The following is a 111971-nucleotide window of genomic DNA, read 5'->3' as shown; positions in this document are numbered from 1 at the left end:
GCGATCAGCGTAGAGTCTTCCAGCACGCCGATGCGCAATGCCAAATCGTAACCTTCACCGAGCAAGTCCACCGGACGATCGCTCAAGTCGATTTCAACGGCGACGTCGCGATAGCGTTGCAAAAACACGGGTAACAGACTGCCCAAATGCGTGACGGCAAACGACAGCGGCGCACTCAGGCGAATAGTGCCGCGCGGTTCGGTGGTCTGGTCGGCGATGCCCTGCTCCACTTGTTCGACTTCGCTGAGCAGGCGCAGGGCCGATTCGTAATAACTCTGCCCCAGCGGCGTGATGTCCAGCCGTCGGGTCGAACGGTTGAGCAGGCGCACACCAAGGCGCTCTTCCAGTTGCATCAGGCGGCGGCTGACGAACTGCTTGGACAGCCCTAATTGATCGGCTGCCGCCGTGAAGCTGCCAGAGTCCATGACCTGGCAAAAAATACGCATGTCTTCGAACGGGTTCATTGTCGCGCTCTGATTGACAGTCAAACGCTTTATAGCCGTTTTTACCGTTCCCGGCTTCCCAAATCAAAAGATCAAAAGATCAAAAGATCAAAAGATCTTTTAAAGCTGCCGATCGAAACCGGCAGCCGTTCATCTTACTTCGCGGTGAACGTCGTATAGCTGTTGATCAGGTTGCGGTAGTTCGGAATGCGCTGCGATAGCAGGTTGGCCAAGCCTTCCATGTCATTGCGCCAGTCGCCCTGCAGCTCACAGGCCACTGAGAACCAGTTCATCAGTTGTGCACCGGCCGCCGCCATGCGCGCCCAGGAGGCTTGTTGCACGGTCGTGTTGAAGGTGCCGGAGGCGTCGGTGACCACGAACACTTCAAAACCTTCAGCCAGCGCCGACAGGGTCGGGAACGCCACACACACGTCAGTCACTACACCGGCAATGATCAGTTGCTTGCGGCCGGTGGCCTTCACGGCTTTAACGAAGTCTTCGTTGTCCCAGGCGTTGATCTGGCCCGGGCGCGCGATAAACGGCGCGTGCGGGAACTGCTCAAGTTCTGGAAATCGCTGAGTTCTTCCTTGGGCTTCTGCGTGAACAGGTTGTAGGCGATGCGGATGGTCAGTTGCTCGTCCTTGGCCAACTGCTCGATCACCTGATAATCGTCTGGGTAGTTCTGAAAACCGCCGCCGGCATCGATCGCACTGGTCAGGCCGAGGCGATTGAGTTCGCGCATGAACTGGCGGGTCGAGTTGACTTGATATTCCAGCGGCAACTTCGGCCCCTTGGCCAGGGTCGAGTACAGAACCATCGCGTTCGGCCGCGCCACCAGCATCCCGGTCGGGTTGCCGTTGGCATCACGCACAATCTCGCCACCCGGCGGGTTCGGCGTGTCACGGGTGTAACCGGCGACGCGCAACGCGGCGCGGTTGAGCAGCGCACGGTCATATAAGTGCAGTACGAACACCGGGGTGTCCGGTGCCGCCTGATTGAGTTCTTCGAGGGTCGGCATGCGTTTTTCGGCGAACTGGAATTCGTTCCAGCCACCGACCACCCGCACCCACTGCGGCGTCGGCGTGCGGTCGGCCTGATCCTTGAGCATGCGCAGCGCATCGGCCAGCGACGGCACGCCTTCCCAGCGCAGTTCGAGGTTGTAGTTCAAACCGCCACGGATCAGGTGCAGGTGCGAGTCGTTGAGGCCGGGAATGACGCAACGGCCCTTGAGATCAATGACCTGCGTGCCCGAACCACGCAAGGCCATGGCTTCGGCATCGGTGCCCACCGCGACGAAGCGACCGTCGCGGATCGCCACGGCGTTGGCGAGCGGTTTTTCGCGGTCTACGGTATGAAATTGGCCATTGAATAGAATCAGATCGGCGTTCATCGCGTTTCCTTAAGGCTGTGTGGAATGGGACCGGCCGGCTTCCAGCCACGGCGCGAACAGGCGCGTGGCCAGCGGCATAAAGACGTACACCACCGACAGCACAATGGTCAGGGTGATCAGAAACGTGACGACCACGTAGTTGGACAGGAATGCATTGAGCTGCAGCAACGGCCTCCAGAGCAGCGGCACCAGCAAGGTGTGCGGCAGGATCACCAGCAACGTCACCACAGCCTGCTTCCAGCGTGGCGGCGGCGAGCCTTCAGCCAGCGGCGAGAACCAGAATTCATTGACCGGGTTGACCTCGGTCTGGTCGCCGTCGGCGAGCATCGGCGCGGCTTCGTCGACCTGTGCCTGGCGTTGCGGCGAGTCGAGCCAGCGCTGCATCGCCTCGGTGGAGCAAAAACGCAGCACGCAGGTGAACATGTCGAGGCCACCGTTCTTGCCGCGGATCACGTCCACGCCCAAATGTCCTTCCGCGCGCCCCGCTACGCTGACGATGTTGCGCAGCCAGGCTTCATAGGCGGCTTCGAAACCGGCCTTGACCCGGTGCTTGATGATCAGCGTCACGATCTCATCGGACCCCGGCGCTTTTTGAGTTTGGGCTTCAGACATAACGGAGCACTCCGGGCAAACGGACATTGAGCGCCAGCCGTCCCGGCCCGGCGATAAACACACTGGTGAACAGGATCAACAGCAGCCAGCCAAACTGCCCTTCGGCCACGCTCCATTGCGGATGCACAATCAACAGCGCCACCAGCAGCACAAACAGAATAGGCAAGCACGCCAAACGCACCAGTACCCCGGCGACGATCAGCAGCGGGCACAGCACTTCGGCGAAAATCGCCAGGCTCAAGGTGAGGTGGGCACCGAGATGAAAGGGGTCTTCGATCAGTTGCAGCTGGGCGTTGAAGTCCAGCAGCTTGGGCAAGCCGTACACCCGCACAACAGAAACAGCCCGCCGCTAATCCGCAGAAACAGCAGCCCGAAATCTTGAGCCTGTTCATTCCATCGCGAAGTGTTCATGGGCCTACCCTTGATTGATCATTGGCCTTAATAGTGCCGCTGCGGGGTAGGGAAAAATTGAATGTACGTGCTCTCTTTGCTCAACAGGCTGAACGCCGGAACGACACAACACCCTGTGGGAGCGAGCAAGCCCTAATGTCAGTCAGTCAAGCGATAGAACAAGCGATGAGTAACCTGTGGCGAGGGAGCTTGCTCCCTCGCCACAGGTTCAGGTCGGCTGTCAGGCCATAAGAATCACGGGGCCGGTATTTTCAGGGGCTCAGACATGAACTGACTGATACGCGAGCGCAACCAGCGCTCCGCCGGATCGTTGTCGTGCACCCCGCTCCAGGCCATCGACAATTGCGCAGCATCGATAGGGAACGGTGGATCTTCGGCACGCAAGGCACATCCCTCAACCAACGCGCAGGCTGCGTAATCGGGGACAGTGGCGATCATCTCGGTGCCGGCGAGCAACGCGCGTAACCCACTGAATTGCGGCACCCCAAGCACAACGCGTCGTGTGCGCCCGACCTTGGCCAGATCCACATCAATGTTGCCGCTCAGGTCACCGGAAAACGACACCATCGCATGGGGCCGCGCACAGTAATCGTCCAGGGTCAGCGGTTCTGGGCGGTTGTCGCCGCGCAGTACTTTGCACGGGATGTCGCGCAGCGTCTTGCGTTTGGCGTTGGCCGGCAGATCGGTGGTGTAACTGACGCCCACCGAAATTTCCCCGGAGGCTAGTAATGCCGGCATCAGCAGGTAATTGGCGCGGCGTACCACGACCACGATTCCCGGTGCTTCTTCTTGCAGTTGCCGGAGCAACGGTGGGAACAGACCGAACTCGGCATCGTCCGATAGCCCGATGCGAAACACGTCGCAGCTGGTCGTCGGGGCGAATTCCTTGGCGCGGCTGACGGCCCCCGAGATAGTGTCCATTGCCGGTTGCAATTCCTTGAGAATCGCCAGCGCCCGTGCCGTCGGCTCCATCCCGCGACCGTTGCGCAGCAACAACGGATCGTCGAACAAATCACGCAACCGCCCCAGCGCAGCGCTCACCGCCGGCTGGCCCATGAACAGTTTCTCGGCGACCCGGGTCAGGTTCTTTTCGAACATCAAGGCTTCGAAAATCACCAGCAGGTTCATGTCGACGCGGCGCAGATCGTTACGGTTCATGGGCACGGTTCCCTTTTGTGTTCAGCCAGGCGCGAATCTGTCGGACTTTACTCGATCAAAGGCACTTTCGTCGCTCGTTTGTAAGGCCCGTACTCGATGGGCACCCACTGGAAATGCTTGCCCACCGCAGTGATATGGCCGACCCCTGGAAACGGCAAATGCGCCGCCGTGACCCAGATCTTGCTGGCCGCCGCATCGCTGAAAACCTTGGCGCGGCTCTTGATCGCTTGTTGGCTGTCGACATCGAAATGAATCGATACCTCGGGATGCTCGAACTGCACCGCCAGGTTATGCACCAGATCGCCCATGAACAAAATACTCTGGCCCTGGGAATTGAACCGATAGGTGGTACTGCCCGGTGTGTGCCCGGCTTCCAGCTCGGCATCGACGACGCCCGGCACTGGCGACTGCCCGACAGTAAAGGTCTTGAAGCGGCCAGCGGCGATGTACGGCGCGGTGGAGTCCTGGGCGATCTTGAAAAATTCCCTGGCACCGGCCGGCGCCTTGGCCATGGCCTGCGGGTCAAGCCAGTAATCGGCTTCGGCCTTGGCCGCGTAGACCGTTGCGTTGGCGAACACTGGTTTCTGCTGCCCGTCCACCAACCCGCACACATGATCCAGATGCAAGTGGGTGAGCAGGATGGTGTCGACCTGTTCCGGCTGATAACCGGCGGCTTTCATGTTCGCCGACAGCTGACCCGCCGTGGCGCCGATGCACTGCCCCGCCCCTGTGTCGACCAGAATCAGTCGTTTGCCGGTGTTCACCAGAAACGCATTGAACGCGGTTTGCACGCCCGGTGTTTCAATCGAGCGACGCGCCAACAACGCGCGGATCTGGTTTTGGCTCAGGCCGTCGAGCAGTTTGGGCGACAGGTCGTTGTAGCCATCGAACAACGCCGTCACCTCGTAGTCGCCGACCGCGAGCCGGTAATAACCGGGCACCTGAGTGTTCACCTGAGCCGGTGCCTGGGCCAGGCTGGTGCCGGACATCAGCGCCAACGCCAGGCCGAGGCCGCCAAGCATGCAAATGTTGGAATGCTTCATGAGATCACCCTTGATCGAGGTCAGAAAAAGCGGAGCAGCCGAGTCCGCCACAAGAGGTCAATCTTGCACGACCCTGCGCGGGTACGAATTGCAGCGATGTGCTCAGTTGAGGTGTTTTTGCCCTTGGGCCCCGACTGCGCAATTAACAACGTTCAACTCGCAAGCAAAGCCCTCTCGACCAAGAATGAAACCCTCTGCACAGCAGTCATTTTTCCCGTGCGTTCAAGTGCAGCACCGGCCTCTCGCCGCAAGACTGGATTGGCCAGCAACGCATCGTGCGGGCCAAGCAATTGATCCAGAATACAGACCTGACCCTGACGCAAATCAGTCTGGAGTGCGGCTTCTGTGATCAGGCGCATTTTTCCCATATTTTCATCCGCAGCGAAGGCATTACACCGTTCGCCTGGCGTTGCCGGACCGTGCGTGCCCTGCCCTCGCTCAAGCGCAAAAGATCGCAGGCCTGCGGTATACACATAGCCGTGTAAGCGCTGCAGGTGGCTGCGATCTTTTGATTTTGATCAGCCTTTAATGAACGCCAGCAGATCCTCGTTGAGTTGGTCCTTGTGGGTATCGGTCAGGCCGTGGGGCGCCCCCGGGTAGACTTTCAGCGTAGAACCCTTGACCAGTTTCGCCGCAGCGATACCAGCGGCTTCGATCGGCACGACCTGGTCATCGTCGCCATGCACCACCAGGGTCGGCACATCGAACTTCTTCAGGTCTTCGGTGAAGTCGGTTTCGGAGAACGCCTTGATGCAGTCATAGGCATTCTTGTGTCCGGACATCATGCCCTGCAGCCAGAACCAGTCGATCATGCCTTGGGACGGCTTGGCCCCCGGGCGATTGAAGCCAAAGAACGGACCGCTGGCCAGATCCTTGTACAGCTGCGAACGGTCGACCAGGGACGCCTGACGAATGCCATCGAACACTTCCAGCGGCAAGCCGCCGGGGTTGGCCTCGGTCTTGAGCATCAACGGCGGCACCGAGGAAATCAACCCGGCCTTGGCCACGCGACCGGTGCCGTGGCGACCGATGTAGCGCGCCACTTCGCCACCGCCGGTGGAGAAGCCGAACAGGACGGCATCATGCAGATCCAGATGCTCGATCAGTTGCGCCAGGTCATCGGCGTAAGTGTCCATCTCATTGCCGGACCATGGCTGGCTCGAACGACCGTGACCACGGCGATCATGGGCGATGACCCGGTACCCTTTGGAGGCCAGGAAGATCATCTGCGACTCCCAGCTGTCGGCGTTCAATGGCCAACCGTGGCTGAAGACGATCGGCTGACCGCTGCCCCAATCCTTGTAGTAAATCTCGGTGCCGTCTCGGGAGGTAAAGGTGCTCATCGTGATGTTTCCTCATGCAGGTTTTTTTGCGGCGGTTAATAAGAGGTGCGGGCCATTCGTTCGGCCAGGCGTGCCACGCGTTCGCCCAAATGCGCGGCAGTGCGGCGATCTTCGGGCGGTGGTGCAAGGTCGCTCCACACCCTGCCCCACGGCTTCGGCCATGACTCAGGTGTGCCCGTAGCCGCTGTGATAGACCACCACCACGTTGCTCATTCCGGCGCCTCCAGAAATGTTCATCCTTTTTGCGGTACGCTTTTTGTTGCAGGAAGGAGTGTGCCTTCGGTGGTACTTGAAGAATTGGATTTTTGAGCGTAGACCGGGCGCAGGACGAGTTAAACGTTGTTAGTTTTCAACAGTGCTCCCACAGACTCGGTTACCCCTGCGCCAGCGCCGCGCCCAATAAATACGAGGCGATGAGATTGAGGGGAATGCATCAGCCGCTGTGCGCCGCCGACAGTTGCTCGAGGCTGCATTGCGCTGCCGAAAGAACCTGAGGAGCATCCCCGGATACCACGTGCGACATCCATGCCTCCCTCCATCCAGGCTCCCGCTGCTCCATAACAAAGAGTTCACGGGTATCTTGGCAGGCATGGGTGGCGGTACAACGGCCGTGGGAGGAGCGTCACGGCCATCACGATGCGCGCAACGGACGAGGAAGCGCTAGCTGAACTGTTCGCGGTACTGGGTGGGGGTCAGACCGAGCTTTTCACTGAACAGAAAACGCATGTGCCGCACGCTGCCAAAGCCACTTTTATAGGCCACGGTCTTGAGCGGCAGGTCACCGGTTTCCAGCAGGTTCCTGGCGCGGTCGATGCGCGCACTTTGCAGAAATTCCATCGGCGTCATGTTCACTTCCCGGGTGAAAACCCTGGCGAAGTGCCGCGCACTCATGTTCACCAGGCTGGCCATGCGTTCGATGCTGAAGGCTTCATCGAGGTGTTCGAGCACATGGTTCTGCACCCGGGTGATCGGTGTTTCATGGGGGGCCACTGCCGCCGTCAACGGACTGAACTGCGCTTGCCCACCCTGGCGTTTCATCACCACCAGCAACACTTTGGCGACGTCCTGGGCGACTTTTTTGCCATGGTCCTGGGCAACCACCGCCAACGCCAGGTCGATGCCTGCGGTAACACCGCCGGAGGTGATGAGATTGCGGTCCTGCACGTAAATCTGATCGGTCTCGACAGTGGCCTTGGGAAAGCCTTTGATCAGGCGTTCGGTGTAATGCCAGTGAGTGGTCACGCGATAGCCGTCCAATAACCCGGCATGCCCGAGCACGAACGCGCCGGTGCAAATCGAGCCATAACGGTTCGCCCGGGTGACGGCGCCCTGAAGCCAGCCGAGCAGCGACGGATGTTTTTCGTTGTAGGCTCCCGGCCCGCCCGGCACCAGCAACACGTCATAGCGCCCGTTTGCCTGATCAATATGCAGATCGGCCTGAACGTTGACGCCGTTTGAGGCGCGCAATGCGCCATGCTCGGTGCCGATGGTCAACAACTCGTAATGGTCGCCCGCTTGCAGATAACGATTGGCGATGGAAAACACCTCCATGGGACCGGCCATGTCGAGCAGAAGAAAGTCGGGGAACAGCACCATTGCCACGGTTTTCATGGATTGGACATCACTGATATCAGGGGAAGAGGGAACATAGGCTCAGCACTGAGCATTATGGCCAAATGTAACAACAAGGATACGTGAACTCGCGCGCAAAACTGTCAACCTGAGAGAGACAGTATTTCAATTTCCACCTACTTATTGCACTCAACGGTAAACATTAACCTTCTCCTCTTTCGGACGAATTCCCGTCCTGACAGGAAATTTCATCATGCTGACCCTTCGTAAAGCTTCGGATCGCGGCGCGGCCAATCACGGTTGGTTGAAGTCGTTCCATACCTTCTCCTTCGCCAATTACCGCAACCCGCGTGAGCAGGGTTTTTCTGATCTTCTGGTGATCAACGACGACCGCGTGGCCGCCGGTAAAGGCTTTGGCCAGCACCCGCACCGCGACATGGAGATTTTCTCCTATGTGCTCGAAGGCGCGCTGGAACACAAGGACACCTTGGGCACCGGTTCGGTGATCCGCCCCGGTGACGTGCAATTGATGAGTGCCGGCAGCGGTGTCGCGCACAGTGAATACAATCACTCATCGACACGCCCGGTGCACTTCCTGCAAATCTGGATCGTGCCGGAGGTTAGCGGCGCCAAACCGCGCTACCAGCAAGAGCACTTCAGCACGCAGAAAAAACGTGGACGGTTACAGTTGATCATCTCCCCTGACGGGGCCAACGGTTCGCTGAAAGTCCGGCAGGATGCGCGGGTATATGCCGGCCTGATCGACGGCCCGGAAAGCGCCACGCTGGAACTGTCTGCCAATCGCTATGCCTACGTGCATGTCGCGCACGGCAGTGTCGAGTTGAACGGCATGCCATTGCAGGAAGGCGATGGTGTGCGAGTTCGCGAAGAACAGGTACTGACGTTGAGCAATGGCGTGGATGCCGAGGTGCTGGTGTTTGATTTGCGGCCGCAAGAATTGCCGCAAATGCCGTGAAGCGCCACACCTTGTGGCGAGGGGGCTTGTCCCCTCGCCACATTAGTCCGTATCACCAGGCACAAAAAACGGCCCGCTGGCCGGCACAAATCCCCTGTGGGAATTGAGGCGCTAACGATAACCACGGGCCTGCACGTTAAATAACTGTGCATAGCGCCCACCTGCCGCGACCAGGCTGTCGTGATCACCTCGCTCAAGGATCACCCCCTGGTCGAGCACGATGATGTGGTCGGCATTGCGCACGCTGGAAAACCGGTGAGAAATCAGCAATGTCATGCGGCCTTCGGTGTGTTGACTGAAATGCTCGAACACCGCCGCTTCCGCCGCCGGGTCCAGGGCCGAAGTCGGCTCATCCAGGATCAGGATATCGGCGTCGCGGCGCATGTAGGCGCGAGACAAGGCGACCTTTTGCCATTGCCCACCGGACAGCTCCTGTCCACCGGCAAACCACCGACCCAGTTGCGTGGCGTAACCGCGATCCAGACGCTCGATGAAGGGCGCAGCCATACCCTCGGCGGCCGCTTGCTGCCAACGCACTTCATCGTTGAACGCCAGGGTATCGCCCACGCCAATGTTCTCGCCCACAGAGAACTGATAGCGAATGTAATCCTGGAAAATCACCCCGATGCGCCGTCTCAGCGCCTCTTCGTCCCAAGACTGCAAATCGCTGCCGTCCAGTAAAATACGACCCTGATCGGGGCAATACAGCCGAGTCAGCAACTTGATCAGCGTGGTTTTGCCCGAACCGTTTTCTCCCACCAGCGCAACGCTGTGCCCGGGCAGCAGGTGCAGATCGATTCCTTGCAAAGCGGGGCAGCTCGCCCCCGGATAACGGAAACCGACGTTCTCGAAACGCAAACCATCGTCGGGCACCGCGCCAACGGTCAACGTTCCGCTATCGGCAATAACCGGCTCGGCCAAATATTCATGGAGGCTCGACAGGTAAAGGCCATCTTCGTAGAGACCGCTGATCGCGCTCAGGCTGCTGCTCACGGCGGCCTGCCCCTGCTTGAACAGCACCAGGTACATGGTCATCTGCCCCAGGCTGATGTTGCCGTGAACGCTATCGACCACGACCCAGGCATAGGCCAGATAAAACGCAGCAGTACCCAGCAGCCCCAGCACAAAACCCCAGCCGTCGCGACGCAGCGTCAGGCGCCGGTCTTCGGCGTAAAGACGAGCAAACGTGTCCCTATAACGTTGCAACAGCAGCGGCGCGAAGCCGAACAGTTTTACCTCTTTGATGTAACCCTCATGGGAAAGCAGTGTTTCGATGTAATTCTGCTGTCGACTCTCCGGTGCCCGGCGCGTGAATAGTCGAAAGGCATCCCCGGAAAAGTGCGCTTCGGCAAAGAACACCGGCAATGCCCCCACGACCAGCAACACCAGCGCCCACGGCGAAAAATGCACCAGTAATACGCCGAAGCTGATCAGCACGATGAGGTTCTGGATCAGCCCCAGCGACTTCATTACCAGCGCCAGCGGCCGTGTCGATGCTTCGCGTCGCACCCGTACCAGCTTGTCGTAGAACTCGGAATTCTCGAATTGCACCAACGATAACGTCTGGGCCTTCTCCAGAATCAGCGTGTTGACCTTCTGCCCCAACTGCACCCGCAACAACGATTGCTGAACCGACAGTGCGCGTTGCGTCCCGGACAACAGCGCCAGCACGCCCGCTTCAAACAGCACATACCGCACAACCGGCCACAACGGCGCAATGCCCTGCTGGGCGTGCAATTGCATGGCAGTGACCACGGCGTCGACAATCCGCTGTCCCAACCAGGCCGCCAACGCCGGCAGGACACCGGCAATCAGCGTCGCCACTACCAGCCCCAGAAACAGCCCACGAGACGTTCCCCAGACCAGCAACAAGGCCTGCCTCGCCTGATCGAGCAGAGAGACGAAACGGGTAAAAACAGGCATAGGGCATTGGACCTGGTGGCTGATATCAGAGAAACACGACAGCTTTCAAAAGTGGAATGCGCATCCACGCTAGGTTTTCTTTACGGAGGAAGGCGATAAACCTCGCCTGCGCCTTGAGAAAACACCTAGAAAATACCACTGCTCGCCACGTTTGGCGCTTTGTCAGGGGAATCAATACCCATCGGGATTCGAGCTCCCTGATTTGCTCACTCCATGACTGGGAGCAACACATGAAAATCAATCCCTACCTGATCTTCAACGGCGACCGCAAGGCTGCAGTGGTCTAATTTCCCCGGACACCTCGACAGTGGAAAATGCATCTGTCCGGAACGAGTTGATCGATACACGCCGCCTTCACCGCCTACGCCCAAAGCCTGCCAGGCCAGATCATTCCTACACGTCTACAGGTCGCGGACCCGGCAAGGGGCGTCAGTTTCGAAATGGGTCGAGTCGATTTGACGTGGCATGGATAATACGGATCAGCAACTGGCCATCTCCCCAGTTAGTCCATAAAACTACTGGCTCTTTAATGGCTCATTAATGGCTCTTTAATATCAGTTTTTTGATTTTTGATTCAATAACCAAACAGAATAACAACTCATCCACAAATTCAGCTTTCGGCATAAATATTACGAATATCATACTGAATCAGTCAACTAATATAGTGCCCAATCTCCTTGCCCCAAAAAGAGGCGATCAATGTACGGCTTGCCTCTCGAACACGCACCCTATCATCATAGAACACCATGGAATATCCTTATAAATCAATTTCAAGTTTGCAAAAATGCGAGCCCGTGCCCAGTTCATACGCAAGCGCTATCACTTATGCCTCATTCTATAGCCCTCGTTGACGGCAAGCCCGCATTGAACTGCTTATAGAAAAGTCAACCTAAAGTACGACCGAAAGGACACACTAACTAAGCCGACCCTCCCTCAAACAAATGGCTTACGCCCGCGCAGTTGCCGGTTCCATTGAATCAGCTCAAAACTACCAGCGATGGAATGGCGTGTGTTGACGGCGGGAAATGTTATAAAAAGTCAGATAATTTCAGTATTTTGTGTATTAAGATTGCAACGCCAGCACATATGAGTAATTTACATGATGAGTAATGATATCAAAATTGAAAATAGCCAAGGGGGTATTCTCGCTATTGGACGTACGTGGCGTCCGACAGAAAAACTTTTCCAATTTGTTTTACCAAATATTACAAATGTTTATACATTAGAAGACCCACACACCTTAAGCGTTGATACGCCCGATACCGTACTGATCGATATTGAAAGTTCCTCTGTTTTTAATGATTGCCTGGCACTGATTAAACAAATACGCGCCACTTCGACAGAACTGGCCATTATCATGGCAATCAATTATCGCTCCCCACATATTAAAACCGAATGCTATCGCGCTGGCGCCGATCATTGCATCCAGGTACCTAATGATCAGGATGAAAAAGCCAGGCTACTATCAGAACTGCTTGAAACGCCTGAATGGTTAACGCGTATCAAGTTGACCCTGGACCCAACATGCCTGCACTTATACAACGCCGAATATAAACTTGATCTGGCCTACCAGGAAATGAAAGCGCTGGATGCGCTAATTAATGCAGAAGGTAATATTCTGCACCATGACTGCATGGCTGAATCGATGGGCTTGAATATAAAGCTGTACGATTCACGCGTCCTGGAAAAGTCCATAAGCCGGCTTCGAAATAAAATCAAAAAGCACTTTGGCATTAACATCATTCACAGTGTTCGGGGTTATGGCTACCGACTGCTTCGAGGCGTCGTTTCAATCAATCACGCAAATTTTCATTCTTAAAGGGATTTAAATGATGGAGCCCAGTAGGCAAGCCATGGAGCAAGAAAACATCGCACTTGTATTTTTCAGGCAATCGATTCTCAAACGAAACGATGAACTGTTCGGCAGCGACATTTATGCGAAGGCGATGAGACAGGACACACCGCTGAACAAGGGATACCAACAACTGCACCCCGATCACCCCTTGGCGACTTATCGAGAAGTTCTGTCACGGGTCCAATTGAATGCCCTTGCACAGATTAAGGCTATACCGACGCCCCACAAACTGTTCGTGACCATGAATCCATCTGCTTTATTGGATAAAACGCTCATCAAGGAAATGAACGAGGCGCAAACGGCACTCAAAAAGCATGAACAACAGCTAATCCCCAGCATTAATAGCAGTTTGCTCCTGTCGCTCAACCTGAAGGAAAAAAGAACCATTATCAATCACATCCATCTATTAAAAGACAATGGAATCGAGATCGCTTTCGAAGGCTATGATTTAAGTGACAACACTGCGGAAAAACTGATCAGTCCTATGCTGTTCGATTACATAAAAGTGGACCTGACCCAATCCAATTTCGACATCATGGTCGAAAACAACCAGGACTTTTTCAACCGATCCTACGACTGCCTGAGCGGCATGATCCATGACAGCAAGATCAAGTTCGTGGCGGACCGGGTGGAGTACAAAGCACTACACACACTGGCTCGCAGCATGCCTTTCGACTTTTTCCAGGGAAGGTATTACTCGCCGACCGAGCTTATTTAAGCTTTGAAAACTGCAATAGACACTAGGAAGGAACCTTATTGTGAATACGTCGAATAACAGCTTTCTGATTTTCACCCGAGACCAACTGGCACGACAAGCAATAGAGTCGCTGCTCGCACAACGCCTGCATTTATCTTGTGAAATCGAGTCAGGTAAACTCAGCAGCGAACGCATCCGAAAGAATCAATTCACGCACATTCTGCTCGACCAGGCGGATATATCGCTGAGCGATGTCAGTTTCATTCGTAAAAATCAAAAAGATGCGGAAATCATCCTCATAACACCCAACTCTGAACCTTCGGAACTGCATCACTTTTCGCACTTTGGTGTGGATGGCTTTCTCAAGAAGCCGGTGGCCGACGAAGAGTTTATCTCGGCAGTCAGCCGGGTTAAAGAGTCTCAGGGTAATCCTGATATCTGGTGGTTCAATGCTGACGATCGAACATTGGTCAAAGAAGAGATCACTGTTCCATTGACCGGTACCGAATCATTAATGCTCACCCAACTGATTCTCAGCGATCGACGGGTACTCAGCAAAAACGATCTTATACTGCGCATTGATAAAGACCCGGAACAGTACAGTGGTCTGGAAATGTGCCTGAGCCGGCTGCAGAAAAAGTTTAAGACCGCCGCCAATGGCGAACGGCTGATACGCTCCGTTAGAAACCGCGGCTATTGCCTGGCACAACGGATCAGAGTCGCTTACTGAGCGAAATCGCAAAAACAATAACAATACCTGCGATTTCCCGCTATAACCGATACACCCACCTCATCTAACAACTTGCCTTCGTGCCCACTTGCGCCATAGATCATTCCATGGTTCTGTCTCCACTCATGCCTCGTTTAGACGTCAAGCATTTATCGGAATACTGCAATTATATAGAGGATCGCGTGACATCTGCCTAATAAAAGAGCGCGACTTTTTATAACAAACCCTCTAGAAGCCTGACAGTTATAATTCGTCAGACACCCACAAAGATTTAGGTACTAGTATAAAAACCAGACACTGAGACAACCGTATCAGCTGACTTGAAAACAAAGCCAGAATGGCCAGCCATAAGCCAACGTTATTCCTCACTAATAATAAAAATAGCACCTGACTGAACCGCGTTCATTCAGCCCTTGTGTGTGGCTGCCATTTATTAACCGTCGACTGATACACAACGTGGCGCAGGCCCGAAGGACACCGCGATGGTACATAATCGTATTAATCGAAACAGCATATCCAAAGGACTGACCTTCTGGGGGCAATGGATAATTGCCATCACGGCGGTCAATACCTTGTTATTTGCTCTGGCGCTGTACCAGACAGGAGAAATTGAAGCGCATTATCGCGTGCTTGCCGTGCTTACTTTCCTCGGTTCGGTCCCTTCCTATTCCCTGCTATTGGTCTATCACAAGCAGCACGGCTACCTCAGTGGCCTGGGACGTCTGTTGCTGGGGTGGTTGCTGACACTGACCGGACTGACCAGCATCGGCTTTCTCAGCAAGACCAGCGAATTGTTCTCTCGGGAAATCATCCTGGTCTGGGCCTCGGCCGGTTATTGCGTGCAGGCTTTGCTGTACCTGCCTTTGCACAGCTTTTCCAGGCACTACCATCGGCAATTGCACAGCCAGAACAACACGCTGATTATCGGTACTGACCAACTGGCGGTGAATCTGGCAGACAAACTGGCCAAAACCGAGTTTCCACCGCTGGTTGGCCTGATCAGCTCAAAACCCAATGAGCTGTCTACCAACGTCAATGCGCACAGGATCGTAGGTCAGTTGCAGGAACTGCGCGAGCTGATCCAGATGCACGATATCCGGCGGCTGTACATTGCATTGCCCTTGAGCGACGCCAAAAAAGTCGAAGCGTTGTACATCGACCTTCTCGACTCGAATGTTGATGTAGTCTGGGTTCCCGACTTGGGCAGCATGACGCTGCTCAATCACTCCGTCAGCGAACTGGATGGCCTGCCCGCCATCCATCTCAATGAAAGCCCGCTGACCAGTTACCCGACAGCGGCACTGAGCAAAACCCTGCTGGACAGAAGCCTCGCCGCCCTCGCGCTGATCGGCTTCAGCCCGCTGCTTCTGGTGATCGCTGCCGCCGTGAAAATTTCCTCCCCGGGGCCGATCATCTTCAAACAAGAACGGCATGGCTGGAACGGCAAGGTCATCAAGGTATGGAAGTTCCGCTCCATGCGCCTGCACGACGATCATCAGGTCCGCCAGGCCGGCCGTGAAGACCCGCGCATCACTGCGGTCGGCCGCTTCATACGCCGCACCTCCATCGATGAACTGCCGCAGTTCTTCAACGTGCTGCAAGGCCATATGGCACTAGTGGGACCACGACCCCATGCGATCGCCCACAACGACTACTACACCGGAAAGATTCAAGCCTACATGGCCCGCCATCGAATCAAACCGGGCATCACCGGACTGGCCCAGATCAGCGGCTGCCGTGGCGAAACCGAAACCCTCGACAAGATGCAAAAGCGTGTGGAGATCGATCTCAACTACATCAACAACTGGTCGTTGTGGCTTGATATCAAGATCTTGATCAAGACGCCTTTTACGCTCTTTTCCAAGGATATTTATTGACTGCTGCGACCTTCGCTCCATGTATTCTTCAGCTTAGCTACCGGGGCAGTCAGGTTCTCTGACTGCCCCGGAGCGCCCGCCCCGCTGTCTCATTCCATTCCTAACTCCCCTGTCGCCTTCCGATACCGGCTACGCCTGCCGGCTTGTAGCAACATTTCTCCATGGCGGGGCTCGATACAAGCATCCGCACCGAGCCCGGTCCGCTAACGGCAAGATAATAAACCCGACGATCTGCTCGATACCGACATCGCGGCCATTGACGCCGAGCTGAGGGCGTTGACTCCGCCGACTGCGCCGGCCCGAGCCACGCAAGCAGCCCAAACGTGTTCCTTTGCCTGCGCAGTTTCCGCGTACCGTGATTTATCACGAACCAGACAACACCCAATGCGTCTTTGGCTGCCAGCTCCAGCGGATCGGCGAGGACGTCAGCGAGAAGCTGGATGACACGCCGGGCGTGTTCACCGTGGGGCAGCAAGTGCGCGGGGAATGGGTCTGCCGCGAGTGTGAAACGCTGACTCAGGCACCAGTTCCGGCGCAGGTAATCGACAAGGGCATCCCGACCGCCGGGCTTCTGGCCCACGTGATGGTGTCCAAGTTCGCTGGACATTTGCGCTGTATCGCCAAGAGAAAATCTTTGGTCGCTCCGGCTTGGCCATTGCCCGCTCGACACTGGCGCAATGGGTTGGCCAAACCGGTGTGCAGCTCCGGCCCTAGGTCGATGCACTGCGTGAAACAGTACTTGCTCGCGACGTGATCCACGCTGACGAGACGCCGGTGCAGATGCTTGCGCCGGGCGAAAAGAAACCCATCGCGCATACGTCTGTGCCTACTGCACCACGCCCTTTTCCGCACTCAGGCAGTGGTTTACGACTTCAGTCCGAGCCGTGCCGGCGAACATGCGTGCAATTTCCTGGGCCAGTGGAATGGCAAGCTGGTGTGCGACTATTTCGCCGGCTACAAGGCAAGCTTCCAGCAAAGCATCACCGAAATCGGTTGCATGGCCCACGCCCGCCGCCAGTTCTTCGATCTGCACGCGACAAAAAAAACCAACTGGCCGAACAGGCATTGCACTCAATAGGTGGGTTATACGAAATTGAACGGCAAGCGCGGAAGATGACCGGCGAAGATCGTTGGCGAATACGCCAGGAAAAAGCGGCCCCCCTAACGACGCGCTGCATACCTGGATGTTGGCCCAGCACGACCTTGCGCCCGAAGGATCGGCTATCGCCAAAGCGCTGGACCGTACTGACTCGATACATCGAGGACGACACTGTGCCCATTGACAACAACGCGGTCGAAAATCAGAGAAGGTCATGGGCGCTTGGATGTTCGAACTGGTTGTTCGCCTGGCCACTTCGCAGCGGCAAGCGGTCAGCTACGATCATAAGTCTGATCCAGTCGGCGCGCATGAATGAGCATAATCCGTATTGCCTATCTCAAAGATGTGCTGACGCGGCTGCCGACGCAGCGGGCAAGTGATATCGACAAGCTGCTGCCGCATCAGTGGGTATTAGTCGGACAAGGCAAAGTGACAGAATCTCACTCCGGTCCGCATGAGCGATAACCACAACTAGCGATGCTTACTTTAACGCGTGGTTAATTTGGTCTTCAGAGACGCGGGCAATGTTTATTTCGTGAAGCAAGTCTCTAGAACCTGGCCAGATGTTTCATCTATCCGGCAATTGCATCCAGAAAAATTTCCTACCCACAATGGCTCCTCGTTCGTTACACCGGTATAGGCATCCACGGCCCCATTCCAATACCTGGTGCTCGCCAAAGTAGATTGCCTGACAAGTCGAAGCAAAAAAGATTTTGCGCAGGAGCATTCCTCTCAAATGCCATCCAATCAAACGTCACGAGCACCCGCCCGTTGACCAACACGGCTTCAAGGGCAGGATTTTTAAACCTCAAACTTTATCCCGCCCCCGAAAATCCAGTTGCCGCTAACTTCACTCTTCCTGTTCCTATCACCACGATGGCTACTCCAATGCGGTTTTCTACCGTATACGCTGCGACGTCGATTTGATGCGCAAGATGGGATGCCCGGCCCATACGCCGATCGCTGAGTAAGGGGGCCCGCCGCTGCCTTCCTCTAGTCCATGCCTGCATGCCGAGGAAGGCTAGGTTCTGTACGAAAACCCTTGAAACACTGAAATGGGTAAAATCGCCGCCATCAACGGCAGGAGCCCCTGACGGCCAAGCGATACGAACTCAGCGGTGCATCCTGGGAAATGATCGAAGATCTCATCACTCAGGATCAGAAAACGGGACGTCCACGACACGACGACCGGCTGATGCTCAACGGCATCTTGTGGGTGCTCTGCTCAGGCGCCGCATGGCGCGATATGCCGGAGCGTTTCGGCCCCTGGTCGAAGGTCTATCTACGCTTTCGCGACTGGCGCAATCGAGGCGCCTTTGACTAAATGCTCAAGCGCCTGCATATCAGGCTCAACGAGCAAGGGTTGATCGATCTGGACACGTGGATGATCAACTCCACCGCGGTACGCGCAACCTGAGCCTCTTCCGGCGCCGGGAAAAAAGGGGGCCTGAAGAACCGCTAGACCATGCACTGGGCTGCAGTCGCGGCGGTCTCACGACCAAGATTCATATGCTCTGCGATTCGAACGGAATCCCTCTGTGTTTCAACCTGTCAGGTGGACAGGCCAGCGATATTGCTCATGCGCAGCCGTTGCTTGATCAGGTTCAAGTCCCAAGCAGCCAGAGGGGACGACCTCGCAAGCGCTGTCGCTGGCTATTGGCGGACAAGGGATACGATGCCGAACACCTTCGGCGCTATCGCGACCGCTACCGGATGCAGCCGGTGATTCCTTTGCGCACCATGAAGCGTAAGCCCAAGCCCGGCTTGCCCAGACTGTTCGACAAGCCCAAGTACCGACAGCGCAACATCATCGAGCGCATGTTTGGCTGGCTGAAGGAGAACCGGCGGATAGGCACCCGTTACGACAAGCTGGCGAAAAGTTTTAGCGCGATGGTCTCATTGGCTTGCACCATCAGGTGTTTGCGACATTACTTTTCGTACACTGCCTAGCACTGCGTGCATATAACCCGGGTCGCTACCGTAGACCGGCGCGTAATCCAGATAGGCAGAGTTGACCCACACGACTACGCCGGCGTGCTCGATCAGTAGCGTCTTGAGTTGCGTGACCCAATCTGTACCGATCGGCAATCGCGCCACATGCGCGCCTAATGCCTTGCAAGCACGAAGACCGACGTTTTCAACCGCGAAGGTGTATTCGGGCATGCCCCATTCATCGAGGCCTGCGCGGTACAGGTAGCCGTCGCCGGCCTCAAGCAGTTGTGCTTCATCGACGAGGACACCGCCTCGTCTGGACAGTTGTGCCAGACTTCCTGTAAAGCAGTTGATCGCTAAAGGTGCGAAACGAATGACTTCATACAGGTTCATAGGGCGCTCTTGCTGGCCGGATGAGGATCGACGTGAAGACGGTTTTCGGCCCCTCGAATGGCTTTGGCGATTCGCCAGAAATAAATTGCGCCAATCAAAAATTCGAACACCGAACCGATGACCCAGCATGTCATCAGCGACGACGGGACATCGCGATTGTTCATTGCGACGTAATAGATCAACGGAATGCTTATAAACCACATCAGAACCAGGCGCACGACCAGCGAAAATCTGGCCATGCCAATACTCTCCAAGACGGCTGCCCCCGTCATAGAGAAGACAAAGGCGGCGGAGAATGTCCACAGTACGCGTTGTGTATCGATGGCCAGGGCGACGATCTCCGGGTTGTGCCCCAGGTCGCCGAAAGCCTTGAGCAAGACCTGTGGCAAAGTGATTTGAACGGTGGAAACCAGCAGCACGTAGAGCAGCTCGATGGTCAACGTCACCCGTAGGATCGTTGCCAACTCAGTGTATTGCTCCTTGCCCACTGCAGTGGCGCACAGAATGCTGCAACCAATACCCAAACCGATGATCGGGATGATGCCCAGGTAATTGATCGTCAGATTGACGTTGTTTGCCGCTAGCGCACTAGAGCCCAGTACTGCGACTATCCAGATGAATGCAGTGTTGCCGAGCTGATCCACCCCGGCGGATAAGCCACTGGGAACACCTCTACGCAGCCGGAAAAACAGCCGGGGCAGTAGGCGCTCGCTACGGGCAATGAAGATGTTCATCAACTCAAGCCAGATTTTTCGAGGCAGCATTACTGCGTAGCACGTCAGCATGGACAGAGTGCCGATCAACGTACCGAAAGCGGCTCCGGCCATTCCCATTTCGGGCAGCCCGAACTTTCCGAAGACCAGGCCGACGGTGAAGATTGAGTCGACTACTTGACCAACGATGCCGACCATGAGCGTTTCGCGGGTTCGACCCACACCGTTGAAGAACGAGGACAGCGCTGTGTTGATCGTCATTACGCCACCGAAGATCGCCGCCCAGAGCATGTACTGCGATTCGAGGCTGACAATCTGCGGTGGGCGGGAGCTGAGCTGTGGGATCATCGCGATCAGCGGGGCGGCGACAAACAGCAGGGCACCGCAGGCAATACCAAGGAGCAGCCCCAGTGCGGCTTCATTCCAAGCCTCGCTGAGCCCCGATCGACCATTCGCCTGTGCAATAAAGGAACGTGACACGCCCACGGTGCTACAGAAGAAAGCGATAATCGCCATGCTCGTGAATACTGCTGGACCGGAGGCGGCCAGCGTATCTTGTGAGTAGTGTGCCAGGCATAGCCTGTCGACAAGCATCATCAATAAATTGCCGACCATCGTCCCCATCAACGGAAACGAGACGATGGCGATTCTTTTCGCCACCCCTGCGTCAAACCAGTGCCGCATATTCACATTCCTTTGTCTCGCGGCTGCCGCGATGGTCGCCCAACACATCGCGTAAAGAGCCAGCAGTGTGTCAGGATTTCCAATCTGCGCCAGCAGCGACAACAGCAGACGCGCTCCATGCCGAAGGCGACGCAGGCTGAATGCATGAGCGGTTCTGGGGCTTGCGGGCCGATCTTGAACGCGTTGGTAAACAGATCCCGGTGCAAGTTGCGCGAACCCACGCTGACCTGTCGCTGTGGCCATGGAATCAGTACCTCCAGCTTGATGCCCATCGCCAGTTGCACCTTTCGAGTGACTTCGGCGGACTCTCCGTAAAAAACATCGCTGGCCCGATCAACGAAGGTGGACGGCACCAGGCGCTTAATCAGCGCTACGCCACTGTCGAATAGTACCTGACACATATACTCGACCTGCGGCTGTTTAGGCACCTGTTACGACAAGCTGGCTAAAAGTTTTAGCGCGATGGTCTCATTGGCTTGCACCATCAGGTGTTTGCGACATTACTTTTCGTACACTGCCTAGTGCGTTTTGACTGCCAGCGAACGATAGAAATATTCGCCGTGATTTCTCCTGAAAAAAATATGCTTATGTCCATGCGGATTCACTGATCACCACCCATCCATTGGCGACTGTCCTGTAGATAAAATGCAGTGTCTTGTTTTTTGCTCTTATCGCCGTGCCGCCAGACACGTCGACCGGAACCCCAAATACACTAATAGCGCCAGAGGTATAATTCACGGCGGGCCTTAGAGTTATCATAATTTCCCTGCCGTCTACTGGGTTTACTGCAGTAACGACAGCCCCGCCATTGGAAACGCCTTTTTGGTAGGAAAAGAGTGGATAGTTGCAGTCAATGACCAATCCACCAAGCATCCCATTGTGATGAAGTCAGGAACGATAATGATCCAGTCAGCATCGACAATCGGCCACTTGAGGAGCTCCAAATTTACGCTGAATCGTTGACTGACCCTGCCGCCATCGAGGCCGCTAATCAGGACTTTAATGACCTGATACGCCATGGCTGACCCTGTGTTCGCACCATCGGCAAGAGAGGTGTTACTGGGGAATAGAGAAAGGATCTACGGTTACAACATGCCGGCAGACTGCTTGGGTATGTCGCGCCTGTTCAGCGCAACCAGTACCTGGAAATCAATAACCCCATCAGCACGCCGATCGTATTTGCCAGCATGTCGTAGGGTGAAGCCGTGCGCATCGGCATCATGCCTTGTGCGACCTCAATGAGTACGCCGGTGAGCAGGCACCCCAAGGCTATCCAGCGTAACTTCACATTGGGGAAAGCCAGGCGGCAGCTGCACGCAAATACCAGAAAGCCGATCCAGTGATGGAGCTTGTCCTCTTCGACGAACAGCTCCGGGATCGGCTGAGCGCGCAAACCCGCGAACAGCAGAATCACGGTCACCGTGACAAAGAGCAGGCCCCGGAGCCAGAACGGTAATTCGATCAAGCCCTTGAGCCACGTGATCATTCGGTAATTTTCTCGAAGTTGTTGTAGAAGAGATCGCTGTCACGTCCATCGGTCATGGTCTGCAGCGAGTAGGCACGACTCAGGCGTGCGCCACCATCGCGAGTCAGCGGTGCCCAGACGATATTGGCCCGGCGCATAGTGGAGGTACTCAACAACTCGTCGAACGGGATGGAAACATAGATCCCTTTGTCGAAGCTGCCCTCGCCATACTCCTCCTTCGATGCGCTGGTCAGGGTGACCCAACCGCCAAATTTCACACCGTTCTTGAACTCCCGCGACAAGTCGACGGTGGTGCCCCAGTCCCGTGCCAGATAACGCCCGACGCTGACCGCTGCAAGCATGTCGTTCGGCAGCTCAGTATAGCTGGTGATATGGCCAGTCACGGTCTTGTAGTCACGCAGGCCGAAGCCCTGATCAAAGTCCCGCTGACGCACGAAGTTCAGGTCTGCGCCCAACGACCAGCGTTTCCCCGTGGGTCGATACAGCACTTCGCTGCCGACGCCGGCGAACATGGATTCCAGATAGCCGCCGTAGACCATGCCGTATAAATCCCGATCCAGCTGCGCCGCATGGTTGAACTGGAACGTTGGCATCGTCACATCGGAGGTGGTCACGTATTGGCGCAGATCGGTGCGCACGCGCGGCAGCCCGCTCGGCGCGTCGTAGGTGAACTTGTCGTAGTTGTTGAGCAAGTTGGCACTGAGCAAGCCGCTCCACCAGGTATTGCGGGTGAAGCGGTACTCCGCGTCGACATCGGCGGTGAACTGATAGAGCAGTCCGTCGGGACCGCCGATATTCTGTTTGTAGCCCAGACCGAGGCCGTAACTGAACGGTTCCAACGCCTGGGTGTAGAGCGTGGTTTCCCGGTGCGCCGTTGCCGGATTGACCTCAGTCGTACGGTGCAGATCCTTCAGTGGCTGGTCGTTGTTCACGACCGCGCGGAACGTTTCCCGCGGCACGCTGGTTTCCTCGATGGACATGTCATAACGCTGGTTCACCAGAGTGAACCAGTCGATGTCCTGATTGACGCTGTTATCGAGAATCCGGCTGGCTCGCCCGACGGCCTTGGCCGAATAAAAATAGCGAGACTGCTCGCCATACACCATCAGCTCAGAACCGCGTTGGGTGATGCGTTTCACCTTGTAGCCCGCATTTTGTTGCAGTCGGTTGGAGACATCGGCCCAATTGACCTGGTCAGTCGGGGTCGAGGGTTCCTGCGTCGGCAATGGCTCGGCGGGCGGATCATACGTCTTGACCGGTGTCTTGCGGCTGACAAAGTTGGTGTGCAACGTGATGCCGAACATCGCCGTATTGCCACGCTCCCAGCCAGCGCTCAAATCGATGCTGTCGGCCAGCTTGTAGACCACGCCGATGTTGATCGGCAGGTCTTGCTTGATCGCGTTGTCCAGTGGCTCATTCTTGTAATCGTTGCCCTCGTACTCAAGCTTCAGACTCAGCGGTGCCCACGGCGTTTGGTAGGCAACACCGCCAAACAACGAAGGATGACCTCTGAAATACGCGTTGGTGTTCACGTCCCCTGCCCTGGCGACCGCCGCCGAGCTCTCTGGCCGGTCGTTGAACTTGCTGCCGAAGACCGCAAACGGGTTACTGAAATCCCCTCGATTACCCAGATAGCCCCAGGCAATGCCGAGGCTGAAATCCAGCTCGCCATAACGCTTGTTGGCGACGAAATATTCGCTGGAAAACAACCCGGTACCGCCGATGTCCCTAGCGCCGATAGCGACTTGCGGCGCCCAGCGAGTTTCTTCCCAAAGCCGCGCCTTGATGTCGATGGCCTTGTCTTTGAAGCTCTGGTCACCGCTAAAATCCTCCGGACCGTAGTTGCGGTTGGTGATCGCGGTGTAACGAAACGAGCCTTCCAGCCAATCGAACGGCTGCAAGGAAAAACTGTAGCGCGAGTAAGGATCGGTACGACTGGCCGTGGCGCTCAACTCGCCCGCGGGGGCCATGCGTGCGGTGGGGGTCTGTAACAGGCCGACGCCACCGAAATCACTTTGGGTGTAACGCGGTTCACCGTGAGCCCATCCGCAGGGCAAGAGCAACACGGCAGCGAAACGTAATTTTAACAAGTACTTCAAGGGGCCACCTCAGCCAGGGGTTGAGTGGCGAGAAATTCGGCCAGTTGTTGATTGAGCTCGGGGGTCGGTACCTCAAGATCATCGTTCCTGATCGGCACCAGGATCCTGCTGCCGGGAGCCACCACGACGCCGTCCTGACGATTCCATACCGCCACGCCCACGCGCCGCACCTGGCCGTCGGGCTGGATCAGCCACAGATAATCGCGTTCGGCGTCGTCGAGGATGGCGCATTGCCGGGCATAGGCGCGGACTTCCTGCATGGCGCTATAAGGCACATGACAAGGCTGAGCAACCGCCCCGAGGATTTCCACGGTGGACGGCCGCGCGGGATACATCAGACGGTCGCCATCCTCCAGTAGAGCGTTGCTGGCGAATCCCACTTCCACGGCGATCGGGTCGAGCACCGCGACCTGGCGTCCGGTGACCGGCAGCCCTTCGATTTGCTCATGCAGGCGCGCGCTCAAATCTGCTCGCGTGCCCTTGCCATCCAGCAAGGCACCCCGTTGCAGCAGCTTCAGATCAAACAGGACGCCGGCCTTCAATCGCGCTTGCTGATTCTCCAACGAGCGATGTAGCCACGCCGCACCCAGCCAGTAACTTTCGGCGTTGGGTTGGGCATCGCGAATGACGTCCAGCAAGCGTGCACCGGGCTTGATGTCGACATGACCAGGGCTGCGCACATCACCGCTGACCGTGACGGCCGCCTGGCTCACGCCCGGGCCGATCAAGAGCAAGCCAAGCAACATAAGGTTCGAACACTTCACCGGGCAGCCCCCCGATCAGGGCGCACCTGCAGGATTTTCAAGAACAGCTGCGGCGTCAGATGCTGCTCGCTGCGCAGGATGAAACCGTCCTGAGGGTCGACCCAGTAACGGTTGGTGGCACGGAAATTCAGGGTGGGTGCATCCACCTGCTCGTCGATACGCAGCAAGGCGTAATCCTTGTCCAAAATGCTGATGGTCTCGATGCCGTGGGGGCTGAAACGGCTGTTGACCGCGATACCGATTCGATTGCCGTCGTAGATGTCGATCCAGCGCGTGCTGGTGTAACCGTCGGGCAACTGCTGAAGGCCGCGCTTGAAGGGCGACTCATCATTGAAGCGAGTGCCATCCAGTGAAACGCCCAGCCCGACGGTGCGCACCACCAGGCCATCGCGCATCATCAACACTTGCTTGCCGGAAGCGACCCAGAACTGCAGGTCGCCCCGTCGGCGAGCCATCGCCATCACCCCCTCGCTGGAGGGTGTGGTGACCAGGATCTGCGGATACGGCACGGCGTCGACCTGAGCGCGGGTCAAATTGATGGAGGCAGGCCCCGCGACGGACGCTTCAAGCGTGTCCCAGGAAGCCTTCATCAATGGGTTACACCCACACAACAAAAGCGCCATCGTCAGACTGGCGAAGGTAGGCAAATTTTTCACGGCGGGATTGAGCCTTATCTGCTGTTGGCTTCGCTGATATCGTTAACTGAGCTGGCACCGGTCCCGAGGACACTGGCGGTCGGCAGAAGCTGGGTGATCAGACGGTTCCAGCGCGTCACGCCGGCCGGGCCGACATAAACGATGTCTTGCGGCTGCAAATCGAAACGAGTGGCCAGCACCAAGGCTGAAGGCGATTCGGCGTCGAGCTGGAACACTTTGGCCGGTTCGGTTTCCAGCTTGTCCGCGCCGCGAATCACGTACACCGCATTGCCATTGGAGGTGGTCTGGTTCAAGCCCCCTACCGTGCCCAGCGCATCGGTCAAGTTGATCGATTTGCTCTTGAAGCTCAGCGCGCGAGGCTGGTTGACCTCACCCATGACATAGATTCGCTTGAGGTCGTTATAAGGCAAGTACAGCCGGTCGCCCCCTTTGAGGTAGACACCCTGAAGCTGCGAGTCCTGGCGATTGAGGGTATCCAGATCCAGCCTGTATTCGCGCCCGTCGCGGGTCAGCGTCAGGCCTGACAAGTCTGCATTCGAAGGATCCACACCGGCCGCACCAACGGCCTCCACTACGCTTAGCGGGGTGGTCGTGATCGGCTGCTGGCCAGCTTTGAGCACCGCGCCGGAAATCACCACGGTCTGGCTGGCGAAGCGCAATACGCTGACGTCGACCTGTGGGCTTTCGACAAATTGCGATAACCGCTCAGCGATAAAGGCTCGCAACTCTTCGATGGTTTTACCGGCGGCCGGAATGTTCCCGATGTAGGGATAAAACAGTGTGCCATCAGGACGAACCAGACGACCGTTGGCATCGAGCTGCTGTTGCGGCCCCGAAGGCGCCGTCAATTCGGGGTGATCCCAAACCGTGATAAACAACAAGTCATTGGCGCCCACGCGATAACCGCCCGGCGCATAGGACAACAACGCCGAGGGAACTGATTCGCGAACTTGCGTGGCGGCATCCATGGCAATCAATTTAGGCGTGATGGGAATAAGCTCCACCCGGCTACTTTCCCCAGAGCCGTCACTGACCATTTGACTGGTGTCCATGTGTTGACCAGGCGAAAACATACAGCCGTGCAAGCTGATACTTGCCAGCATAACAACAGATAATCTACGGATCATAATGGCACTACGCTAGTCGAGGGCAAATCTAAAACAAGATCACCCAGAAAGTTCTGAGTGATCTTGAACAACATACTTCGCGGGGTCTTAGTTGGTGCCGGTTGTACCGGTTGTGCCAGTTGTGCCACCCGTTCCGGAGGTACCGCCATTGGAACTGCCACCGGAGTTTGAAGCCGCCGCCGCCGCACCGAGAATGGCCGCGCCGACCACCATGGTTTCGGCGACTGTGACGCCCCCGACCAGCGGGGTGTTCAACGACAGTGGCTCGCTCACTGCTTCGCTCGTGGCTTCGCTCGCCGGTTGACTCGGTGGTGCATCCGCCGCCAACGCTGCGGTGCTCATGACAGCCAGCAAGCCGGCCGTAAGTACTTTCTTCATATCAGACTCCTTCTCGACATCAACTCTGCATTAGATTTGATACTAAGGGACCGGGAATGGAACAGCAGGTCAATGAACGGATACCCGCGACGTTGAGCGAGCCAATTCATACACATTGCCTCCATTGGAGGATGTCATTTATAGGGAGTGCATGCCATACGCCGAACCTTTGTCGCCTCATCCGCAAAAGCGTTTGCCGGAGCATGACGTATTGACGGAAAAAGGCGGTTTTCAGAGATGTTCACTACGCAACAAGATATTTTCGGCACAAACTCCCAAACGCTGATCACTTTCCCCTCGCGCCTGTTGTTATTATTAGTCAGGATTTTCCCGACGCTTATTGCGCAAGGTTCTACTGTGATTGAACATTCAAGGCTAAATAACATCAGGTCATAAATAGTTAATGTTAACTATAGACCCTTATTGCTCAGTCATTCACCGCTCAATACCGCGCGCAAGCGCGGGTTTCGCAAGTCTTTATCCGAGAGTTGAGGTGACTCCAACGGCCAGGCAATATCCAGCTCCGGGTCATTCCAGAGCAGACCACCCTCGTCCTCGGGGTAATAAAAATCGGTGCACTTGTATTGAAAATCGGCGGTATCACTGAGCACACAGAAACCGTGGGCATAACCCGGCGGCACCCATAGCTGCAGATGGTTGTCGGCGGTCAACTTGACGCCCACATGTTCACCACACGTGGGGGATTCTGGATTGATGTCCACCACCACGTCGTACACCGCACCTTGGGTGACCCGCACCAACTTGCCTTGCGGCCGGGTGCGCTGGAAGTGCAAACCACGCAGCACGCCATACTGCGAGCGTGAATGATTATCCTGGACGAAAGGCAATTCGATGCCGGCGTCGCGATAACGCTCCTGGTGATAACTCTCGAGAAAGAACCCGCGGGCATCGCCGAAGATTTTAGGCTCGATGATCAGTACACCAGGCAACCGGGTATTGATGACTTTCATTTCGCGGGCTCCGCAGTCAGCACCCGTGCCAAGTATTGGCCGTAACCGGTTTTATGTAACGCGGTGGCTTGTTTATCGAGTTCCGCGGCCGACAACCAACCCTGGTGGTACGCCACCTCCTCCAGACAGGCCACTTTCAAGCCCTGACGCGCTTCGATGGTCTGGACGAAATGCCCGGCCTCCATCAACGAATCATGGGTCCCGGTGTCCAGCCAGGCAAAACCACGTCCCAACACACTGACGTGCAAATCCCCGCGCTGCAGATACGCGTTGTTCACATCCGTGATCTCAAGTTCGCCGCGGATCGAAGGTTTGACCTGCTTTGCAATGCGCACCACGTCTTTGTCGTAGAAATACAAGCCGGTGACAGCATGGTCGGACTTCGGATGTTTTGGCTTCTCTTCGATCGAGATCGCCTTGCCGTTATCGTCGAACTCGACAACGCCAAAACGCTCCGGATCACTGACTCGATAACCGAAGACGGTGGCACCAGTCTGTCGTTGCGACGCTTCACGCAGCAAGGCGCTGAAGCCGTAACCGTAGAAGATGTTGTCGCCCAGAATCAGCGCCACATTACTGTCGCCGATAAAATCCTCGCCGATCAGGAAGGCCTGGGCCAGACCATCGGGAGAAGGTTGTTCGGCATAACTGAGTTCAATACCGAAAGAAGAGCCATCACCCAACAGGTTCTGGAAGTTCGGCAAGTCCTGAGGCGTGGAAATAATCAATACCTCGCGAATGCCCGCCAGCATTAATACCGACAGCGGATAATAAATCATCGGCTTGTCGTAGACCGGCAGCAGCTGTTTGGATACACCACGGGTAATGGGATGCAAGCGGGTGCCGGAGCCTCCGGCCAAAATGATGCCTTTCATGTGGGGATTCCCTTCAAAATTTAATAGAGGCAGGATTTAGATGGTTCAACCGATATTGCCAAGACGCTCCGGGCGGTACTCACCGTTAAGGACTCGTTGCCACCACCCTTGATGATCCAGGTACCACTGAACCGTTTTGCAGAGGCCGCTTTCAAAGGTTTCCTGTGGTCGCCAGCCGAGCTCACGCTCGATCTTGCTCGCATCGATGGCGTAACGGAGATCATGCCCGGGACGGTCAGCGACGAAGGTGATCAGCTCCTTGTAAGAGCCCAACTCTTTATCGCGGGGGCGCAGCTCATCGAGCAGCTCGCAAATGGTTTCCACCACTTGCAGATTGCGCTTCTCGTTGTGCCCACCGATGTTGTAGGTTTCGCCCACGGTGCCGCGCGACACCACTTCGAACAGCGCGCGGGCATGGTCCTCAACAAACAGCCAGTCACGAATCTGCGAGCCATCGCCATATACCGGCAGCGGCTTGCCATGGATGGCATTGAGAATCACATGGGGGATCAACTTCTCGGGGAAGTGGAAAGGCCCGTAGTTATTCGAGCAGTTGGTGACCAACACCGGCAGTCCATATGTGCGGTGCCAGGCTCGCACCAAGTGGTCGGAACCGGCCTTGGACGCCGAGTACGGCGAGCTCGGCTCGTAAGGCGTGGTCTCGGTGAACAGGTCGTCGGTGCCTTCCAGGTCACCATAGACTTCATCGGTGGAGATATGGTGGAAGCGAAAGTCCCGTTTCTGCTCCGTTGCCAGCCCCGCCCAATAGCGACGGCTGGCCTCCAGCATGCTGTAGGTACCGACAATATTGGTCTGGATGAAGTCCGATGGGCTGTCGATGGAACGGTCCACATGGGACTCGGCCGCCAGGTGCATCACCGCATCAGGCTGGAAACGCGCGAACAGCTCGTGCAGCACCGCCGTGTCGCAGATATCCACCTGCTGGAATTCATACCGAGGGCTGCTCGCCACCGATGCCAGAGACTCGGTATTACCGGCGTAGGTGAGCTTGTCGATATTGAGCACGCTCACATCGGTGTTGTTAATCAAATGGCGAACGACGGCGGAACCGATAAAACCGGCACCGCCGGTGACGATAATACGTTGGGTCACTTGCTGTACTCCCTGGGGTACCACTGGATCAATAATTTTTCATATTGGGAAAGGATGTTTTCCCAAGTGAACTTTTCGTTGAAGCGACGGGTGCTTTCAGCCTTCATCGCCGCGATCAAATGGTCGTGGTCGTCGCGCAGATATTTCTCAAACAACTTCGCACAGTCGTGCTCGTCGTCGAAGTACACCGCCGCATCACCGGCAACCCATCGGTTGAAATGGTTGTTATGGGCAATCACCGAGCAGCCAGCGCCCAATGCCTCTACCAGCGAAGGGTTGGTACCCCCTACTTGATGGCCATGGATGTAAAAACGACTGAAAAACCGCAGCGCCCGGACCACCGCCGCCTCGTAGATGGCGCCGGGGAAGATCACTTCCTCGCCGGCCGCGTCCATCACCCGCTTGTGGTACTCGTTCTTCTCCGGTGTGAAGTTGCCCAGCACCACCAACTTATGGTTACGGCGCTTGCTGCTGAAGGCCTTGACGACCTGCAGAAAGGAGTTCTCCGGCTCCGGCCGGGCGATAACCACCGAGAAACCATGGGGCTCCAGGCCATAACCGGCCAGGGCGACCGGGTCTGCCTCGTGTACCCGGTCCCCGCCATAGGGGATCATGGTGACCTTCGAATCCTTGACCCGAGTGGCCAGGTGATCCCTGATTTTTGGGTGGTCGGCCACCAAGTGATTGCCGATCCAGCAACCCGCCCGCTCGTTCAGCCAGAACCAGGTTTTCGCCACTAGCCCCCACTTCTCCCGCCGCCATTCGATGCCATCCATATTGATGACATTGGTCTGGCCCTTGATCCGCTGCAGGATATTGAACGCCGCCGTGTTGTAGCCGAGGGTCAGAAACAGTCCCTTCTGGCCCAGCGCATGGACGGTGGCCTTCCAATCGAAAAACACCGTGCCCGCCACGCCGGTATTGGCGATCGGGATATGAATTCGATGAACACCCTTCCATTCACTGGTCGATATACCGCCGGTACCGTCTTCCTGGCAGTAGACAGTAACTTTCCAACCCTGCTTGACCAAGTAGAGGGAGAGTTTTTCGGCGAAGGTTTCAAAACCGCCGTGTTGCGCTGGAATTCCGCGTATCCCAAGGATAAATAGTTTTTTCATCGTGCTCTACACAATCTTAGTTAGAAGTCATTGAGATGTACCTGATGAGACCTACCTTAGAGGCCCCTCTGTCTATACAAGATATTTAAGTGAACGACAAAACCTTTCCATTAGGAAAAATCCAATCAGTTTGCGCCACGCGATCACTTAAAAATCCTACGATTCGACAGAATCGTATAACGCGGCCAATTTATCCGCGCTCTTAATCAGTTAAAAATATGCAACTCTATATGAATTAGCTGGTATTTTATTACGCAGAAATAGTGCTTATATTTGCATCAGTGCAAGCGCCTTTTAGCACTCGTTTTTTCAGGCTGTGCTTGCTCAATTTCATATAAAAACTACAGTGGGCTGCCAGCCTAACTCGTAGCCCTGGCGCTCCCCATACCTCTCTAAATCAGCATATGAAGGTGGACTCGTTCGCCACCCTATGACATCAGCAAGTACGCAGCGGCACTAAACCTTTCGATAATTCATCTCAATTGCAAAAAGCATTATTATGAACACAGAGTTAAAACTAAAGAATTTTGATTCGAACGTATTAATTATGACAATGCCCATAAGAAGAGTTAAGTTAAGCATAAAATTAATTTGGGGCTTACTAAAAACAACCATCTTCGACAGAAAACAATATATATATATTACGCCCAGCACTCCTAGCGCGTAAATAGCTTCAATAAAACCATTATGAGCTGTACCAACGATAAACCCTACACTATTTTGGAAATCGGCGCTTCCTGTTGAAGATGCCAACCTAGTTGGCAAATCACTTAACCCATGCCCGACAACAGGGGATTTTAATGTCTGCACTAGCAAATAACCCCATATTAGGTTCCTTCCAGTAAAACTAGTATCTTTACCGAAAACACCAATAGAGTTAATATTGGCCACAGCGATAAACACCATAAACCCGCTAATAAGCAGGGTCGTGATTAAAATAGCTCGCCGAAATGTGAATGCAACCTTTAGGGCTTTACGGTATCCAAATAAAATGAATATAACTGTTGAAAGCGCTATTGCACCGACCGCCGTAAATGATTGCGACCCCAGAGCAAGCGCTACAGAAAGTAGCGCTCCAACAACAGGACCCAAACTGTACTTTATCTTTAGACGCCCTATAAATATACAATATGCTATTACAGAAAAACTACCGAGGGTATTTTTATGATTAAACATACCTTGCCATTTCCCAGCATGTTCTTCACCTACCGCAATCCCATATGACGGAACAAATAGAATCATTAGTAAAGAAAAAACCTGCATCCCTAACAATACATTACTAAGAAAATATATGTTCTGCTTTATGGTGAAGGTTCTTACCTGTATAAAAATTAGAGCATATGCAAAAAAAATCAACAAAGCCGTCCTAAACATTACATACTTATCATCAGCCCAAGCGATAGACAAAAATGATAGCGCTAGAAATGATACAGGAACAAGATTAAGCTCTCGGGCCTTCATTCTTTTCAACTCCTTTATCAATAAAATGACAAGGATAGGGGCAGACATCATCAACCATGAGGGAATGATATAGTTTATCGGACCTGTGTATTCAATGGCCCTACCTGCTACACCTTGCTCCCGAGCACCACCCTCTTTAAATAAATCCAACGTATCTGAAGAAATGATAATCATCAAAAACGTACATAACTTCAGGTACATTTTGTAAGGATTTACTATCGTATTCATATTATTTTCTAAAAACCCCAAGTAAGAACAGATAATCCGCCACCTGTAATTAGAACAGACAAGAGCAGCGGGACAAACATCCTCCGAAAGAAAACCAAAGGATTAATCTTTAGGGCGAACCTATACATAATTATATAAGTTTGAATAAAATTTATATTAAATGCTATTAACAAATACTCACTTAAAAGCAATACATCTTTCTGTACAACCCCAGCCACTATTGCGCTCACCATACATACAGCAGAAATAACACCACTGAAAAATAACAAATCCGCTCTTTCTAGTGTTTGAAAAAAGCTACCACTTGTTGAAAGCACTACTTGAATCGGAATACTTAAAGAAAAAATCTTGATTATGGGCACTACCCCAAGCCATTGATCGCCAAGCAGAATAAGAACAATGTAGTACGAAGAAAAATACGTTAGCAATCCAGTTATCAAACCTATATATATAAGCTTAATTGAAAAATCACTGTGGATTTTTTCTATTTCAGAAGGCTCGTTTCTGTGCTTCCTTAGAGCTGGTTGAATTGCGGGGGTCATTGCAAATGTTAGCAATAGAAGGGGATACCTCATGAGCTGGTATGATTTCTCATACACTCCCAATGTTGCAACACCTAAATACTTACCGATCAATATATTATCTAAGTTTCTGGAAAAATAATTTATGAAATTAAATCCAAACTGATATAACGAAAACGCTAATATTGGCTTTATAGCCGACAGCTTTTTACCTGGAACTGCCCTTCCAAGTTCAGTGTACTTAGAGAAATAATATAAAATGCAAAACTGAATCAGGGAAGAAACAAGCGGTTTCGTTGCTAAAGCTACGAGAGGTGGAAGCATTACGTGGGAGGAGACAATTACAAAGAACGTTGCAATTAGCTCACCAAAAAAAGAAGCAACGGCTATTTGGTAAAATTTTTGATCCCGCATTAAGGCCGCATTAGGGTAAATACAAATAGAGTAAAAAAATACGCTAATGGCTATATACGGTATGATTTCAGATATTTCATGGACATTATAAAATTGCTCTATTGTTTCGGATAACCCAATAAAAGAAAAAGAAAATAAAAAGCCCGCAACAAGCGAAATAGTAAATATTCCGTTCCTATCCTCTTTACTAAGCTTATCGACATTTATCAATGCTGGACCGATTCCGGCCTCAGTTAGCAGTTGAAAAAATACCAAAATCACCTGAACAGTAGCTACTTTACCAAATTGCTCAGGTGTAAATACCCGAGCCATTATTATCATTGAAATAACTTGCAATGCATAGACTGAATACTTACCGATCATGCTTCTATAAATAGCTGGATATAAAGATATTTTATCCTGCGTCATTGAGCACTCTCGACAATTCGATCATAGTTGGCCTCTATTAGCTTCGTGCAATTATAAAGGCTGAATTGGGTCTCAATAAATTCCCGCGCAGCTCTAGACATTACTTTCAATCTTTCATTATCGCCAATTAAACATAGGATGTGCGCGGTTAGTGTATCAATATCTTTTTCATCAAATGATAGGCCAGTAATACCCTCAATGAGACCTTCTTTCCCTCCTCCGAGCGCAGATGTTATTACTGGAACTCCACACGCCTGGGCCTCAAGAAGAACCATTCCAAAGCCTTCAGCATCACCATTTTCCGCTGTAACGCTTGGCAAACAGAGAATTCTAGACCTTTGAAACTCCGCAATTATATTTTCAGGACTTTGTTGGCCTAGGAATATAATATTTTGAGACGTAGATATTTTTTTGAGCGACTCACCCAATGGGCCATCCCCAATGATCACTAACTCAAGACTAGGATCAACTTCTAAAGCTCTTATAAAAGCTTTTATGAGGTACTCCACCCCTTTTTTTTCTACCAACCGACCAATGAACAATATACGTTTCGAACGAGTAGATATGCATTTTCCTGACGGAGTGAATTTTTCAGTATCCACTCCAGTATAACAAACCGTTATTTTACTCTCATCGATCCCGAATTTAACAGCTGAGCGTTTTATTGCTTCTGATACAGCTATAAAACTCACATTTTTTTCTTGAGCTATTTTTAGTATTTTTTCAGGGTACCGTCGATTTAGGAATCCGGCACGCCCACTTTCCCACCACTCCTTTTTAATATTTATATCTATTCCATGGAGCGTCACCACCATTGGAACATTCAAACGCTTTGCTAGAGGCCAGGCCTTGAAAACAGATGTTGCGAAATGCACATGTACTATCTTTACCTTTAGATTTTTTGTATTTAGGTAATTTATATATGTCGAGTATCCGACTGAACGAAAAATATTTTTCTTCAACCTCTGCATAAAAGTAGCAGTATAGGGAGATCGAATTGCTGTGACGCACTCCATACCATCCAACGGAAGCCCACGCATCAATCTTACTTCACCAACAAGTATACCGCTCCAACGCACCAACGATACGACTTGCTCTCTAATAAATGTTTCCGAGTATGGTAATAACTCTGGTTTGTATACAAGAACACTTTTCATTCTGCGGCTTCTAGGTTAATTTTTAATAATGGCAGGTTTTTTGAAATGGGCTTGACTATTTGATTCGATACCATTCAGATACAATCTATCAATTTTGGAGTTCTCACTTGTAATCTGAGGGTGGCTCCTATTCGAGGAGACGTTCTCCTCAATGAATAACTCTCTTACAAGGGTGTCGTTTATATGGATAAGCTTACTTTGTTTAAATGCAGGTTTTATTTTTGCATTCTTAATAATACAGACATCTACAAAACTCGGAGACTGATTCTTTTCCGCGTAGTATCTGATCGCAACGCCGGCTTCGGCGAACACCCCTTGCACATTATCTATTGAAACAAAGTGTATGTTATGGTCATTGCTCAGCGAGTAAATAGCAACCCCGCGCCATGTATAACAAATTGATGTGCACTGAGTACAAAATTTACTACGGCAGATTACATTACTAATCATTGCGGTTTTTACAGATTGTTTGTACGAACCATTTCCAGCCCACGGAACACCAGCTTCTATCGCGACCATGTCGTCATTTGAATACCCTGTAATGTTCCATATGTAGATATGATTGGACGAACCAGTTATACCATCACCCCTCATCCCCCCCTTCGGATTAAGCATAGAGATATATGCATCTATAACAACATCATGAATTCTAACAACATTACAATTCCAATGATTTATGGAGTGCCCCCTAACCTCTTTAACTAATACGTTCGCAACTTCTAGGTCATCAACCTTGTAAAAGACCATTCCTTTACTAAAATCTACCGCAGTGTTCCGTGGCCCGAATCGTTCAGGCGCCTGCCCTTGAGAGTTACCATCCAATACTCCACCAAACCATTTAATGGTAGAGTGGTTGCCTTTCTTAGTTTTAATCATGATGCAATTACTGTTGTCGGCAAGTTTAAAGACAACACCATCATCACAATACACATAAAGCCCACTCAAACCAGACTCAAGGTATATCGTCTTCGAAATCAAGTAAACAGCGGGCCCGGAGATCTTAATGGTTTTGTTTCCACCCTTAAATAAACCATTAAACGCGTCAGAAACATCACTAACTCCACTGATATCGAAATTTAGATCTTTGGTCTCATAAATAAAACCTTCTGACGCATTTGGCTCCGCTTTAACTGGGTTAATGAAAGGAATTAATGCCGTGAGCTTTACGAAATCTCTTCTACAAAGCATTTTTTCACCACATATGGATTTTAATTAACCCTAAACCCTAAACCCAACTAATTCAATTAACAAGAATCTAATTTTAAGTAGCTCTGCCTGACTTGGAAGAGAGTCGTTACAAAGTTCAACAATCAATCTAGCACAACGTGATACTTTTTTACTTCCATCTTTTACGAGTATCCAACCCTATAAGCGACACTAAAAGTGCAAAATTCCTATCAAATTTATGCATTGAAACACTATTTATAAAGCATTTTAGTAATGTTTTAATTGGCGCGCGCTCCCTGGTGGATATGAGCATATCGATTTGCGCCTTTTGTCGTGGGGTAAAGCTTGATTCATTTTGGTTTCTAAATGCCTGCGCTTGTTTAGTTACCATATTCAAGTAATCTCTAGCCTTAAGCCAAGGCCTTTCATTTAAAAGCAGCTTTATATATCGCTTCAAATCTAGTTTTTTTACCCCAATATGATTATTGCCATGTTGCCTATACAATATTGTTTTATCATTTACATATATTAATCGCCCATGAACACAGGCAGTCAGCGCTAGCCACCAGTCGTGCATTACCACTGACCCAATGAGTTCGCTACTCAATAATCCGCTACGTTCGATCAGCCGCCTATTCCCAGCGATAGTGCAACCGACAACAATATTTTGAAATATTAATTTTGAGAAATTCACGCCCGTTTGGGTGTCGAATCTTGACAACTTCATGAATGAATCCGATAAAACATTTAGATGACTATCTACAACATATAGATCTGTGAATACTAATTGAGGAATGTCATCCGATGTAATTCTACTCAACGTCTTGCTGACTTTATCCGGGAGCCAAATATCATCCTGGTCCGAAAACATAAAACATGCTGTATCAACAAGCTTAAGCAACATTAAAAAAGAACCAGCAGAACCTAGGTTTCCTAGACCATCATCAACTATAATAATTCTTTCATCTTTTTTTGAGTACTCAGATATAATTTTCTGCGTTTCATCATTCGACCCATCATCTCGAATGAGCAATGTCCAACTTTCATACGATTGTGAAATAATTGAATTCAACTGCTCCGAAATATACTTTTGTCCATTGTAAGTAGACATTAGTATTGTCAGAGTGGGCTTGCTGCAAAATTCCATATGGGGTGGCTCTTTTGCGAGGATTAGTATATATGACGATATTTACGCAGACTTCTGTCCAAAGAATGCTAATCTTCAAAAATGGCGAGCATTTGTTTTATTGATAACCGCTTTAGCTCAATAACAATGAACATACAATCGATAAAATCTGTTTCGCCTTCCACCATGTAGAAATCAGTCGCTATTGTTGGGCTGACAAACCTAACAATTGTTGTGAAGGAGACTTAATTTATCGAAAAATCGCACCAACAACTGACAAACCCTCAAAGGTAATGGCCAATTAACAAATCAACCCTTAGGAATTTATTAGTCTATTCTTAGGAATTTATTAGTCTATTTTTTTTATGAACTGGAATAAAAACTGGAACAGTGGCCTTACACTTTTTTTATACCAGCAGCATTTTATCATGTCAATTAATGTAAAACGCCGCTGGATAAGCCTAATTTTTGAACGAACTAAAAATTCATATTTCTTGTCATAGTAGCTTTTGTTTCTTTCATACAATGCATGCAAGGCGGTACTAAAAGTCATATTGCGCGAGACTCTTGTGGCGTCAGCCTCATCATGATGCATAATATAAAGTGACTGCGCCAACCTTAAACCTGCGCCGAATTTTTTTGATAACCGCAGCCATGTATCCCAATCCTGGAGTCTCGCAACCTTAGCATCGAAGCCACCAATAGCTTGTAGCTTATGTGTTTTTGTAAACACCTGATTAGATGCGATGTTATCAAGCAATAAGTCGTCAACCCTTATTATCTTATCAGCACCCCGGTAGTAATTTTTCTGTTTTCCACTCGAGTAAACATTTTTGAAATTGCTGCATATAAATGAGTACTGATCTTGCCAGCAATTCACGAACGTGGTTATTCGTGATGGTGTAAACTCGTCATCATCATCCAGCCCTGTTATGAACTCTCCAGATGCTGAAAATATACCTAGATTTCGTGCGCTGCAGGCGCCTTCAGGTGTTCTATTTCTCTTATAAACAATGTTTTTATGCTTTAATATCAACTGATTCAAGTATGCTTCTGTCTCATCTGACGAGCCATCATCGCACACAATTATTTCAATGTTAGGATAGTCCTGCTTTAACACTGAACCTATAGCTCTTTTTAATTTCCCAAACCGATTGTGGGTGGAGATGTACACTGTGACTAGCGGCTGTGGTCGGTTCATTTATACTTCCGTATCCCGCACTATTTATAAAGCCTTACGCCAGACTTAAAAATGGATTTTTTTGAAATCCGTTGCACCTCTGCAATTAACGACCAATTGACACGTAAGTAAAACCTTTCTTAAGCATTACTTTAGGATCAAACAAATTTCTCCCATCAAAAACTACTGGAGCTTTTAATTGATCTTTTACTTGTTCAAAGTCTGGCGCCTTGAACGATTGCCACTCTGTAATTATTATTAATGAATCGCTATCCTTTAGGGCTTCTTCTTTTGTGCCGCAAAGACTAAAGTCTTTACGATGCCCATAGATCCTCTGTGTTTCTTCCATTGCCTCCGGGTCGAAGGCGCGCACATTTGCGCCGTGTTTCCACAATGCTTCCATTAGCACGCGACTCGGAGCCTCTCGCATATCATCAGTATTCGGTTTAAAACTTAAACCCCAAAGAGCGAATGTTTTTCCTGCAATATCTCCATCGTAGTGGTTCATTATTTTTCTGAAAATCACACTCTTCTGGTCATTGTTTCTTGATTCTACAGATTTCAGAAGTATTGCATCAAAGTCCAGTTGCTCGGAGGTTTTAATGAGGGCTTTTACATCTTTAGGAAAGCAGGATCCACCATAACCGGATCCCGCATAGATGAAGTGGTATCCAATTCTTGGGTCTGAACCGATACCTTTTCGTACCATTTCGATATCAGCACCGAGCATTTCCGCCAAGCTGGAAATCTCATTCATGAAGCTGATTTTTGTTGCAAGCATGCAGTTGGCTGCATATTTCGTCAGCTCAGCGCTGCGAACATCCATGACAATTATTTTTTCGTGATTTCGGTTGAACGGAGCATATAGATCGCGTATGACTTCTTCCGTGCTAGCCTGCTCCGTTCCGACAATTATCCGATCCGGGCGCATGCAGTCAGATACGGCAGAACCTTCTTTTAAAAATTCCGGATTCGATGCAACGTCAAATGAGAGGTCAGTGCGGCCGCGTTGAAAAAGTACGCTCGCCACTCGGTCCTTCACTTTATCGGCTGTCCCAACAGGAACGGTAGATTTGTTAATAATGATACAATGGTTTTCAATATTATTTGCTATCGTTTCGGCAACGGCCAGTACATATTGCAGGTCCGCAGATCCATCCTCATCAGGAGGTGTGCCTACCGCAATGAATTGAACCTCTCCATGTTTCACTGCCGATGCAGAATCAATAGTGAACTTCAATCTTCCGGCGCTGTAGTTTTCCTTGACCAGGGCTTCCAGTCCAGGCTCATAGATTGGAATAATGCCCTGTTCAAGGTTTCTTACTTTCTGCTCATCTACGTCCACACAAACTACATCGTGACCAATCTCGGCTAGCACCGCCCCTTGAACAAGGCCTACATAGCCAATTCCGAATACAGTAACTTTCATGATGATTACCTGCGATATAAACGTTGGTTTTCGGCTCACACCGTTCACTTGGAAACCTAAGGGATACTAGGCGCCTTGATTGCTTTCACTAAACCTGGAGGTTCGGCGGCAAGAATGGCCGATGAAAGGCGGCGGCATTAAGGCACGCTACCGCCCCAGGATTTAATGTCTGATTCCTGAAAACGAACTGCTGATTTTTTGTATGTCTTAACCGTTGGGCAGTGTCTGCCGTCGGATGGAAAATGGTCGTCTGTCAGGCGTTGTCTGACTTGTATTCGTAGTTGTAATAACCGTAGCCGCCATAGCCGTAGCTATTGGCTGTTCTCTTTTCGACACCATTGAATATGGCGCCCCTGAGACTGATGCCGTTCTGGGCAAAGCGACGGATAGTCAGATCAATTTCGCGGACAGGATTCAACCCAAATCGAGTAACGATCAGGTTCGTGCCACACTGCCGTCCGACAATAGCGGCGTCGGTTACGGCTAACAAAGGCGGGGTGTCGAGAATGACCAAGTCATACAACTTAGATACCTGATCAAGAAAATCAGTGAAATTTCTATGCATCAAGAGCTCTGAAGGATTTGGTGGGATTGGGCCGCGTCCGATCAAATCAAAATTCTCGACTTCGGTTTTGTGGATGGCATTTTCTAACGTACAACGTTTACTCAGAATATCTGAAAGCCCATTGTCGACAGGGATGCCGAGCATTTTGTGCAGATAGCCCTTCCGCATGTCCACATCAATAAGCAGCACTCGCTGGCCGGACTGAGCAATGACACTCGCCAGGTTGGAGGAAATGAAGGTTTTTCCTACCTTCGGGCTAGGTCCTGAGATCATGAGTCGATTATTAGTTGCTTCCATCATGCCAAAATGCAAACTGGTTCTAAGGCTACGCAGCGATTCAATGGCCAGGTCTGTTGGATGGTTCGTAGCAAGTAAAAGTGTAGAGTTGCCATTTTTTGAGGCACTCCTAACTCTTCTATCTTCTGCAGTTTTTTGTAAATCACTATAGGGAACCGATGCATAGACGGGCAAACCTAACTGCTCAATTTCTTCGGCACTTTCAACTCCCCGATTGAGAGCCTTGCGCAACAGTACAATGCCGACGCCGATCAAAAGTCCCATTAATGTCGCGATGGCAACAATAATGGCTTTCTTCGGTTTTACCGGTTCGCTCAGGTCCACTTCTGCGCTGTCAATCAGGCGAACGTTACCGACCGTTCCTGCGCGCATAACGTCAAGTTCTTGGGAACGATTCAACAGTTGCGTATATATTTCGGTGCTAACTTTCACGTCTCGTGTAAGGCTCAACAGTTCTTGCTGAGTAGATGGGAGGCCCTCTACTTTTTTTGAGAGCCCGGCTTGCTTAGACGCCAGCTCACCCATTTGAGTCAACAATGCACGATAGGCTGGATGTTGAGGGGTAAATTTCCGATCCATTTCTGCTTGTTGTAGCTTCAACTCGGAGATGCTTGTATCTAATGACACTATCTGGTCGAGTATCGCTTTGGTTTCCAAGCTGATATCGATGGATTTGCTTCTGGTCTGGTAGGCGTTCAACGCATTTTCGGCTTTCTCAAGATCCTTGCGGACTTGTGGCAACTGCTCCCTCAAAAAATCAAGACTTTGTGCTGCTTCTGCAGAAGTACGCTCCACATTCTGACGAACATAAAGATTGACAATCTCATTCAGGGTTGTCGAGGCGAGCACTGGGTCGGAGTCCTCCAGTGATAGTGAAATAATTCCAGAGTCTTTGCCTCGTTCGGTAATGTTCAAACTCTCCTGATAATCTCCGATTCGTGTCAGGCGCTGGCGTTGTTCGATTCGAAATTTTGTTCCCGGATTAGCCGTTAGAGATTTTAACTGGACTTTTATATTTTCTGTCTGGAACAGCTCGCCCACTTTACTTTTGACGATTTCTTGATTGTCTCCATCATAAATTGAGTAACTTCCATTTTCTCCACTTACCAGCGTAAGTTTAGTGCCCTTGAGAACCTCAGGGATCTCGAACACATAAATATCAATGGCCTCGCCGCCCCAAGCGTAACTGTTCAGCCCAAGCCATGCGCTGGAGATTGATCCAGGATTTTTTTCTTCAAATTTTCTCGCGACATAGTTTCCAACAAAAGGAAAACGCTTGGGTTTTGCGATGACATCAAGATGCAAGGAATCTACAGTTTTGCCAATAATTGCTCTTGATTTAATAAGTTCGATTTCTGTTACTGATGGCGATTCCTTCCCCAGCATGCTGCTGACATCCGAGAAGCCAAGCATGTCATTCTTTTTGGCTTCCACCTGGATCAGCGCAGTAGCCTGATAAACCGGGGTCGCAAGAATTGCGTATGCTGCACCCGCCAGCAGAAAGGCTCCGGTAACGCCTGCAATCAGCCACTTGTGGTCGATGACTGTTCCGAGCAAACCCAGCAGGTCGATCTCGTCGTCTTCTTTTTCTGGTATCGGTGTCAGGTGCACTGGCTGCATATCGGATTCTTTGCCTGTATTACGATTCAAAAAGGAGTGGCCATCAGCGCGCCAAGCGCTGTGCCCATGCGAGTACGGCTTCTTCGATCAACGCATAAGCGTGCACAAAAGCAGGTTTGCCTTGACGATAGGGATCGCTGATTTCGCGATCGTCTTGCCATTTGCCCAGTAGCAACACCTTGCCTCGCGCTTCGGGGGCAATGTTGAGTACCCCGCTGACATGCCGCCTCTCCATCACCAGAATCAAGTCCGCCTCACTGACGGCTTGAGAGGTGAGTTGAACGGCTTCGTGCTCGTGGGGCAGATGACCATGCTCCTTGAGTACGGCATGTGCCGTCGATTCGATGGGTTTGCCCGCCAAGGCGGCGAGGCCCGCCGAGCTGACCTCGATATCGGAATGGACGAGTGCCCCGCGCAGCAGATGCTCCGCGGTGGGGCTGCGGCAAATATTGCCGACGCAGACAATCAAAACCCTTTTTAGCAAGATAACGTTCCCCGTCTTGTCAACATTGGCGGTGACCTAGCACTTGCCGAACATAAGAGCTTCAAACTACGAATGAGACCGGGTGTTGATCAACCCGGTAAATGCAGCTGCAACTTTAAAAACAATCAGTGCGTATTTATTACCATGACGTTTGAACAGCCCCCAACTTTTTCTTCAGACAAAAAATAACATTCCACTCTTCGAACACTAAAAATAACAGTCCTCGCATTTATCCAGACAATTTCTAACAATTACCATTTTCCCGCGACCGTTCAATCTAAATTACACCACTGTCGCGAATGGCTAATATATAGCCGTTCCGTTAGAACATTGCCAGGGCGTCGGGTATGAGATTAGAAGTTGAGTAAGAGATGCCTTGGGCAATAACTTTATTTAAAGCGGGTTGTGTCAGGGGTATGTCATGGAACCACCAGACCTGCTCGCCAGCCAATCGACCGCCCGATCGTTCTCTGTGCCCTCGCCTTGCGCGAAACATGGCGTACAGGCCTTTCGCTGCCCCTGCAGCGTTGCCAAGATTTTTCACGAGTGATCGAGCCATTTAGAGTCCGCACTCTCCAGCGTGCCGGTCCGATAGCCTAGTCGAACCTTTCCTACTGCCATTTGCCACTCCATCTGAGTCTACTTTCAAGGACGTTTCCATGATTCGTAAATGCCTGTTCCCCGCTGCCGGCTATGGAACCCGCTTTTTGCCCGCCACCAAGGCCATGCCCAAGGAGATGCTGCCGATTGTCAGTAAGCCGCTGATCCAGTATGCCGTCGAGGAAGCGCGTGACGCCGGCCTGAAACATATGGCTATCGTCACCGGCAGAGGCAAGCGAGCGCTGGAGGATCATTTCGATGTCAGCTTCGAGCTGGAACACCAGATTCGTGGTACCGATAAGGAGCGATTCCTGGAAGGCACTCGTGAGCTGATCGATAACTGTACTTTTTCCTACACCCGTCAGGTGGAGATGAAGGGCCTGGGGCACGCCATTCTCAGCGGTCGTTCGTTGATCGGTGATGAACCATTCGCCGTGGTGCTGGCCGATGACCTGTGTCTGAATCTGGAAGGCGATGGCGTACTGGCGCAAATGCTCAAGCTCTATGAGCAGTTCCGTTGTTCGATTGTGGCGATTCAGGAAGTACCGCGTGAGCAGACTCAGAAGTACGGCGTGATTGCCGGCGAGCTGATTCGCGAGGGCATTTACCGGGTCAACAGCATGGTCGAAAAGCCTAGCCCGGAAGACGCCCCGTCTAACCTGGCCATTATCGGTCGCTATATTCTGACCCCCGATATCTTCGACCTGATCGCTGACACCGAGCCTGGCAAGGGCGGTGAAATCCAGATCACCGACGCATTGATGAAGCAGGCCCAGAACGGCTGCGTGCTGGCTTACCAATTCAAGGGCCGACGTTTCGATTGCGGTGGCGCCGAAGGCTATATCGAAGCCACCAATTTCTGTTTCGAGCACCTGCATCAGAACGCCCTGTGATGTTGCTGACCCCCGATAGGGTCTTTATTACCTTATGGACGAAGCCTCTATGAAGACATTGAGCGGTTTCAAGGCAGATGACAGTCGCCCCCCGTACGGCGCTGACCTGAAGCACAACCTCGCGTACCGCATCGTGCGCGCCTATGCGTCGGAGTTGATCTTTTCTCGCGTGCAGAAACCGCCGGTGCTGTTGGTGGAGCGCATCGGCGCCTTCCCCTCTTCCGGGGAGATCCGCCGTCAAGTCGCGGATGGCCCGGCGCTACTGGCGAGCATCAAGCAGCGCTACGCCACCGATGCCCTCGAGTTCAACGAGAACGACGGCCTGAACCTGGTCTTTGCCGACTGGCGCCTCAGTGTTCGTCTTTTGAACGAGGGTGGTGTGGTGTGTCTGACCGTGGAAAGTCGCGGCGACAGCACGCTGATGCAGCGTAAAACCGCCCAGCTACTGGAGCAGATCGATACCGGGAGGGAATTTTCATGAACGCGACTGCAGAGCTCCCCGCCAAAGCCTGGTACCTGCTTCAGTGCAAGCCCAAACAGGATGAGCGCGCCGAAGAGCATTTGCAGCGCCAGGGCTATGCCTGTTTTCGCTCGACCTATCGGCGTGAGCGTATTTTTCGCGGGCAGCGTCGGGTGATCAGTGAGTCGCTGTTTCCGGGCTATCTGTTCATTCAACTGAGCCTTCAGGACAGTTGGGGCCCGTTGCGCTCGACCCGTGGCGTTTCGCGAGTCGTCGGCTTTGGCGGTCAGCCATTGCCTATCCGCGATGCACTGATCGACGAGCTCCAGGAGCGGGACAGCCAGGCGATCGTGACAACGTTGTTGAGAGAAGGAGATACGGTGCGCATCACTGAAGGCCCGTTCTCCGATCTCGAGGCGGTGTTCCTGGCCATGGACGGCGAGGAACGGGTGCTGTTGATGATGAATATCCTGCAGCGTGAACAGCGCATCAACCTGCCATTGGCAGGGGTTAACAAGATTTAGCGCGCCTTCAAACCCATATAAAAACGCCGCTCAACACGCGGCGTTTTTTTATGAATAGAGGAAACCTATGCCCCCTCCGAAAGGTGATTCCAGTCGACCCAACCCAAAAACCACGTCGCCAGGATCAACACGCCAAACGCGATCCGGTACCAGGCAAATACCGCATAACTATGGTTGGCGATGAACTTGAGCAAACCACGCACGGCAATCATCGCAAAAAGGAACGCGGCGACAAATCCCAGGGCAAATACCGGCAAGTCGGCGGCCTGGAACAGGTCGCGGTACTTATAGCCCGAATACACCGCGGCCCCCACCATCGTCGGCATTGCCAGGAAGAACGAAAACTCGGTAGCCGTCTTGCGTGACAGGCCAAACAGCAACCCGCCGATAATCGTCGATCCCGAGCGCGACGTGCCGGGGATCATCGCCAGGCACTGGGCGAAACCCACTTTCAAGGCATCGGTCCAGCGCATCTCGTCAACGTGATCGATCACCACCACATGCTCACGCTGTTCCGCCCACAACATGATGATTCCACCGACCACCAGCGCCACGGCCACGGTGATCGGGTTGAAAAGATATTCATGAATCTTGTCGGCGAACATCACACCCAGAACAACTGCCGGCAAGAATCCGATCAATAAATTCAGCGCGAAACGTTGCGCATTACGCTGGGTTGGCAAACCACTGGTGATCTCCACAATCTTGCGACGAAACTCCCAGACGACCGCCAGAATAGCGCCCAGCTGAATGATGATATTGAATGCCATCGCTCGCTCACCGCCGAATTCGAGCAAGTCCGCGGCAATGATTTGATGCCCGGTGCTGGAAATCGGCAAGAACTCTGTAAGCCCTTCAACCAACCCTAGAATCGATACCTGCGTGGTGGTCCAGAAATCCATTAATCCTCCGTTAAATCCTCTCGGCTGAAAGGTTTGTTGATGATGCCGAGCCTTTGATCCTGATCACGATTAAACCTGTCGGACCAGCGGAGGATTAAAGCGCACTCTCTACCCGCTTTAGCTAAACGTTATAAAACGTCCATGTCGGAGCACCAAGGCCGACCTGAGAATGAAATTGTTTTGCAGGACTGATACTTGTGTATCGCGAATTCATGAATGCCACTCATCGTCGGGTCGTTGACGTTTTGGCATTGGGCGCGCGCAATGTTCTACCCGAAAAATGATCGCCCAGAGACAACTCCACATGGCAAAGATCATAGTACTCGCCGGTGACTTCCCGCAGTGCGACGGGGAATATCATCTTGGAACCATCACGCTCAAAACGTCGCTCAAACCCCGGCGTGGAAACAGTTTTCCCGTCTCGGAATTCAAAGACCTGACCATTCAGAACACGGATTCGAACAAGAATATAAAGACCGCCATCGGCCTGGGTCTTGCGGGCGCCATGTTGCTCGGTCCCGTCGGAGCCATTGCCGGCTATCTGCTCGCTGGCAATAACACCGAGGTGACATTCATGGCCACCCTGAAAGACGGTGGAAAGCTGCTCGCCGCGACCGACAGTGATACCTACCAGGATATCTCGGCACGCGTCCAGAAAAAATCCCGAGGCGGTGGCCGAGGTTCTCTTTCCAGATCACCTGGCAACGGCCCCCTTTATTGATCCGCTTGTGGGGCGACTGCAAGAATGTTGCAAGGCACCCGATACAGAACATGCTCGGTCGTACTGCCCACCCACTTGTCCAGTCCTTTGCGATGCGCATTCCCCATGACGATCACATCGGCCCGGTGATGCGCAGCAAAATCGGCCAGCGCTTTACCGGGTGGCCCTGCCACGAAGTGTTGCCGTTCGGTGGGCACGCCATAGTGATCGGCCAATGCGATGAATGACTTGTGCAAAGACTTGCGTACGTCGCTGTTGAAGCCAGGCATTGTTACTGCACCCGCGCCCGCATCCGATAGATGCGTCTGCGCTAGATCGTAGGCATACAACAGGTGCATTTCTGCATGGCATTGCGTTGCCAATTCATTCGCAGCCTGGATGATCAGGTCATTGATTCCAGAGATCTGAGTCTCTGGGTGGGACGGATCGACTGCCGCCACGATCACGCGCGGAAGTGGGCAACCGACTTCGCTGACCAGGTGGACAGGCACTGGACATTCGCGCAGCAGATGCCAATCCAGCGGCGTAACGAAAACGCGTTTGAGTGCGGACTCGTGCTGCACGTCCTTGATGACCAGGTCCGCCTGCGTAGTTGCCACGTGCTGAAGGATCTCTTGCAGCGCGTCGCGCGTGAAAAGCACCTCGGTGCTCAGCGGGATCCCGCGCCCACGAATCAGCTCGGCTTCATCCTTGAGCCATTTTTCGTTCTCTTGCTGGCAGGCCTCACGAAACCGTGCACTGGCGTGTATCAAACCCAAGAGGTTGAAGTCTTCGATAAACACCGTGATATGCAGCGCTGCGCCTGTGGCTTCGGCAATGGCGACGGCCCGCTGCAGCGCCGGCGTGTGACGCATGGTAGGACCGGCTATTAGAAGGAGTCGTTGATATTGGCTCATGTCACACCTCCAAACGTTCTGGGATATCTGCTAGCCCCCCAGCCTCTCGTCTGTCACACCGTCAGCGATCTGCTATCGCCTCAATGATCTGGATCGACACAATCAATATACGCCTGGATTCAACTAACCAGCCATGATGGGGTTCATGAACCCCATCCCGACGGCCAATTGATTGATGACGCAACGTTACTTCTTGGCGTACTGCGCGCCGTGCGGATCATTAAGTTTCACCTGCATCAACTCCCATTCACGCTGAATGATCGAGTAAGGAATAAAGATGCTGACTCGCTCAGCCCCCTTTAATCCAGGGTGAAAACTCACATCATTAAGGGTGGTGGAGAAAAATCCGACATTGATACCGACAATGCTGCCGTCATTGCCGATGACGGGACCACCCGACATCCCCTTTATCATCGGGGCATCATGGATGGCATAGCGTTCGCCGCTGCCTTCATCGCTATTGATGAAGGGCGCCGGGTACACCTTGCCTTGGCCGGTGACGGTCGTCATGTAGGGGCTCGCCCCCACGGCGGTGATGTGTTCACCCACACGCGGTGCGCGCCATGACGGATAGCGGCCGTCGGCCTTGTGCTGGATGAAGACGAGGTCACAGCCGGTGCTGCAGCTGTATTCCACGTGGCGGATGAGGGGGGTGTGCCGCGTGGTGACGGCATAGTCTTCATTCCATTGCACGGCCGAGGCCATGTACAGATAGGGCAAGGGAAAGCCCGAGAAGACGGAGAAGTATGAATCATTGGCAGGCCCCGACAAGTCGGGTTTTACCATACCGTTGCATCCTGCAAGAACAGCTCCTGTTAAAAAGTAGGCCATGATTTTAATCATGATAATCACCGACTTATAAGGAGGATTTGATTTTTATTGTGGCGAAACTTTTAGTTGCCAGATTCTTGTGATTTCCCTCGCAGCGGTCGAGTGCGTTTATTTATGGCTTAAGCTGTAACAAATGCGTACAAATAAATTGTGCTAAGACCAATTGCTTTTCGATACATATAAAAAACCTCAACCATTTGACGCCTGAAAAATGGCACACGCATGAACAACTTACTAGAAATCAAACTTTCATAGTTGAAGTAAAGCGCGTGAAACAGCCGCTCTCAGGGCATTTAACGCACTTCGGCATGCCTCGGTAACGCCACGGAAATCAATGCCGCGAAAATAACAAACAGGCTGGATATCCATAGACACGCCTCCAGCCCGAAAGCCTGATAAACCCAGCCGGAGAGCACGGTGCCGATCAGCCGTCCCATGGCGTTGGACATGTAGTAGAAACCCACGTCCAGCGACACGCCGTCTTCCTTGGCATAAGACACGATCAGGTAGCTGTGTAACGAGGAGTTCACCGCGAACAGCGCACCAAAGCCCATCAATCCGCCTAACAGCACCCCCTGTTGCGATAACCCGGTGTTTAGCCCCAGTGCGATTGCCGCGGGCAGGCCTGCCAGAGCAAGCGCCCACAGAAACGCAGCGCGACCATCAGGAACATGCCCTCGTTGCTTGCCGGTGATTCGCGGCGCGAACGATTGCACGATGCCGTAGCCGATCACCCAGGCCGCGAGGAATCCACCGACCTTCCAGAAATCCCAGCCAAAGACGCTGCTCAAGTACACCGGCAACGCCACGACAAACCAGACATCGCGGGCACCGAACAGGAACATCCGGGCCGCCGACAGAATATTGATGGCCCGGCTCTTGGACAGAATGTCGCGAAACCTCGGCTTGGCTTTGGCCTTACCCAAATCCTTCTTCAACAGGATCAAGCTACTGACCCAGATCAGCGCCAGGACGCCTGCCATGCTCAGCAATGCCCCTTTGAACCCGATCAGGGCGAGCAATGCCCCACCGAGAAAGAAACCGACACCCTTGAGTGCGTTCTTCGAGCCGGTGAGGATGGCAATCCATTGGTAAAGCTTGCCCTGCTGCCCATCAGGCACTAACAGCTTGATCGAGCTTTTGGCGCTCATCTTGTTCAGGTCTTTGGCGATCCCCGACAACGCCTGCGCGGCCATCACCCAAGGAATCGTCAGCCAGGGCACTGGCACCGTCAGCATCAACAGCGCCACAACCTGCATCCCCAGCCCGATGTTCATGGTCCGGTTCAGGCCCAGTCGGGCGCCGAGATAACCGCCCACCAGGTTGGTGATCACGCCAAAGAGTTCGTAGAACAGAAACAACGCCGCGATTTGCAGCGGGCTGTAGCCTAACGCGTGAAAGTGCAGCACCACCAACATGCGCAAGGCACCGTCGGTGAGGGTGAAGGCCCAGTAATTGCCCGTCACGAGCAGGTACTGCCGCACTGGCGGAGCGAGGGCTGACAACGCTTTCATCACCGTTCCTTAAACAGCCAGGCCGACCATTCTGGCCAGTTCGACGGTGCGGTTCGCGTAGCCCCATTCATTGTCGTACCAGGCATAGAGTTTGACCTGGGTGCCGTTGATGACCATCGTCGACAGCGCATCGATGATCGATGAACGCGGGTCGGTGCGGTAGTCGATGGACACCAGCGGACGCTCCTCGAAACCGAGGATGTCTTTCAGTTCGTTCTCGGACGCGTCCTTGAGGAACTGATTCACTTCTTCGACCGTGGTGACGCGCTCGACTTCAAAGACACAATCGGTCAGCGAAGCGTTGGCCAACGGTACGCGCACGGCGTGGCCATTCAGACGCCCGCGCAGTTCCGGGAAGATTTCGGCAATGGCGGTGGCTGAGCCGGTGCTGGTCGGGATCAAACTCATGCCCGAAGCTCGCGCTCGGCGCAGATCCTTGTGGGGTTGGTCGAGGATGCTCTGAGTGTTGGTCAGGTCGTGGATGGTGGTGATGGAGCCGTGGCGAATGCCCAGCTTTTCATGAATCACTTTGACCACTGGAGCGAGGCAATTGGTGGTGCACGACGCAGCGGTGACGATGCGATGTTCCGCCGGGTTGAACAGTTGATGATTGACACCCATGACGATGTTCAACGCGCCCTGTTCCTTCACCGGCGCACTGACCACTACGCGCTTCACGCCCTGATCGAGATAAGCCTGTAATACCGCAACGGTCTTCATCTTGCCGCTGGCTTCGATCACCAGATCGCAACCCGACCAATCGGTGTCGGCAATTGCTGTGTTGGCGGTGACTTTGATTCGTTTGCCGTTGATGACGATGCTGTCGCCCTCGGAGTCGGCCTGGTAACTCCAACGGCCATGCACCGAGTCGAAGTTCAGCAGATGCGCATGGGTCGCCGCGTCGCCTGCCGGATCGTTGATTTGCACGAATTCAAATTCTGGCCAGCTCCAGGCTGCGCGCAACGCGAGGCGACCGATGCGGCCAAAACCATTGATGCCCACTTTGATAGTCATTTTTTATGCTCTGTCTTTGTTGTTCATCAAACCGGGCAGCAGGCAGCTACCCGTTCAGGACGGTCACCCATGCCTTCAAGGCGCTTGGCATCCAGGCTCAACCAGTGCCCGTTGGATTCGAGCACCACGGTCAGCATCTGATGCACCCAGTCCGGAAGATTTGGGTGAAGTCGGTAGTAAACCCATTGGCCCTGCCGACGGTCCGAGAGCAATCCGCCGGTGCGCAACTGCGCCAGGTGCCTGGATACTTTGGGCTGGCTCTGATTCAACGCACAGATCAGCTCGCAGACGCACAGCTCTCCCTCCCGGGCGATGAGCAGCATCATGCGGACCCGGTTGTCATCCGCCAGGCATTTGAAAACAGTGGTCGGCGTCAGAGGGTCTGCCATTGGTTTTCTCTGCGTTGGGTGTTCACGCATCCAAGGTGAATATATGCGTTTTTCCGAATATACGTTTTCCCGCATGTACGGGCAACGGCAAATGTGTCGACCCTGCGGAAAGTGGGACTTGCTCGACAATCGCCTGGCGTTGACGGCGGCACTGGCAAGCCTGGCTCCTACAAGATCGGCATCAAACGCCCGACAGTCCAGGGCGTTTGTTCGCAGCCCGCAACATCGTGACAACGATCAAAAGCTCAACTAATCTTCAGCGCGCGAGACTGATTGAGAATCTCTCGCGTTGTCGGACAACAACAATATTTCGAGGAAAACCCATGCGTAAACTTCTGTTGCTCTCCCTTCTTGCCGCCTCCCCCTTGGCTTTCGCCGGGACTCAATGCACCACAGCCGACAAGGCCCAATGGCAGGATCAGGCCAAGTTTCAGGAAGATCTGAAGGCCAAGGGCTACAACATCAAGAAGTTCAAGGTCACGAGCGGCAATTGCTACGAGATCTACGGCTGGGACAAAGACAAGCGCAAAGTCGAGATCTACTTTGACCCGGTCACCGGCAAGGTCGTGAAAGAAGAGATCGAGTAGGCCCCCCCTGTGAAAGCTGAAACCCTACGCCTCTGGGACCCTCTCGTACGCGTTTGTCATTGGTCCCTGGCGGTTGTCTTCATCAGCGACTACTTCCTCAACGAGGAAGGAGACGGCTGGCATCGCTGGCTCGGCTATTACGCCGTGGCGGTCGTGCTGGTGCGCGTAGTGTGGGGGTTCATCGGCCCACCATCGGCACGTTGGGCAGACTTCTGGCCGACCCCGACCCGCGTCGCTCATCATGGCCGGGCGCTGTTTTCCGGCAAGGGCTATCACCGCATGGGGCACTCGCCCATCGGAGCACTGGTGATGGTGCTCATGCTGCTGTTGATGACCGGCCTCGGTATCAGCGGTTTTTTGATGGAAGAAGTGGACTATTTCTGGGGCGAGGACTGGCTACGTGATGTGCATGAGGTTATGGCCAACGTGCTGCTCGCGCTAGTTTGCGTGCATATCGTCGCGGCGCTGGTGGAAAGCCTGCGCTTGCGTGAAAACCTGCCTCTGTCGATGATCACGGGCCATCGTCGCAAGCGCTAACTCTCAAGTACTCTTCTGCGCCCGCAAAGGTGCTTGCCCTCTCCCCCACGGGAAAGGGCATGTGCCAACCCTATGTGTGATGAATTTCCCGATCCTTGGTTTCCGGCAGGAAGAACGTGCCGAGAATGGCCGTCATCACGGCGATGACGATGGGGTACCACAGCCCGTAGTAGATATCCCCCGTGGCCGCGACCATCGCGAACGCCACCGTGGGCAGAAAGCCGCCGAACCAGCCATTGCCGATGTGGTACGGCAGCGACATCGAGATGTAGCGAATGCGCGCCGGGAAGAGTTCAACCAGCCAGGCGGCGATCGGGCCGTAGACCATGGTGACGTAGATCACCAGAATGGTCAGGAGCAGCAGCACCATTGGATAGTTGGTTTTCGCCGGGTCGGCTTTCTCGGGGTAGCCGGCCTCCTTGAGGGTGGTGCCGAGGGTAGCAACGAAGGCATCGTTGCGGGCCTTGAAGTCGGCAGCCGGCATGCCGGTGCCCTCGAAGCTCGAGATCACCTTGTCGCCGACGCGAACCTGCGCGATGGCGCCAGGTTCGGCTTTTTCGTTTTTGTAGGGGATAGCCTTTTTCGCCAGCAGGCTCTTGGCGAGGTCGCAGGAACTGGTGAATTTGGCCTTGCCCACCGGGTCGAACTGGAACGAGCACTTACTCTGATCGGCGATCACCGTGACCGGGTTCTTCGCCTGCGCGATGAACACGTCGGGGTTACCGTATTGGGTCAACGCATGGAAGATTGGAAAATAGGTCAGCGCCGCGAGGATGCAGCCCGCCATAATGATGCCCTTGCGGCCGATGCGGTCGGACAGACTGCCAAACACCACGAAGAACGGCGTGCCGATCAGCAGTGAGCCGGCAATCAACAGGTTGGCGGTCTGTGGGTCGATCTTGAGTGTCTGCAGTAGGAAAAACAGCGCATAGAACTGCCCGGTGTACCAGACCACCGCCTGGCCAGCGGTACCGCCGAGCAGTGCCATGATCACGATCTTGAGGTTGTCCCAGCGGGCGAAGGATTCGGTCAACGGCGCCTTGGAGGATTTGCCTTCTTCCTTCATTTTTTTGAACACCGGCGATTCGCTGAGCTGCAAGCGGATGTAGACCGACACGATCAGCAACAGGATCGACAGCAGAAAGGGAATCCGCCAGCCCCAGGCCTCGAACGCTTCGGTGCCGAGAATGGTTCGGCAAGCGAGGATCACCAGCAACGAAAGGAACAGGCCGAGGGTCGCGGTGGTCTGGATCCACGAGGTGAAATAGCCGCGCTTGCCGTTCGGCGCATGTTCGGCCACGTAGGTCGCCGCGCCGCCATACTCACCGCCCAGGGCCAGGCCTTGCAGCAGGCGCAGGCTGATCAGAATGATCGGCGCCGCCACGCCGATGCTCGCATAACCGGGCAAAAAACCCACCACGGCCGTGGAGATACCCATGATGACAATGGTGATGAGGAACGTGTGCTTGCGCCCGATCATGTTGCCCAGTCGGCCGAACACAATGGCACCGAAGGGGGCGCACGGCGAAGCCCGCGGCGAATGCCAGCAGCGCGAAGATGAAGGACGTTGTCTCATTGACGCCGGCGAAGAAGTGCTTGGCGATGATCGCGGCGAGAGAGCCGTAAAGATAGAAGTCGTACCATTCGAACACGGTGCCCAGGGACGAGGCGAAAATAACCTTGCGCTCCTCCCTGGTGATCCCGCGATTGGGTGCACTGCCCGCGGATGTATTGTCGATTGCGGCCATGAGTCTTCTCCGTCTTGCTCTTGTTATAGGCCGGAGTACCTCGCTACCTTTTTACCGCACCCAGGCCCTAGGGCTGATGTCATCGGATTACGGATTGCGCCAGACATGGAAACAAGCTGACGGCCTCGCATCGCTGCAAGGATTTCTTGAAGCATAATCGGCTTCGTGCAGATATCCACTCGGCCACCCCGCTCAATCCCGGGCCGATGCGCTGTCGAATCTCTATTCAGGCATCCGAGATCTCACGCGACACGTCTGGATGGCGTTGGCACAGATGACTTATCCAGTGCCTCTCGATACCCTACGCATCTCGGTACCTGATGGTGTTCCAGGTCAAACCACCTTCTCTCCAGACGAGCATCTGATGAAATCCCCTGCAGGTTTGCTGCTGTCGGCTATCGAGCTGGACCGTGCCAGTTCCATCCCCCTGTACCGCCAACTCTATTTGCAGATTCGCAAACAGATTCTCAGCGGAAAAATGCAAGGGGGCGTGCGCCTGCCGTCGACACGGACCCTGAGCAAAGAATTGGCGCTGTCGCGGATCACCATTCTCAATGCATTCGATCAGCTGATTGCTGAAGGCTTCCTGGCCTCGCGCACCGGGGCGGGCACCTATGTCGGCAATGAGTGGGAGCGTCGCGGGATTGCCGACGAAGAGCAGCGCCAGCCACCGCGCCTGTCCGACCTGAGCCAGTCCATGCTGTCGCTGCGCAGTAGTCATTTTCGCGGGGTTTCCTATACCGATTGGGACCCCGCGACCCCCACCTCATTCCTGCCCAGCCACAGCACCTACGACACGTTCCCGCTCGCGGTGTGGCGGCGCTTGATGAACCGCCATCTGCTCAAGCCGACCAAGGCCTTGCTCGGTTACGGCGAATTGCAAGGGTTGCTGGTCCTGCGCAAGGCGATTGCCGAATACGTTTTTGATGCCCGTGGCATCGACTGCACTGCCGAGCAGGTGGTGATCGTGTCCGGCGCACAGCAAGCCTTCAACCTGCTGGGCATGTTGCTGCTTAATCCGCAGGACAGCGTGTGGATGGAGGATCCAGGGCATATCGCGGCAAGAATTGCCTTGCAAGCCCAAGGCGCCCAAGTGGTGCCGTTACGCATTGATGAACAAGGGATCGATATTCAGCAAGGCCTGGCCGAGTGCCCCGACGCCCGCCTGGTATTCACTACGCCATCTCGCCAGCATCCCTTGGGCGTGACCATGAGTTATGCGCGGCGCCAGGCACTCATCGACTGGGCTGCGCAGTATCAGAGCTGGATCATCGAAGACGATTGCGACAGTGAATTTCGCTACAGCGGCCGCCTCCTCCCCGCGCTCTACGCCATGGACCGGATGGCTCGAGTGATCTACGTCGGCACCTTCAGCAAAGTGCTCTTTCCCTCACTAAGACTGGGCTATGTGATATTGCCGCAAGCCCTGATCGAACCCTTCTGCACCTTGCGCGCGGTGATGGATCGCAGCCCGCCCACGCTTCTCCAGGCGACGACGGCGGACTTCATGCGCGAAGGCCACTTCCTCGGGCACATCCGCCGCATGCGTGCGCTGTACCAGGCTCGCCAGCAAGCATTGGTCGAGCAACTTCAGCAACAGCTGGGCGGCTTCTTCAACATCACCCCGGTGGAAGCCGGCATGCACCTGATCGCCTGGCTGCCACCCACGCTTGATGACGACGCCATCGCCAGGGAACTGGCCCGGCACAACATCCACACTTATGCCTTGAGCGATTACTGCCTTGAGCATGTCCTGCCACCAGCCCTGCTCATCGGATTTGCCGGCACACCTGAGGACCAGGCCAAGGAGCGTGTCGAAGCGCTGGCCCGGGCCTTGAGCAAAATGGGGTACCTGCAGGCCACTTGAAGCAAGGGAAGTGGTCTTATGATTTAACTGATAATGGATCTATCGAGAGTTCCTGACTGGCGCGATAAAGGCTGCGCCGGTAGACCCGGCGTCTGAACCAGGAACGACTCGAATGAACAATAAGATCCAAGAGAGATTCAATACCTTGCTCAGCCACAAGGCTGCCGAGGCAGGAACGCCTCCCCTACTGACTGAAGCACTGGCCCGTCAACTGCTCGACCGCCTTGGGCAGATGCGCTTGTTTGCTCATGCCTATCCCTTGCTGACCAACCTCACCCATGGCCGTGTCACGCCGGCCGATCTGCTGGATTTCGCCTATCGCCACGAGTTGCAAGGTCTGAGCCTGCACTTGCTGGACGGCGAGGAAAACAGCCTGAGTCAAATGACACCCGCGCAGTTGCAAGCGTTTGCCGATAAGGCCAATACGCTCGCACTGGATGTGCATCTGGAAATCAGCAGCACGCTGAAAAAAGATGTCGATCAAGTGATCGCCATTGCCAAGGCGCTGGGTGTGCGCAACATCCGCGTTTACTCACGCTACGAGGGCGCGTTGTCGCGGGTCATGGACGTCATCGAATCCGATCTGCATTACCTTGCGCAGCAGGCCGACAAGCACGATCTGTACTTCGACTTCGAGCAGCATGAAGAACTCAAGAGCGGCGAGATCGCGCAACTGCTGAACCGGCTAAACCACCCACGGCTGCATGCCTTGTTCGACTTCGGCAACATGATCAACGCCTGCGAACAGCCACTACCGGCGCTGCGGACCCTGGCGCCGCACATACGCCAGACCCACCTCAAGGGTGTGCGCATCGTCCCCGAGCAAAACGGCTTCGGTCATTACGGCGTGCTGCAGGGCAGCGACGAAGACGATCTGCCAAGCGCCCGCATGCTGTTCGAACTGTTGATGCTCGGCGACTCAACCCCGCAAGTGATCGCCTTCATTCTTGAGCAGGAAAATCACTACATCGCCCCGGCGTTCCGCCAGACCTCTGAGGCTGCCGATCCATTCATTGCGTACCGGGAAATGAGTGACACACCACTCCCGGACGGCTACTCGCTCGAACGCATGCTCGCCGACGAACACCGCTGGGCGAACAACCAGGTCGCCTATGTGCGAGGCCTGCTGGCCGAGTTCCGAACCCTGGCCGAGTTGACCCTGAACAACCGCGAAAACGCCTGAACCTGACGCGACAACCAACACTGCTTACCCGAACACGCCTGGAGAACAATAATGACAACTCGTGACAAGGCCAAATGGCTCAGATTCCTGATTCTCATCCTCGGTGGTGGCACCATCTACAAGCTGTCGAGCCTCAAGGACGCCTTCTATGTGCCCATGCAAGAGTTCATGGGATTAACCCATACCGAAATCGGCTTGCTGTTGAGCGCCAACGCCATTGTCGCCACCGCGCTGTTTGTCGTCGGTGGTCTTCTGGCGGACCGCTACGACACACGCAAACTGATCCCCATCGGTCTGATTGGTACCGGTGGCCTGGGGCTGTATCTGGCGACCTTTCCGCCTTTCAGCAATCTGCTGATCGTGTTCAGCCTGTTGGCCGTCTGTGCCGACTGCTTCTTCTGGCCATCGCTGCTCAAGGCCATCCGCAACCTGGGCGACGACCAGGAACAGGGTCGGTTGTTTGGACTGTTGGAAGGTGGGCGTGGCGTCATTGACACGCTTGTGGCTTTTTCGGCGCTGGGCGTATTCGTCGCCATGGGCTCCGGTGAAACCGGGCTGAAATCGGCAATCCTCTTCTACTCGGTCATCGACATTCTTGCCGGAACCCTGACCTGGTTCCTGCTCAAGGGCGGCAGCGCGCAGTCGACCGACAAGCCGAAGAACGGATTGGCGAATCTGTTCGAAGCCATCAAGGTGCCGGGTATCTGGCTGGTCAGCCTCAACGTGTTCATGGTCTACATCGTCTACTGTGGCCTGACCTATTTCATTCCCTACCTCAAGGAAATGTACGGGCTGCCCGTGGCACTGGTGGGCGCCTACGGCATCATTAATCAGTACTTCCTCAAGATCCTCGGCGGCCCCGCCGGTGGTTTCATTGCCGACAAGCAATTCAAGAGCACCAGCCGCTACCTGAAGTGGGCATTCCTGGCCTTGCTACCGCTGATGGGCGTCATCCTGCTAATCCCGAAAAGCCCAAGTTTTATCTATGCGGGCATGGCAGCCACATTGTCCTTCGCGCTGATTGTGTTTTCCATGCGCGGCGTGTTCTGGGCGCCCATGGGTGAAGTCGGCATCCCTCAACACATCACCGGTTCAGCCTTCGGTATCGGCTGCCTGATCGGCTACGCGCCGGGCATGTTCGCTTACGTCATCTACGGCGCAATCCTCGACCATTTCCCGGGTCAGCAAGGCTACAACTATGTCTTCAGTTTGATGAGCCTGTTGGCCATTCTTGGATTCATGGTGTCCAGTTTGCTGTATAGGACCGTTCAGAATAAATCCACGGTAACCGGTGCGGTTAGCGCGGCGCAAAGCTGAATATTGCCTTGGCAACCAGGGGGGCGTGCGTAATGCCTCTCCCCTTAAATCGAATGGTGGTCTATGAACTTGAGTGCGACTCACGTTCTCGAAAACGGCAGTGTTTTCAAGCCATTTGGCGTTTGAATATGCGCAAGCAGATAGGGTGTTGAAGCATCTTCGAGCGGATGAAGATAAACCGGACCAGAAAAGTTTATGGCCGTCAGAATCGCTTTGATTCTTTCTGGATCCTTATGGAAGACGTCCAATGCCAACAGATGACAGCCTTTGTCTTGGAGTGCACTCGCGGGATGAGGTGCTTGTCCCCATTGAATTATGGTGGGGGCTGATCCTGCCAAGGGAAGTCTTCCGTCCGTAGGTATCGTCATTTGCCAGGACAATATTCCTCGGGTCATAGATTCGACATCACCGACGATATCGTGGCAGGAATCACTGATAGTGTAGATATCATCGGTCCGTGCAACCCATGTCGCCAAGCGCGTCGGCGAGTGGAGAGCAAGTTGATCAAGGCCAAACCAGCGAGGTCGGCCCGGGCGTTTGGCTGATGGGTCCACGGCAATCACTTCCAGGTAGAGCTGGGGGCCAAGGCGAAGCAGCCTGTTATGGGTGCCCATGCGTGGATGGGCACCGCCCGGTTGAAGGTCGACACCTAGCAAGTCAGTGACGAACGCGCTGCCGGTATCGAGGTTCGGCGCCACGATAACAAGGTGATCGATAGTGGTGTTCACCTACTCAGCTCCTTCAAGAGATTTTCATCAACCGATTGTTTCGATCACCGATTGGCCTTTAAAGCCCCAATTCCAAGGCCAGCAAGTCCGACAAGGGTTGCGGGCGTCGAATCAATTTAGCGTGCCCTTGCTCGATCAACACTTCAGGCAACAGTGTGCGGCTGTTGTAATTGGATGACATAGAGGCGCCGTACGCGCCGGTATCGTGCATGATCAGCAAGTCGCCAACCTGCGCTTCAGGTAGCAAACGGGGGGTGACACCCTGTTCATCCTGCGTAAAAATATCGCCGGCTTCGCACAGGGGACCTCCCACTACACTGAGGTGCTCCGCACGATCGACCGGGACACCCAGGGAGTCCAGCAAGGTCATTTGGTGATAGGCGCCATAGAGGGCTGGCCGCATCAGGTCATTGAAGCCGGCATTCACCAGGATGAAGTTTCGGCTACCAACTTTTTTTACCGCGCGGACTTCGGTAACCAAATAGCCTGACTCGGCTACCAGGAATCGACCGGGCTCGATCTCCATCCGTACCGGGTGCGCGAGAAAAGCCTCGATGTCCTGTTTGGCCTGGTGCCATGCGTTCGCATAACGCTGGATATCCACCGGTTCATCCCCCACACGATAAGGCGTGGAAAGCCCCCCGCCGATGGAGAATGCTTCGATATCGTGGTCGAGTGCCCTGACGGCCGAGACCATTGCACAGCCCACTTGCTCAAGGTGCGCGTAATCCACACCTGAACCAATATGCATGTGCAATCCCACGAGTTTCAGCCCGAATTGCCGAATCACGCCGAGCGCTTCCTGAACCTGGTCATGCCAGATTCCATGCTTGCTGTTTTCACCGCCAGTATTGGTCTTGCGGCTGTGACCATGGCCAAACCCCGGGTTGATCCGCAGCCAGACGCGATGGCCCGCAGACGCTTTGCCCAATTGACGGAGCATGTCAATCGAGCCGGTATTGACCTCGATGTTCAGTTCGACGACCCGTCGCAATGTCGCTTCTTCGAACAGATCACAGGTCAGAACAATGCCCGCCGGGTCGCCGGCAGGGCTGTATCCAGCGAGCAGCGCTCGCTCGATTTCACCCAATGATACGGCATCGACCCGCACGCCTTGTTCGCGGATCAAACGGAGAATATGCAGATTGGAGCAGGCTTTTTGCGCGTATCGAATGACATCGAAGCCTTGCAATTGGTCGACGCGAGCCCTGATGGTCTGGGCGTCATAGCACCAGAGCGGGGTGCCGTGCTGTTTCGCCGTTTCGGCTAATTGCTGGAAAGCGGAATGGTTAGGCATGCGGTACTCAATCTGAGGTAAAGAGAGAAACCATCATGCCGATCACCCCGCATTCAATAAAATATCTATTCTTTGTGGGTCGATTCAGTTTTGATATGGGGATTGATCAATTGACGGAGGCCTCGGGTGGGAATTTCCATACGGCATATCGAAGTCTTCCGCGCCATCATGCAGGCGGGAAGCGTCACCGGAGCGGCCCGCTTGCTATTTACTTCCCAGCCGACGGTCAGCCGGGAACTGGCGCGGCTTGAAAGTATCTCTGGCCTTCGGCTGTTTGATCGAGAGGGAGGGAGGATGGTACCGACGGCTCAGGCCATTATGCTGCTCGAAGAGGTTGAACACTCCTACATCGGGTTGGAACGAATCAACAGCGTTGCACAATCAATCCGCCGCTTCGAACATGGCCAACTGAACGTCGCCTGCCTTCCGTTGTTTTCCCAGACGCTGTTGCCCAAGGTCTGCAAGCACTTTCAACAACAGCATAGCGGCATAGGCTTGAGCATTGCGGCACAGGAATCACCCTTACTGGAAGAGTCTCTCAGCGCCCAGCGTTACGACCTCGGATTGACCGAGGGCGAGCATGTACCTCGAGGTACTCAAGGGGAACTGCTCTTTTGTTCCGACATGGTCTGCATTCTGCCAGAGGGTCATCCTCTGCTATCCAGGTCGCGCCTGGTAATGGAAGACTTTCGCGGGGTCGATTTCATCAACTTTTCGGGTCTGGACATCTATCGTCAGACGCTCGATGAACACTTTCGTCAGGCCGGCGTCAATCGGCATACCGTCATCGAAACAACCAACGCTGCATCGGTCTGCGCCATGGTCAGGCAACAGTTGGGGGTGGCGATTATCAACCCGTTGAGCGCAGTAGAGGAGTCAGGCAGAGGATTGGCCATTCGGCCGATCAACGTGTCCATTCCCTATCGCGTTATGTTGATCCGGCCTGATTATCGTCCCTCCTCTAGCTTCATCGACGCCTTTTGCAAGTCATTGAGCGATGAGGCGATGTGTCTCGCCAATACGCTCGACAAGAGATTAGTACGAGTGAAAGAGTGACGTTACCAGCCGTTCACCTTGAAATTTTTGAAGGTTACGACTATCAGTGAGAATCAATCCTTCGAGGGCAATCACATGCCAACGACTGAAGAATCAATCATTGCAGCAGCAAGACTGCGCGCCGCTTACCGGGGAGAAAGCGAGGCGATGGCTGCGGCTTCAGCGCTCGAAGTCCTGGCAGTGTTGAAAAAAACGTTAAAGGGAGACAAATACCAGGAGGCTCTCGAAAGACTGTATCTCGAATATTCAACCTCTTGATCCGACCGAATCGCACTCTGACCCGAGAAGCGAGTGGTGGCGCTGGCACATCGATCTGAGAACGAAGTGACGACCCCGATGCCTGACAGCAAAAGCATCGGTGTCTCTTGCCTGCTCTGACAGTCCGGGGTCAACTCATCTCTGGAACGAGGTGACTCATGAACGTCAGGTTTTCAATAGCGTACATATACTCAGAGAATCTCGGATCTCCATCGTTGAACGCCTTTGCCACTTTTTGTGCGTTCTCAAGACTGTCCCACATTGCCAAGTCCGCGAAGATTCGGTCGTCGCTCATAGGGCAGTAGGCACGGTATTCGATCAAACCAGGAAAGGTCTTTAACGTTTCACGAAGCCCTGCGCGGAGCAAAGGCACTTGCGCAACGCACTCCTGTTTGACCTTGAAAATGGCTAATTCGAGTACATGTGATGAGCGCTGCATAGGGATGACCTACTGTGTGTTAGGGAGTCCCAATTATCAGTGGCTCATACTGACAGCGTAGTGTCAGTAGTGGTGATCGCTTTCCACTGACTTGCCTGGTGCTTCATATACGCTTGGAGATCAAGAGCAGGATTGTCGGGTAATGGTTGTTGGGCAATGGCGATGGAGACTATGCGATCGACCCGAAAATCGCGGTAAGCCACCCTGGCACTGCACCAGCTTCCAACCGTCCACTTTCCTCCCCAGTAGAAAAGGCCAAGGGGGGAAATGACGCGCTGCGAAACCACACCGTCCAAGCTTGTGTAAGTTATCTCCAGCGCCTGAGTGTTTTCGATGGCATTTCGAAGCGTTGCCAGATGGCCCCGCGTCGAGGAAGGTGTTGTTCCAAGTGCCCTGATTTTTGCCGCGTTGGGGTCAACCTTGTGATGGACTATGGACGCTGAGATTTTGCTCAACAACATCCTCGCCGCAGCACTTAGATCGTTATCGGCGGAAGCTGAAAGCATTTCCATTCCGAGCATCAATGCATCCAGCTCGAGCCTGTTCAACGTTAAAGGCGGCATCTCAAAATCGGCATCCAAGGCATACCCCACGCCAGCGGTCCCATAGATCGGGATTCCACTGAAGGAAAGGTCGTCGATGTATCGATAGATTGAGCGAACGGAAACGCCAATTCGGCTAGCCAGTCGTTCAGCAGAGATTGGCTGATGGACACGAATCAGATTGACCAATTGAAATAAGCGATCAGCTTTACGCACCAGATGTGCTCAACCGAGAGTCCTTTGCAAACTCAATGGCCGCGGCAATGGCGGCCCGAGCTTGGGGGCTATTCTTCCAGCAAGTCGATCCCACTGCTGCCGATGCCTGGGCCAGGATGTCACAAGCATTCGCTTTGCCGAGCACAGCTAGCGAGTCAATGCCCATCTGCTCAAGGCGAGCGATAACGGCCGGCCCTACGCCCTTTAGGGCCAGCAAGGCATTATGTTCCGTCAGTGGAAATGGCATCCGTAAACTCCTGTTATCGGCCAATGAAGCAACCGGAGTTTGCCCGACGGAAGAAGGCATCTCAATAGATGGACTCCATCCAAGCGTAGGCATCAGGAAGGGGGGGCGGCAGACGCCTACGAAATTCGGGCATAGGCATCACAACCTTCCTGCGTTTTACATGGCCTCTTGCGCTAATCGCCGCTCGACGACGAGTGCTCGAGTTCAACATCCGGCATAACCAGGCTTCACTGGCTGCCGGTTCGTGACCATTCATCCTCCTTGGCGCCTGCTGCATTGGCGACTATCAGCGCCACGACACAAGCGAGCAACGAGAACACGGCAAAAGCCCCCATCACATGCAAGTAGGGCAGCACGTTGTTCCACGCTCGAGCGACCCCCAGGAAAGCGGCAAATAACCAGCCGCTCATAGAGAGAGCCCCCAAGAGAGCGAGGCGAATGCGGCCGGAGGTGCGTAACAAGACAAAGGGAGCCTCCTGCAGCAGCGGAAAACCGATCCGATGCAGCAAAGCGCCGTTGAGGCTAAGCAACGCGACAATACTCATCTTGGCCCACAGCTTTTGATTGAGCAGATACGCACTCCCCTCATAGAGGTAACCCTGGAGCACCAGCAGCAAGCCGCTTCCCCAAAGAGCCAATAGCGCGAGCGTGACAATTTTTTGAGTCTCGTCGAGATATTCACGCTGTGTCTGGTTCAACACATCCTTGCGCCAGCTCCATAGCTTTTGATCAGCCTGTAATACCCTCCCCAGGGCAATACAGGTAGCAATCAGATGACCGTACACGAGTAGCATTTTGAGCATTACCTTGACCTTGTTTTTATATGGGCAATGCACTCCCTCGCACCCTTGATTCGAAACTAAATGATACAGATTCATATTTGTATCAACAAGTTACACGTTCAACCATCCATCCGGAAGCGCCCGCTCTCGCGGACTCCGTAGCACGGCACTTGCCGAGCCGACGACGCTGTCTTTACTAAAATCCAGGCCCGTCCAGGCTTTATACTGCCCACCAGAACACCAAAGCCCAGCACTAGACTGGGCTTTGGATGAGCGAGGGTCGCTTATCAAAATTCCCACTCAAAGGACGAACACGATGAACCGCACTGGCCATATCTGTCTGATGGCGACCTATAACGAGTGGATGAGCGCCAAGGTCTATGAAGCCGCCAGGGGTTTGTCCGATGAAGAGCTCTCGGCAGATAGGAACGCTTTTTTCGGCTCTATTCTCGGGACTCTGAACCACTTGGCGGCCGGAGATACGATCTGGCTGAAGCGATTCGCCCAGCACCCAACAAACCACTTGGCACTGGAGCCGGTGAGGCAGCTTCCTGATCCGAAAAGCCTCGATCAATTGTTATTCTCTAATTTTCGAGAGCTCTCAAAGTATCGAGAATGGCTCGATCGAATAATCATCCAATGGGCGCAATCCATTACGGAGTCTGATCTGGATGGCCCCCTCAATTATGCAAACATGAAGGGTGTAGTCTTCGATAAGGATTTTTACAGCCTGATCATGCATTTCTTTAACCATCAAACTCATCATCGTGGCCAAGTTACAACTCTGCTTTCGCAGGCGGGTGTCGACGTAGGCGATACGGATCTAGTTCTTTTGATTCCATCCGAGTCCGGTACGTAGCAAAAAACCAGGGCCCTGCCGAAAGCTTGATCAAAGGGCCTGACAGCAAGATGGGTCAGTGGCGAGTTCATGACGGTAAATCAATGGCACTCTTACGCAACGCCTCCACCTACAGCGTAAATGCCGGAGACTGCTGACGCCGGCCAGGATAATAAAGATGATATCCCGCAAAAAAGGGGCACCATTCATCCAGCACCTGGTCATGGCGTTGGGATGATAAGGCAGGTTTTCATCCAGCAGTCGCATGTCCCGCCGCCAGCGAACCCTACAACCGCACGTCGATACACTGCACTTGCGCCAGAATTTCCCGTTCGCGCAAAGCCTCGACAAACAAAGCCCCCGGCACGCATCGGGCCTGCTCCTCGCTACTGATCGGTAGCTGTATCAGGAGCCGGAGTCAAGCTGATGATCTTGGCGCCTCAAATACTCAAGAGTTCGGTCACGGGCAGTCGATTGGTGGTCTTCATCTCACGCAGGGAGAGATTCGAGCGAATACTTGAAACGCCAGGGAGCTTCCTCAGCACTTTTTCGACAAAGCGGCTATAGCTGTCCAAGTCTCGTGCAATTACCTCAAGTAAAAAGTCCGCCTCACCCGTTGTATTGTGGCAACTCAGTACCTGTGGGGCCGATTGAATAATCTTTTCAAACTTTGCTGTGGCTTCTTCGCTGTGATCAGTGCAAGAGATCTGAACAAAGGCCATTACGCCTAGCCCTAATTTCTTTCGATCAAGAATAGCTTGGTATCCCTCAATAACTCCGCATTCTTCAAGATGTCTCTGCTTACGCCAACAGGACGCCTCGCTGAGGGAAAGCTGCTCAGCGAGCTTGACGTTCGACAGCTTCCCGTCTCGCTGCAGCCGATCCAATATTGCAATATCTATCTTATCCAACCGACCAATCATGAAATAATTCTGCACATTATAGTTAATTTATGAAGATTAATTTCAGTTCTTGCATTCTGTCAATTGCAACCTGAAAGGTAATTTCAACGTGTTCATTCATAATGGAAATAACTGAATCGCGCTCATTCAAACATAGGTAATTTTAATGAAAGCAGTAGTCTACGAAGCCTTTTCCAAGCCACCGCGTCTGATGACCGTGGCAGATCCGACCCCGACACGTCATGGTGTTGTTATTCAGGTTCTTGGCACAGGTGTGTGCCGCAGCGACTGGCACGGCTGGAAAGGCCATGATCCGGACATTGAACTGCCACATGTACCTGGTCATGAGTTTGCGGGCATCGTGGCCGAGGTGGGCAAGGACGTCACTCGGTGGAAGGTCGGCGACCGCGTGACCGTGCCGTTCGTGGGTGGGTGTGGCGCTTGTGCAGAGTGCAACAGCGGCAATCAGCAGGTTTGCAACACGCAGTTCCAACCTGGTTTCACTCATTGGGGTTCTTTTGCCGAATACGTCGGCATACATCAGGCCGACCTGAACCTGGTCGCCATTCCTGAGAGCATGGACTTTGCTACCGCTGCAAGCCTGGGTTGTCGCTTCGCCACCTCGTTCCGTGCAGTCGTTGACCAAGGCAAAGTCAGCGCCGGTCAGTGGGTAGCGGTTCACGGTTGCGGAGGCGTAGGCCTGTCTGCAGTGATGATCGCCCAGGCCCTCGGCGCGAATGTCATAGCCATCGATATTTCGCAGGAAAAACTCGAACTGGCACGCTCGCTCGGTGCCGTCGCCACCGTGAATGCCCACCGCGTGGCAGACGTCACCGAAGCCGTACTGGAAATCTCCCGGGGTGGCGCCCACGTATCGCTGGATGCATTGGGCCATCCAACTACTTGTTTTAACTCCATCAACAACCTGCGCCGTCGCGGCAAACACGTCCAGGTGGGTCTGATGCTCGCCGAGCACGCCACGCCGGCGATCCCAATGAGCAAGGTCATTGCGTACGAACTTGAGATCTACGGTAGCCACGGCATGCAAGCGCATCGCTATGACGCCATGATCGAGATGATCACCTCCGGCAAGCTGGCGCCAGAAAAACTCGTGGGTAAAACCATCAGCCTGGAGCAGTCCATCGACGCGTTGATGAATATGGATCGGTTCGAGACGACAGGTGTAACCGTCGTAACGGAGTTTTAAACCATAACACCCTAGGCCGCGGGTTTTGCGCAGGCACAAAAAAGCCGATCTATCTGATCGGCTTAAGTGTCTGATTTTACTCAGTAAATATGGTCGGGACGGAGTGATTCGAACACTCGACCCCTAGCACCCCATGCTAGTGCGCTACCGGACTGCGCTACGCCCCGACTAGGCGTTGACTCTGTCCCTCATCTCGAGGAACGCTCAAGAATATATCGCAAGCTTTTGAAAACTGGAAGTATTTAAAAGCAGGAATTTATTTCTTGAGCACTACCAGAACATCTTCCAGCTCGGCGATCATCTGGCGGATCATTTGTTTGTATTGGGTGGTGTCGTCTTTGGCTTCATCGCCAGACAAACGCAAGCGTGCGCCGCCGATGGTAAACCCCTGATCGTAAAGAAGCGCGCGAATCTGCCGGATCATCAGCACGTCCTGGCGCTGATAATACCGGCGGTTTCCGCGGCGTTTGACGGGGTTGAGTTGAGGAAACTCCTGCTCCCAGTAGCGCAGCACGTGCGGTTTTACGGCACATAGCTCGCTGACTTCACCAATGGTGAAGTAGCGTTTGCCCGGGATGACGGGTAGTTCGTCGTTATGACTTGGTTCCAGCATAAGCCTCAACTCGGGCCTTCAACTTCTGCCCTGGACGAAAGGTGACCACACGGCGAGCCGTGATCGGGATTTCTTCTCCCGTTTTCGGATTGCGGCCAGGCCGCTGGCGTTTGTCCCGAAGGTCGAAATTGCCAAAACCGGACAATTTGACTTGTTCGTTGTCTTCAAGAGCGTGCCTGATTTCTTCAAAAAACAGTTCGACCAATTCCTTGGCCTCCCGCTTGTTCAGGCCCAGCTCTTCATACAGACGTTCCGCCATCTCAGCTTTCGTCAAAGCCCCCATACGTCACTTCCTTAACGTGGCGTTCAACCTTTGTTCGAGCGAGGTGAGGATGTTTTGCGTCGTGGTATTCACCTCATCGTCATTAAGAGTGCGCGATGGATGCTGCCAGGTCAAGCCGACTGCGAGGCTTTTTCTATCAGGATCAATGCCTTTACCCTGATACACGTCAAAGAGCCTGAGGTCTGTCAGCCATTCACCTGCATTTTCACGGATTACGTCCAGTACAGCCGTAGCTGCAACGTCTTTATCCGCAATCAGTGCCAAGTCACGACGCACTTCAGGAAAGCGCGATAACTCCTGGAATTTAGGCATTTTGCCCGCAGCCACTTCGGCCAGAACCAACTCGAAAACAAAGACCGGACGATCGAGACCGAGGGTTTTCGACAACTCAGGGTGGATCGCACCGACGAAACCGACCAAGCGACCATCACGCTCAATGCGCGCGGTTTGACCCGGATGCAATGCGGGGTGTTTACCCGGCACGAACGTGAACGAGTCCAGTGCACCGGCGAAGCCCAATACCGCTTCCACATCGGCTTTGACGTCGAAGAAATCCACGACATCGCGACCTTGTGCCCAGCCTTCCGGTAGACGGCTGCCACACACCACACCCGCCAGCATTGGCTCTTGCTTCAGCCCTTCCAGCTGACCGACGAAACGCAGGCCGCTTTCAAACAGACGGACACGATCCTGTTGACGGTTCAGGTTGTGCTGAAGCGCCTTGACCAGACCAGGCCACAGGGACGAACGCATGGCCGCCATGTCGTTGGAAATCGGGTTGGCCAGCAGCAGCGGCTCGACACCCGGATTAAACAACTCGAACTGTTTCGGATCGATGAAGCTGTAAGTGATCGCTTCCTGATAACCACGAGCCACCAGCAGACGACGCAGTTCAGGCAGATCGCTGCGCGCTTCGGCCTTGGCTTGCGGCGCCAGACGGGCTTGCGGGTAGCGAACCGGCAGACGGTTGTATCCGTACAGACGGGCCAGCTCTTCGATCAGGTCGACTTCCAGGCTGATATCGAAACGGAAGCTTGGCACTTCAACGCGCCACTGCCCTGCCCCATCGGCGGAAATGGTCAGACCCAAAGCGCTGAGTAGACGCTCGACTTCGGCCGAATCCATCTCCATGCCCAGCATTTGGGTGATGCGCTGAGCACGCAAGGTGATCGGCGCGATCGATGGCAGATGCTGCTCGCTGACGGTTTCGATGATCGGACCCGCTTCGCCGCCGGTGATCTCAAGCAGCAGGCCAGTGGCACGCTCCATGGCTTCACGGGCCAGTTGCCAATCCACGCCACGCTCGTAGCGGTGCGAGGCATCGGTGTGCAGGCCGTAGGAACGAGCCTTGCCAGCGACGGCAATCTGATCGAAGAACGCGCTTTCCAGGAATACATCGCGCGTGGTCGCGGACACACCACTGTGCTCGCCACCCATGACGCCGGCAATGGCCAGCGCGCGAGCGTGGTCGGCGATCACCAGCGTATCGCTACGCAGGCTGACTTCCTGACCGTCGAGCAGTACCAGTTTCTCGCCTTCTTCGGCCATGCGTACGCGGATACCGCCTTTGATTTCGGCGAGATCGAACGCGTGCAGCGGTTGACCCAGTTCCAGCATCACGTAGTTGGTGATGTCGACGGCAGCGTCGATGCTGCGCACGTCGGCACGACGCAGACGCTCGACCATCCACAACGGCGTAGGCTTGGACAGGTCAACGTTACGGATCACACGACCCAGGTAACGCGGGCACGCGGCTGGCGCGAGGACTTCAACCGAACGCACTTCGTCGTGCACAGCGGGAACGCTGGCAACGACCGGACGCGTGACTTGGGCGGCGTACAGCGCACCGACTTCGCGGGCCAGACCGGCCAGGGACAGGCAATCACCGCGGTTCGGGGTCAGGTCGACCTCGATGCTGGCGTCGTCCAGGCTCAGGTACTCACGAATGTCCTGACCGACTGGCGCATCGGCCGGCAATTCCATCAGGCCATCGTTGCCTTCGCCGATTTGCAGCTCGGCCTGGGAGCACAGCATGCCGTTGGATTCAACGCCACGCAGCTTGGCTTTCTTGATTTTGAAGTCGCCCGGCAGTTCGGCACCGATCATGGCAAACGGGATCTTCAGGCCCGGACGCACGTTTGGCGCGCCGCACACTACCTGGAAAGTCTCCGAGCCACTGCTGACCTGGCAAACGCGCAACTTATCGGCGTCCGGGTGTTGCTCGGTGCTTAGCACCTCGCCCACCACCACACCACTGAATTCACCGGCGGCCGGCGTAACGCTATCGACCTCAAGACCGGCCATCGACAGACGAGCAACCAGCTCGTCGCGACTTACCTGCGGGCTTACCCAGCCACGCAGCCATTGTTCACTGAATTTCATCCTGCTCTCCTAAGAATTCGTTACGACTAGCGAAATTGCGCGAGGAACCGCAAGTCGTTGTCGAAGAACAGACGCAAGTCGTTCACGCCGTAACGCAGCATGGCCAGACGCTCAACGCCCATGCCGAAGGCAAAGCCCGAAAACTCTTCCGGGTCGATCCCGGACATACGCAGCACATTCGGGTGAACCATGCCGCAGCCCATGACTTCCAGCCAGCCAGTCTGCTTGCAGACGCGGCAGCCTTTACCGCTGCACATCACGCATTCCATGTCGACTTCAGCGGATGGCTCAGTGAACGGGAAGTACGAAGGACGGAAACGCACGGCCAGTTCTTTTTCGAAGAACACGCGCAGGAACTCTTCGATGGTGCCTTTCAGGTCCGCGAAATTGATATCGCGGTCGACCAGCAGGCCTTCGACCTGGTGGAACATCGGGGAGTGAGTGATATCGGAGTCGCTACGGTACACACGGCCTGGGCAGACGATGCGGATCGGCGGCTGTTTCGATTCCATGGTGCGGACCTGTACCGGCGAGGTATGGGTGCGCAGCAACATGTTGGCATTGAAATAGAAGGTGTCATGCATCGACCGGGCCGGGTGATGGCCTGGGATGTTGAGCGCTTCGAAGTTGTGATAGTCGTCTTCGACCTCAGGGCCTTCGGCGATGCCGTAGCCGATGTGAGTGAAGAACTGTTCAATACGTTCCAGAGTGCGAGTAACCGGATGCAGACCACCGGAGGTCTGACCGCGGCCAGGCAGGGTCACGTCAATGGACTCGGCGGACAGTTTGGCGGCCAGGTCGGCCTCTTCAAACAGTGCCTTGCGCGCATTGAGAACCTCTGTGACACGCTCCTTGGCAACGTTGATCAGCGCGCCGACTTGCGGGCGCTCTTCTGCCGGCAAATTCCCCAGGGTCTTCATCACCTGAGTCAATTCGCCCTTTTTGCCAAGGTAGTGAACCCGGATTTGCTCCAGGGCATTGATATCTTCAGCGCTTTGCACAGCCTCTAGTGCTTGAGAGACGAGCGCATCCAGGTTTTCCATGTACAGACTCCAGATACAAAATAGGGGAAGAGCTTGAAGGCTCTTCCCCTATTTATGACGTTTAACACCTGGCCTCACAGAGGTGAGGCCGGGTGACTGTCGGGGGTACTTAAGCCAAGGTGGCTTTAGCTTTCTCGACAATCGCAGCAAACGCCGCTTTTTCGTTCACTGCCAGATCAGCCAGAACCTTACGGTCGATCTCGATGGACGCTTTTTTCAGGCCAGCGATGAAACGGCTGTAGGACAGACCGTTGATACGTGCACCAGCGTTGATACGAGCGATCCACAGAGCGCGGAACTGACGTTTTTTCTGACGACGGTCACGGTAGGCGTATTGGCCTGCCTTGATTACCGCTTGCTTGGCAACACGGAATACGCGCGAGCGAGCGCCGTAGTAGCCTTTAGCAAGTTTCAGAATTTTTTTGTGACGTTTACGGGCAATGACGCCACGCTTTACACGAGCCATGAGTTACTTCCTCTATTCTTGACTAAAATTAACGAAGGCGCAGCATGCGCTCGACTTTTGCCACGTCAGACGGATGCAGCAAGCTGCTACCGCGCAGTTGACGCTTACGCTTGGTCGACATTTTAGTCAGGATGTGGCTCTTGAAAGCGTGCTTGTGCTTGATACCGTTAGCAGTTTTCAGAAACCGCTTAGCAGCACCACTTTTCGTTTTCATCTTTGGCATGTTCGGATACTCCGCATTCAGTTGATAAACATAATCAGAAGGCCTGCCGTGCCCTGTTGATTACTTCTTCTTTTTCGGGGCGATGACCATGATCAGCTGGCGTCCTTCCATCTTAGGATGCTGTTCGACCGAACCGTACTCGAGCAAGTCACCTTCAACTCGCTTGAGGAGTTCCATCCCCAGCTCCTGGTGGGCCATCTCACGGCCGCGGAATCGCAAGGATACCTTGGCCCTGTCCCCATCACTCAGGAAACGTACCAGGTTGCGCAGTTTTACCTGGTAATCCCCTTCCTCCGTCCCTGGACGAAACTTGATTTCTTTAACCTGAATCTGCTTCTGGTTTTTCTTGGCCGCGGCAATCTGCTTCTTCTTCTCGAAGATCGACTTGCCGTAGTCCATCAGTTTGCAAACAGGGGGCACTGCATCGGCGGAAATTTCCACCAAATCCAGTTTGGCCTCTTCAGCCTTAAGAAGCGCGTCTTCAATTGACACAATCCCAAGCTGTTCACCTTCAGCCCCAATTAACCGAACCTCGCGTGCCGAGATATTCTCGTTGATCGGGGCTTTCGGTGCAGCTCGTTTATCTTGTCTCATTTCACGCTTAATAATAATTACTCCGAATCTGGGCGACCACGCCGGGAAACCGCTTGCGCGAGAAACTCAGCGAACTGGGCGACGGGCATCGAGCCCAGGTCAGCACCTTCACGAGTACGCACAGCGACAGTCTGCATCTCGACTTCCCGATCTCCGATAACCAAGAGATAGGGAACCTTGAGCAAAGTATGCTCGCGGATTTTAAAGCCGATCTTTTCATTTCTCAAGTCAGACTTGGCACGAAATCCGCTTTCATTGAGGGTTTTTTCAACCTCGGCGGCAAAATCAGCCTGTTTATCAGTGATATTCATGATCACTGCCTGGGTCGGAGCCAGCCACGCAGGGAATGCACCCTCGTAGTGCTCGATCAGGATTCCGACGAAACGTTCGAAGGACCCAAGGATCGCCCGGTGCAACATAACCGGGTGCTTGCGACTGTTGTCTTCGGAGACGTATTCGGCCCCAAGACGGATAGGCAGGTTAAAATCGAGCTGAAGGGTACCACACTGCCAGACGCGGCCAAGGCAATCTTTCAGAGAGAATTCAATCTTCGGACCATAGAACGCACCCTCGCCCGGCTGCAGATCGTACGGCAGGCCAGCGCTATCAAGGGCTGCGGCCAATGCCGCTTCGGCGCGATCCCACAACTCGTCGGAACCGACGCGTTTTTCCGGACGAGTGGACAGTTTCATCTCGACGTCTTTAAAGCCGAAGTCGGCATAGACGTCCATGGTCAACTTGATGAATGCGGCGGATTCGGCCTGCATCTGCTCTTCAGTACAGAAGATGTGAGCATCGTCCTGAGTGAAGGCGCGAACGCGCATGATGCCGTGCAGCGCACCCGATGGCTCGTTACGGTGGCAGGCACCGAACTCGGCCAGACGCATCGGCAGCTCGCGATAGCTTTTCAGGCCCTGATTGAATACCTGCACGTGGCACGGGCAGTTCATCGGCTTGATGGCGTAGTCGCGGTTTTCGGACTGCGTGGTGAACATGTTGTCGGCGTAGTTGGCCCAGTGCCCGGATTTCTCCCACAGGCTGCGGTCAACGACTTGTGGAGTTTTGATCTCCAGATAGCCGTTGTCGCGCTGAACCTTGCGCATGTACTGTTCGAGCACCTGGTACAGAGTCCAGCCATTCGGGTGCCAGAACACCATGCCCGGCGACTCTTCCTGGGTGTGGAACAGGCCCAGACGCTTGCCGATCTTGCGGTGATCGCGCTTTTCAGCTTCTTCGATGCGCTGGATGTAAGCCGCCAGCTGCTTCTTGTCCGCCCATGCAGTGCCGTAAACGCGCTGCAATTGCTCGTTCTTGGCATCGCCACGCCAGTAGGCGCCGGACAGCTTGGTCAGCTTGAAGGATTTCAGGAAACGCGTGTTTGGCACGTGCGGACCGCGGCACATGTCGACGTATTCTTCGTGATAGTACAGGCCCATGGCCTGCTCGTTCGGCATGTCCTCGACCAGACGCAGCTTGTAGTCTTCGCCGCGGGCCTTGAACACTTCGATCACTTCGGCGCGCGGAGTGACTTTCTTGATCACGTCGTAATCTTTCTCGATCAGCTGCTGCATGCGCTGTTCGATGGCGGCCAGGTCGTCCGGCGTAAAAGGACGCTCGAAGGCAATGTCGTAATAGAAGCCTTCGTCGATGACCGGACCGATGACCATCTTGGCCGTCGGGTACAACTGCTTGACCGCATGGCCAACCAGGTGGGCGCAAGAGTGGCGAATGATCTCCAGCCCCTCTTCATCCTTTGGCGTAATGATTTGCAGCGAGGCATCGCTGTCAATGATGTCGCTGGCGTCGACCAGCTTGCCATTGACTTTACCGGCCACGGTGGCCTTGGCCAGACCGGCACCGATGGATGCTGCGATCTCGGCTACGGAAACCGGGTGATCGAATGAACGTTGACTGCCGTCGGGAAGAGTAATAGTTGGCATGGCGCCTCCTCTCCTAGTGGTGACCCCTACCAAAGGTCACGTGGGTTGGGATGAGCCAGTACAAGATCCGATCCAGGCCATTCAATGACGAACGCCTGCCTTACAGCGGCAGGAGCCTTGCGGCCAACCGGAAAACCGAACCAGAGTGACTGGGATTCAAATCAGGGTTATTCGCGCCTCTGCCGCTGCCGGGACTGAAGGTCATCCGGAGCCTGCAAATGCCCGAGCAGGGCATGCTAGCACAGATGAACGGTCGTCGCGGTGGCAAGGTTTTCTGCTGGGGCAAATCAGGCATTTTTATGCCAGAGTACTGAACTAGAACCCCGCTTTACCCCTCAGATATCAAGACATTGACCCAAAAGGAGCATCCCAGCATGCGTCTGAATCGTTTATTCGCCGTCGTCGCACCCGTCGTCCTGTTGCTGCCGCTGGCTGCCCATGCCGATTGGCCAAAGGGCGAGCGCGAGAAATACATGGCTCAGTGCACTGAAGCGGCCACTCCGCAGATTGGTGCTGCGGCAGCCAAGTCCCACTGCGCATGCGGTGCCGACGCGATCAAATCTTACCCGGCCAGCGACATTCAGGCTTTGATGGATAACAAGGCCAGCCCTGAACTGCAACAGAAGGCACTGGGCAAAATCGCCGCCTGCAAGGTGGATAACAAGGCGAAAAAATAAGCTCGACAGGACGCCTTGAAGGCCTTCAACACTGGTGAAAAGTGCCAGAAAACAGCTTTTTCATGCAAGTCATGCAGGTTTTTTCAGCTTTTTTTAATGTCTTTATTTTTGGCTGAAAGCCTTTTAAACCGGGGCTTTCAGCCATACGAAGCAACAAAGAAAACGCGACTGCAGGGCAAACAGCGCACCCGGGGGGCTCCCAAAGCGAACATTTCGACTATGATACTCCGGTGTGCCCAGTTGGCCTGAGCAGCACAGTACTACTGAAAATATATGTTTCTTGGAGATACACCATGTCTAATCGCCAAACCGGCACCGTTAAATGGTTCAACGATGAAAAAGGCTTCGGCTTCATCACTCCTCAAGGTGGCGGTGACGACCTGTTCGTACACTTCAAAGCTATCGAAAGCGACGGTTTCAAAAGCCTGAAAGAAGGCCAGACCGTTTCCTTCGTGGCTGAGAAAGGCCAAAAGGGTATGCAAGCTGCACAAGTCCGCGCAGAGTAATTTTCTGCCGCACTAAAAAAACCCCGTCCATGTGACGGGGTTTTTTATGAGCGAAACAAAAGCCTGAAGCAATCAGCCGCAGTTGACGCGGGTGACCACCAGGTTGTTGTCGGTGTTCAGGTTCAGACGATCGGAGCGGTACTCCAGAGTCACCATGTCGTTTGGCTTGAGGAACCGGGCATTCTGCGCGCCTGCGCGGGTACGTGCCTGATCCAGTAATTCGGGCGAGGCCTTTTTGCCAATAGTGAATTCGGCCGCCTTTGCTTCACATCGGCTGTGGCCGGTATCGGTCGCCACAGGGTCCTTTGCCGACTCGGTGGACGTACTGCTGCAACCGGCCAGCAGGATGGCAGCCAACAAAGAACCCAATGACGCGAGCTTCCAAGGCATGAAGCCTCCTTCATTCAATAATTAAACAGAGATCGTGCGACCGCCATTCTGGCGTTTGGTTTCAGGGCGGGCGCTATCGCCCAGCCCTCGATCCAGACAGCCAAGAGTGTGCCTGAGCATCGGCAAGCCGTTCATCCCTCAATCGTGACTGAATATGAACGTGATCAGTAAACATCGATGTAGTCGAAAGGTGGCGCTGGCCAATTCTGCTTGAGCGCATTGAAAATCTGCATGACCCAGACCTCGTCGCTGGCCGCGACCAATCCGACATAACCGGCCCCCTTGGCCCAGGTCTCCAGGCGAAACAGCAACCCGTCGATGTCCGTGCCGCCCACAATGCCCGACGAAATATAGGCGATACCGCCCTTGGTGACCCGCAACTGAGTGTGTTCATCATCGCTGGCAGAAGCCAGCAGCTGACGCACCGCTTCGAGGGTCAAGCCGTCAGGAGTGTTCAAATCGATCTGCACAGCACGGTCCTTGAAAAATCTTCAAAGACCAAGTGTCGCATAGCCCTCCCCTCATGCCTAAGTCGGAGTGCCAAACGCCCCGCAAAATGGTTAACTCGACATTCAGACTGTCCCGACATCACGAGCACCATCATGACCACCGTAAGTATCGACGCCGACATCAAAGCCAAGTGGCCACAAGGCCACAGCTCTTACAGCCCGGGTAGCCCGGAAGAGTTGGCGATCATTGGTATCGATTTGCTGGTCAAGGAACTGGGGACGCAAGCCGCCCAGATGTTCATCACACAGGTGCTCGAGAAGTACCCCGCCGACTATATGGGCGCAACAGAGACCGAGTAGCGTCAAACCCCGCAGGCTGGCACCTGCGGGGTTATGGCTTACTTCAGACGAGCCAGACGCTGGGTCAGCAGGTCGAAGAAGCCCTGAGCGTCGCCGCTTTCAACCCAGAAGGCATTTTTCGGTGCCTTCAGGCCGTCATACCAGTCGACAATGGTCTGGCCGAAGGTCGGCCCTTCGCGACTATCAACCACTACGTTGACCGAACGCCCCGTGAACAGCTCTGGCTTGAGCAGGTAAGCGATGACGGTGGCGTCATGCACCGGGCCACCCGGAATGCCGTAGTGCTCCATGTCACCTTTGACGTACTCGTTGAGAATATCGCCCACCAGCTTGCTGGCATTGTTGTTCAGGGCGGCGATCTGCTTCAGACGCGCTTCACTGGTCAGAATCTTGTGGGTCACGTCCAGCGGCAAGTAAGTCAGCTTGACGCCACTTTTCAGCACCACTTCCGCCGCCTGAGGGTCGGCGAACAGGTTGAATTCGGCCACAGGGGTGATGTTGCCACCATTGAAGTGCGCACCGCCCATGATCACCACTTCCTTGATGCCCTGAACGATTTCGGGCTCCTGGATCAGTGCCAGGGCCAGGTTGGTCTGTGGACCGAGCATGGCGATGGTGATGCTGTGGGGTTTGGCGGTCTTCAGGGTATCGATCAGATAATTGACCGCATTGCCTTCGGCCAGGCCTTTCTTCGGCTCGTGCACGGTGACACCCGACAAGCCTTCCTTGCCGTGGATGTTCTCGGCATAGATTGGCGTGCGCATCATTGGTTTTGGCGCACCTGCGTAAACAGGCACCTCCTCACGCCCTGCCCACTCACGGGCCAGACGCGCATTACGCGAGGTCTTGTCCAGACGCACGTTGCCCGCAACGGTGGTCAGCGCACGAATGTTCAGTTCTTCCGGCGATGCCAGGGCAAACAGCAAAGCGACCACGTCATCGGCACCCGGATCGGTGTCGATGATCAAGTCGATCTTTTCCGCCGCTTGGGCGCTTGTTGCGCTAATCAGGGACAAAAGCAGCAGACTCCGGAGCAGGTGGTGCAGTTTCTGAGCATAGCGGTGCATGGCGCACTCCTTGTGCGTGGGAAGAATGGAAAGTTAGAACGTTACGCCAGCCACCAACACGATGTTGCAGTACGGCTGACATTCGCCTGTACGAATAATCGCCCGTGCTTGTCGGCTGAGTACTTTGAATTGGTCATGACTGAGCAGTTCACGCCGACCCAGCGCACCTTCGGCATTCAGTTCATCCAGCGTGCTCAAGGCCGACGGTTTCTTGTCCAGAATTTCCTGGGCCAGCACATGGCTTTCGACCTGCATTTCGCTGAGTACGACCTTCAAGGTACTGACGAAATCCGGAATCCCGTGGGTCAAGGCCAGGTCGATCAATTCAACACCGGGTGGAACCGGCAGGCCGGCATCGCCGATCACGACCGTGTCGCCATGGCCCAGGGAGGCGATCAGCCGCGACAGCGCGACGTTGAGCAAAGGGGTCTTTTTCATGGTGCTTTAAAGGCCTGTACGTCGGACAAGGTGGGAATCGAAGGTTGCGCGCCAGCCCGGGTGACCGACAGCGCAGCGGCGACCTGGCCGAAGCGGATCGCCTCGTCCTCGCTTTTGCCGGCCGCCAAGGCTGCTGCGAAACCACCGACGAATGTGTCGCCAGCCGCGGTGGTGTCTACCGCCTTTACTTTCGGCGCCGGGAAATGCTCGATGCGTTTGCCATCGGTGAACAGTGATCCTTGAGAACCCAGGGTGATGATCACTTTGCCGGCGCCCATGGCGATCAAGCGGGTCGCGGCGGTTTCGGCGGTGCTCAGGGAGTCCACCGGCAAACCGCTCAAGGCCGAGGCTTCGCTTTCATTGGGGATCAGGTAATCGATGGCCGCATACCAATCCGCCGGCAGAGGACGACTGGCCGGCGCCGGATTGAGAATCACGGTTTTACCCAGCTCACGACCGCGCTTCAGCGCATGGCCGACCGTGGCATCCGGTACTTCCAGCTGACAGATGATGACATCCGCCGCTTGTAACACCGCGTCGAAACGGTCGATCACTTCGGGCGTGAGCGCACCATTGGCACCGGCAACAATCACGATCGCGTTCTGACTGTTGTCATCGACCACGATCAACGCCACGCCACTGGAATCTTCAACCGTACTGACCGCCCGGCAATCAATCTGCTCGGCCAACAACGCCCCGCGCAGCGCTTCGCCATAGGCGTCGCTGCCGACGCAACCGACCATCGACACCTGCGCGCCCAGCCGCACCGCGGCCACGGCCTGGTTCGCGCCCTTGCCGCCGGAAACCGTGGTAAACGATTGGCCGATCAGCGTTTCACCACCACGGGGCAGCCGTGGCGCCCGGGTTACCAGGTCCATGTTCAGGCTGCCTATTACCGCTACTTTTGCTGGCATACATCACTCGTCAATTCTGTTTCTGCGGTGCTTTTTGGTTTCAGTGCTTTCGGTTTCAGCAGTGCTTTTTGTTTAGCGGTACTTTCGATTTCAGCGAAATTGGACGAACACACCAGCCAGCGGCGCAGTCGATTCTCGCAAGACAATACTGGGCGTCACGATGCGCTGATCGGTCGCCAGGTCCGGCGTGGCGATCCTGCGCAACAGCACTTCGGCCGCCATCTCGCCAAGCTGCAGGATCGACTGGCCCACGGTGGTCAGCGCCGGATAGACGTAACGGCTCATCTGGATATCGTCGAAGCCGATCACCGACAGTTCGGTGGGCACACGAATATTGCGCTCGGCGGCGGCGCGCAACACACCGATGCCGATCATGTCGTTGCCGGCGAAGATTGCGCTGGGTGGGTTCTTTTCCAACAGGATCGCGGCGGCGTTGTAACCGCCGATGCTGGTGAAGTCGCTTTCCAGCATGCGCTCGCGCGGCACTTCGACGCACGCTTCTCTCAAGGCGCGGCAATAACCGGCCAGACGCATCTGCGCCACGCTGGTACTTGCCGGCCCACCAATCGTGGCGATGTCCCGGTGCCCCAACTCCAGCAGATGCCGGGTCGCCAGATAAGCGCCGTATTCATGATCGATACGCACTAGATCGGCATCGAGGCCTTCAAGCCCTCGGTCGACAATCACCATTGGCGTACGCACACCCGCCAGACCTTCAGCCAGGCCGCTGTCACCACCGGCCGAGGCAACGATCAAGCCGTCGATGCGTTTTTCCAGCAACACGCGAAGGTAGCTGCGTTGTTTGTCCGGGTTGTCGTCGGAGTTGCAGAGGATGACGCAATAGCCGTTGCGCTCGCAGTAATCCTCGATGCCACGAGCCAACTCGGCGAAGTATGGGTTGAGGCTATTAGGCACCAGCAGGCCGATGGTCGCGGTGGTTTTCGCTTTCAACGACCGGGCCACGGCACTGGGCACGTAGTCGAGGCGCTTGATCGCCGCCTCGACCTTGATCCGCACTTCTTCACTGACCGGCCGCGTCTTGTTCACCACGTGGGAAACCGTGGTGTAGGAAATGCCCGCGAGTGCCGCTACATCCTTGATGGTTGCCATGACTCAGGTCCGCCGGCTTGCGCGCTGACTGCGATAAGTATCGAGCACCACCGCCACCACGATCACCGCACCGGTGATGATGCGTTTGGTGGGTTCGGTCGCGCCGATCTGCGCCAGACCGGCCGCCAGTACCGAGATGATCAGGACGCCGAAAAATGTACTGATGACCGAGCCGCGCCCGCCCATCAGGCTGGTGCCGCCGATCACGACCGCGGCGATCACTTGCAGCTCCAGACCGGAGCCGGCATTCGGGTCCGCTGCTTCCAGGCGCGAAATCTGAAACAACGCCGCGATACCGGCCAGCAGCCCCATCAGGCTGAACACCAGGATCTTGTAGGGCTTCGGATTGATCCCCGCCAGGCGCACTGCCTCTTCGTTGGTGCCGATGCCGATCAGGTACCGACCGAACACCGTGCGCGTCAGCACGGCCTGGGCGATGAAGATAATCAGCAAGGCAATGATGAATGACGGCGAGATGCCGAACGCGATCGGATTGGACAGCCAGGCGAAAGCATCACCGATGTAGGCGGTGCGCGAACCGGTCATCTGATACGCCAGGCCCCGCGCCATTTCCAGCACGCCGAGGGACACGATGAACGACGGAATCCGCCACGCCACGGTGATCGAGCCGGTGATCGTCCCGGCCAATGCCGCTACCGCCATGCCGAGCAAGGACGCAGGCAAGACGCTCCAGCCCCAACCGAGAATCGCCACGCTGACCGCCGAGGCCGCGAGCGCCAGCACCGACCCCACCGACAAGTCGATACCGCCGATGATCAATACGAAGGTCATGCCGACCGCCAGCACCATCAAATCAGGAATCTGGTTGGCCAGGGTGCTGAAGGTGTCGTAAGACAGGAAATGGCTGCTCAGGATCGAGAACAGCGCGACCATCGCCAGCAAGGCACCGGCCAGGCCCAGATAAGCGCCGAGGCCATAAAAGTTGCCACTACGTTTTCCGGCCAAAGATGCAGTATTCATGGAAGATCCCTAGGCGTTGCTTCATTGAGCAACGCATCACGTTTTTGGTAGCCGGCGAACGCGGCGGCAAGCAAATCATCCTGGGTCCAGCTGTCACGCTCGAAGGTATCGATCAGACGCCCTGCTGACAGCACTCCAATGCGGTCACAGATCAGCATCAATTCGCGCAGGTCGCTGGACACCACTACCAGCGCCTTGCCCTGACGGGTCAACTCTCCGAGCAATGTATAGATGTCGAACTTGGCGCCGACGTCGATGCCGCGGGTCGGCTCATCGAACAGCATCACCGTGCAGTCGCGCTCCAGCCAACGGCCGATGACGACTTTCTGCTGATTGCCGCCGGACAATTGCGAGACCAATTGCGCCGGGCTGGAACTGCGAATGCGCATGGCGTTGATCTGACGCTGGGCCAGAGACATCTCATCACCGTTATTGACGAAGCCACCGCTGGAAATCATCGGCATATTGCCCAAGGCAATGTTGGCGCTGATCGATTGCGTCAGCAGCAGGCCTTCGCCCTTGCGGTCTTCGGTTATCAGGGCGATGCCATGACCAACCGCATCGGCCGGCGAACGAATATTCACCACCTGAGCCGATGCCCCCAGCGCGACGGTGCCACTGTCGGCTGTATCGGCGCCGAAGATCAGACGCAGCAACTCGGTTCGCCCTGCCCCGATCAAACCGGAAATCCCGAAAACCTCACCGGCGCGTACTTCGAAGGACACATCGCTGACTTTGTCAGAACGGGTCAGTCCTTTGACCGTCAAGGCCGGCGCGCCAATCTTGCGCGGCCCCATGTCGATGTGCTCGCCCAATTCACGACCGACCATCAGGGTGACCAGTTGCTCGCTGTTGTAATTGGCCATCGGCTCAACACAGACCAGGTTGCCGTCGCGCAATACCGCGATGCGCTGAGCCACCCGTGCCAGTTCTTCGAGGCGGTGGGAAATGTAGATGATCGACACGCCCCGGGCTTGCAGGCGAGTGATCTGCTCGAACAGCATTTCGACTTCACGGGCCGTCAGCATTGCTGTCGGCTCGTCGAGGATCAGCACGTGGCAATCGCCGATCAGATTGCGGGCGATCTCCACCATCTGCTGATGGCCAATCCCCAGTTCGCCGACCAGGGTATCCGGATCAATGGCGTCGAGGCCGACCTGAGCCATGGCCTCGATCGCCGCCTTGCGCAGTTGCTTGCGGCTGATCCATCCACCATGGCTGGGCAGGTTGTCGAGAAACAGGTTTTCCGCCACCGACAACGTCGGCAACAGATTGAGTTCTTGCATGACCATGCGGATGCCCAGCTCTTCGGCCTGGCTCCGGCTGCCAGGACGGTAATCCTGCCCCTGGAATTGCATCTGGCCGGTGGTCGGCGTGACCAGTCCGCCAATGATCTTCGACAGCGTGCTTTTACCGGCGCCATTCTCGCCGGTCAGCGCCAGCACTTCACCGCGCATCAGCGTCAGGTCGATACCGGTGAGGACGGGTTGGGCATAAGTCTTACCGATACCGCTGACCGAGAGGACAGCGTTCGGGGCGCAAACTGACATAAAAACTCTCCATGTGCTCGCCCAAGAGGCGAGCACCGTTGTGTCGCCAGAAGGACTACTGGGTAACCAGCTCTACCGGAGTTTCGATGACGCCGTTGACGCCGCTATCGACTTTCTTGCCGTTGATGATGTTCAGCGCCGTCTCGATGCCGAACACCGCTTGCCGGGCAGCAAACTGGTCGGCGGTGGCCAGGACGCGGCCATCCTTGAGCATTGGCTTGATGGCGTTGATGTTGTCGTAACCGACCACTTGCACCTTGCCGGCCTTGCCCGCCGCGCGCACGGCAGATACTGCGCCGACGGCCATGCTGTCGTTGCCGGCCAACAGGGCCTTGATGTTCGGGTATTCGCTGAGCATCGACGAGGCAACCTTGCCGCCCTTGTCGATTTCCCAATCGCCGGACTGCAGGGACACGACTTTGATCTGCGCCGCTTCCATCGCATCCTTGAAGCCCGCCGTGCGCTGCTGGGCGTTGGTGGTAGTGGAAACGCCTTCGATGATGCCGACTTCGTCACCGGCCTTCAGCTGTTTGGCCAGGTACTCACCCACCAGACGCGCGCCTTTGCGGTTGTCCGGGCCTACGAACGGAACGGTGATGTTTTTGCTTTTGACCACAGCCGGGTCCAGCTGGTTATCGATATTGATCACGGTGATGCCGGCATCGACCGCTTTTTTGATGACCGGAACCATGGCCTTGGAATCTGCCGGAGCGATGACCAATGCGTTGACCTTGGACAAAATCATTTGCTCGACGATGCGCGTCTGGCCGGCCGTGTCCGTTTCGTCCTTGATGCCGTTGGAGATCAGCTCGAAGTCGCCGGAGTGGTCTTTCTGGTAAGCCTTGGCGCCGTCTTCCATGGTCAGGAAGAATTCGTTGGCCAGGGATTTCATGACCAGCGCGACTTTAGGTTTTTCAGGGGTTTCGGCGAAAGCCGAAGAGACGGGCAAAGCGGCGGATGCCGCAGCCAGCATTGCGACAGCGAGAAGACGTCCAGCGAATGGCAGCTTCATGGGTTCACTCCGATCTTATGATTATTCTGAGCAACGCTTGCGCTAGACCCTGCCCTTACGGGATAAAGCCATCAAAGGCGACCACGCAAACGTTTGCGTAGACCGAACTATGCGAACCCTGTCGAAATTTGTCAACGACCTGTTTTGTGTCTCGATTGGCAAAAGCCAACCCTTTTGCATCACGCCGTGGTGCTGACCAGATTGCCACTGCTGGAACCCTTGGCCAGCTCTTTGACCAGATTGCCTGTCACTTGCGCGAGCGCACCGCTGGTATCGGCGATTTGCCCCTGAATCGACATGACAGCGGTGGCTTTGGCTTCCGGGGTCGGATAATTCGCTGCCTGAGCGGCTGCGAGTTGCTGCTGCTGTTCGCGCAGTTGCTGCTGCAGTTCCTGCATGCGCTTGAGCAGTACCTGCACCGCAACACTTTGATTGCTGCTTTTTTCGGATTTGGTTTCGCCCTGAGCCTGCGCACCGCCACCGGTTCTGACCTGGTTGTCGCTACCCTCCTCTTCACCCAACGCTTGAGCCGAGGCGTCGGACGTCGCTTCACTCAAGGTGTTGATGGTCGCTGGGGACTTGCCCGCGATAGTGATTGCGCCTGCATTTGGAAAACCGACAGTAAACGACATTTGAACTCCTGAAAAAGATCCCTTTAAAGGAGCATCGACCTGCGCGCGGGTTTCTTTAGCATTGATATTTATCAATCGGGCATCGCCGTACCACTCGCCAGACCAGGCGAGCGGTACATGACCGTTTCCGATAAAAATTTTCCCACAGCCCTACACCAAACGGAAAAAAACACTGTCAGAGGATTTCTTGAATTTTAAGAAGTTGCGAAAATGCCTACAGTTAAATACTGTATGCACGTACAGCTTAATAAGGATAAGTCCGTGGCTACAACCTCCGTCTCGCCTGACACCTATGAACGCCTGGGCACGCGCGTTCAGAAGATCATCAATTCCCCCACCGCTCAGAAAGCCAAAGCTGCACTGATCTTTCGTCTTCCGGACGAACCTATGGATGAGTGGGAGCGCTTGCTCGAAGAAATCGACGAGAACGACAACGTCACCCTCGCCCATCGTGACGATGGCGGTGTGCAGATTTTCTGGGTTGTGCCGAAGGAAGATTGAGTCAATGAGTGTCCGCGGGTTTGCTTTACTACTACTATTCATCACCCTCGGCGCTCAGGCTGGCGCCCCACGCACCTTCGATGAAGCCAAGAAAGTCGCGTGGAAGTTATACGCTCCGCAATCCACCGAGTTTTATTGCGGCTGCAAATACACCGGCAACCGTGTCGACCTCGCCGCCTGCGGTTATTTGCCGCGTAAAAACGCCAAGCGAGCCTCGCGAATCGAGTGGGAACACATTGTCCCGGCCTGGCAGATCGGCCATCAGCGCGAGTGCTGGCAACAAGGCGGTCGCAAGAACTGCACCCGGTACGACCCGACCTATCAAAAAGCCGAGGCCGATTTGCACAATCTTGTACCCAGCATCGGCGAAGTGAATGGCGATCGCAGCAACTTCAGCTTCGGCTGGTTGCCCGTGCAATCGGGTCAATACGGTTCGTGCCTGACACAGGTCGACTTCAAAGCGAAGAAGGTCATGCCCCGCCCTTCCATTCGCGGCATGATCGCCCGGACTTACTTCTACATGAGCAAGCAGTACGGCTTGCGCCTTTCAAAACAGGATCGGCAACTGTATGAAGCCTGGAACAAGACCTATCCGGTGCAAGCCTGGGAACGTCAGCGCAATCAGCGCGTGGCGTGTGTGATGGGGCGCGGCAACGAGTTTGTCGGCTCGGTAAACATGAAAATCTGCGGCTGACCTGCCGCTGAAAATGCAAAGGCCCGGGGCATCACACCCCAGGCTTTTGTTCGTTTCTATCCCGCCGCTTTTGGTTATTGAACCGTTGGATGTTCGACCACCAGCGACTCGATATTCCTTTTCTTTGCCCGGGTGAGCGCTGCTGTCAATTCAGCTTGCCTGGCTTGTGCCTCGGTTTTCGAATTAAACGGCCCTATCAGGATACGAACCTTTCCATTCTCCCTGATGACGTTGGAAACGAAGCTATGCTCAATCAACCAGCCGCTCAGGTCGCTGACCGCCTGGGGGGTTTCGCCACGCACCTCGACGTCCCATTGTGGACCGGTTGTCGCGGCGGGGGCGGAAACGACTGCCGGTTGCGGCTTTTGAGCGTCAACCCCCTTACCCTCATCGCACCCGGCCAGCGTCAGTATTGCGATTACCAAGGCCATTTTGCGCACAACGCTTCCCTCTGAATGCTGAAAGCGGCGATTTTAACACTCATGCATCCTTTACGAACGCCGCAAAATGGGCGCAAAACAACGAGAAGGATGGTTGCAGCCTCTGTATAGTTACGCCTTGGGAATTAATGCAGCATCTGCGCGTCAGAAAGAGGCACCCAAACCGCGAGACTTCGCACTAATCTATACCTATACCGACCTCTGCACTGTCCGAATCAGGTGCCCTACAAAGCAATCAAGGAGAAAACCATGCTGATACTCACCCGCAAAGTCGGTGAAAGCATAAACATTGGTGACAATATTACGATCACCATTCTGGGCGTTAGCGGCCAGCAAGTCAGAATTGGCATCAACGCCCCGAAAGACGTTGCGGTGCATCGCGAAGAGATCTATCAACGCATTCAGGCTGGCCTGACCGCTCCGGACAAGCCGCAAACACCCTGAATCCTGCTGTAGTCAGTAGCCAGCCCATTCAGCTTCGAATATCGGCTGGCTAGAGATTCAAGCACCGCCTCGCGTCCCCAGTCTCTCTTTGCGATCCATCGCGACGGGAGCCGATATTAACGCCCTGTCTCATACCATGACTGTCAGACGTTTCGGATTTGCTGCGAGAAAGAGCTTTTTCCTTCCGGCTAACCAAACGTTACCCAACGCGCCATGCCCGTGGCGGCCACGACCATCAGCACCAGCAGCAGCGCTTCGATATGACTGATACGGGCAAACAGCGTTGCGCGCCCGGTATCGATAGCGGCCCCACGCCCCAGTGCAATCCGCCATTTGATCAGCGCCACCATCGGCGCAATTTCAAGCAACAGAATAAAGACAAAAAGCGTCATTTTGAGATGAAACAACGGTTGGTGAAGATAGTAGTCGGTGCCTTTTTCATACCCGCCAAAGGCTCGCATGGCGCCGGTGATCAGTAGAGTGACGGCAGAGATCCCCCACAGATTATCCGCTATCAAAACATTGCGTGCTTCCCCCACCCCGGCAATCAGGCGACGTAAAGCCATGCCCCGGGTCAGTACCGCCCAGAACCCCAGCGCAAAGGCCAAGAGGTGAATCGCCGCCAGAAACCAGTGAGCCAGCATCGACATACTCCTTACAGACGAGTTGAATCAGCCTTACAGTAGTAGTCCATCGGAGGAAATTTGCCCACGCACGTAGCTTCGCTGATCATCCGCACACCCTCCGCCAAGGCGCCACTATGCCGGGTGCTTCAACGTCAGGCTCACTTGGAAAATAGCGAGCACAAAAAAGCCGGGGTCCTGATGGATACCCGGCTTTGAGAGTACTGGGCTTAATCGATTCTTTTTGAAATCGAAGTGCGAGCGTTACTCAACCCTTTCGTATTGTGATCGCCAGGCTTGGTGGCCGAAATGGCAGAGGCCTTCGCCACCCCTCGCGTGTCTTTGGAATGGGCAATGCCCGAAGTGACTGAACCTCGGCCGCGATCACCGTTACGATCACTACCGTAGTGGTTGCCACTGATGCCATGGTCCCGAACAGCCCTGCCTGCATGATCACTGCTCAAGCCATCGCCGCGGCCATTGCTGACGCCACCGGAATGACCGGAGCCACCCTGGCCGCCGCTGCCACCATGACCGCCGCCATTGCCACCACCGTTACCGCCACCGCCACCGCCGTTACCGCCACCACCGCCACCGCCCTTCGCATAGGCAGAACTCATGATGGACAGATCAGCGGGCAACAATGGAGCGGCTGCCAGCATCATCACGCATGACATGACCGCTGCAAAACGCTTGTTTTTTAATAACATGGTGGGGTTCCGTGAGGTTGATATTGCACGGAATAACTGACCGTTTCGACCCCATACAGTTCAAAAGCCGACGACCAACGGGCAAGCAATGCGCTGTTATCGAACAACCCATTGCTCCCGTGATTCATGCTGGGGACACGATTGAAAGGTGTCGCTTCTTCACCTCAATCAAAAGCGCCGTTGAGAACCTCATAGATAATACCGGTAGCGATCGCGACCAATATCAAGTCAGTGCCAGCCTGTCGCCACTCGTAGCCATCGTAATGCGGAAGCCTGCCCAGCAATCGGCCATCGAGTTTTTTGGCGATCCCCGGCGGTAGCGGTTTTCCGCGGGCGAGATTTTTTTGAATGCCGGGTGGCAAGGCGGGCCCTGGGCTCCAGTAATCGCGATACCCCCCTACGATGCCAAGGACACTCCCGTGGTTGATGCTCGGGCCGTGACTCCAATCGTCACCTCCTGAGCCTTTGCCTTTGTTCCCATGGCCGGGATTGCCATGATCCTGGATATTTTGTGGGGTTCCCTTGCCGCTTCCCTGGCCTTTGCCGTTTCCCGGGTCGGCCAATACAGTCGCTGAACCAGACACCAAGGCAAGACACGTCATAGCGGCAATCAACGAGCGAGATTTAAACATATCCGTTCTCTCAGAAAGGGGATGCCTCTGCAATGTAGACGGTTATGGCTGTTTGGGTTCAGAAACCGTCTTGAGTGAAAGAGCACCGAGCTGGCGCTTCGAAGCTGCGTTTTGCAAAAATATTATGAATCGCAGTCCGCCTTACATTTTCCCCCTGCCTGACACACACCAACGAAAAGCCCCGAATATTCGGGGCTTTTTTTGTCCGGCATTCAATCATTCGGCAATGGCATCTGATCGTCATCCGGAATGCCATCTCCGGCACTCGGGTCTTTCCAGCCCTGCGGATGCTTTGTTGGCAACACTGTCGGTCTGGCTAACGGGTCTCTCAACGGGCTGTCCGGATCCATCACCGGATCCAGATCCGCTTCAGGGGTTGTGGGAACACTGTCTGGAGGATCTGGACGTTTGTCGTCGAAGCTCGAATCGGTAGACATAAGCACCTCTGACTAGGTCTTGGGTTTCAGATCGCCGAGTGGATCGTAAGGCTTGGCCGGCGCCTTCTTGTCATTTTCGCCCGGTTTTACATCCTTGGGCGCCTTGGCAGGTCCAAGGGGGTCGACCTGAGGATCGGCGAGGTCCGGCGAATCGGGGTCGAACCCCAATTCAGTATCGGACGAATGCTCAGACGAGTGCGGGCCGACAGGAGTATTGGAATGAGCCATGGGCGCCTCCTTGGTCATGGCCCGGATAAAACCCGGGCCCTTTAATTAAGAGACCAACAAGGCTGAGTAGTGCCCCGCAGATGACGAACGGAATTTACTGCGAAGTCAGTGCCTTCTTCGCCCTGGCTGCTGCCTGCTCCTGACCTGACTGGGCCAGTTCACTCGCCGCTTTCAGCCAGCGCTGCTGATCGACGTTAACTGGAAGCTGGTTCGGCTTCTGAATCAATACAGCCCAGCCGCCCGCGTTTTCGAACGCCGATTCAAAAGCGCTGAACCCCATCAGCAACCGACGATCCATCCCGGCGCGCAGCAGCACGGTCTGTTTCTGACGGTTGTAACCGGCAAGAATGGCGTATCGAGGTTCTGCCCAGAATGCCGAGCCTTCGGTGAAGCGCACCATCACCGGGAAACCGGCCGCCACTTGGGCCAGCAGCGCCGGCAAATGGCTGTCGAGGGGGTAAACCACCATCCCGTACTCGCGCGCGAGGTTTTGCATGTTCTGCTGCAAGCGGTCTTCGGCACCCGGCAAATGCAGGGGCTTGTCGAGCAACCCCGGGGTTATCACGATGCCCTGCTGGGATAACAGGCTGGCCAGTACCTGGGGGCCGCTTTGATAACTTTGTCCTCGGTAAAACGTACCGCTGAGTTCGACCCGCTCGGGCAGACGTTTGATCTCAGGCGCCACGCTCCCCGCACAGCCAGCCAGGCCGGCAACGCAGCCAACGATCAGTAGCATCGATCGAATTGGAGAAAATACCCGCACTCTCATCACTCTCTTGTTTAGACGCCAGGTATTCACACTCCCGGCTTGGCCGTGGATCATAGGATGCCGCGCTGCAGCGGTATAGCCTTAACCGGCAGTTGATTGCATTCGATAGAGCGAACAGATTGGCGATAGGCGACTTTTGGTCAATAGCCTGAAATACAGCAGCGACTAGACTGTCGGTTGCAGAGTGTGCATCGATGCAAGGCAAGGAGGAGGCAAGGATGAGCCTGACACTGATTATTGTGATGTTGATTTTCGGCTGGTTGGCCGTGGCCGCCGCCATGTTGTGGGGTGTTTTGCGCATTACCCGCCGGCACCCTCACCCTCCGGTTCCATCGGCGCCCGTGACGCAAACCGATCAGCGGGCTGCAACCGCGCACTGACAGGACATGTAGGAGCCAGCGGTTCAATGGCCGCCTGAACTCTTTCAAGTTCAGGCGGCCATTTCGTTTAACGAAGATCAAGCTTCAGCGGCCACCCGCTTCTGCCTGGCCCGTCGCGACAGCATGTTCAAGCCTTCGATCGTGGCCGAGAATGCCATGGCCGCGTAAACGTAGCCTTTCGGTACGTGGGCGCCAAAACCTTCGGCGATCAGCGTCATGCCAATCATGATTAGAAAGCCCAGCGCCAGCATCACCACCGTCGGGTTGTCGTTGATGAACTTGGCCAGAGGGTCAGCCGCCAGCAGCATCACCAGTACCGACACCACCACCGCGATGATCATGATTGGCAAATGTTCGGTCATGCCGACAGCGGTAATGATGCTGTCAATGGAGAACACCATATCCAGCAGCAGGATCTGACCGATCGCGGCGGCAAATCCCAAGGTCACGGTCGAGGTGGCCGACGTCGGATCATCCGGGGCCGGGTCCATGCTGTGATGGATCTCGGTGGTCGCCTTCCACAACAGGAACAAGCCACCGGCGATCAGGATCATGTCCTTCCAGGAGAAGGCCTGGCCGAGAATCTCGATCACCGGCTCAGTCAGCTGGACGATGAAGGCAATGGTGCTCAACAGCGCCAGACGCAGGATCAGCGCCATGCCAATACCGACGCGCCGCGCCTTTTGGCGATGCTGTTCGGGCAGCTTGTTGGTGAGGATCGAGATGAAGATCAGGTTATCAATGCCGAGCACGATTTCCATCACCACCAGCGTGGCCAGGGCGACCCACGCGGTGGGGCTTGCAGCCAGTTCTAAAAGGTATTCCATGGGTCAGTCCTGACTCGTTGTAGACGGTTTAGATTTCCTGGGTCGAAGATTCGGTTTTGTCCGTCTCTTTGGCCGGTTGTTCTTTCTTGCTGATCAAGCCATCCGTGGCATCGCTCAATGCTTGCTCGGCGGCTTTATGGGTATCGTCAATCGCTTGTTTGGCGGTTTCGGCGGCCTTGCCCATCAGTTGTTGAGCGCTTTTCTCAGCCTGTTCACAACCGGCCAACACCAGTAAAGACGTGATCAGCAGTGCCGTGGTTTTAAGCTTCATGATGCTTTCCTCGATAGAACAGACAGAACCGAAAAGGCGATTCGTCGATGGCGAGGCATTCTAAGGAAGCAGACACTTCAGGAAAATTCGTATTTTTAGCAGTTATACTTCGGTTTTTACGAATAAAAATCTGAAAGTGCGGATGTAAACCGGAGGTTCACCAACCATGTTGAATTATCGACAGCTGCATTACTTCTGGGTGGTGGCCAAGACTGGGAGCATCGTGCGTGCCTGTGAGCAGTTGAACCTGACGCCACAGACCATCAGCGGGCAGATTTCCCTGCTCGAGCAAACCTACGGCATCGAGTTGTTTCGCCGGGTCGGCCGGCAGCTGGAACTCACCGAAGCCGGGCGTCAGACCCTGCCCTACGCCGAGCAGATGTTTCAACTGGGCGGCGAACTGGAGTTGATGTTGCGGGCGCAGCCCAACGAACAACAAATCCTGTTTCGGGTGGGTGTCGCCGACGTAGTGCCCAAATCCATTGTCTATCGCCTGATCGCGCCGACCATGGAGTTGAGTGAGCCCCTGCGTATCACCTGCCGCGAAGACAAACTGGAACGCTTGCTGGCCGACCTGGCGATTCAGCGCCTTGACCTAGTGATTTCCGACAGCCCGATGCCCTCGCATCTCGACATCAAAGGCTACAGCCAGAAACTCGGCGAATGCGGCATCAGCTTCTTCGCCACCGTTGATCTGGCGGCGCGATATGGCCAGGACTTCCCCCGCAGCCTGCACGGCGCCCCACTGCTGATTCCCGGGCCGGAAACCGTGGTACGCAGTCGCCTGCAACGCTGGTTTGCCGAACAGCAAATTCAGCCGCGAATTGTCGGCGAGTTCGACGACAGCGCCTTGATGCAGGCCTTCGGCCAATCCGGCAGCGGGATATTCATCGGCCCGAGCGTGATTGCCGACGAAGTGAAACGCCAATGTGGCGTGGAATTGATCGGCCAGACCGACGCGGTGCGCGAGTCGTTCTACGCCATCTCGGTGGAGCGCAAGGTCAAACACCCCGGCATTGTCGCGATTACCGAAGGTGCCCGACGCGAGCTGTTCACCGCGATGTGAGGTGTCAGGCGCAGATTTCGCGAGGTTTGAAGGTCATCAGCGCCATCGCCAACAGGATCGAGACAAGGATAAAACCGGCTGCCGCGAAACCCAGGCCGCCCAGGCCGACACTGTCAATCACCCGCCCACCGATCAGCGCACCCAGCCCGATTCCAAGGTTGGCGCCGGCGATATTCAGCGATGCAGCAAAGGCCGGTGCCTCAGGCGCAGCCTTCATCAGGCGCACGTGACTGACCAAAAACAGCGCAGCCTGAGTCACGCCCCAAATCCCCATCGCCGCCGCCAGACCGAGGGGTGAATGAATATTCGGCACCAAGGCCACCATGCCGGCGATCATGAAGGCACAGAATGTCACTGAAGCGATGAGCGGATGCCGATCCACCGCGCGACCGCCCAACGAATTCCCGATCAAGCCAACCGCCCCGAAGCCCATCAGGCACCAGCCGACCACCGTGCCGTTGAAACCGGCCAGGCGCTCAAGGATGTCGGCCAGGTAGGTGTAAGCGGTAAACATGCCGCTGAACACCAGGATCGATAACAGCACATGCCCCAGCATCAGCGGGCTGCGCAGAATCTTGAACTGCGAACGGAAGCTCACCTGATGCTGGTGCAGGTTGGTTTTCGGCAGATAGATAAACAGCAGCAGCGCCTTGGCAAACGCGATCACCGCCAGAATGCCGAAGGCACTGCGCCAGCCGAACGCATCGGAAATCAGCGTACCCACCGGAATGCCAAACACCGTGGCGCAAACAATGCCGAAACCGATCTTGGAGATGGCCCGCCCGGCGTAGTCCGGCCCGACGATGTCCACCGCGGTTTCACTGGCCAACGCCCAAAACACCGGCAGCCCCAGCGCCGGAATCAACCGGGCAATGGCCATCACCCCGATGTTCGGCGCCAGTGCCGCCAATGTATTGGCCAAGCCAAACATGATCAGCACACTGATAAACAGTTTGCGCCGTTCAAACCTGGCGAAGTACGCCGTCAGGAACGGCCCGAACGCGGCCACAGTGAACGCAAACAGGGTCACCAGCAAACCCGCTTGAGGGATGCTGACGTCCAGATCACGGGCGATTGCCGGCAACAGGCCGACGATGATGAATTCCGTGGTCAGCACCGTAAAACCGGCGGCGGACAACAGAAGAATGGGCAACAGCATGCAGAACTCCAGGAAAACGACGACACCAGCGACAGCCCGAAGGCCCACTGGCAGAACTTGAAAATGAGGATGGCGAAGCTTAACAGAGTGTTTCCGGACGAGGTTGCACGAACCTGCAAATCACGTTGAACGATCGGGTGGCAGATCGTCACAGGTCTGAAGGATCGCGGCTACGCTGTGATAAAGTCCGCGACCCTGCGGTACTTACACTTTGCTCATCGGCCATTGATTGGCATTGATGTAGCGACCCTTCGGTTCCCTCCATGTGGCCTGCCCGGCTTTTTGCTGCATGAGAAGGAACCCTGCACCCTAATAAAATCAGAGATGCCGTTATGACCGCTTCATCCCCTTCTCTTTTGCAACGCCTGAAACGCAGCAGCCTGGTCACGCAAATCATCATCGGCCTGGTCGCCGGGATTGCCTTGGCGTTGTTCGCGCCTGAGCTGGCCAAGTCCACTGCCTTCATTGGCAAAGTGTTCGTCTCGGCGCTCAAGGCTGTCGCGCCGATTCTGGTGTTCGTGCTGGTCATGGCCTCGATTGCCAACCATAAGCACGGTCAGGAAACCCATATCCGGCCGATTCTTTTTTTGTATTTGCTGGGCACCTTCGCGGCGGCTGTGGTAGCGGTGATCGCCAGTACGCTGTTTCCGTCGAGTCTGGTGCTGTCGACCCAGGACGTCGCGGTGACCGCACCGGGCGGCATCAGCGAAGTGCTGCAAAGCCTGTTGCTCAGCGTGGTCGATAACCCGGTCAGCGCGCTGATGAACGCTAATTTCATCGGCATTCTCGCTTGGGCGATCGGTATGGGCGTTGCCATCCGCCATGCCGGCGAGACAACCCGCGAGGTGCTCGGCGATTTGTCCAATGGCGTGACCTTGATCGTGCGTTTGGTGATCCGCTTTGCGCCGCTGGGGATCTTCGGTCTGGTGGCCTCGACCTTGGCCACTTCCGGTTTCGGTGCCTTGATCGGTTACATGCATCTGTTGGCCGTGTTGCTGGGCTGCATGCTGTTCGTGGCACTGGTGATGAACCCGGCCATTGTGTTCTGGAAGCTGCGTCGCAACCCGTATCCGCTGGTACTTACCTGCCTGCGCGAGAGCGGCATCACTGCCTTCTTCACCCGCAGTTCGGCGGCGAACATTCCGGTCAATCTGGAGTTGAGCAAGCGCCTGGGCCTGCACGAAGATACCTATTCGGTGTCGATCCCGCTCGGCGCCACCATCAACATGGCCGGCGCTGCGATCACCATCACCGTGCTGACCCTGGCCGCCGTGCACACCTTGGGCATCGCCGTGGATATTCCAACGGCCATCCTGCTCAGCATCGTCGCGGCGATCTGTGCCTGTGGCGCCTCGGGCGTGGCCGGCGGTTCGTTGCTGCTGATTCCCCTGGCGTGCAGCCTGTTCGGCATCCCGAGCGAAATCGCCATGCAAGTGGTAGCGGTCGGTTTCATCATTGGCGTGTTGCAGGACTCGGCGGAAACCGCGCTGAACTCCTCCACCGACGTGCTATTCACTGCGGCTGCGTGCCAGGGTGAGGAACAGAAGACCCAGAAAGCCCGGGAAGCCCAACGTATGGCGTAACAACGCCCCTGTAGGAGCGGGCTTGCCCGCGAAGGCGGTGTGTCAGGCAACATCAATATTTATTGTTCCGCCGTCTTCGCGGGCAAGCTCGTTCCTACCGGGGTTGCGCTTAACTGAGTGGCATTACGGCAAGCCTGGCTCCTACACGAAAAAGCCCGCCAAGGCGTAAACCTTGGCGGGCTTTTTTGCACCTGGGTGGTTTAGAACGCGCCCATGTAATCGCGCTTACCCACTTCCACACCGTTGTGACGCAGCAGTGCGTAAGCGGTGGTGATGTGGAAGAAGAACTGCGGAAGACCGTAGCTCAGCAAGTAAGCCTGACCAGAGAAACGCTTCTCTTTAGGCGTGCCCGGACGGGTAACGATCTCGATGCCTTCCTTGCCGTCGATCTGCTCGGGTTTGATCTCGCCGATGAAGGCCAGGACCTTGGCAATCAACGCTTGCAGTTCGGCGAAGGTGGTTTCGGTGTCGTCATATTTCGGCAGTTCGACTTCAGCCAGACGCGCCGAAACGCCTTTGGCGAAATCAACGGCGATCTGCACCTGACGCACCAGCGGGAACATATCCGGGTACAGACGGGCTTGCAGGAACGCGTTCGGATCAATGTTTTTCGCGGTAGCGTGGGCTTCGGCCTTGCTCAGGTTGTTGCTCAGGGCATTGAGCATTTGCTGGAAAACCGGAACGGAAGCGGCGTACAGGGAAATAGTCATGATGGTCTCGTGTGGTGACAGGCGTAAAAACGTGGAGCGATTATAGCCCTGCCCGACCGCCCTGCGGCTTGTCTTTTATCCTGCAAGGATTAGGCTAGGCGCCTTCGACTGCATGCTTCGACTGCCTAGGGAAAAGCGCGATGAGCACTGAGCAAGAAACGACCTTCGACGAACCACGGCTCAACAGCACGGAAATTCGCATTCTGGGCTCGTTGATCGAGAAACAGGCCACCAGCCCGGAAACCTATCCGCTGACGCTCAATGCACTGGTGATTGCCTGCAACCAGAAAACCAGCCGTGAACCGGTGATGAATCTCAGCCAGGGCCAGGTCGGCCAGAGCCTGCGCGTGCTGGAAGGTCGCGGCTTCACCCGACTGGTGATGGGCAGCCGCGCCGACCGCTGGGAGCATCGGGTCGACAAGGCGCTGGAACTGGTGCCGGCGCAGGTGATTCTGACGGGGTTGTTGTTCCTGCGCGGCCCGCAGACAGTCAACGAACTGCTGACCCGCAGCGGCCGCATGCATGACTTCGAAGATGCCGAGCAGGTGGTGCACCAGCTGGAACGTTTGATCGCCAGGGGTCTGGCGCTGTTGATCCCGCGCCAGGCCGGCCAGCGCGAAGACCGTTACATGCATGCACTGGGCGATCCGGCGGATATTGAAGCGATCCTGTCGGCTCGGCAGAATCCGGTGGAACGTGGCACCAGTGGCGGCGTGTCGGTTGAGCGGATCGAAGAACTTGAAGCACGGATTGCGGCGCTGGAAGAGCGACTGGCACGTCTCGAATAACGGGACTGGCTGGAGACCGAATCGCGGCAATCGCGAGCAGCCTCGCTCCTACAGGTTCAGCGCTGAACCTGTAGGAGCCGGCTTGCCGGCGAAGGGGCCGGTACAGCCAACAAATAATTGAGGTAATCAGCCCCGGGCAAACGCCACGGCCTTCTGGAACTGCTCATCGGTCGGCCGTACGCCGGTGTACAGCACGAACTGTTCCAGCGCCTGGATCGCAATCACCTCCAGTCCGGTGATCACCCGCTTACCTTCGGCACGACCGCGCACAATCAACGGTGTTTCCGAGGGGATCGCTACTACATCGAAGACAGTTTCGGCCGCAGCGATAGCGTCAGGCTCGAACGCCAGGTGATCGGCCTCCGGCCCGCCCGTCATGCCGATGGGTGTGACGTTGATCAGCATCTGCGGGCGTTGGCCCCCCAGTTCTGCCTGCCATGAATAACCCAACGATTCAGCCAAGGCACGCCCGGCGCGCTCGTTACGGGCCACGATCAGGCCGTTTTTGTAACCGCCATCGCGCAAGGCACTGGCTACAGCCTTGGCCATGCCGCCACTGCCGCGCAGGGCAAAGGTCGAATCCTTGGGTACCTGATGGGTTTCGAGCAACTGGGCGATGGCAATGTAATCGGTGTTGTAGGCTTTGAGATGACCGTTGGTGTTGACGATAGTATTGATCGATTGAATAGCCTCAGCCGATGCGTCCAGCTCATCGACCAACGCGATACAAGCTTCCTTGAATGGCATCGACACTCCGCTGCCCCGAATACCTAAGGCGCGGATACCGCCAACGGCGCCCGGCAAGTCCTGGCTGCTGAAGGCTTTGTAGTAGAAATTCAGGCCCAGTTGTTCGTACAGATAGTTGTGAAAGCGCAGGCCGAAATTGCCGGGCCGCCCCGAGAGCGACATGCACAGTTGAGTGTCTCTGTTGGGGTTCATCTGCATTCGAATCTCCTTCAATAGCACTTTCAGATGGAGGGGATTAGCCATTCCACCTTGTTCTGATCGATCATGAAGCTGTGTGTGGCAGCGCACAGCCCCGTAAAGAAACCAGTAAAGACCTTACACAAAATTTACCCAACGGCTGTGCTGATTTTCAAAAAAAAACTGTCTTAGAAGTATCCCCGCGACAACTTGTGTCTATTGCAGACGCAAGCGCCGGGTCGAAGAATCGAGGACTTATCATGATCCGTAAAATCCCCACAGTAGCCTTGCTGATCGGTGCTCTCGCTATCGCAGGGCAGGCAGAAGCAGGTGGTCGTGGTCATGGCGGCTGGGAAGGTCCAGCTGTGTTTGGTGCGATCGTCGGCTCGGCAATCATCGGCTCAGCAATAATCGGCCGCGACCGACCCGTGTATGTGGAACAACCGGTCTACGTTCAGCCACAACCGGTGTACGTGCAGCCACCTCCTGTTTATTACCAACCGGCGCCGGTCTATGTTCAACAACCGATGTACTACCGCCCGGCACCGATCTATTACGGTCCGCCACGCGGGTATGGCCCACCACGCGGCTATTACGGCCCTCCCCATGGTTATTATCGTGGTGACCGCTGGTAATACATTCCTCAGGCCCCGCTTTAAAAGCGGGGCTTTTTTTGTGACCACCGGTGGGACGAAGTCTGAATAAATCTCGCCAAGGTCGCTGTCGGGACAATACCGACAGGTAAAGTTGGCATGATTGACGCTGATCGCCCTACTCCGACTTTGGTGATAACGGTCATATTTATGTCATGTCAGGTCCGCAAGCTTGGATCTGTCCGTAAACAACAGGTTGATAAAAACAAGGACGACCTCCATGCCCACACAAAACCCGCATCGCATTGTCGGCTTGTGCACTTCCGGCAAGGTGTACAACGCACTGACCGAACTCAAACACCTGGAAGGTCATCGCAGCGCAAAGTTTCTCTCGCTGCTGGCGGAAAACCTGGTGCGCAAAGGCCTGCTCAATGAGCAGGAAGTGATGCATATGCTCGACCAAGTGGTGGACTGACCACAGAACTCATCGGCATCAATGACGACTATCGAAAGCGTTGATTGTCCGTTCAAGCGTCCGATCCGTAAGGTAGCTCCATAGATTAATGGAGGTACTTATGGCTCAGGTTCAGATCATGTCCGTTATCGGCAGCGCCGTTCCCGCACCGCTCAGAGCGCGAGGATTGCTTGCCTGTTGGTATCTGATGCAGGACGGTGAACCGATCAGCGGTCCGCTCACCTCGCTTCCCGCCGCCCAAGCCTTGTCGCAACGTATCGGCTCAGGCCAGCTCAGCGCTTACGGCAGCTGAACCTTTGGCTTGCCATCGATGAAAATCGCCCAGCTCGACACGAACAACGCGGCAATCAACGGCCCGATGACAAAACCGTTCAAACCGAAAAGCGCCAGGCCACCCAGGGTCGAAATGAGGATCAGGTAGTCCGGCATTCTGGTGTCCTTACCCACCAGGATCGGTCGCAGGACGTTATCCACCAGGCCGATCACGAACAGCCCGAACAACGTGAGTACCGTAGCTTTCCAAATTACGCCACTAAACAGGAAATAGGCCGCCACCGGTATCCAGACGATGCCCGCGCCCACCGCCGGCAACAAAGATAGAAATGCCATCAACACCGCCCAGAGCACCACGCTCGGGATGTCCAGAAACCAGAAAATAAAACCGCCCAATATCCCTTGCGTGATCGCTATCAACAGGTCGCCCTTCATTGTGGCGCGCACCACGCGATTGAACTTGAGTTGCAAGAGACGCTTTTGGCTGTCTTCCAGCGGTATCGCCATGCGCACCTTGCGCGCCAGTTCGGCCCCGTCCCGCAGGAAGAAAAACAGCAAATACAGCATGACGAAAAAGCTCACCACGAACTCGAACGTCCCCTGACCAAAACTGAACACGGTGGTCGCGAGAAGCTGGCTGCCTTGCATCGTGCTCTTGATGATTTTCTCCCGCAGCCCACTCAGCTCGCCCATACCGAAACGATCGAGCAGGTACTGGACGTACGGCGGCAGGCTTTGTTTGAACTGCGACACATACCCGGCGATGTCCAGCTCACCGCTTTCGATTCTGCTGTAGAGCGCCGCGCCTTCCTGAACCAGCAAGGTACTGATGGTGATCACCGGCAGGATCGCGATCACCACACAGAGAAACAAAGTGAACAGTGCCGTCAGGTTGTGCGGCCAATTGAACTTCCGTTGCAGCTGATGCTGCAAGGGCGCAAACATAATAGCGAGGACGATCGCCCAAAACACCGCGCCATAAAACGGCAGCAAAATCCAGATGAAGGCGATGCTCACCAGCGTCAGCAAGACCATCAACGATGTGTTTTGTAGTTTCGTTTCGTTCATGTCCGATCCATGTCAGTGCGCAGGGGCGCCGTTTGCGCGTCCTGATATTTAGTCCACCACAGCCATCCGTTTGTTCATCAAGCATAGATCCAGATCAATAAACCCCACGGACAGGTGGATTACCCTCGCCGGCTTTTGCGATCGACACTGCCATGACCTGCGCCATGACGCTTATGCCCCCAGAACTGCTCGCCCCTGCCGGCACCCTGAAAAACATGCGTTATGCCTTCGCCTACGGCGCCGACGCGGTGTACGCCGGCCAGCCGCGCTACAGCCTGCGGGTGCGCAACAATGAATTCGATCACGCCAACCTCGCGCTCGGCATCGCCGAGGCCCAGGCTCAAGGCAAGCGCTTCTATGTGGTGGTGAACATCGCCCCGCATAACGCCAAGCTCAAAACGTTCTTGAAAGATCTGGAACCGGTGATTGCCATGGCACCGGACGCGCTGATCATGTCCGACCCGGGCCTGATCATGCTGGTGCGCCGGCACTTCCCGCAGATGCCGATCCACTTGTCGGTGCAAGCCAACACGGTGAACTGGGCCAGCGTCGAGTTCTGGCAGCAACAGGGCTTGAGCCGGATCATCCTGTCCCGCGAACTGTCGCTGGAAGAGATCGCCGAAATCCGCCAGCACGTCCCGACGATGGAGCTGGAAGTGTTCGTCCACGGCGCATTGTGCATGGCCTATTCCGGGCGCTGTCTGTTGTCGGGCTACATGAACAAGCGCGACGCCAATCAGGGCAGCTGCACCAACGCCTGTCGCTGGAAATACTCGGCGACGCCAGCCAGCGAAAATCAGCTCGGCGAGATCGTCCAGCAGTTCCGGCCCGAACCGACCCTGGGCCTCGGCGCGCCGACCGATCAAGTGTTCCTGCTGCAAGAAGCCAATCGCCCTGACGAACTGATGCCGGCATTCGAGGATGAACACGGCACGTACATCATGAACGCCAAGGACCTGCGCGCCGTCCAGCACGTCGAGCGCCTGACGCAGATGGGTGTGCACTCACTGAAGATCGAAGGCCGGACCAAATCGCACTTCTATTGCGCGCGCACCACCCAGGTGTATCGCCGCGCGATCGATGATGCGGTGGCTGGCCGGGCGTTTGATCGCAGTTTGATGACCGATCTTGAATCCCTGGCGCAGCGCGGCTACACAGAAGGCTTTCTGCGCCGGCATGTGCATGACGAATATCAGAATTACCAGAACGGCAGCTCGGTTTCAGAGCGCCAACAGTTCGTGGGCGAGTTGACCGGTGAACGCCGGGACCGGCTGGCCGAGGTGCGGGTGAAGAATCGCTTTGGCCTGGGTGATCACCTGGAACTGATGACGCCCCTGGGCAATTTCCACTTCGATTTGCATCAGTTGCAGAACATCAAAGGCGAGGTGATTGACGTGGCGCCGGGGGATGGGCACACGGTGTATTTGCCGGTACCGGATGCGCTGGATTTGCGGTTTGGGTTGTTGATGCGGGATGTCAGCGTCAGTTGAAAATCATCAAAGGCAAGGCATAAAACCTGTGGGAGCGGCACCGCCGCTCCCACATGGATTGCGCTTAACTGACCAGCATTAGACGCATTTGGGCGGATCTGTTTATCGCCTGTCGTCGGACAATGGCGTTTCTTCATCCGGCGCTGGAATGTCGTCATCCAGAGCCGGGACCAAAGCCGGGTCCCGCCAGTCTTCTGGACGATCAACGTCCGTATCGGCCGGGTCTTGCGAAGGGTCCATGCCGGGTGGTGCGTCGTGATCCATCGACGGATCGTCCCTATCGGGAATGGGTCTGACAGGGTCGTTATCGGAAGTTCCACCTTGAAGGATTTGCTCGTAAGCCATGACGCACCTCACTGATGAGGTCCAGCGAATCTGGGCCGTACAGGTTGGAAACGAGCCTGCAAAAGGGGTGCTATCGAGAAGACCAATGGCGGCTACCGATCGGCCGAAAAGCCTCCTCGCCACACAAGCCCTCTCCCACAGGTTTTTGTATTAAAGCGAAGCTTGCAGCAACCAGCCCTTGAACGCCGCCATCGCCGACGTTTCAGGCCGTGACTGCAAATGGGTCAGCCAGTAGCTACCGGTGGTGATCCCGATGACAAACGGTTGCTCGATTGCGCCCGCCGCCAGTTGCCTGGCAAACATCCGCGGCGGTGCCAATGCAACGCCTGCCCCTTGCAGCGCCGCTTCCATCATCGCCAGCGACGAGTCGAAGACAATGCTCCGAGGTGGGGCGGCATGGGCCGAAAGACCGGTCGCCTGAAACCACTCCGGCCACTCATCCGTGCGATAGGAGCGCAACAGCGTCTGCTGCAACAGATCGGCCGGTGTGTGCAATTGCCGCGCAATCTCGGGAACGCAGAGCACCGACAGCGGCGCCTCGATCAACCGTACCGCTTCGATCCCATGCCACGCCCCCGCGCCAAAGCGAATGGCGTAATCAAGCCCTTCAGCGGCCACGTCCACCCGGTTGTTGTTGGTCGACAGGCGCAAATCAATGAACGGATATTTAGTCTGAAAATCTGCCAGCCGCGGTAACAGCCAACCGACCGCAAACGTCCCCACAGCTCCCACCGTCAACACCTCGCGAAAATGCCCACCCTCGAATCGCTCCAGGGTTTCGGCAATCCGGTCGAAGGATTCTCGCAACACCGGCAACAGGGTTTCACCTTCGTTAGTCAGCATCAGGCCTCGGGGCAGGCGCTTGAACAAGGTCACGCTAAGCTGGGCTTCAAGGCTTTTGACCTGATGACTCACCGCTGCCTGCGTGACACACAACTCCACCGCCGCCCGGGTGAAACTCAGATGGCGTGCCGAGGCCTCGAAAGCGCGTAGCGCATTCAGCGGCAGATGAGGTCGAATCATACCCACTCCCAAAATATTCTAATGGCTCATCCGAGATATCGTCGTTTGTCGTTCTTCGCCAACCTGCATAGATTTGGCTTGCCCTGCAAGGGACCGGCTTGAAAAATCGCTCGGAGTGTAGCGATTAACCCAACAGAAACTCATGGAAAGTGGCTCATCATGCATAAAAAGAGACAGAAAAAACTCGCGTCCTACAGCGCTTTCGTACTTTTCCTCGGGGCTAGTCAGTGCTTTGCTGACAGCCGCATCGAAGCAATCGTGAAGAACACCCTCGAACCGGCGATGCAGCAACAGCAGATCCCCGGTGTCGCGGTCGCAATCACCGTCAATGGCAAACCGCATTACTTTAACTACGGCGTGGCCTCGAAAGAAAACGGCAAAGCCGTCACCGAAGACACCCTGTTCGAGATCGGTTCGGTGAGCAAAACCTTCACCGCTACCCTCGCCGCCTACGCCCAGGTGACAGGCAAATTGTCCCTCTCGGACAATGCCAGTCAGGTTCTGCCGACATTGCGTGGCAGCGCGTTCGACAGCATTAGCGTACTGCAACTGGGCACCTACACTGCCGGAGGCCTGCCGCTGCAGTTCCCAGGTGATGCTGACCATCAGGACAAGATGCTCGGTTATTTCAAGCAATGGACACCGACCTACGCCGCTGGCACTCATCGCCTGTATTCAAACCCCAGCCTGGGGCTATTCGGCTATCTGGCAGCCCACAACATGGGGGCGCCGTTCGATGCGCTGATGGAAAAAACCTTGCTGCCGAAACTCGGCCTCAAGCATAGCTACCTCAAGGTGCCGCAGGACCAGATGGCGCTTTACGCCCAGGGTTACAACAAGGACGACAAGCCTGTGCAAGTCGGGCCGGGTGCATTGGATTCTGAAGCGTATGGCGTGAAAACCAGTGCCTCGGATCTGCTTCGCTATGTTGAAGCGAACATGAATCCGACGTCGCTGGAAAAGCCCTTGCAGCAAGCCATCGCCATCACTCACACCGGTTACTACACCGTCGGCGAGATGACTCAAGGGTTGGGTTGGGAGTTCTACAACTATCCGGTGACGCTCGATACATTACTGGCGGGTAACTCGTCGCAGATGGCGTTTGAGGCTCATGAAGTCCGGTGGCGGAACCCGCCGCAACCGCAACGCGATAATGTGCTGATCAACAAAACCGGCTCAACCAGTGGCTTCGGCGCCTATGTCGCCTTTATCCCGGCGAAAGACATCGGCATCGTGATTCTGGCCAACAAAAATTACCCGAACGCCGAGCGAGTGAAAATTGCTCACAAAATATTGAGTGCGCTGACTGAATAATCCCGACAATCCATTATGGCTGGGCAACCGCGCACCAGTAGGATTGCGCTTAACTGACCTGCATTGAGGTAATGCCTCTCACCGCAATAGTGCCGCGCAACTCATTCATCCGGCTGTTCAGGCGGTTTGGCGGGTTTCGCCGGTTTGCCTTTTGCGCCTTTGGCCGGTGCAACTTCAGCCATCGGCGCTGGCGTCGGTACTGTTGCTTCTTTCTCTGCCGCCGGCAACTGGTCGACGGTGCTGAAAATCTCTTTCAGCTCGACCGCATCCTTTTCAAGCTTCTTTTCGCCATCCTTGCCAATCAGGATGATTTTGCTCTTCGCCCCGGCACCTAGCTTGAGCGAGCGGATCAATGCCATCGTCGTTTGCGGGTCGAGGTCTTTGCCGTCACGCTGGCCCATCGTGTTGATCACGGTGTACAGCACCATGTTTCGCTCGGTGAAGCCCTTGCGGCTGGCGGGTTCATCCAGCGACTTTTTCAGATTGACCCAAGTGGGATCAACCGAACTGGGCGCGATGACAATCAGGGGACGGGCCCTGCCCACGTCTCTAACCAGAGGGGAATCGTCATCGGCGGCGAACAGGGGGCCGACGAAAGACAGCAGAGTAGCCAGGGCCAAAGACCTGATGAGCATGCGCTTCTCCTTTTGATATCCACGCTCTAATGATTGCGCATCGCGGCGAACGTTCCGGGTGACGCACGCAATTGTGTTTCGCCTTGCCCCAAGCTTAGGTCAGGGCGGTCATTGCGCAACAGCCTGAGCTAATCTCATAGCACAACACGCACGACCTGATTCGCCGTGAGGACTTTTCCATGAGCGCTCAGCTGAACCACACCATTGTCTGGTGCCGTGACAAAAAGGTCTCGGCCCGCTACCTGACCGACCTCCTAGGCCTGCCCGAACCCGAGCCATTCGGACCGATGCTGGTGGTCAAATTCGATAACGGTGTTTCGCTGGATTTCTACAATAACGACCCGCCGATTGCTTCCCAACACTATGCGTTCCTGATTGGCGACGAAGACTTCGATGCAGCCTTCGCTCGCCTGCAAATGCACAAGCAGCCCTGGTGGGCCGATCCGGGCAAGCAACGACTGAACGAGATCAATGATTACGGCGGGGGCCGGCGGGTGTATTTCGATGACCCGGACGGGCATCTATTGGAGATTTTTACCCGGGAATAGATACCCATCGCTAGCGTGTCATATACCGAATGGAAAAGTGTCTTCCTCGTGCTCCATGAACTCAGGCGCCGGCAATGGTGAGACCGCATGGGTTTTTTCGATCCAGATGTAAGCGTCGAACTGCTCTGCCAGCACCGCCTGAAAGTAATGACTCTGGCGCTCGGTCCTGGGTCGATAGATGACACCGATGGCGCGCTCGAGCAATGGCTCGGCCAACACATCCAGCAATTCCCCACTCGGTGACGTCCGCCAGTCGAGCAGCGCTGCAGGAACGCCGGCCTGGAGAAACAGTTGTTCCCAGCTGTCGGCCAATGCCGGGCTCACCTGTTTGACCTGCATCGGCTCATCCCAGTCATCGGCGGCAGCGACGGTGCCGTGGTCGGTGCCCATGCCGATCAACACCGCTTGCGAGCCGTAGGCCGTGCGGCACAACTGGCCGATGTTGAACTGTCCCTCCCAACCCATTTGCGTGGCGGCGGCGTTGCCGATGTGTGAGTTATGCGCCCACACCACCGCTTTGGCGTCTGCTCCACGATGCTTCATCAGGGTTTGCAAGGTGTCGAACATGTGCAGGTCACGCAGGTTCCACGAGGCGGTCGAGCCGCGGTACATAGCGCGGTAATACTGCTCGGCGGCCCGCACGACGCGGGCGTTCTGGGTGGCGCTGAAAAATGCTTCATCGTCGGCGACCATCGGGTCGAGCCGCTCGCCCAGCAGTACATTCAATTGCTCGACCACGGCGTCCTCGCACGTGGCCAGGTTGCCCCGCTCGGCGAAATGACCATACAGCGCCGGATCGTCATGCCATGGCGTCAGGCAGCTGTAGCGATGGCGGGCCTCTTTCGCCAACTGCGGGTCAGTCTTATCGAGATAGCCCAGTACTTCGTCGATGGAGTGACGCATGCTGTAAACATCCAGCCCGCGAAACTCCACCCGCTGATCCAGCGTCAGCCCGCGATTATGGTGGTGCAGCCAGCGGGTAAAGGTCTGCACGGCCGTGTTGCGCCACATCCAGGTGGGGAATCGGGCGAAGGCCTGTTTTTTCCAGGCGGAGCGGCCCAGATCGCGGACGCATCGATCAATCTGGCCGGCATCGGGCCAGTCGGCTTCGACCGCGACGATGCCGAAGCCGTGCTGCTCGATCAGGCGGCGGGTGATCGCCGCTCGGGTCTGGTAGAAATCCTGGGTGCCGTGGCTGGCTTCGCCGATCAGCACCACGCTGGCATCGCCAAAGCGGTCGAACAGTTCGCCGAATTCAGGTGAGTCGCGTGCAGGCAACGGCTCGGCATGACGGCGCAACACTTCGGCCGCGTTGCCGGGTGGCTCGCCGCGGGGGCGGCGGAACCGTCGCAGAAGATCGTTTACGGGGCTGTTCATGGACTTCATGACCTCATCTGAACGTGGTCATAGTTTTGACTACGTCAGCGAGAGCATGATTCCGCTAAATTCAGTGATCTATACGGTGCCGGATCAGAACGCCAGCTTGTAGCCGATCAGCACCAGCATCGTGGCCAGGCACGGACGCAACAGTTCGTCGGAGATACGCCCGGTCAAATGGCTGCCCAGGTAAATCCCCGGCAGCGAACCGACCAGCAAGTAACCCAAAACGTGCCAATCCATGTTGCCCATGCTCGCGTGGCCCAGGCCAGCGACCAGGGTCAGGGGCACCGCGTGAGCGATTTCGGTGCCGACCAGGCGGCGGGTAGGCAGCAGTGGATACAGGATGAACAGCGCGACGGTGCCCAGGGCGCCGGCGCCGATGGAGGTCAGGGCCACCATGGTGCCGAGGACCAGACCGGTGATGACGGTCAGCACATTCAACCGCGAGCCGCTAGGATTGTAGTGGCCGCCCGCCCGTTTGTGGGCGAAATCGAGCAAGCGTTTCTTGAAGAAAATCGCCAGCGCCGTGGCGAACAGTACGAAGCCCAGCGCCTGTTTGATGACGGCGTTCATCGCGTCGGGTGAGGTCTGCAAAGTGCTGAGGAACCATAGTGTCAGCGCCACCGCCGGCACACTGCCGAGGGTCAGCCAACCGGTGATCGCCCAGTCGATGTTCTTGTTCTTGCGATGAACCAGCACGCCGCTGGATTTGGTAATGGCCGCGTACAGCAAGTCCGTGCCCACCGCCGTAGCCGGGTTGACGCCGAACCACAACAGAATGGGAGTCATCAACGAACCGCCCCCAACGCCGGTCATGCCGACGATAAAGCCGACCACCAGACCTGCAACGACCAACCCGAAATTACCGAATTCCATTAATACGCCCAGAAAATCGCAGGAAATAACCGGCTCGCAGCATAGCGATTTTTCTTATAACCAGTTATATCGATGCGGTCTATCGTTATGCCAACTCATTGAGGCGGAACACCGTTTTTTCCTGGCCACATCCCACAGGGATTGGGTTCAGAACTCGTTTTATTGCACCGGCAAGAAATTCAAAAACAGTAAACTCTGGGCGTAGTTGAGGCCGATCCGTCGGTAGCGTTCGTCGAGCATCTGGGTCAGCAGGTCCAGCCGCGCGACGATTTTGCCGAACTCCACGGCAAAACTCAGGTTGCTGCCCTCCTCCGAGATTTCGTTGGAAAACAGCAAGGGCTCGCCTTGCTTGTTTTGCCGCTGACTCAAGATCCAGGTGGCTTTCTCGATGTTGCGCGCGGCATTGCTGACGAAGGTCGGGTTAATCGCATCCGTCATGTAGAACTCCAGCCGATTGCCGTGGGCGGTGACCAGCATGCTGCCGATGGCATAGATGAAGGCCCCCACCCGGTCGCCGAGGAATTCCGGGCTCATGGCGTAGCTCAGCGCGGCGAGGTCTTTTTTGCCGCCGAGAGTGGGTAGCGGCTCTTGCTGTTCGATGGCCATGCGCACTTGTTTTTCCGCGGTGCCTACATCGAGGAAGCCGGATTTCTTCAGCTCCTCCGGGTTGCGCAGGTAGAGCTTGTTCATCAGCAGGTAGAGGCTTTCGAGGTTGTCACGCATCGTCAGGGTCGCCATACGGTCGACGCTGGTCTGGAGGAGTTCCTGGGGTTGGCCGTTGCGAAACTGGCTGACGATATCGTTGCCCGGCTGATGGCTGCAGCCACCGGCGAAGAGCATCGACAGGCCAATCAGCAGCAAGCAATAACGGCGAATGTGCGGGGTAATGCGGGGTAAAACTCGAGCCATGGGTTCTTGAACTTGGGCATGGGCCGGCGGTGGGGATCGCCGCGGGCTGGCCAAGGATAGAACCGCGAAAGCCGAAAAAGTGCAGTGCCGGTGGTCCGTAAACGCGGATTACCGTGAACGCGTCATTAAATTAGTCATGCTTTATGATTGCAACGCCGCATAGACAAGCTATAAATCCTTCCTTGATCGCGTTAAAACCTGATCATTAGTATGACTACTTATCCTAAAACAACAAAAAGGAAGGTCAACCATGATTCAATCTCGATACCTGCTCTCTGGCCTCGGACTGTCCCTGATGATCGCCACCCTCCCCGCTCACGCCGTCGGCTTGTCCAGCGAACAAAAAGCCTTTGGCACAACCAATGACGGTACGCCCGTCGAGCAATACATCTTGCGCAACAGCCATGGCCTGCAGGCCACGGTCATTACCTACGGCGGGATTTTGCAGTCGCTGAAAGTGCCGGACAAAAACGGCAAGCTCGACGATGTAGTGCTGGGTTTCGATGATGTGCAGGGGTATCAAAGCGGCACCGCATACTTCGGCGCGACCATCGGCCGCTTTGGCAATCGCCTGGCTAATGGCGCCTTCGAGCTGGACGGCAAGCACTATCAGGCGCCACTCAACGACGGCAGCAATTCACTGCACGGCGGGGCCCAAGGTTTTGACAAACGTGTGTGGAAAGCTGAACCGAGCAAAGGCAAGGATTCGGTGGGCGTAACCCTCACGTACCTGTCGGCGGACGGTGAAATGGGTTTCCCGGGCAACCTGAAAACCGAGGTCACTTATAGCCTCACCGAGAACAATGAGCTGCGCATCGAGTACAAGGCCAGCACGGACAAACCCACCGTGCTGAACCTGACCAACCACAGCTATTTCAACCTGGCTGGTGCGGGCAACGGTGACGTACTGAAGCAGCTTGCGACCTTGCATGCAGCCCATTACACGCCGGTCACCGGCAAACTGATCCCCACCGGTGAACTGGCCCCGGTCGCCGACACGCCCATGGACTTCACTCAACCGACCGCCATCGGCCAACACATCAAGGCTGATCACCCGCAACTGAAGTTCGCCGAACCGAAACAAGGCGGCTTCGATTTCAACTGGGTGCTGGACGCCAAGGGTGATCTGGGCCAGCTCGCCGCCGACGTCAGCGATCCGCAAACCGGCCGGCGCTTGCAGCTCTACACCACTGAACCCGGCGTGCAGTTCTATACCAGCAACTTCCTCAATGGCACGGTCAAGGGCAAGGCGGGCAAGATTTATCCGCATTGGGGGGCGTTTACGTTGGAGACTCAGCATTATCCAGACTCGCCGAACCAACCGAACTTCCCGTCCACACGACTGGATCCGGGCAACCGCTATACCCAGACCACGGTGTTCAAGTTTTCCACCCTGTAGGTCAAAAGATCGCAGCGTTCGGCAGCTCCTTCCATGCGCAAGGGGCTGCTTTCGAGATGGCTACGGAACCACCGGACCATTTTGCTGCCAACTGAAGTATCGATCGGGCTTCGGTAAGGAGGATTCATGCGTACTCTTGAGTTGGCCGGCGTCCATGTGCCGGTCATCGGCCAAGGGACCTGGCGCATGGGAGAAGAACGCTCCCGACACACCAGGGAAGTTGCAGCGCTGCGTTTGGGCATCGAGTTGGGCATGACCCTGATCGACACCGCTGAAATGTACGCTGAAGGAGGCGCTGAAGAGGTGGTGGGTGAAGCCATCGCAGGCAGGCGCGACCAGGTTTTTCTGGTCAGCAAGGTCTACCCCTACAACGCCAGCTGTCTAGGCATCCCCCAGGCCTGCGAACGTAGTCTGCGGCGGTTGAATGCAGATTACATTGATCTTTACCTGTTGCATTGGCGCGGCGAATATCCCCTTGAGGAAACCGTCGAAGCCTTCGAACGCCTGCGTGAAAGCGGCAAGATCGACCGTTGGGGCGTGTCCAATTTCGATCTGGACGACCTGGAAGAACTGGCCTCGCCGACCTGCACCACCAATCAGGTGCTGTATAACCTGGAAGAGCGCGGCATCGAATTCGATTTGCTGCCCTGGAGCCAACACCAAAGGATGCCGGTGATGGCCTATTGTCCGATCGGCCAGGGCGGGAGCATGCTGACCAATTCGACGCTCAAGCAGGTTGCCGCCCGTCACGAGGCGACACCTGCACAAATAGCGCTGGCATGGATTCTGCGTCAGAACGGCGTGATCGCCATCCCCAAGGCGGTCCGTCCCGAGCAC

Annotated in this window: 120 protein-coding genes, 1 tRNA gene and 8 pseudogenes (2 of these 129 running past the window's edge); 45 read left to right on the top strand and 84 right to left on the bottom strand. The window is 55.2% G+C overall.

Annotated features, from left to right (window positions below; translation table 11 throughout):
* From LOY56_RS10145 to LOY56_RS10115, 7 genes and pseudogenes are all read right to left on the bottom strand, one after another.
* Window positions 1-464: the 5' portion of a LysR family transcriptional regulator gene (locus LOY56_RS10145; protein WP_258621437.1), read on the bottom strand. The gene continues 442 nt to the left of window position 1, outside the view; 464 of the gene's 906 nt are visible here — the first part of the coding sequence; its start codon is at window positions 462-464; its stop codon lies beyond the left edge, outside the window.
* 134 nt (window positions 465-598) lie between these two features.
* Window positions 599-1012, bottom strand: a pseudogene (locus LOY56_RS10140) (isochorismatase family protein); the annotation flags it as partial.
* Window positions 994-1833, bottom strand: a pseudogene (locus LOY56_RS10135) (amidohydrolase family protein); the annotation flags it as partial. The pseudogenes LOY56_RS10135 and LOY56_RS10140, both read right to left, overlap by 19 nt.
* Window positions 1834-1842: 9 nt before the next feature.
* A complete protein-coding gene (locus tag LOY56_RS10130; protein WP_258621435.1) occupies window positions 1843-2445 on the bottom strand; it encodes an antibiotic biosynthesis monooxygenase in 603 nt (200 codons plus the stop codon).
* Window positions 2438-2856, bottom strand: a pseudogene (locus LOY56_RS10125) (DoxX family protein). Before LOY56_RS10125 ends, LOY56_RS10130 begins: the two are co-directional and overlap by 8 nt.
* Before the next feature lie 234 nt (window positions 2857-3090).
* Complete coding sequence (locus LOY56_RS10120; RefSeq protein ID WP_258621433.1) at window positions 3091-4014, bottom strand: LysR family transcriptional regulator; 924 nt, start codon at window positions 4012-4014, stop codon at window positions 3091-3093.
* A 47-nt stretch (window positions 4015-4061) separates the two neighbouring features.
* A complete protein-coding gene (locus tag LOY56_RS10115) occupies window positions 4062-5057 on the bottom strand; it encodes an MBL fold metallo-hydrolase (protein ID WP_258621431.1) in 996 nt (331 codons plus the stop codon).
* A gap of 194 nt (window positions 5058-5251) precedes the next feature.
* Between LOY56_RS10115 and LOY56_RS10110 the strand changes: the two are divergent.
* Window positions 5252-5542: pseudogene (locus tag LOY56_RS10110) on the top strand (helix-turn-helix transcriptional regulator); the annotation flags it as partial.
* 33 nt (window positions 5543-5575) lie between these two features.
* Here the strand turns inward: LOY56_RS10110 and LOY56_RS10105 are convergent.
* Entirely contained in the window at window positions 5576-6400 is an 825-nt protein-coding gene (locus tag LOY56_RS10105) for an alpha/beta fold hydrolase (protein ID WP_258621430.1), read from the bottom strand.
* A 660-nt stretch (window positions 6401-7060) separates the two neighbouring features.
* The gene (locus LOY56_RS10100; protein ID WP_258621427.1) at window positions 7061-8011 is read right to left on the bottom strand and encodes a GlxA family transcriptional regulator; all 951 of its coding nucleotides are present in this window, start codon (window positions 8009-8011) and stop codon (window positions 7061-7063) included.
* A 214-nt stretch (window positions 8012-8225) separates the two neighbouring features.
* On the opposite strand from LOY56_RS10100, the gene LOY56_RS10095 reads away from it, so the two are divergent.
* Window positions 8226-8948, top strand: a complete 723-nt coding sequence (locus LOY56_RS10095; RefSeq protein ID WP_258621425.1) for a pirin family protein — start codon at window positions 8226-8228, stop codon at window positions 8946-8948.
* A 111-nt stretch (window positions 8949-9059) separates the two neighbouring features.
* Here LOY56_RS10095 and LOY56_RS10090 read toward each other — a convergent pair whose 3' ends face one another.
* Entirely contained in the window at window positions 9060-10871 is a 1812-nt protein-coding gene (locus tag LOY56_RS10090; RefSeq protein WP_258621423.1) for an ABC transporter ATP-binding protein, read from the bottom strand.
* 1099 nt (window positions 10872-11970) lie between these two features.
* Between LOY56_RS10090 and LOY56_RS10085 the strand changes: the two genes are divergently transcribed.
* The 10 genes and pseudogenes from LOY56_RS10085 (at window position 11971) to LOY56_RS10060 (ending at window position 19079) form a co-directional block, all read left to right on the top strand.
* A complete protein-coding gene (locus LOY56_RS10085) occupies window positions 11971-12690 on the top strand; it encodes a winged helix-turn-helix domain-containing protein (RefSeq protein ID WP_258621421.1) in 720 nt (239 codons plus the stop codon).
* 10 nt (window positions 12691-12700) lie between these two features.
* Window positions 12701-13444, top strand: a complete 744-nt coding sequence (locus LOY56_RS10080) for an EAL domain-containing protein (RefSeq protein WP_258621419.1) — start codon at window positions 12701-12703, stop codon at window positions 13442-13444.
* Window positions 13445-13484: 40 nt separating this feature from the next.
* Window positions 13485-14153, top strand: coding sequence for a winged helix-turn-helix domain-containing protein (locus LOY56_RS10075; protein WP_258621417.1), 669 nt, complete (start codon window positions 13485-13487; stop codon window positions 14151-14153).
* A 482-nt stretch (window positions 14154-14635) separates the two neighbouring features.
* Window positions 14636-16030 (top strand): undecaprenyl-phosphate glucose phosphotransferase, encoded by a 1395-nt coding sequence (locus tag LOY56_RS10070; protein WP_258621415.1) that lies wholly within the window; start codon window positions 14636-14638, stop codon window positions 16028-16030.
* A 355-nt stretch (window positions 16031-16385) separates the two neighbouring features.
* Window positions 16386-16487 (top strand): annotated as a pseudogene (locus LOY56_RS27000) (hypothetical protein); the annotation flags it as partial.
* Window positions 16488-16678: 191 nt separating this feature from the next.
* Window positions 16679-16744, top strand: coding sequence for a hypothetical protein (locus LOY56_RS26995; RefSeq protein WP_408980381.1), 66 nt, complete (start codon window positions 16679-16681; stop codon window positions 16742-16744).
* A gap of 145 nt (window positions 16745-16889) precedes the next feature.
* Window positions 16890-17108, top strand: coding sequence for a transposase (locus tag LOY56_RS26990; RefSeq protein WP_408980380.1), 219 nt, complete (start codon window positions 16890-16892; stop codon window positions 17106-17108).
* 35 nt (window positions 17109-17143) lie between these two features.
* A complete protein-coding gene (locus LOY56_RS26985) occupies window positions 17144-17509 on the top strand; it encodes a transposase (protein WP_408980357.1) in 366 nt (121 codons plus the stop codon).
* Window positions 17442-17594 carry a transposase domain-containing protein gene (locus LOY56_RS26980; protein WP_408980356.1) on the top strand — a complete coding sequence of 51 codons (153 nt, stop codon included), beginning with the start codon at window positions 17442-17444 and terminating at the stop codon, window positions 17592-17594. The genes LOY56_RS26985 and LOY56_RS26980 overlap by 68 nt, the downstream gene beginning before the upstream one ends.
* Before the next feature lie 667 nt (window positions 17595-18261).
* A pseudogene (locus LOY56_RS10060) lies at window positions 18262-19079 on the top strand (IS5 family transposase).
* On the opposite strand, the gene LOY56_RS10055 reads toward LOY56_RS10060, so the two are convergent.
* Together LOY56_RS10055 and LOY56_RS10050 are read right to left on the bottom strand one after the other, a co-directional pair.
* Window positions 19026-19454 carry a hypothetical protein gene (locus LOY56_RS10055; RefSeq protein ID WP_258621413.1) on the bottom strand — a complete coding sequence of 143 codons (429 nt, stop codon included), beginning with the start codon at window positions 19452-19454 and terminating at the stop codon, window positions 19026-19028. The pseudogene LOY56_RS10060 and the gene LOY56_RS10055 overlap by 54 nt on opposite strands.
* Entirely contained in the window at window positions 19451-20953 is a 1503-nt protein-coding gene (locus LOY56_RS10050) for an MATE family efflux transporter (protein ID WP_258621411.1), read from the bottom strand. The genes LOY56_RS10055 and LOY56_RS10050 overlap by 4 nt, the downstream gene beginning before the upstream one ends.
* A gap of 38 nt (window positions 20954-20991) precedes the next feature.
* Between LOY56_RS10050 and LOY56_RS10045 the strand changes: the two genes are divergently transcribed.
* Complete coding sequence (locus LOY56_RS10045; protein ID WP_258621409.1) at window positions 20992-21240, top strand: hypothetical protein; 249 nt, start codon at window positions 20992-20994, stop codon at window positions 21238-21240.
* Between the two features lie 31 nt (window positions 21241-21271).
* A pseudogene (locus LOY56_RS10040) lies at window positions 21272-21373 on the top strand (IS5/IS1182 family transposase); the annotation flags it as partial.
* Between the two features lie 260 nt (window positions 21374-21633).
* Here the strand turns inward: LOY56_RS10040 and LOY56_RS10035 are convergent.
* From LOY56_RS10035 to LOY56_RS09940, 20 genes are all read right to left on the bottom strand, one after another.
* Entirely contained in the window at window positions 21634-21870 is a 237-nt protein-coding gene (locus LOY56_RS10035) for a hypothetical protein (protein WP_258621407.1), read from the bottom strand.
* Window positions 21871-21977: 107 nt separating this feature from the next.
* Window positions 21978-22337: a VanZ family protein gene (locus LOY56_RS10030; protein ID WP_258621406.1), complete on the bottom strand. Its 360-nt coding sequence runs from the start codon at window positions 22335-22337 to the stop codon at window positions 21978-21980.
* On the bottom strand, window positions 22334-24427 hold the full coding sequence (locus LOY56_RS10025; protein ID WP_309474885.1) for a YjbH domain-containing protein: 2094 nt from the start codon (window positions 24425-24427) through the stop codon (window positions 22334-22336). The genes LOY56_RS10030 and LOY56_RS10025 overlap by 4 nt, the downstream gene beginning before the upstream one ends.
* 5 nt (window positions 24428-24432) lie before the next feature.
* Window positions 24433-25200, bottom strand: coding sequence for a capsule biosynthesis GfcC family protein (locus LOY56_RS10020; RefSeq protein WP_258621402.1), 768 nt, complete (start codon window positions 25198-25200; stop codon window positions 24433-24435).
* Window positions 25197-25856 carry a YjbF family lipoprotein gene (locus tag LOY56_RS10015; RefSeq protein ID WP_309474878.1) on the bottom strand — a complete coding sequence of 220 codons (660 nt, stop codon included), beginning with the start codon at window positions 25854-25856 and terminating at the stop codon, window positions 25197-25199. The genes LOY56_RS10020 and LOY56_RS10015 overlap by 4 nt, the downstream gene beginning before the upstream one ends.
* 14 nt (window positions 25857-25870) lie before the next feature.
* Window positions 25871-26983, bottom strand: coding sequence for a polysaccharide biosynthesis/export family protein (locus LOY56_RS10010; RefSeq protein WP_258621398.1), 1113 nt, complete (start codon window positions 26981-26983; stop codon window positions 25871-25873).
* Between the two features lie 87 nt (window positions 26984-27070).
* Window positions 27071-27361, bottom strand: coding sequence for a hypothetical protein (locus tag LOY56_RS10005; RefSeq protein ID WP_258621396.1), 291 nt, complete (start codon window positions 27359-27361; stop codon window positions 27071-27073).
* 431 nt (window positions 27362-27792) lie between these two features.
* Window positions 27793-28332 (bottom strand): dTDP-4-dehydrorhamnose 3,5-epimerase, encoded by a 540-nt coding sequence (rfbC, locus tag LOY56_RS10000; RefSeq protein WP_258621394.1) that lies wholly within the window; start codon window positions 28330-28332, stop codon window positions 27793-27795.
* Window positions 28329-29207, bottom strand: coding sequence for a glucose-1-phosphate thymidylyltransferase RfbA (rfbA, locus tag LOY56_RS09995; RefSeq protein WP_258621392.1), 879 nt, complete (start codon window positions 29205-29207; stop codon window positions 28329-28331). Before rfbA ends, rfbC begins: the two co-directional genes overlap by 4 nt.
* Before the next feature lie 45 nt (window positions 29208-29252).
* Window positions 29253-30320 carry a dTDP-glucose 4,6-dehydratase gene (rfbB, locus tag LOY56_RS09990; RefSeq protein ID WP_258621390.1) on the bottom strand — a complete coding sequence of 356 codons (1068 nt, stop codon included), beginning with the start codon at window positions 30318-30320 and terminating at the stop codon, window positions 29253-29255.
* Entirely contained in the window at window positions 30317-31438 is a 1122-nt protein-coding gene (locus tag LOY56_RS09985; RefSeq protein WP_258621388.1) for a DUF1972 domain-containing protein, read from the bottom strand. Before LOY56_RS09985 ends, rfbB begins: the two co-directional genes overlap by 4 nt.
* Before the next feature lie 456 nt (window positions 31439-31894).
* Window positions 31895-33127 carry an O-antigen ligase gene (locus LOY56_RS09980; RefSeq protein ID WP_258621387.1) on the bottom strand — a complete coding sequence of 411 codons (1233 nt, stop codon included), beginning with the start codon at window positions 33125-33127 and terminating at the stop codon, window positions 31895-31897.
* An 8-nt stretch (window positions 33128-33135) separates the two neighbouring features.
* Entirely contained in the window at window positions 33136-34470 is a 1335-nt protein-coding gene (locus LOY56_RS09975) for an oligosaccharide flippase family protein (RefSeq protein WP_258621386.1), read from the bottom strand.
* The gene (locus tag LOY56_RS09970; protein WP_258621385.1) at window positions 34467-35627 is read right to left on the bottom strand and encodes a glycosyltransferase; all 1161 of its coding nucleotides are present in this window, start codon (window positions 35625-35627) and stop codon (window positions 34467-34469) included. Before LOY56_RS09970 ends, LOY56_RS09975 begins: the two co-directional genes overlap by 4 nt.
* Window positions 35628-35642: 15 nt before the next feature.
* Window positions 35643-36815 (bottom strand): glycoside hydrolase family 28 protein, encoded by a 1173-nt coding sequence (locus LOY56_RS09965; protein WP_258621383.1) that lies wholly within the window; start codon window positions 36813-36815, stop codon window positions 35643-35645.
* A gap of 148 nt (window positions 36816-36963) precedes the next feature.
* Complete coding sequence (locus LOY56_RS09960; protein WP_258621382.1) at window positions 36964-37905, bottom strand: glycosyltransferase family 2 protein; 942 nt, start codon at window positions 37903-37905, stop codon at window positions 36964-36966.
* A 364-nt stretch (window positions 37906-38269) separates the two neighbouring features.
* Window positions 38270-39121 (bottom strand): glycosyltransferase, encoded by an 852-nt coding sequence (locus LOY56_RS09955; protein ID WP_258621380.1) that lies wholly within the window; start codon window positions 39119-39121, stop codon window positions 38270-38272.
* Window positions 39122-39206: 85 nt separating this feature from the next.
* Window positions 39207-40529: a UDP-glucose/GDP-mannose dehydrogenase family protein gene (locus tag LOY56_RS09950; protein WP_258621379.1), complete on the bottom strand. Its 1323-nt coding sequence runs from the start codon at window positions 40527-40529 to the stop codon at window positions 39207-39209.
* Between the two features lie 253 nt (window positions 40530-40782).
* A complete protein-coding gene (locus tag LOY56_RS09945) occupies window positions 40783-43011 on the bottom strand; it encodes a polysaccharide biosynthesis tyrosine autokinase (RefSeq protein WP_258621377.1) in 2229 nt (742 codons plus the stop codon).
* Between the two features lie 43 nt (window positions 43012-43054).
* The gene (locus tag LOY56_RS09940) at window positions 43055-43495 is read right to left on the bottom strand and encodes a low molecular weight protein-tyrosine-phosphatase (RefSeq protein ID WP_258621376.1); all 441 of its coding nucleotides are present in this window, start codon (window positions 43493-43495) and stop codon (window positions 43055-43057) included.
* Between the two features lie 659 nt (window positions 43496-44154).
* Between LOY56_RS09940 and galU the strand changes: the two genes are divergently transcribed.
* Genes galU through rfaH form a run of 3 tightly spaced genes read left to right on the top strand, consistent with a single transcriptional unit; the run spans window position 44155 to window position 45972 of the window.
* On the top strand, window positions 44155-44988 hold the full coding sequence (gene galU, locus LOY56_RS09935) for a UTP--glucose-1-phosphate uridylyltransferase GalU (protein WP_258621374.1): 834 nt from the start codon (window positions 44155-44157) through the stop codon (window positions 44986-44988).
* 49 nt (window positions 44989-45037) lie between these two features.
* The gene (locus tag LOY56_RS09930; RefSeq protein WP_258621372.1) at window positions 45038-45469 is read left to right on the top strand and encodes a phosphomannomutase; all 432 of its coding nucleotides are present in this window, start codon (window positions 45038-45040) and stop codon (window positions 45467-45469) included.
* Window positions 45466-45972 carry a transcription/translation regulatory transformer protein RfaH gene (rfaH, locus tag LOY56_RS09925; RefSeq protein ID WP_258621370.1) on the top strand — a complete coding sequence of 169 codons (507 nt, stop codon included), beginning with the start codon at window positions 45466-45468 and terminating at the stop codon, window positions 45970-45972. The genes LOY56_RS09930 and rfaH overlap by 4 nt, the downstream gene beginning before the upstream one ends.
* A 65-nt stretch (window positions 45973-46037) precedes the next feature.
* Here the strand turns inward: rfaH and LOY56_RS09920 are convergent, their stop codons facing one another.
* Window positions 46038-46874: an undecaprenyl-diphosphate phosphatase gene (locus LOY56_RS09920; RefSeq protein ID WP_258621368.1), complete on the bottom strand. Its 837-nt coding sequence runs from the start codon at window positions 46872-46874 to the stop codon at window positions 46038-46040.
* A 304-nt stretch (window positions 46875-47178) separates the two neighbouring features.
* Between LOY56_RS09920 and LOY56_RS09915 the strand changes: the two genes are divergently transcribed.
* On the top strand, window positions 47179-47595 hold the full coding sequence (locus tag LOY56_RS09915) for a hypothetical protein (protein WP_258621366.1): 417 nt from the start codon (window positions 47179-47181) through the stop codon (window positions 47593-47595).
* Here LOY56_RS09915 and LOY56_RS09910 read toward each other — a convergent pair.
* The 5 genes from LOY56_RS09910 to LOY56_RS09890 form a co-directional block, all read right to left on the bottom strand.
* Window positions 47589-48491: a universal stress protein gene (locus LOY56_RS09910; RefSeq protein WP_258621364.1), complete on the bottom strand. Its 903-nt coding sequence runs from the start codon at window positions 48489-48491 to the stop codon at window positions 47589-47591. The two genes, LOY56_RS09915 and LOY56_RS09910, sit on opposite strands and share 7 nt — an antisense overlap.
* Before the next feature lie 186 nt (window positions 48492-48677).
* On the bottom strand, window positions 48678-49277 hold the full coding sequence (locus LOY56_RS09905; RefSeq protein WP_258622599.1) for a serine protease: 600 nt from the start codon (window positions 49275-49277) through the stop codon (window positions 48678-48680).
* Between the two features lie 338 nt (window positions 49278-49615).
* On the bottom strand, window positions 49616-50836 hold the full coding sequence (gene arsJ, locus LOY56_RS09900; RefSeq protein ID WP_258621362.1) for an organoarsenical effux MFS transporter ArsJ: 1221 nt from the start codon (window positions 50834-50836) through the stop codon (window positions 49616-49618).
* Between the two features lie 9 nt (window positions 50837-50845).
* Window positions 50846-51850, bottom strand: a complete 1005-nt coding sequence (locus LOY56_RS09895) for an ArsJ-associated glyceraldehyde-3-phosphate dehydrogenase (RefSeq protein WP_258621360.1) — start codon at window positions 51848-51850, stop codon at window positions 50846-50848.
* Between the two features lie 26 nt (window positions 51851-51876).
* Window positions 51877-52239: a metalloregulator ArsR/SmtB family transcription factor gene (locus LOY56_RS09890; protein WP_258621359.1), complete on the bottom strand. Its 363-nt coding sequence runs from the start codon at window positions 52237-52239 to the stop codon at window positions 51877-51879.
* Window positions 52240-52562: 323 nt separating this feature from the next.
* On the opposite strand from LOY56_RS09890, the gene LOY56_RS09885 reads away from it, so the two are divergent.
* Both LOY56_RS09885 and LOY56_RS09880 read left to right on the top strand, forming a co-directional pair.
* The gene (locus LOY56_RS09885; RefSeq protein ID WP_007900892.1) at window positions 52563-52826 is read left to right on the top strand and encodes a PepSY domain-containing protein; all 264 of its coding nucleotides are present in this window, start codon (window positions 52563-52565) and stop codon (window positions 52824-52826) included.
* 9 nt (window positions 52827-52835) lie between these two features.
* Entirely contained in the window at window positions 52836-53363 is a 528-nt protein-coding gene (locus LOY56_RS09880; RefSeq protein WP_258621357.1) for a cytochrome b/b6 domain-containing protein, read from the top strand.
* Between the two features lie 70 nt (window positions 53364-53433).
* On the opposite strand, the pseudogene LOY56_RS09875 reads toward LOY56_RS09880, so the two are convergent.
* Window positions 53434-55111 (bottom strand): annotated as a pseudogene (locus tag LOY56_RS09875) (MFS transporter).
* A gap of 364 nt (window positions 55112-55475) precedes the next feature.
* Between LOY56_RS09875 and LOY56_RS09870 the strand changes: the two are divergent.
* The 3 genes from LOY56_RS09870 to LOY56_RS09860 all read left to right on the top strand — a co-directional run bounded on the left by LOY56_RS09870 (window position 55476) and on the right by LOY56_RS09860 (window position 59478).
* A complete protein-coding gene (locus tag LOY56_RS09870) occupies window positions 55476-56978 on the top strand; it encodes a PLP-dependent aminotransferase family protein (protein ID WP_258621356.1) in 1503 nt (500 codons plus the stop codon).
* 112 nt (window positions 56979-57090) lie between these two features.
* Window positions 57091-58161, top strand: a complete 1071-nt coding sequence (locus LOY56_RS09865) for a sugar phosphate isomerase/epimerase (protein ID WP_258621354.1) — start codon at window positions 57091-57093, stop codon at window positions 58159-58161.
* Between the two features lie 51 nt (window positions 58162-58212).
* Window positions 58213-59478: an MFS transporter gene (locus tag LOY56_RS09860; RefSeq protein ID WP_258621352.1), complete on the top strand. Its 1266-nt coding sequence runs from the start codon at window positions 58213-58215 to the stop codon at window positions 59476-59478.
* 80 nt (window positions 59479-59558) lie between these two features.
* Here LOY56_RS09860 and LOY56_RS09855 read toward each other — a convergent pair whose 3' ends face one another.
* Together LOY56_RS09855 and lysA are read right to left on the bottom strand one after the other, a co-directional pair.
* Window positions 59559-60206, bottom strand: coding sequence for a VOC family protein (locus LOY56_RS09855; RefSeq protein WP_258621350.1), 648 nt, complete (start codon window positions 60204-60206; stop codon window positions 59559-59561).
* A 58-nt stretch (window positions 60207-60264) separates the two neighbouring features.
* Entirely contained in the window at window positions 60265-61503 is a 1239-nt protein-coding gene (lysA, locus tag LOY56_RS09850; protein WP_258621348.1) for a diaminopimelate decarboxylase, read from the bottom strand.
* 126 nt (window positions 61504-61629) lie between these two features.
* Here lysA and LOY56_RS09845 point away from each other — a divergent pair, with 126 nt between their 5' ends.
* Complete coding sequence (locus LOY56_RS09845) at window positions 61630-62559, top strand: LysR family transcriptional regulator (protein WP_258621346.1); 930 nt, start codon at window positions 61630-61632, stop codon at window positions 62557-62559.
* A 75-nt stretch (window positions 62560-62634) separates the two neighbouring features.
* Entirely contained in the window at window positions 62635-62817 is a 183-nt protein-coding gene (locus tag LOY56_RS09840; protein WP_258621344.1) for a hypothetical protein, read from the top strand.
* Window positions 62818-62947: 130 nt separating this feature from the next.
* Here LOY56_RS09840 and LOY56_RS09835 read toward each other — a convergent pair whose 3' ends face one another.
* The 4 genes from LOY56_RS09835 to LOY56_RS09820 form a co-directional block, all read right to left on the bottom strand.
* Window positions 62948-63256: an antibiotic biosynthesis monooxygenase gene (locus LOY56_RS09835; protein ID WP_258621342.1), complete on the bottom strand. Its 309-nt coding sequence runs from the start codon at window positions 63254-63256 to the stop codon at window positions 62948-62950.
* Between the two features lie 44 nt (window positions 63257-63300).
* Window positions 63301-64014 (bottom strand): YafY family protein, encoded by a 714-nt coding sequence (locus LOY56_RS09830; RefSeq protein WP_258621340.1) that lies wholly within the window; start codon window positions 64012-64014, stop codon window positions 63301-63303.
* Window positions 64007-64261, bottom strand: coding sequence for a helix-hairpin-helix domain-containing protein (locus LOY56_RS09825; protein ID WP_258621339.1), 255 nt, complete (start codon window positions 64259-64261; stop codon window positions 64007-64009). Before LOY56_RS09825 ends, LOY56_RS09830 begins: the two co-directional genes overlap by 8 nt.
* A 227-nt stretch (window positions 64262-64488) precedes the next feature.
* Window positions 64489-65064 (bottom strand): hypothetical protein, encoded by a 576-nt coding sequence (locus LOY56_RS09820; RefSeq protein ID WP_258621337.1) that lies wholly within the window; start codon window positions 65062-65064, stop codon window positions 64489-64491.
* Window positions 65065-65359: 295 nt separating this feature from the next.
* Between LOY56_RS09820 and LOY56_RS09815 the strand changes: the two genes are divergently transcribed.
* The gene (locus tag LOY56_RS09815; protein WP_258621335.1) at window positions 65360-65902 is read left to right on the top strand and encodes a DinB family protein; all 543 of its coding nucleotides are present in this window, start codon (window positions 65360-65362) and stop codon (window positions 65900-65902) included.
* Between the two features lie 419 nt (window positions 65903-66321).
* Here LOY56_RS09815 and LOY56_RS09805 read toward each other — a convergent pair whose 3' ends face one another.
* Complete coding sequence (locus LOY56_RS09805; RefSeq protein WP_258621334.1) at window positions 66322-66804, bottom strand: Lrp/AsnC family transcriptional regulator; 483 nt, start codon at window positions 66802-66804, stop codon at window positions 66322-66324.
* Between the two features lie 145 nt (window positions 66805-66949).
* Here LOY56_RS09805 and LOY56_RS09800 point away from each other — a divergent pair, with 145 nt between their 5' ends.
* Window positions 66950-67990 (top strand): zinc-dependent alcohol dehydrogenase family protein, encoded by a 1041-nt coding sequence (locus LOY56_RS09800; protein ID WP_258621332.1) that lies wholly within the window; start codon window positions 66950-66952, stop codon window positions 67988-67990.
* 90 nt (window positions 67991-68080) lie between these two features.
* On the opposite strand, the gene LOY56_RS09795 is transcribed toward LOY56_RS09800, so the two are convergent.
* From LOY56_RS09795 to thrS, 9 genes are all read right to left on the bottom strand, one after another.
* Window positions 68081-68157: transfer RNA gene (locus LOY56_RS09795), tRNA-Pro, on the bottom strand.
* Window positions 68158-68246: 89 nt separating this feature from the next.
* Window positions 68247-68603, bottom strand: coding sequence for a MerR family transcriptional regulator (locus LOY56_RS09790; protein ID WP_003179985.1), 357 nt, complete (start codon window positions 68601-68603; stop codon window positions 68247-68249).
* The gene (ihfA, locus tag LOY56_RS09785; RefSeq protein WP_002553164.1) at window positions 68584-68886 is read right to left on the bottom strand and encodes an integration host factor subunit alpha; all 303 of its coding nucleotides are present in this window, start codon (window positions 68884-68886) and stop codon (window positions 68584-68586) included. The genes LOY56_RS09790 and ihfA overlap by 20 nt, the downstream gene beginning before the upstream one ends.
* 3 nt (window positions 68887-68889) lie before the next feature.
* Window positions 68890-71268 carry a phenylalanine--tRNA ligase subunit beta gene (gene pheT, locus LOY56_RS09780; protein WP_258621330.1) on the bottom strand — a complete coding sequence of 793 codons (2379 nt, stop codon included), beginning with the start codon at window positions 71266-71268 and terminating at the stop codon, window positions 68890-68892.
* 26 nt (window positions 71269-71294) lie between these two features.
* On the bottom strand, window positions 71295-72311 hold the full coding sequence (gene pheS / locus LOY56_RS09775) for a phenylalanine--tRNA ligase subunit alpha (protein ID WP_007905876.1): 1017 nt from the start codon (window positions 72309-72311) through the stop codon (window positions 71295-71297).
* Between the two features lie 109 nt (window positions 72312-72420).
* Entirely contained in the window at window positions 72421-72777 is a 357-nt protein-coding gene (gene rplT / locus LOY56_RS09770; RefSeq protein ID WP_007905879.1) for a 50S ribosomal protein L20, read from the bottom strand.
* A gap of 28 nt (window positions 72778-72805) precedes the next feature.
* Window positions 72806-73000 (bottom strand): 50S ribosomal protein L35, encoded by a 195-nt coding sequence (rpmI, locus tag LOY56_RS09765; RefSeq protein ID WP_002553160.1) that lies wholly within the window; start codon window positions 72998-73000, stop codon window positions 72806-72808.
* Between the two features lie 60 nt (window positions 73001-73060).
* Entirely contained in the window at window positions 73061-73612 is a 552-nt protein-coding gene (gene infC / locus LOY56_RS09760; protein ID WP_172435341.1) for a translation initiation factor IF-3, read from the bottom strand.
* On the bottom strand, window positions 73612-75534 hold the full coding sequence (gene thrS, locus LOY56_RS09755) for a threonine--tRNA ligase (protein ID WP_258621328.1): 1923 nt from the start codon (window positions 75532-75534) through the stop codon (window positions 73612-73614). Before thrS ends, infC begins: the two co-directional genes overlap by 1 nt.
* 374 nt (window positions 75535-75908) lie before the next feature.
* Here thrS and LOY56_RS09750 point away from each other — a divergent pair, with 374 nt between their 5' ends.
* Together LOY56_RS09750 and LOY56_RS09745 are read left to right on the top strand one after the other, a co-directional pair.
* Entirely contained in the window at window positions 75909-76211 is a 303-nt protein-coding gene (locus LOY56_RS09750) for a hypothetical protein (protein ID WP_258621326.1), read from the top strand.
* 293 nt (window positions 76212-76504) lie between these two features.
* Window positions 76505-76717 carry a cold-shock protein gene (locus LOY56_RS09745; RefSeq protein WP_007905882.1) on the top strand — a complete coding sequence of 71 codons (213 nt, stop codon included), beginning with the start codon at window positions 76505-76507 and terminating at the stop codon, window positions 76715-76717.
* Between the two features lie 72 nt (window positions 76718-76789).
* Here the strand turns inward: LOY56_RS09745 and LOY56_RS09740 are convergent, their stop codons facing one another.
* A complete protein-coding gene (locus tag LOY56_RS09740) occupies window positions 76790-77107 on the bottom strand; it encodes an I78 family peptidase inhibitor (RefSeq protein WP_258621324.1) in 318 nt (105 codons plus the stop codon).
* Between the two features lie 164 nt (window positions 77108-77271).
* Window positions 77272-77577, bottom strand: coding sequence for a hypothetical protein (locus LOY56_RS09735; RefSeq protein WP_258621322.1), 306 nt, complete (start codon window positions 77575-77577; stop codon window positions 77272-77274).
* 132 nt (window positions 77578-77709) lie between these two features.
* Here LOY56_RS09735 and LOY56_RS09730 point away from each other — a divergent pair, with 132 nt between their 5' ends.
* On the top strand, window positions 77710-77916 hold the full coding sequence (locus LOY56_RS09730; protein ID WP_258621320.1) for a hypothetical protein: 207 nt from the start codon (window positions 77710-77712) through the stop codon (window positions 77914-77916).
* 38 nt (window positions 77917-77954) lie between these two features.
* On the opposite strand, the gene LOY56_RS09725 is transcribed toward LOY56_RS09730, so the two are convergent.
* The 8 genes from LOY56_RS09725 to LOY56_RS09690 form a co-directional block, all read right to left on the bottom strand.
* The gene (locus tag LOY56_RS09725) at window positions 77955-78983 is read right to left on the bottom strand and encodes a nucleoside hydrolase (protein WP_258621319.1); all 1029 of its coding nucleotides are present in this window, start codon (window positions 78981-78983) and stop codon (window positions 77955-77957) included.
* 33 nt (window positions 78984-79016) lie between these two features.
* Entirely contained in the window at window positions 79017-79421 is a 405-nt protein-coding gene (gene rbsD, locus LOY56_RS09720) for a D-ribose pyranase (RefSeq protein ID WP_258621317.1), read from the bottom strand.
* Window positions 79418-80335: a ribokinase gene (gene rbsK / locus LOY56_RS09715; RefSeq protein ID WP_258621316.1), complete on the bottom strand. Its 918-nt coding sequence runs from the start codon at window positions 80333-80335 to the stop codon at window positions 79418-79420. The genes rbsD and rbsK overlap by 4 nt, the downstream gene beginning before the upstream one ends.
* A 90-nt stretch (window positions 80336-80425) precedes the next feature.
* Window positions 80426-81445, bottom strand: a complete 1020-nt coding sequence (locus LOY56_RS09710; RefSeq protein ID WP_258621314.1) for a LacI family DNA-binding transcriptional regulator — start codon at window positions 81443-81445, stop codon at window positions 80426-80428.
* A 3-nt stretch (window positions 81446-81448) separates the two neighbouring features.
* Window positions 81449-82426: an ABC transporter permease gene (locus tag LOY56_RS09705; protein ID WP_258621313.1), complete on the bottom strand. Its 978-nt coding sequence runs from the start codon at window positions 82424-82426 to the stop codon at window positions 81449-81451.
* Window positions 82423-83976 (bottom strand): sugar ABC transporter ATP-binding protein, encoded by a 1554-nt coding sequence (locus tag LOY56_RS09700; RefSeq protein WP_258621312.1) that lies wholly within the window; start codon window positions 83974-83976, stop codon window positions 82423-82425. The genes LOY56_RS09705 and LOY56_RS09700 overlap by 4 nt, the downstream gene beginning before the upstream one ends.
* Before the next feature lie 55 nt (window positions 83977-84031).
* Window positions 84032-84988 (bottom strand): sugar ABC transporter substrate-binding protein, encoded by a 957-nt coding sequence (locus tag LOY56_RS09695; protein WP_258621311.1) that lies wholly within the window; start codon window positions 84986-84988, stop codon window positions 84032-84034.
* A gap of 179 nt (window positions 84989-85167) precedes the next feature.
* Window positions 85168-85620 (bottom strand): hypothetical protein, encoded by a 453-nt coding sequence (locus LOY56_RS09690; protein ID WP_258621310.1) that lies wholly within the window; start codon window positions 85618-85620, stop codon window positions 85168-85170.
* A 231-nt stretch (window positions 85621-85851) separates the two neighbouring features.
* Here LOY56_RS09690 and LOY56_RS09685 point away from each other — a divergent pair, with 231 nt between their 5' ends.
* Window positions 85852-86121: a DUF1654 domain-containing protein gene (locus LOY56_RS09685; protein ID WP_258622598.1), complete on the top strand. Its 270-nt coding sequence runs from the start codon at window positions 85852-85854 to the stop codon at window positions 86119-86121.
* Between the two features lie 4 nt (window positions 86122-86125).
* On the top strand, window positions 86126-86815 hold the full coding sequence (locus LOY56_RS09680; protein WP_258621309.1) for an endonuclease I family protein: 690 nt from the start codon (window positions 86126-86128) through the stop codon (window positions 86813-86815).
* A 74-nt stretch (window positions 86816-86889) separates the two neighbouring features.
* Here the strand turns inward: LOY56_RS09680 and LOY56_RS09675 are convergent, their stop codons facing one another.
* Window positions 86890-87255 (bottom strand): SPOR domain-containing protein, encoded by a 366-nt coding sequence (locus LOY56_RS09675; protein ID WP_258621308.1) that lies wholly within the window; start codon window positions 87253-87255, stop codon window positions 86890-86892.
* Window positions 87256-87504: 249 nt separating this feature from the next.
* Here LOY56_RS09675 and csrA point away from each other — a divergent pair, with 249 nt between their 5' ends.
* The gene (gene csrA, locus LOY56_RS09670; protein ID WP_007905913.1) at window positions 87505-87699 is read left to right on the top strand and encodes a carbon storage regulator CsrA; all 195 of its coding nucleotides are present in this window, start codon (window positions 87505-87507) and stop codon (window positions 87697-87699) included.
* A gap of 188 nt (window positions 87700-87887) precedes the next feature.
* Here csrA and LOY56_RS09665 read toward each other — a convergent pair whose 3' ends face one another.
* From LOY56_RS09665 to LOY56_RS09640, 6 genes are all read right to left on the bottom strand, one after another.
* Window positions 87888-88343, bottom strand: a complete 456-nt coding sequence (locus LOY56_RS09665; RefSeq protein WP_258621307.1) for a DUF2214 family protein — start codon at window positions 88341-88343, stop codon at window positions 87888-87890.
* A 209-nt stretch (window positions 88344-88552) separates the two neighbouring features.
* On the bottom strand, window positions 88553-89032 hold the full coding sequence (locus LOY56_RS09660) for a hypothetical protein (RefSeq protein ID WP_258621306.1): 480 nt from the start codon (window positions 89030-89032) through the stop codon (window positions 88553-88555).
* A gap of 164 nt (window positions 89033-89196) precedes the next feature.
* A complete protein-coding gene (locus LOY56_RS09655) occupies window positions 89197-89664 on the bottom strand; it encodes an RcnB family protein (protein ID WP_258621305.1) in 468 nt (155 codons plus the stop codon).
* Between the two features lie 212 nt (window positions 89665-89876).
* Complete coding sequence (locus LOY56_RS09650; RefSeq protein ID WP_258621304.1) at window positions 89877-90101, bottom strand: hypothetical protein; 225 nt, start codon at window positions 90099-90101, stop codon at window positions 89877-89879.
* A 12-nt stretch (window positions 90102-90113) separates the two neighbouring features.
* A complete protein-coding gene (locus LOY56_RS09645) occupies window positions 90114-90329 on the bottom strand; it encodes a DUF6021 family protein (RefSeq protein ID WP_258621302.1) in 216 nt (71 codons plus the stop codon).
* Between the two features lie 94 nt (window positions 90330-90423).
* Window positions 90424-91152 (bottom strand): peptidase C39 family protein, encoded by a 729-nt coding sequence (locus LOY56_RS09640; RefSeq protein WP_258621300.1) that lies wholly within the window; start codon window positions 91150-91152, stop codon window positions 90424-90426.
* Window positions 91153-91316: 164 nt separating this feature from the next.
* Here LOY56_RS09640 and LOY56_RS09635 point away from each other — a divergent pair, with 164 nt between their 5' ends.
* The gene (locus tag LOY56_RS09635) at window positions 91317-91478 is read left to right on the top strand and encodes a hypothetical protein (protein WP_258621298.1); all 162 of its coding nucleotides are present in this window, start codon (window positions 91317-91319) and stop codon (window positions 91476-91478) included.
* Between the two features lie 77 nt (window positions 91479-91555).
* Here LOY56_RS09635 and LOY56_RS09630 read toward each other — a convergent pair whose 3' ends face one another.
* Both LOY56_RS09630 and LOY56_RS09625 read right to left on the bottom strand, forming a co-directional pair.
* Window positions 91556-92305: a TerC family protein gene (locus tag LOY56_RS09630; RefSeq protein WP_258621297.1), complete on the bottom strand. Its 750-nt coding sequence runs from the start codon at window positions 92303-92305 to the stop codon at window positions 91556-91558.
* A gap of 28 nt (window positions 92306-92333) precedes the next feature.
* Window positions 92334-92576: a hypothetical protein gene (locus tag LOY56_RS09625; RefSeq protein WP_258621295.1), complete on the bottom strand. Its 243-nt coding sequence runs from the start codon at window positions 92574-92576 to the stop codon at window positions 92334-92336.
* A 166-nt stretch (window positions 92577-92742) separates the two neighbouring features.
* Between LOY56_RS09625 and nhaR the strand changes: the two genes are divergently transcribed.
* The gene (gene nhaR, locus LOY56_RS09620) at window positions 92743-93642 is read left to right on the top strand and encodes a transcriptional activator NhaR (protein WP_258621294.1); all 900 of its coding nucleotides are present in this window, start codon (window positions 92743-92745) and stop codon (window positions 93640-93642) included.
* Window positions 93643-93646: 4 nt separating this feature from the next.
* Here the strand turns inward: nhaR and LOY56_RS09615 are convergent, their stop codons facing one another.
* Window positions 93647-94801 (bottom strand): MFS transporter, encoded by a 1155-nt coding sequence (locus LOY56_RS09615; RefSeq protein ID WP_258621292.1) that lies wholly within the window; start codon window positions 94799-94801, stop codon window positions 93647-93649.
* Between the two features lie 332 nt (window positions 94802-95133).
* Between LOY56_RS09615 and sstT the strand changes: the two genes are divergently transcribed.
* Window positions 95134-96384: a serine/threonine transporter SstT gene (gene sstT / locus LOY56_RS09610; RefSeq protein ID WP_258621291.1), complete on the top strand. Its 1251-nt coding sequence runs from the start codon at window positions 95134-95136 to the stop codon at window positions 96382-96384.
* A 200-nt stretch (window positions 96385-96584) separates the two neighbouring features.
* On the opposite strand, the gene LOY56_RS09605 is transcribed toward sstT, so the two are convergent.
* The gene (locus tag LOY56_RS09605) at window positions 96585-97094 is read right to left on the bottom strand and encodes a DUF1993 family protein (RefSeq protein WP_258621290.1); all 510 of its coding nucleotides are present in this window, start codon (window positions 97092-97094) and stop codon (window positions 96585-96587) included.
* Between the two features lie 140 nt (window positions 97095-97234).
* Here LOY56_RS09605 and LOY56_RS09600 point away from each other — a divergent pair, with 140 nt between their 5' ends.
* A complete protein-coding gene (locus tag LOY56_RS09600; protein ID WP_258621288.1) occupies window positions 97235-97882 on the top strand; it encodes a YceH family protein in 648 nt (215 codons plus the stop codon).
* Window positions 97883-98008: 126 nt separating this feature from the next.
* Here the strand turns inward: LOY56_RS09600 and LOY56_RS09595 are convergent, their stop codons facing one another.
* Window positions 98009-98827, bottom strand: a complete 819-nt coding sequence (locus tag LOY56_RS09595) for a shikimate 5-dehydrogenase (RefSeq protein WP_258621286.1) — start codon at window positions 98825-98827, stop codon at window positions 98009-98011.
* A gap of 239 nt (window positions 98828-99066) precedes the next feature.
* Between LOY56_RS09595 and LOY56_RS09590 the strand changes: the two genes are divergently transcribed.
* The 3 genes from LOY56_RS09590 to LOY56_RS09580 all read left to right on the top strand — a co-directional run bounded on the left by LOY56_RS09590 (window position 99067) and on the right by LOY56_RS09580 (window position 100166).
* The gene (locus LOY56_RS09590) at window positions 99067-99441 is read left to right on the top strand and encodes a hypothetical protein (RefSeq protein ID WP_052967274.1); all 375 of its coding nucleotides are present in this window, start codon (window positions 99067-99069) and stop codon (window positions 99439-99441) included.
* Between the two features lie 238 nt (window positions 99442-99679).
* Complete coding sequence (locus LOY56_RS09585) at window positions 99680-99874, top strand: hypothetical protein (RefSeq protein ID WP_095053103.1); 195 nt, start codon at window positions 99680-99682, stop codon at window positions 99872-99874.
* Between the two features lie 100 nt (window positions 99875-99974).
* Window positions 99975-100166 (top strand): hypothetical protein, encoded by a 192-nt coding sequence (locus LOY56_RS09580; RefSeq protein ID WP_237882657.1) that lies wholly within the window; start codon window positions 99975-99977, stop codon window positions 100164-100166.
* Here the strand turns inward: LOY56_RS09580 and LOY56_RS09575 are convergent.
* A complete protein-coding gene (locus LOY56_RS09575) occupies window positions 100154-101215 on the bottom strand; it encodes an AI-2E family transporter (RefSeq protein WP_258621282.1) in 1062 nt (353 codons plus the stop codon). The two genes, LOY56_RS09580 and LOY56_RS09575, sit on opposite strands and share 13 nt — an antisense overlap.
* 164 nt (window positions 101216-101379) lie before the next feature.
* Between LOY56_RS09575 and yegQ the strand changes: the two genes are divergently transcribed.
* Entirely contained in the window at window positions 101380-102705 is a 1326-nt protein-coding gene (gene yegQ, locus LOY56_RS09570; protein WP_258621281.1) for a tRNA 5-hydroxyuridine modification protein YegQ, read from the top strand.
* A 102-nt stretch (window positions 102706-102807) separates the two neighbouring features.
* Here the strand turns inward: yegQ and LOY56_RS09565 are convergent, their stop codons facing one another.
* A complete protein-coding gene (locus LOY56_RS09565) occupies window positions 102808-102969 on the bottom strand; it encodes a hypothetical protein (RefSeq protein ID WP_258621279.1) in 162 nt (53 codons plus the stop codon).
* A gap of 231 nt (window positions 102970-103200) precedes the next feature.
* A complete protein-coding gene (locus LOY56_RS09560; RefSeq protein ID WP_258621277.1) occupies window positions 103201-104073 on the bottom strand; it encodes a LysR family transcriptional regulator in 873 nt (290 codons plus the stop codon).
* A 159-nt stretch (window positions 104074-104232) separates the two neighbouring features.
* Between LOY56_RS09560 and ampC the strand changes: the two genes are divergently transcribed.
* Window positions 104233-105387, top strand: a complete 1155-nt coding sequence (gene ampC / locus LOY56_RS09555; RefSeq protein WP_258621275.1) for a class C beta-lactamase — start codon at window positions 104233-104235, stop codon at window positions 105385-105387.
* A gap of 101 nt (window positions 105388-105488) precedes the next feature.
* Here ampC and LOY56_RS09550 read toward each other — a convergent pair whose 3' ends face one another.
* On the bottom strand, window positions 105489-106022 hold the full coding sequence (locus LOY56_RS09550; RefSeq protein WP_258621273.1) for a DUF4174 domain-containing protein: 534 nt from the start codon (window positions 106020-106022) through the stop codon (window positions 105489-105491).
* 179 nt (window positions 106023-106201) lie between these two features.
* Here LOY56_RS09550 and LOY56_RS09545 point away from each other — a divergent pair, with 179 nt between their 5' ends.
* Window positions 106202-106570: a VOC family protein gene (locus tag LOY56_RS09545; RefSeq protein ID WP_258621271.1), complete on the top strand. Its 369-nt coding sequence runs from the start codon at window positions 106202-106204 to the stop codon at window positions 106568-106570.
* Between the two features lie 18 nt (window positions 106571-106588).
* Here the strand turns inward: LOY56_RS09545 and LOY56_RS09540 are convergent, their stop codons facing one another.
* The 3 genes from LOY56_RS09540 to LOY56_RS09530 all read right to left on the bottom strand — a co-directional run bounded on the left by LOY56_RS09540 (window position 106589) and on the right by LOY56_RS09530 (window position 109735).
* Complete coding sequence (locus LOY56_RS09540) at window positions 106589-107947, bottom strand: erythromycin esterase family protein (RefSeq protein WP_258621269.1); 1359 nt, start codon at window positions 107945-107947, stop codon at window positions 106589-106591.
* Window positions 107948-108040: 93 nt separating this feature from the next.
* Window positions 108041-108826, bottom strand: a complete 786-nt coding sequence (locus LOY56_RS09535; protein ID WP_258621267.1) for a sulfite exporter TauE/SafE family protein — start codon at window positions 108824-108826, stop codon at window positions 108041-108043.
* Between the two features lie 159 nt (window positions 108827-108985).
* Window positions 108986-109735, bottom strand: coding sequence for a hypothetical protein (locus LOY56_RS09530; protein ID WP_258621266.1), 750 nt, complete (start codon window positions 109733-109735; stop codon window positions 108986-108988).
* A 250-nt stretch (window positions 109736-109985) separates the two neighbouring features.
* On the opposite strand from LOY56_RS09530, the gene LOY56_RS09525 reads away from it, so the two are divergent.
* Together LOY56_RS09525 and LOY56_RS09520 are read left to right on the top strand one after the other, a co-directional pair.
* The gene (locus tag LOY56_RS09525; protein ID WP_258621264.1) at window positions 109986-111134 is read left to right on the top strand and encodes an aldose epimerase family protein; all 1149 of its coding nucleotides are present in this window, start codon (window positions 109986-109988) and stop codon (window positions 111132-111134) included.
* Between the two features lie 126 nt (window positions 111135-111260).
* On the top strand, window positions 111261-111971 hold the 5' portion of the coding sequence (locus LOY56_RS09520; RefSeq protein ID WP_258621262.1) for an aldo/keto reductase. The gene runs 111 nt beyond the window's last position; only the first 711 of its 822 coding nucleotides appear in the window; its start codon is at window positions 111261-111263; its stop codon lies off the right edge, out of view.

The sequence above is a fragment of the Pseudomonas sp. B21-048 genome (assembly GCF_024748615.1).
In the GTDB taxonomy this organism is placed as follows: domain Bacteria; phylum Pseudomonadota; class Gammaproteobacteria; order Pseudomonadales; family Pseudomonadaceae; genus Aquipseudomonas.
The sequence above is the reverse complement of the archived record's forward strand: the minus strand, read 5'-3'. Positions and strand labels throughout refer to the sequence as shown.

Coding starts and splice junctions, on each gene's coding strand:
- LOY56_RS09550 (WP_258621273.1), bottom strand. CDS start 106,022: ATGCTCATCAGGTCTTTGGCCCTGGCTACTCTGCTGTCTTTCGTCGGC.
- LOY56_RS09905 (WP_258622599.1), bottom strand. CDS start 49,277: ATGGTAAAACCCGACTTGTCGGGGCCTGCCAATGATTCATACTTCTCC.
- LOY56_RS09960 (WP_258621382.1), bottom strand. CDS start 37,905: ATGTCTACTTACAATGGACAAAAGTATATTTCGGAGCAGTTGAATTCA.
- rfbA (WP_258621392.1), bottom strand. CDS start 29,207: ATGAAAGGCATCATTTTGGCCGGAGGCTCCGGCACCCGCTTGCATCCC.
- LOY56_RS09965 (WP_258621383.1), bottom strand. CDS start 36,815: ATGCTTTGTAGAAGAGATTTCGTAAAGCTCACGGCATTAATTCCTTTC.
- galU (WP_258621374.1), top strand. CDS start 44,155: ATGATTCGTAAATGCCTGTTCCCCGCTGCCGGCTATGGAACCCGCTTT.
- LOY56_RS09750 (WP_258621326.1), top strand. CDS start 75,909: ATGCGTCTGAATCGTTTATTCGCCGTCGTCGCACCCGTCGTCCTGTTG.
- LOY56_RS26985 (WP_408980357.1), top strand. CDS start 17,144: ATGACCGGCGAAGATCGTTGGCGAATACGCCAGGAAAAAGCGGCCCCC.
- pheS (WP_007905876.1), bottom strand. CDS start 72,311: ATGGAAAACCTGGATGCGCTCGTCTCTCAAGCACTAGAGGCTGTGCAA.
- LOY56_RS09975 (WP_258621386.1), bottom strand. CDS start 34,470: ATGACGCAGGATAAAATATCTTTATATCCAGCTATTTATAGAAGCATG.
- LOY56_RS09825 (WP_258621339.1), bottom strand. CDS start 64,261: ATGCCATTTCCACTGACGGAACATAATGCCTTGCTGGCCCTAAAGGGC.
- LOY56_RS09730 (WP_258621320.1), top strand. CDS start 77,710: ATGACCACCGTAAGTATCGACGCCGACATCAAAGCCAAGTGGCCACAA.
- LOY56_RS10080 (WP_258621419.1), top strand. CDS start 12,701: ATGATGGAGCCCAGTAGGCAAGCCATGGAGCAAGAAAACATCGCACTT.
- LOY56_RS09860 (WP_258621352.1), top strand. CDS start 58,213: ATGACAACTCGTGACAAGGCCAAATGGCTCAGATTCCTGATTCTCATC.
- yegQ (WP_258621281.1), top strand. CDS start 101,380: ATGACGCTTATGCCCCCAGAACTGCTCGCCCCTGCCGGCACCCTGAAA.
- lysA (WP_258621348.1), bottom strand. CDS start 61,503: ATGCCTAACCATTCCGCTTTCCAGCAATTAGCCGAAACGGCGAAACAG.
- LOY56_RS09625 (WP_258621295.1), bottom strand. CDS start 92,576: ATGAAGCTTAAAACCACGGCACTGCTGATCACGTCTTTACTGGTGTTG.
- LOY56_RS09525 (WP_258621264.1), top strand. CDS start 109,986: ATGATTCAATCTCGATACCTGCTCTCTGGCCTCGGACTGTCCCTGATG.
- LOY56_RS09605 (WP_258621290.1), bottom strand. CDS start 97,094: ATGACTATTTCCCTGTACGCCGCTTCCGTTCCGGTTTTCCAGCAAATG.
- LOY56_RS09585 (WP_095053103.1), top strand. CDS start 99,680: ATGCCCACACAAAACCCGCATCGCATTGTCGGCTTGTGCACTTCCGGC.
- LOY56_RS09630 (WP_258621297.1), bottom strand. CDS start 92,305: ATGGAATACCTTTTAGAACTGGCTGCAAGCCCCACCGCGTGGGTCGCC.
- LOY56_RS10045 (WP_258621409.1), top strand. CDS start 20,992: ATGCATGAGCGGTTCTGGGGCTTGCGGGCCGATCTTGAACGCGTTGGT.
- LOY56_RS09870 (WP_258621356.1), top strand. CDS start 55,476: ATGAAATCCCCTGCAGGTTTGCTGCTGTCGGCTATCGAGCTGGACCGT.
- LOY56_RS10055 (WP_258621413.1), bottom strand. CDS start 19,454: ATGAACCTGTATGAAGTCATTCGTTTCGCACCTTTAGCGATCAACTGC.
- pheT (WP_258621330.1), bottom strand. CDS start 71,268: ATGAAATTCAGTGAACAATGGCTGCGTGGCTGGGTAAGCCCGCAGGTA.
- LOY56_RS09910 (WP_258621364.1), bottom strand. CDS start 48,491: ATGAGCCAATATCAACGACTCCTTCTAATAGCCGGTCCTACCATGCGT.
- LOY56_RS09915 (WP_258621366.1), top strand. CDS start 47,179: ATGGCAAAGATCATAGTACTCGCCGGTGACTTCCCGCAGTGCGACGGG.
- LOY56_RS10030 (WP_258621406.1), bottom strand. CDS start 22,337: ATGATCACGTGGCTCAAGGGCTTGATCGAATTACCGTTCTGGCTCCGG.
- thrS (WP_258621328.1), bottom strand. CDS start 75,534: ATGCCAACTATTACTCTTCCCGACGGCAGTCAACGTTCATTCGATCAC.
- LOY56_RS09700 (WP_258621312.1), bottom strand. CDS start 83,976: ATGTCAGTTTGCGCCCCGAACGCTGTCCTCTCGGTCAGCGGTATCGGT.
- LOY56_RS10090 (WP_258621423.1), bottom strand. CDS start 10,871: ATGCCTGTTTTTACCCGTTTCGTCTCTCTGCTCGATCAGGCGAGGCAG.
- LOY56_RS09695 (WP_258621311.1), bottom strand. CDS start 84,988: ATGAAGCTGCCATTCGCTGGACGTCTTCTCGCTGTCGCAATGCTGGCT.
- LOY56_RS09885 (WP_007900892.1), top strand. CDS start 52,563: ATGCGTAAACTTCTGTTGCTCTCCCTTCTTGCCGCCTCCCCCTTGGCT.
- LOY56_RS09565 (WP_258621279.1), bottom strand. CDS start 102,969: ATGGATCACGACGCACCACCCGGCATGGACCCTTCGCAAGACCCGGCC.
- LOY56_RS09955 (WP_258621380.1), bottom strand. CDS start 39,121: ATGAACCGACCACAGCCGCTAGTCACAGTGTACATCTCCACCCACAAT.
- LOY56_RS09745 (WP_007905882.1), top strand. CDS start 76,505: ATGTCTAATCGCCAAACCGGCACCGTTAAATGGTTCAACGATGAAAAA.
- LOY56_RS09815 (WP_258621335.1), top strand. CDS start 65,360: ATGAACCGCACTGGCCATATCTGTCTGATGGCGACCTATAACGAGTGG.
- csrA (WP_007905913.1), top strand. CDS start 87,505: ATGCTGATACTCACCCGCAAAGTCGGTGAAAGCATAAACATTGGTGAC.
- rbsK (WP_258621316.1), bottom strand. CDS start 80,335: ATGCCAGCAAAAGTAGCGGTAATAGGCAGCCTGAACATGGACCTGGTA.
- LOY56_RS09530 (WP_258621266.1), bottom strand. CDS start 109,735: ATGGCTCGAGTTTTACCCCGCATTACCCCGCACATTCGCCGTTATTGC.
- LOY56_RS09650 (WP_258621304.1), bottom strand. CDS start 90,101: ATGTCTACCGATTCGAGCTTCGACGACAAACGTCCAGATCCTCCAGAC.
- LOY56_RS09560 (WP_258621277.1), bottom strand. CDS start 104,073: ATGATTCGACCTCATCTGCCGCTGAATGCGCTACGCGCTTTCGAGGCC.
- LOY56_RS09680 (WP_258621309.1), top strand. CDS start 86,126: ATGAGTGTCCGCGGGTTTGCTTTACTACTACTATTCATCACCCTCGGC.
- LOY56_RS09930 (WP_258621372.1), top strand. CDS start 45,038: ATGAAGACATTGAGCGGTTTCAAGGCAGATGACAGTCGCCCCCCGTAC.
- LOY56_RS09595 (WP_258621286.1), bottom strand. CDS start 98,827: ATGCAGATGAACCCCAACAGAGACACTCAACTGTGCATGTCGCTCTCG.
- LOY56_RS10115 (WP_258621431.1), bottom strand. CDS start 5,057: ATGAAGCATTCCAACATTTGCATGCTTGGCGGCCTCGGCCTGGCGTTG.
- LOY56_RS09590 (WP_052967274.1), top strand. CDS start 99,067: ATGATCCGTAAAATCCCCACAGTAGCCTTGCTGATCGGTGCTCTCGCT.
- LOY56_RS09920 (WP_258621368.1), bottom strand. CDS start 46,874: ATGGATTTCTGGACCACCACGCAGGTATCGATTCTAGGGTTGGTTGAA.
- LOY56_RS09800 (WP_258621332.1), top strand. CDS start 66,950: ATGAAAGCAGTAGTCTACGAAGCCTTTTCCAAGCCACCGCGTCTGATG.
- LOY56_RS26980 (WP_408980356.1), top strand. CDS start 17,442: ATGAGCATAATCCGTATTGCCTATCTCAAAGATGTGCTGACGCGGCTG.
- LOY56_RS09840 (WP_258621344.1), top strand. CDS start 62,635: ATGCCAACGACTGAAGAATCAATCATTGCAGCAGCAAGACTGCGCGCC.
- LOY56_RS09615 (WP_258621292.1), bottom strand. CDS start 94,801: ATGCTGTTGCCCATTCTTCTGTTGTCCGCCGCCGGTTTTACGGTGCTG.
- LOY56_RS10085 (WP_258621421.1), top strand. CDS start 11,971: ATGATGAGTAATGATATCAAAATTGAAAATAGCCAAGGGGGTATTCTC.
- LOY56_RS10035 (WP_258621407.1), bottom strand. CDS start 21,870: ATGGCGTATCAGGTCATTAAAGTCCTGATTAGCGGCCTCGATGGCGGC.
- rfbC (WP_258621394.1), bottom strand. CDS start 28,332: ATGAAAGTCATCAATACCCGGTTGCCTGGTGTACTGATCATCGAGCCT.
- LOY56_RS10105 (WP_258621430.1), bottom strand. CDS start 6,400: ATGAGCACCTTTACCTCCCGAGACGGCACCGAGATTTACTACAAGGAT.
- LOY56_RS09740 (WP_258621324.1), bottom strand. CDS start 77,107: ATGCCTTGGAAGCTCGCGTCATTGGGTTCTTTGTTGGCTGCCATCCTG.
- LOY56_RS09600 (WP_258621288.1), top strand. CDS start 97,235: ATGAGCACTGAGCAAGAAACGACCTTCGACGAACCACGGCTCAACAGC.
- LOY56_RS09655 (WP_258621305.1), bottom strand. CDS start 89,664: ATGTTTAAATCTCGCTCGTTGATTGCCGCTATGACGTGTCTTGCCTTG.
- LOY56_RS09980 (WP_258621387.1), bottom strand. CDS start 33,127: ATGAATACGATAGTAAATCCTTACAAAATGTACCTGAAGTTATGTACG.
- LOY56_RS09690 (WP_258621310.1), bottom strand. CDS start 85,620: ATGTCGTTTACTGTCGGTTTTCCAAATGCAGGCGCAATCACTATCGCG.
- LOY56_RS09985 (WP_258621388.1), bottom strand. CDS start 31,438: ATGAAAAAACTATTTATCCTTGGGATACGCGGAATTCCAGCGCAACAC.
- rplT (WP_007905879.1), bottom strand. CDS start 72,777: ATGGCTCGTGTAAAGCGTGGCGTCATTGCCCGTAAACGTCACAAAAAA.
- LOY56_RS09575 (WP_258621282.1), bottom strand. CDS start 101,215: ATGAACGAAACGAAACTACAAAACACATCGTTGATGGTCTTGCTGACG.
- LOY56_RS10095 (WP_258621425.1), top strand. CDS start 8,226: ATGCTGACCCTTCGTAAAGCTTCGGATCGCGGCGCGGCCAATCACGGT.
- LOY56_RS09790 (WP_003179985.1), bottom strand. CDS start 68,603: ATGCTGGAACCAAGTCATAACGACGAACTACCCGTCATCCCGGGCAAA.
- LOY56_RS09645 (WP_258621302.1), bottom strand. CDS start 90,329: ATGGCTCATTCCAATACTCCTGTCGGCCCGCACTCGTCTGAGCATTCG.
- LOY56_RS09820 (WP_258621337.1), bottom strand. CDS start 65,064: ATGCTCAAAATGCTACTCGTGTACGGTCATCTGATTGCTACCTGTATT.
- LOY56_RS09805 (WP_258621334.1), bottom strand. CDS start 66,804: ATGATTGGTCGGTTGGATAAGATAGATATTGCAATATTGGATCGGCTG.
- LOY56_RS09945 (WP_258621377.1), bottom strand. CDS start 43,011: ATGCAGCCAGTGCACCTGACACCGATACCAGAAAAAGAAGACGACGAG.
- LOY56_RS09890 (WP_258621359.1), bottom strand. CDS start 52,239: ATGGCAGACCCTCTGACGCCGACCACTGTTTTCAAATGCCTGGCGGAT.
- LOY56_RS10005 (WP_258621396.1), bottom strand. CDS start 27,361: ATGAAGAAAGTACTTACGGCCGGCTTGCTGGCTGTCATGAGCACCGCA.
- LOY56_RS09535 (WP_258621267.1), bottom strand. CDS start 108,826: ATGGAATTCGGTAATTTCGGGTTGGTCGTTGCAGGTCTGGTGGTCGGC.
- rpmI (WP_002553160.1), bottom strand. CDS start 73,000: ATGCCAAAGATGAAAACGAAAAGTGGTGCTGCTAAGCGGTTTCTGAAA.
- LOY56_RS09640 (WP_258621300.1), bottom strand. CDS start 91,152: ATGATCCACGGCCAAGCCGGGAGTGTGAATACCTGGCGTCTAAACAAG.
- LOY56_RS09835 (WP_258621342.1), bottom strand. CDS start 63,256: ATGCAGCGCTCATCACATGTACTCGAATTAGCCATTTTCAAGGTCAAA.
- arsJ (WP_258621362.1), bottom strand. CDS start 50,836: ATGAAAGCGTTGTCAGCCCTCGCTCCGCCAGTGCGGCAGTACCTGCTC.
- LOY56_RS09950 (WP_258621379.1), bottom strand. CDS start 40,529: ATGAAAGTTACTGTATTCGGAATTGGCTATGTAGGCCTTGTTCAAGGG.
- LOY56_RS09710 (WP_258621314.1), bottom strand. CDS start 81,445: ATGGCAACCATCAAGGATGTAGCGGCACTCGCGGGCATTTCCTACACC.
- rfaH (WP_258621370.1), top strand. CDS start 45,466: ATGAACGCGACTGCAGAGCTCCCCGCCAAAGCCTGGTACCTGCTTCAG.
- LOY56_RS09895 (WP_258621360.1), bottom strand. CDS start 51,850: ATGACTATCAAAGTGGGCATCAATGGTTTTGGCCGCATCGGTCGCCTC.
- LOY56_RS09725 (WP_258621319.1), bottom strand. CDS start 78,983: ATGCACCGCTATGCTCAGAAACTGCACCACCTGCTCCGGAGTCTGCTG.
- LOY56_RS09705 (WP_258621313.1), bottom strand. CDS start 82,426: ATGAATACTGCATCTTTGGCCGGAAAACGTAGTGGCAACTTTTATGGC.
- LOY56_RS09635 (WP_258621298.1), top strand. CDS start 91,317: ATGAGCCTGACACTGATTATTGTGATGTTGATTTTCGGCTGGTTGGCC.
- nhaR (WP_258621294.1), top strand. CDS start 92,743: ATGTTGAATTATCGACAGCTGCATTACTTCTGGGTGGTGGCCAAGACT.
- LOY56_RS10130 (WP_258621435.1), bottom strand. CDS start 2,445: ATGTCTGAAGCCCAAACTCAAAAAGCGCCGGGGTCCGATGAGATCGTG.
- LOY56_RS09665 (WP_258621307.1), bottom strand. CDS start 88,343: ATGCTGGCTCACTGGTTTCTGGCGGCGATTCACCTCTTGGCCTTTGCG.
- LOY56_RS09660 (WP_258621306.1), bottom strand. CDS start 89,032: ATGTTATTAAAAAACAAGCGTTTTGCAGCGGTCATGTCATGCGTGATG.
- LOY56_RS10010 (WP_258621398.1), bottom strand. CDS start 26,983: ATGATCCGTAGATTATCTGTTGTTATGCTGGCAAGTATCAGCTTGCAC.
- LOY56_RS09545 (WP_258621271.1), top strand. CDS start 106,202: ATGAGCGCTCAGCTGAACCACACCATTGTCTGGTGCCGTGACAAAAAG.
- ampC (WP_258621275.1), top strand. CDS start 104,233: ATGCATAAAAAGAGACAGAAAAAACTCGCGTCCTACAGCGCTTTCGTA.
- LOY56_RS09970 (WP_258621385.1), bottom strand. CDS start 35,627: ATGAAAAGTGTTCTTGTATACAAACCAGAGTTATTACCATACTCGGAA.
- sstT (WP_258621291.1), top strand. CDS start 95,134: ATGACCGCTTCATCCCCTTCTCTTTTGCAACGCCTGAAACGCAGCAGC.
- rbsD (WP_258621317.1), bottom strand. CDS start 79,421: ATGAAAAAGACCCCTTTGCTCAACGTCGCGCTGTCGCGGCTGATCGCC.
- LOY56_RS09865 (WP_258621354.1), top strand. CDS start 57,091: ATGAACAATAAGATCCAAGAGAGATTCAATACCTTGCTCAGCCACAAG.
- LOY56_RS10100 (WP_258621427.1), bottom strand. CDS start 8,011: ATGAAAACCGTGGCAATGGTGCTGTTCCCCGACTTTCTTCTGCTCGAC.
- LOY56_RS09540 (WP_258621269.1), bottom strand. CDS start 107,947: ATGAACAGCCCCGTAAACGATCTTCTGCGACGGTTCCGCCGCCCCCGC.
- LOY56_RS10070 (WP_258621415.1), top strand. CDS start 14,636: ATGGTACATAATCGTATTAATCGAAACAGCATATCCAAAGGACTGACC.
- LOY56_RS09580 (WP_237882657.1), top strand. CDS start 99,975: ATGGCTCAGGTTCAGATCATGTCCGTTATCGGCAGCGCCGTTCCCGCA.
- ihfA (WP_002553164.1), bottom strand. CDS start 68,886: ATGGGGGCTTTGACGAAAGCTGAGATGGCGGAACGTCTGTATGAAGAG.
- LOY56_RS10120 (WP_258621433.1), bottom strand. CDS start 4,014: ATGAACCGTAACGATCTGCGCCGCGTCGACATGAACCTGCTGGTGATT.
- LOY56_RS09685 (WP_258622598.1), top strand. CDS start 85,852: ATGCACGTACAGCTTAATAAGGATAAGTCCGTGGCTACAACCTCCGTC.